The organism is Massilia sp. TWP1-3-3, assembly GCF_049897805.1.
Lineage (GTDB): Bacteria > Pseudomonadota > Gammaproteobacteria > Burkholderiales > Burkholderiaceae_D > Telluria_A.
In genome coordinates this window covers 1-111841 of record NZ_JAFCWX010000014.1, presented here as the reverse complement: position 1 = coordinate 111841, position 111841 = coordinate 1, and the positions used below count along the sequence as shown (strand labels likewise).

103 protein-coding genes and 1 riboswitch (1 of these 104 cut by a window edge) are annotated in these 111841 nt (G+C 63.0%); of the genes, 59 read left to right on the top strand and 44 right to left on the bottom strand.

What is annotated here, in order from left to right; genetic code table 11:
* The 3 genes in view from mrdA to ACP7D4_RS15820 are tightly spaced (at most 13 nt apart) and all read left to right on the top strand, a layout consistent with a single transcriptional unit that may run on beyond the window.
* On the top strand, nt 1-835 hold the 3' end of the coding sequence (gene mrdA, locus ACP7D4_RS15830; protein WP_426210019.1) for a penicillin-binding protein 2. Its footprint begins 1142 nt before the window's first position; 835 of the gene's 1977 nt are visible here — the last part of the coding sequence; the start codon falls outside the window, past its left edge; it ends in the stop codon at nt 833-835.
* Nucleotides 836-839: 4 nt separating this feature from the next.
* Complete coding sequence (rodA, locus tag ACP7D4_RS15825; protein WP_426105336.1) at nt 840-1952, top strand: rod shape-determining protein RodA; 1113 nt, start codon at nt 840-842, stop codon at nt 1950-1952.
* Nucleotides 1953-1965: 13 nt separating this feature from the next.
* A complete protein-coding gene (locus tag ACP7D4_RS15820) occupies nt 1966-3021 on the top strand; it encodes a septal ring lytic transglycosylase RlpA family protein (RefSeq protein WP_426210017.1) in 1056 nt (351 codons plus the stop codon).
* Between the two features lie 2 nt (nt 3022-3023).
* Here the strand turns inward: ACP7D4_RS15820 and ACP7D4_RS15815 are convergent, their stop codons facing one another.
* From ACP7D4_RS15815 to argS, 7 genes are read right to left on the bottom strand one after another with little or no spacing between them, the layout of a single operon-like run.
* The gene (locus ACP7D4_RS15815) at nt 3024-3713 is read right to left on the bottom strand and encodes an SPOR domain-containing protein (protein ID WP_426210015.1); all 690 of its coding nucleotides are present in this window, start codon (nt 3711-3713) and stop codon (nt 3024-3026) included.
* Between the two features lie 3 nt (nt 3714-3716).
* Nucleotides 3717-4457: a type III pantothenate kinase gene (locus tag ACP7D4_RS15810; RefSeq protein WP_426210013.1), complete on the bottom strand. Its 741-nt coding sequence runs from the start codon at nt 4455-4457 to the stop codon at nt 3717-3719.
* 4 nt (nt 4458-4461) lie between these two features.
* On the bottom strand, nt 4462-5238 hold the full coding sequence (locus ACP7D4_RS15805; RefSeq protein WP_426210011.1) for a biotin--[acetyl-CoA-carboxylase] ligase: 777 nt from the start codon (nt 5236-5238) through the stop codon (nt 4462-4464).
* Nucleotides 5235-6047 (bottom strand): SDR family oxidoreductase, encoded by an 813-nt coding sequence (locus ACP7D4_RS15800; RefSeq protein WP_426210009.1) that lies wholly within the window; start codon nt 6045-6047, stop codon nt 5235-5237. The genes ACP7D4_RS15805 and ACP7D4_RS15800 overlap by 4 nt, the downstream gene beginning before the upstream one ends.
* A 19-nt stretch (nt 6048-6066) precedes the next feature.
* Entirely contained in the window at nt 6067-6732 is a 666-nt protein-coding gene (locus ACP7D4_RS15795) for a thiol:disulfide interchange protein DsbA/DsbL (RefSeq protein ID WP_426105328.1), read from the bottom strand.
* A 15-nt stretch (nt 6733-6747) separates the two neighbouring features.
* Complete coding sequence (locus tag ACP7D4_RS15790; protein ID WP_426210007.1) at nt 6748-7455, bottom strand: SPOR domain-containing protein; 708 nt, start codon at nt 7453-7455, stop codon at nt 6748-6750.
* A gap of 54 nt (nt 7456-7509) precedes the next feature.
* On the bottom strand, nt 7510-9228 hold the full coding sequence (gene argS, locus ACP7D4_RS15785) for an arginine--tRNA ligase (protein WP_426210005.1): 1719 nt from the start codon (nt 9226-9228) through the stop codon (nt 7510-7512).
* 316 nt (nt 9229-9544) lie between these two features.
* Between argS and rsmB the strand changes: the two genes are divergently transcribed.
* The 9 genes from rsmB to ACP7D4_RS15740 all read left to right on the top strand — a co-directional run bounded on the left by rsmB (nt 9545) and on the right by ACP7D4_RS15740 (nt 19785).
* Nucleotides 9545-10957 (top strand): 16S rRNA (cytosine(967)-C(5))-methyltransferase RsmB, encoded by a 1413-nt coding sequence (rsmB, locus tag ACP7D4_RS15780; protein ID WP_426210003.1) that lies wholly within the window; start codon nt 9545-9547, stop codon nt 10955-10957.
* 46 nt (nt 10958-11003) lie between these two features.
* Nucleotides 11004-11567 (top strand): DUF4390 domain-containing protein, encoded by a 564-nt coding sequence (locus tag ACP7D4_RS15775; protein ID WP_426105323.1) that lies wholly within the window; start codon nt 11004-11006, stop codon nt 11565-11567.
* Between the two features lie 3 nt (nt 11568-11570).
* Nucleotides 11571-13850 carry a sensor histidine kinase gene (locus ACP7D4_RS15770; RefSeq protein ID WP_426210001.1) on the top strand — a complete coding sequence of 760 codons (2280 nt, stop codon included), beginning with the start codon at nt 11571-11573 and terminating at the stop codon, nt 13848-13850.
* 81 nt (nt 13851-13931) lie between these two features.
* Entirely contained in the window at nt 13932-14651 is a 720-nt protein-coding gene (locus ACP7D4_RS15765) for a response regulator (protein ID WP_426105319.1), read from the top strand.
* Between the two features lie 445 nt (nt 14652-15096).
* Nucleotides 15097-15354: a BTH_I0359 family protein gene (locus tag ACP7D4_RS15760; protein WP_219882611.1), complete on the top strand. Its 258-nt coding sequence runs from the start codon at nt 15097-15099 to the stop codon at nt 15352-15354.
* Between the two features lie 86 nt (nt 15355-15440).
* Nucleotides 15441-16205, top strand: a complete 765-nt coding sequence (locus ACP7D4_RS15755; protein WP_426105316.1) for a class II glutamine amidotransferase — start codon at nt 15441-15443, stop codon at nt 16203-16205.
* A 77-nt stretch (nt 16206-16282) separates the two neighbouring features.
* Complete coding sequence (locus tag ACP7D4_RS15750) at nt 16283-17545, top strand: EAL and HDOD domain-containing protein (RefSeq protein ID WP_426209999.1); 1263 nt, start codon at nt 16283-16285, stop codon at nt 17543-17545.
* A 22-nt stretch (nt 17546-17567) separates the two neighbouring features.
* Nucleotides 17568-18506, top strand: a complete 939-nt coding sequence (locus tag ACP7D4_RS15745) for an ATP-binding cassette domain-containing protein (RefSeq protein WP_426209998.1) — start codon at nt 17568-17570, stop codon at nt 18504-18506.
* A gap of 1 nt (nt 18507) precedes the next feature.
* Nucleotides 18508-19785 (top strand): ABC transporter permease, encoded by a 1278-nt coding sequence (locus ACP7D4_RS15740; protein ID WP_426209996.1) that lies wholly within the window; start codon nt 18508-18510, stop codon nt 19783-19785.
* A 145-nt stretch (nt 19786-19930) separates the two neighbouring features.
* On the opposite strand, the gene metH is transcribed toward ACP7D4_RS15740, so the two are convergent.
* The gene (metH, locus tag ACP7D4_RS15735) at nt 19931-23710 is read right to left on the bottom strand and encodes a methionine synthase (RefSeq protein WP_426209994.1); all 3780 of its coding nucleotides are present in this window, start codon (nt 23708-23710) and stop codon (nt 19931-19933) included.
* Nucleotides 23711-23933: 223 nt separating this feature from the next.
* On the opposite strand from metH, the gene ACP7D4_RS15730 reads away from it, so the two are divergent.
* Nucleotides 23934-24173, top strand: coding sequence for a BrnA antitoxin family protein (locus ACP7D4_RS15730; RefSeq protein WP_426209992.1), 240 nt, complete (start codon nt 23934-23936; stop codon nt 24171-24173).
* 213 nt (nt 24174-24386) lie between these two features.
* Here the strand turns inward: ACP7D4_RS15730 and fmt are convergent, their stop codons facing one another.
* On the bottom strand, nt 24387-25343 hold the full coding sequence (gene fmt / locus ACP7D4_RS15725; RefSeq protein ID WP_426105308.1) for a methionyl-tRNA formyltransferase: 957 nt from the start codon (nt 25341-25343) through the stop codon (nt 24387-24389).
* 3 nt (nt 25344-25346) lie between these two features.
* Nucleotides 25347-25889, bottom strand: a complete 543-nt coding sequence (def, locus tag ACP7D4_RS15720) for a peptide deformylase (protein ID WP_426105306.1) — start codon at nt 25887-25889, stop codon at nt 25347-25349.
* Nucleotides 25890-26172: 283 nt separating this feature from the next.
* Here def and ACP7D4_RS15715 point away from each other — a divergent pair, with 283 nt between their 5' ends.
* Entirely contained in the window at nt 26173-27273 is a 1101-nt protein-coding gene (locus ACP7D4_RS15715) for a LysM peptidoglycan-binding domain-containing protein (protein WP_426209990.1), read from the top strand.
* A 7-nt stretch (nt 27274-27280) separates the two neighbouring features.
* Nucleotides 27281-28405: a DNA-processing protein DprA gene (gene dprA, locus ACP7D4_RS15710; protein ID WP_426209988.1), complete on the top strand. Its 1125-nt coding sequence runs from the start codon at nt 27281-27283 to the stop codon at nt 28403-28405.
* A gap of 51 nt (nt 28406-28456) precedes the next feature.
* Here the strand turns inward: dprA and ACP7D4_RS15705 are convergent, their stop codons facing one another.
* Nucleotides 28457-29248 (bottom strand): MBL fold metallo-hydrolase, encoded by a 792-nt coding sequence (locus ACP7D4_RS15705; RefSeq protein ID WP_426105396.1) that lies wholly within the window; start codon nt 29246-29248, stop codon nt 28457-28459.
* Nucleotides 29249-29448: 200 nt separating this feature from the next.
* On the opposite strand from ACP7D4_RS15705, the gene ACP7D4_RS15700 reads away from it, so the two are divergent.
* Entirely contained in the window at nt 29449-29913 is a 465-nt protein-coding gene (locus tag ACP7D4_RS15700) for a DUF494 family protein (protein WP_426105302.1), read from the top strand.
* A 224-nt stretch (nt 29914-30137) separates the two neighbouring features.
* Nucleotides 30138-32801: a DNA topoisomerase III gene (locus tag ACP7D4_RS15695; RefSeq protein ID WP_426209986.1), complete on the top strand. Its 2664-nt coding sequence runs from the start codon at nt 30138-30140 to the stop codon at nt 32799-32801.
* Between the two features lie 298 nt (nt 32802-33099).
* Here ACP7D4_RS15695 and coaD read toward each other — a convergent pair whose 3' ends face one another.
* Together coaD and ACP7D4_RS15685 are read right to left on the bottom strand one after the other, a co-directional pair.
* Complete coding sequence (gene coaD / locus ACP7D4_RS15690) at nt 33100-35043, bottom strand: pantetheine-phosphate adenylyltransferase (RefSeq protein ID WP_426209984.1); 1944 nt, start codon at nt 35041-35043, stop codon at nt 33100-33102.
* Complete coding sequence (locus ACP7D4_RS15685; RefSeq protein ID WP_426209982.1) at nt 35040-36062, bottom strand: NADP-dependent oxidoreductase; 1023 nt, start codon at nt 36060-36062, stop codon at nt 35040-35042. The genes coaD and ACP7D4_RS15685 overlap by 4 nt, the downstream gene beginning before the upstream one ends.
* 91 nt (nt 36063-36153) lie before the next feature.
* Here ACP7D4_RS15685 and ACP7D4_RS15680 point away from each other — a divergent pair, with 91 nt between their 5' ends.
* Entirely contained in the window at nt 36154-37062 is a 909-nt protein-coding gene (locus tag ACP7D4_RS15680; protein ID WP_426209980.1) for a LysR family transcriptional regulator, read from the top strand.
* Between the two features lies 1 nt (nt 37063).
* Here the strand turns inward: ACP7D4_RS15680 and ACP7D4_RS15675 are convergent, their stop codons facing one another.
* The 6 genes from ACP7D4_RS15675 to ACP7D4_RS15650 form a co-directional block, all read right to left on the bottom strand.
* Nucleotides 37064-38251: a hybrid sensor histidine kinase/response regulator gene (locus tag ACP7D4_RS15675; RefSeq protein WP_426209978.1), complete on the bottom strand. Its 1188-nt coding sequence runs from the start codon at nt 38249-38251 to the stop codon at nt 37064-37066.
* Nucleotides 38248-38832 carry a chemotaxis protein CheB gene (locus tag ACP7D4_RS15670; protein WP_426105293.1) on the bottom strand — a complete coding sequence of 195 codons (585 nt, stop codon included), beginning with the start codon at nt 38830-38832 and terminating at the stop codon, nt 38248-38250. Before ACP7D4_RS15670 ends, ACP7D4_RS15675 begins: the two co-directional genes overlap by 4 nt.
* On the bottom strand, nt 38829-39656 hold the full coding sequence (locus ACP7D4_RS15665; protein ID WP_426209976.1) for a CheR family methyltransferase: 828 nt from the start codon (nt 39654-39656) through the stop codon (nt 38829-38831). The genes ACP7D4_RS15670 and ACP7D4_RS15665 overlap by 4 nt, the downstream gene beginning before the upstream one ends.
* Nucleotides 39656-43120: a response regulator gene (locus tag ACP7D4_RS15660; RefSeq protein ID WP_426209975.1), complete on the bottom strand. Its 3465-nt coding sequence runs from the start codon at nt 43118-43120 to the stop codon at nt 39656-39658. The genes ACP7D4_RS15665 and ACP7D4_RS15660 overlap by 1 nt, the downstream gene beginning before the upstream one ends.
* A gap of 87 nt (nt 43121-43207) precedes the next feature.
* Nucleotides 43208-46774: a M1 family aminopeptidase gene (locus ACP7D4_RS15655; RefSeq protein WP_426209973.1), complete on the bottom strand. Its 3567-nt coding sequence runs from the start codon at nt 46772-46774 to the stop codon at nt 43208-43210.
* 10 nt (nt 46775-46784) lie between these two features.
* Nucleotides 46785-47675, bottom strand: coding sequence for an ABC transporter ATP-binding protein (locus tag ACP7D4_RS15650; protein WP_426105287.1), 891 nt, complete (start codon nt 47673-47675; stop codon nt 46785-46787).
* Nucleotides 47676-48163: 488 nt separating this feature from the next.
* Here ACP7D4_RS15650 and ACP7D4_RS15645 point away from each other — a divergent pair, with 488 nt between their 5' ends.
* On the top strand, nt 48164-48613 hold the full coding sequence (locus ACP7D4_RS15645) for a hypothetical protein (protein WP_426105286.1): 450 nt from the start codon (nt 48164-48166) through the stop codon (nt 48611-48613).
* 28 nt (nt 48614-48641) lie between these two features.
* On the top strand, nt 48642-49286 hold the full coding sequence (gene coq7 / locus ACP7D4_RS15640; protein WP_426105284.1) for a 2-polyprenyl-3-methyl-6-methoxy-1,4-benzoquinone monooxygenase: 645 nt from the start codon (nt 48642-48644) through the stop codon (nt 49284-49286).
* 48 nt (nt 49287-49334) lie between these two features.
* On the opposite strand, the gene ACP7D4_RS15635 is transcribed toward coq7, so the two are convergent.
* From ACP7D4_RS15635 to ACP7D4_RS15620, 4 genes are all read right to left on the bottom strand, one after another.
* Nucleotides 49335-49757 (bottom strand): OsmC family protein, encoded by a 423-nt coding sequence (locus ACP7D4_RS15635; RefSeq protein ID WP_426209972.1) that lies wholly within the window; start codon nt 49755-49757, stop codon nt 49335-49337.
* A 65-nt stretch (nt 49758-49822) separates the two neighbouring features.
* Nucleotides 49823-51037, bottom strand: coding sequence for an ABC transporter permease (locus tag ACP7D4_RS15630; protein WP_426209970.1), 1215 nt, complete (start codon nt 51035-51037; stop codon nt 49823-49825).
* Complete coding sequence (locus ACP7D4_RS15625; protein ID WP_426105281.1) at nt 51034-51768, bottom strand: ATP-binding cassette domain-containing protein; 735 nt, start codon at nt 51766-51768, stop codon at nt 51034-51036. The genes ACP7D4_RS15630 and ACP7D4_RS15625 overlap by 4 nt, the downstream gene beginning before the upstream one ends.
* A 13-nt stretch (nt 51769-51781) precedes the next feature.
* Nucleotides 51782-53209, bottom strand: a complete 1428-nt coding sequence (locus tag ACP7D4_RS15620; RefSeq protein WP_426209968.1) for an alpha/beta fold hydrolase — start codon at nt 53207-53209, stop codon at nt 51782-51784.
* 363 nt (nt 53210-53572) lie between these two features.
* On the opposite strand from ACP7D4_RS15620, the gene rplM reads away from it, so the two are divergent.
* From rplM to erpA, 5 genes are all read left to right on the top strand, one after another.
* Entirely contained in the window at nt 53573-54007 is a 435-nt protein-coding gene (gene rplM / locus ACP7D4_RS15615) for a 50S ribosomal protein L13 (RefSeq protein ID WP_426105278.1), read from the top strand.
* A gap of 9 nt (nt 54008-54016) precedes the next feature.
* Nucleotides 54017-54409 carry a 30S ribosomal protein S9 gene (gene rpsI / locus ACP7D4_RS15610; protein WP_426105277.1) on the top strand — a complete coding sequence of 131 codons (393 nt, stop codon included), beginning with the start codon at nt 54017-54019 and terminating at the stop codon, nt 54407-54409.
* A 392-nt stretch (nt 54410-54801) separates the two neighbouring features.
* Nucleotides 54802-55839, top strand: coding sequence for an N-acetyl-gamma-glutamyl-phosphate reductase (gene argC / locus ACP7D4_RS15605; protein ID WP_426105276.1), 1038 nt, complete (start codon nt 54802-54804; stop codon nt 55837-55839).
* A gap of 207 nt (nt 55840-56046) precedes the next feature.
* On the top strand, nt 56047-56460 hold the full coding sequence (locus tag ACP7D4_RS15600) for a bactofilin family protein (protein ID WP_426105274.1): 414 nt from the start codon (nt 56047-56049) through the stop codon (nt 56458-56460).
* 51 nt (nt 56461-56511) lie between these two features.
* On the top strand, nt 56512-56874 hold the full coding sequence (gene erpA, locus ACP7D4_RS15595) for an iron-sulfur cluster insertion protein ErpA (RefSeq protein ID WP_426105273.1): 363 nt from the start codon (nt 56512-56514) through the stop codon (nt 56872-56874).
* A 16-nt stretch (nt 56875-56890) separates the two neighbouring features.
* Here the strand turns inward: erpA and ACP7D4_RS15590 are convergent, their stop codons facing one another.
* Complete coding sequence (locus ACP7D4_RS15590; protein ID WP_426209966.1) at nt 56891-57988, bottom strand: anhydro-N-acetylmuramic acid kinase; 1098 nt, start codon at nt 57986-57988, stop codon at nt 56891-56893.
* Nucleotides 57989-58077: 89 nt separating this feature from the next.
* On the bottom strand, nt 58078-59445 hold the full coding sequence (locus ACP7D4_RS15585) for a peptidoglycan DD-metalloendopeptidase family protein (RefSeq protein ID WP_426105270.1): 1368 nt from the start codon (nt 59443-59445) through the stop codon (nt 58078-58080).
* 169 nt (nt 59446-59614) lie between these two features.
* Here ACP7D4_RS15585 and tyrS point away from each other — a divergent pair, with 169 nt between their 5' ends.
* The 11 genes from tyrS (at nt 59615) to ACP7D4_RS15530 (ending at nt 68682) form a co-directional block, all read left to right on the top strand.
* Nucleotides 59615-60868: a tyrosine--tRNA ligase gene (gene tyrS / locus ACP7D4_RS15580; RefSeq protein WP_426209964.1), complete on the top strand. Its 1254-nt coding sequence runs from the start codon at nt 59615-59617 to the stop codon at nt 60866-60868.
* Entirely contained in the window at nt 60865-61311 is a 447-nt protein-coding gene (gene dtd, locus ACP7D4_RS15575) for a D-aminoacyl-tRNA deacylase (protein ID WP_426209962.1), read from the top strand. Before tyrS ends, dtd begins: the two co-directional genes overlap by 4 nt.
* A 49-nt stretch (nt 61312-61360) precedes the next feature.
* The gene (locus ACP7D4_RS15570) at nt 61361-62023 is read left to right on the top strand and encodes a YbhB/YbcL family Raf kinase inhibitor-like protein (protein WP_426105264.1); all 663 of its coding nucleotides are present in this window, start codon (nt 61361-61363) and stop codon (nt 62021-62023) included.
* A complete protein-coding gene (locus ACP7D4_RS15565; RefSeq protein ID WP_426209961.1) occupies nt 62024-62671 on the top strand; it encodes a histidine phosphatase family protein in 648 nt (215 codons plus the stop codon).
* A 164-nt stretch (nt 62672-62835) separates the two neighbouring features.
* Complete coding sequence (gene dusB / locus ACP7D4_RS15560; RefSeq protein ID WP_426209959.1) at nt 62836-63861, top strand: tRNA dihydrouridine synthase DusB; 1026 nt, start codon at nt 62836-62838, stop codon at nt 63859-63861.
* A gap of 98 nt (nt 63862-63959) precedes the next feature.
* The gene (locus tag ACP7D4_RS15555) at nt 63960-64193 is read left to right on the top strand and encodes a helix-turn-helix domain-containing protein (protein ID WP_426105259.1); all 234 of its coding nucleotides are present in this window, start codon (nt 63960-63962) and stop codon (nt 64191-64193) included.
* Between the two features lie 96 nt (nt 64194-64289).
* A complete protein-coding gene (purH, locus tag ACP7D4_RS15550) occupies nt 64290-65861 on the top strand; it encodes a bifunctional phosphoribosylaminoimidazolecarboxamide formyltransferase/IMP cyclohydrolase (RefSeq protein ID WP_426105257.1) in 1572 nt (523 codons plus the stop codon).
* A 117-nt stretch (nt 65862-65978) separates the two neighbouring features.
* The gene (gene ruvC, locus ACP7D4_RS15545; RefSeq protein ID WP_426209958.1) at nt 65979-66515 is read left to right on the top strand and encodes a crossover junction endodeoxyribonuclease RuvC; all 537 of its coding nucleotides are present in this window, start codon (nt 65979-65981) and stop codon (nt 66513-66515) included.
* A gap of 8 nt (nt 66516-66523) precedes the next feature.
* Entirely contained in the window at nt 66524-67102 is a 579-nt protein-coding gene (ruvA, locus tag ACP7D4_RS15540) for a Holliday junction branch migration protein RuvA (protein ID WP_426105255.1), read from the top strand.
* A gap of 9 nt (nt 67103-67111) precedes the next feature.
* Entirely contained in the window at nt 67112-68176 is a 1065-nt protein-coding gene (gene ruvB, locus ACP7D4_RS15535) for a Holliday junction branch migration DNA helicase RuvB (protein ID WP_426105254.1), read from the top strand.
* A 50-nt stretch (nt 68177-68226) separates the two neighbouring features.
* Nucleotides 68227-68682, top strand: coding sequence for a YaiI/YqxD family protein (locus ACP7D4_RS15530; RefSeq protein WP_426105395.1), 456 nt, complete (start codon nt 68227-68229; stop codon nt 68680-68682).
* Between the two features lie 49 nt (nt 68683-68731).
* Here ACP7D4_RS15530 and ACP7D4_RS15525 read toward each other — a convergent pair whose 3' ends face one another.
* From ACP7D4_RS15525 to ACP7D4_RS15515, 3 genes are all read right to left on the bottom strand, one after another.
* On the bottom strand, nt 68732-69487 hold the full coding sequence (locus ACP7D4_RS15525; protein WP_426105253.1) for a BPSS1780 family membrane protein: 756 nt from the start codon (nt 69485-69487) through the stop codon (nt 68732-68734).
* A gap of 119 nt (nt 69488-69606) precedes the next feature.
* Nucleotides 69607-70047, bottom strand: a complete 441-nt coding sequence (locus tag ACP7D4_RS15520) for a DUF2147 domain-containing protein (RefSeq protein ID WP_426105252.1) — start codon at nt 70045-70047, stop codon at nt 69607-69609.
* Nucleotides 70048-70080: 33 nt separating this feature from the next.
* On the bottom strand, nt 70081-72879 hold the full coding sequence (locus ACP7D4_RS15515) for a valine--tRNA ligase (RefSeq protein WP_426209956.1): 2799 nt from the start codon (nt 72877-72879) through the stop codon (nt 70081-70083).
* Between the two features lie 283 nt (nt 72880-73162).
* Nucleotides 73163-73271, top strand: a riboswitch (TPP riboswitch).
* 67 nt (nt 73272-73338) lie between these two features.
* Between ACP7D4_RS15515 and thiC the strand changes: the two genes are divergently transcribed.
* From thiC to ACP7D4_RS15470, 9 genes are all read left to right on the top strand, one after another.
* Nucleotides 73339-75252 (top strand): phosphomethylpyrimidine synthase ThiC, encoded by a 1914-nt coding sequence (gene thiC / locus ACP7D4_RS15510; RefSeq protein ID WP_426105249.1) that lies wholly within the window; start codon nt 73339-73341, stop codon nt 75250-75252.
* Nucleotides 75253-75254: 2 nt separating this feature from the next.
* A complete protein-coding gene (gene thiS / locus ACP7D4_RS15505) occupies nt 75255-75458 on the top strand; it encodes a sulfur carrier protein ThiS (protein ID WP_426105248.1) in 204 nt (67 codons plus the stop codon).
* A 17-nt stretch (nt 75459-75475) separates the two neighbouring features.
* The gene (locus ACP7D4_RS15500) at nt 75476-76261 is read left to right on the top strand and encodes a thiazole synthase (RefSeq protein WP_426209954.1); all 786 of its coding nucleotides are present in this window, start codon (nt 75476-75478) and stop codon (nt 76259-76261) included.
* A complete protein-coding gene (gene thiD, locus ACP7D4_RS15495) occupies nt 76258-77058 on the top strand; it encodes a bifunctional hydroxymethylpyrimidine kinase/phosphomethylpyrimidine kinase (RefSeq protein WP_426209952.1) in 801 nt (266 codons plus the stop codon). Before ACP7D4_RS15500 ends, thiD begins: the two co-directional genes overlap by 4 nt.
* 5 nt (nt 77059-77063) lie before the next feature.
* On the top strand, nt 77064-77696 hold the full coding sequence (gene thiE / locus ACP7D4_RS15490) for a thiamine phosphate synthase (protein WP_426210037.1): 633 nt from the start codon (nt 77064-77066) through the stop codon (nt 77694-77696).
* Between the two features lie 48 nt (nt 77697-77744).
* Nucleotides 77745-78383, top strand: coding sequence for an ANTAR domain-containing response regulator (locus ACP7D4_RS15485; protein WP_426209950.1), 639 nt, complete (start codon nt 77745-77747; stop codon nt 78381-78383).
* A gap of 313 nt (nt 78384-78696) precedes the next feature.
* Complete coding sequence (locus ACP7D4_RS15480) at nt 78697-79305, top strand: hypothetical protein (RefSeq protein WP_426105242.1); 609 nt, start codon at nt 78697-78699, stop codon at nt 79303-79305.
* 2 nt (nt 79306-79307) lie between these two features.
* Nucleotides 79308-79706, top strand: coding sequence for a response regulator (locus tag ACP7D4_RS15475; RefSeq protein ID WP_426209948.1), 399 nt, complete (start codon nt 79308-79310; stop codon nt 79704-79706).
* 70 nt (nt 79707-79776) lie between these two features.
* The gene (locus ACP7D4_RS15470; protein WP_426105239.1) at nt 79777-80883 is read left to right on the top strand and encodes an S-(hydroxymethyl)glutathione dehydrogenase/class III alcohol dehydrogenase; all 1107 of its coding nucleotides are present in this window, start codon (nt 79777-79779) and stop codon (nt 80881-80883) included.
* Nucleotides 80884-80939: 56 nt separating this feature from the next.
* On the opposite strand, the gene ACP7D4_RS15465 is transcribed toward ACP7D4_RS15470, so the two are convergent.
* Both ACP7D4_RS15465 and ACP7D4_RS15460 read right to left on the bottom strand, forming a co-directional pair.
* Nucleotides 80940-81716, bottom strand: coding sequence for a LytR/AlgR family response regulator transcription factor (locus tag ACP7D4_RS15465; RefSeq protein ID WP_426105237.1), 777 nt, complete (start codon nt 81714-81716; stop codon nt 80940-80942).
* Complete coding sequence (locus tag ACP7D4_RS15460; protein WP_426209946.1) at nt 81713-82771, bottom strand: sensor histidine kinase; 1059 nt, start codon at nt 82769-82771, stop codon at nt 81713-81715. The genes ACP7D4_RS15465 and ACP7D4_RS15460 overlap by 4 nt, the downstream gene beginning before the upstream one ends.
* A gap of 203 nt (nt 82772-82974) precedes the next feature.
* On the opposite strand from ACP7D4_RS15460, the gene ACP7D4_RS15455 reads away from it, so the two are divergent.
* The 4 genes from ACP7D4_RS15455 to ACP7D4_RS15440 all read left to right on the top strand — a co-directional run bounded on the left by ACP7D4_RS15455 (nt 82975) and on the right by ACP7D4_RS15440 (nt 87943).
* On the top strand, nt 82975-83916 hold the full coding sequence (locus ACP7D4_RS15455) for a nuclear transport factor 2 family protein (protein ID WP_426209945.1): 942 nt from the start codon (nt 82975-82977) through the stop codon (nt 83914-83916).
* An 83-nt stretch (nt 83917-83999) separates the two neighbouring features.
* Nucleotides 84000-84383, top strand: coding sequence for a BlaI/MecI/CopY family transcriptional regulator (locus ACP7D4_RS15450; protein WP_426107510.1), 384 nt, complete (start codon nt 84000-84002; stop codon nt 84381-84383).
* Nucleotides 84373-85584 (top strand): M56 family metallopeptidase, encoded by a 1212-nt coding sequence (locus ACP7D4_RS15445; RefSeq protein WP_426209943.1) that lies wholly within the window; start codon nt 84373-84375, stop codon nt 85582-85584. Before ACP7D4_RS15450 ends, ACP7D4_RS15445 begins: the two co-directional genes overlap by 11 nt.
* Before the next feature lie 46 nt (nt 85585-85630).
* On the top strand, nt 85631-87943 hold the full coding sequence (locus ACP7D4_RS15440) for a UvrD-helicase domain-containing protein (RefSeq protein ID WP_426107508.1): 2313 nt from the start codon (nt 85631-85633) through the stop codon (nt 87941-87943).
* A 21-nt stretch (nt 87944-87964) separates the two neighbouring features.
* On the opposite strand, the gene ACP7D4_RS15435 is transcribed toward ACP7D4_RS15440, so the two are convergent.
* The 6 genes from ACP7D4_RS15435 to ACP7D4_RS15410 all read right to left on the bottom strand — a co-directional run bounded on the left by ACP7D4_RS15435 (nt 87965) and on the right by ACP7D4_RS15410 (nt 93337).
* Nucleotides 87965-88783: a J domain-containing protein gene (locus ACP7D4_RS15435; RefSeq protein ID WP_426209941.1), complete on the bottom strand. Its 819-nt coding sequence runs from the start codon at nt 88781-88783 to the stop codon at nt 87965-87967.
* A 267-nt stretch (nt 88784-89050) separates the two neighbouring features.
* The gene (locus ACP7D4_RS15430) at nt 89051-89452 is read right to left on the bottom strand and encodes a hypothetical protein (protein WP_426107506.1); all 402 of its coding nucleotides are present in this window, start codon (nt 89450-89452) and stop codon (nt 89051-89053) included.
* Nucleotides 89453-89472: 20 nt separating this feature from the next.
* Entirely contained in the window at nt 89473-90855 is a 1383-nt protein-coding gene (locus ACP7D4_RS15425; protein WP_426209939.1) for a pre-peptidase C-terminal domain-containing protein, read from the bottom strand.
* A gap of 248 nt (nt 90856-91103) precedes the next feature.
* Complete coding sequence (locus tag ACP7D4_RS15420; protein ID WP_426107504.1) at nt 91104-91871, bottom strand: BPSS1780 family membrane protein; 768 nt, start codon at nt 91869-91871, stop codon at nt 91104-91106.
* Nucleotides 91868-92827 (bottom strand): homoserine kinase, encoded by a 960-nt coding sequence (locus ACP7D4_RS15415; protein WP_426209937.1) that lies wholly within the window; start codon nt 92825-92827, stop codon nt 91868-91870. Before ACP7D4_RS15415 ends, ACP7D4_RS15420 begins: the two co-directional genes overlap by 4 nt.
* 51 nt (nt 92828-92878) lie before the next feature.
* Nucleotides 92879-93337, bottom strand: coding sequence for a hypothetical protein (locus ACP7D4_RS15410; protein ID WP_426107502.1), 459 nt, complete (start codon nt 93335-93337; stop codon nt 92879-92881).
* Between the two features lie 209 nt (nt 93338-93546).
* Here ACP7D4_RS15410 and polA point away from each other — a divergent pair, with 209 nt between their 5' ends.
* The 3 genes from polA to ACP7D4_RS15395 all read left to right on the top strand — a co-directional run bounded on the left by polA (nt 93547) and on the right by ACP7D4_RS15395 (nt 98570).
* Nucleotides 93547-96297 (top strand): DNA polymerase I, encoded by a 2751-nt coding sequence (gene polA, locus ACP7D4_RS15405; RefSeq protein WP_426209935.1) that lies wholly within the window; start codon nt 93547-93549, stop codon nt 96295-96297.
* Between the two features lie 148 nt (nt 96298-96445).
* Nucleotides 96446-97660: a DUF4382 domain-containing protein gene (locus ACP7D4_RS15400; protein WP_426107500.1), complete on the top strand. Its 1215-nt coding sequence runs from the start codon at nt 96446-96448 to the stop codon at nt 97658-97660.
* A 160-nt stretch (nt 97661-97820) separates the two neighbouring features.
* A complete protein-coding gene (locus ACP7D4_RS15395) occupies nt 97821-98570 on the top strand; it encodes a ZIP family metal transporter (RefSeq protein ID WP_426107514.1) in 750 nt (249 codons plus the stop codon).
* Nucleotides 98571-98575: 5 nt separating this feature from the next.
* On the opposite strand, the gene ACP7D4_RS15390 is transcribed toward ACP7D4_RS15395, so the two are convergent.
* Nucleotides 98576-99490 (bottom strand): cation diffusion facilitator family transporter, encoded by a 915-nt coding sequence (locus ACP7D4_RS15390; protein WP_426107499.1) that lies wholly within the window; start codon nt 99488-99490, stop codon nt 98576-98578.
* 129 nt (nt 99491-99619) lie between these two features.
* Here ACP7D4_RS15390 and ACP7D4_RS15385 point away from each other — a divergent pair, with 129 nt between their 5' ends.
* The gene (locus ACP7D4_RS15385; protein WP_426107498.1) at nt 99620-99835 is read left to right on the top strand and encodes a hypothetical protein; all 216 of its coding nucleotides are present in this window, start codon (nt 99620-99622) and stop codon (nt 99833-99835) included.
* Nucleotides 99836-99844: 9 nt separating this feature from the next.
* Here the strand turns inward: ACP7D4_RS15385 and ACP7D4_RS15380 are convergent, their stop codons facing one another.
* The 3 genes from ACP7D4_RS15380 to ACP7D4_RS15370 form a co-directional block, all read right to left on the bottom strand.
* On the bottom strand, nt 99845-100696 hold the full coding sequence (locus ACP7D4_RS15380; RefSeq protein ID WP_426107497.1) for a sulfurtransferase: 852 nt from the start codon (nt 100694-100696) through the stop codon (nt 99845-99847).
* A 79-nt stretch (nt 100697-100775) separates the two neighbouring features.
* Nucleotides 100776-101699, bottom strand: a complete 924-nt coding sequence (locus ACP7D4_RS15375; protein WP_426209933.1) for a DMT family transporter — start codon at nt 101697-101699, stop codon at nt 100776-100778.
* A gap of 6 nt (nt 101700-101705) precedes the next feature.
* Nucleotides 101706-102806, bottom strand: coding sequence for an aromatic ring-hydroxylating oxygenase subunit alpha (locus ACP7D4_RS15370; RefSeq protein ID WP_426209931.1), 1101 nt, complete (start codon nt 102804-102806; stop codon nt 101706-101708).
* Nucleotides 102807-103117: 311 nt separating this feature from the next.
* Here ACP7D4_RS15370 and ACP7D4_RS15365 point away from each other — a divergent pair, with 311 nt between their 5' ends.
* Genes ACP7D4_RS15365 through dxs form a run of 3 tightly spaced genes read left to right on the top strand, consistent with a single transcriptional unit; the run spans nt 103118 to nt 106136 of the window.
* Nucleotides 103118-103372: an exodeoxyribonuclease VII small subunit gene (locus ACP7D4_RS15365; protein WP_426107494.1), complete on the top strand. Its 255-nt coding sequence runs from the start codon at nt 103118-103120 to the stop codon at nt 103370-103372.
* Nucleotides 103369-104265: a polyprenyl synthetase family protein gene (locus ACP7D4_RS15360; RefSeq protein WP_426107493.1), complete on the top strand. Its 897-nt coding sequence runs from the start codon at nt 103369-103371 to the stop codon at nt 104263-104265. Before ACP7D4_RS15365 ends, ACP7D4_RS15360 begins: the two co-directional genes overlap by 4 nt.
* 2 nt (nt 104266-104267) lie before the next feature.
* Nucleotides 104268-106136 (top strand): 1-deoxy-D-xylulose-5-phosphate synthase, encoded by a 1869-nt coding sequence (dxs, locus tag ACP7D4_RS15355; protein ID WP_426209929.1) that lies wholly within the window; start codon nt 104268-104270, stop codon nt 106134-106136.
* A gap of 151 nt (nt 106137-106287) precedes the next feature.
* Here dxs and ACP7D4_RS15350 read toward each other — a convergent pair whose 3' ends face one another.
* Both ACP7D4_RS15350 and ACP7D4_RS15345 read right to left on the bottom strand, forming a co-directional pair.
* Nucleotides 106288-106659, bottom strand: a complete 372-nt coding sequence (locus ACP7D4_RS15350; protein WP_426209927.1) for a DUF5329 domain-containing protein — start codon at nt 106657-106659, stop codon at nt 106288-106290.
* A gap of 3 nt (nt 106660-106662) precedes the next feature.
* Complete coding sequence (locus ACP7D4_RS15345) at nt 106663-107217, bottom strand: cob(I)yrinic acid a,c-diamide adenosyltransferase (protein ID WP_426107490.1); 555 nt, start codon at nt 107215-107217, stop codon at nt 106663-106665.
* 75 nt (nt 107218-107292) lie between these two features.
* Between ACP7D4_RS15345 and ACP7D4_RS15340 the strand changes: the two genes are divergently transcribed.
* From ACP7D4_RS15340 to glcF, 3 genes are read left to right on the top strand one after another with little or no spacing between them, the layout of a single operon-like run.
* Entirely contained in the window at nt 107293-108786 is a 1494-nt protein-coding gene (locus ACP7D4_RS15340) for an FAD-linked oxidase C-terminal domain-containing protein (RefSeq protein WP_426107489.1), read from the top strand.
* 1 nt (nt 108787) lies between these two features.
* Nucleotides 108788-109843: a glycolate oxidase subunit GlcE gene (gene glcE, locus ACP7D4_RS15335; protein WP_426209925.1), complete on the top strand. Its 1056-nt coding sequence runs from the start codon at nt 108788-108790 to the stop codon at nt 109841-109843.
* 3 nt (nt 109844-109846) lie between these two features.
* Nucleotides 109847-111067 carry a glycolate oxidase subunit GlcF gene (gene glcF, locus ACP7D4_RS15330; protein ID WP_426107487.1) on the top strand — a complete coding sequence of 407 codons (1221 nt, stop codon included), beginning with the start codon at nt 109847-109849 and terminating at the stop codon, nt 111065-111067.
* On the opposite strand, the gene ACP7D4_RS15325 is transcribed toward glcF, so the two are convergent.
* Nucleotides 111068-111259: a hypothetical protein gene (locus ACP7D4_RS15325; RefSeq protein WP_426107486.1), complete on the bottom strand. Its 192-nt coding sequence runs from the start codon at nt 111257-111259 to the stop codon at nt 111068-111070. It abuts the gene before it with no gap.
* A gap of 392 nt (nt 111260-111651) precedes the next feature.
* A partial coding sequence (locus tag ACP7D4_RS15320; RefSeq protein WP_426209923.1) for a hypothetical protein occupies nt 111652-111841 on the bottom strand: 190 nt, incomplete at its 5' end.

The window sequence follows — 111841 nt, the reverse complement described above, 5'->3', positions numbered from 1 at the left end:
TATCTCCTGCAATACCTATTACTACATGCTTGGCAACGACCTGGGCATCGACGCCATCCACGACTTCATGGAGCCGTTCGGCTTTGGCCGCCTGACCGGGATTGACCTCGACAGCGAACGCAAGGGCGTGCTGCCGTCCAAGGAATGGAAGCGCACGCACTTCGCCAAGAACAAGGCGATGCAGCAGTGGCAAAAGGGCGACACGGTCAACATCGGCATCGGCCAGGGCTTCAACAGCTATACCATCTTGCAGCTGGCGCATGCGGTGGCCACGCTGGCCAACGACGGCGTGGTCATGAAGCCGCACCTGGTCAAGATGATCGAAGACGGCACCACGCGCGTGCGCAAGCCGACGGTGGCTGCGCCGAGCTTCAAGATCGCGCTCAAGCAGGCCAACATCGACATCATCAAGCACGCGATGGTCGGCGTCACGCTCGAGGGCACCGGCAAGCTGGCCTTTGCCAACGCGGGCTACTCGGCCGGCGGCAAGACCGGCACTTCGCAAACCGTGGGCTTGAAACGCGGCGAAAAATACAATGCCAAGGCGATGAATGAACGCTTCCGCGACAATTCGCTGTACGTCGCCTTTGCCCCGGCCGACAAGCCGCGCATCGCGCTCGCCCTGATCGTGGAGAACGCCGGCTTTGGCGCCGCGATTGCCGCTCCGATCGCGCGCAAGGCGCTCGACTACCACTTGCTGGGCAAGCGCCCGGGCGGCAAGGGCGCCGCCGTGCCAACCGCGGTTGCGGTCGAAGAGCTCGACGCCGTCCCGCCCGACCCGGTGCCCGAGACGCTATTTCAACCGGGCGCCCCGGCGCCCGCGCCCAAGGAATAACCGCATGCGTATCAATGAACGGCGCTCGCTCTGGCGGCGCATGAAACCGTACATCCTGGTCTTCGACGCGCCGCTGGCGATGATCCTGTTCCTGCTGCTGGCCACCAGCCTACTGACGATGTACTCGGCCGGGATCGAGTTCCCGGGCCGCTTTGAAGCGCAGATGCGCAACACCCTGATCGCCTTTTTGATCATGTGGGCCGCCGCGCTGGTACCCCCGCAAACGCTGATGCGCCTGGCCGTGCCGATCTACACGGTCGGGGTGGCGCTGCTGGTGGCGGTGTTCCTGTTCGGCGTGGTCAAGAAGGGCGCGCGCCGCTGGCTTTATATCGGCACCGATATCCAGCCGTCCGAGATCATGAAGATCGCGATGCCGATGATGCTGGCCTGGTATTTCCACCAGCGCGCGGGCATGGCGCGCTGGCAGAATTTTGCCATCGCCTCGGTGCTGCTGGCCGTGCCGGTGGGGCTGATCCAGCTGCAGCCGGACCTGGGCACCTCGTTGCTGGTGCTCTCGTCGGGCTTTTACGTCATCTTTTTGGCGGGGCTGTCGTGGAAGGCGCTGGGCGGGCTGTTCTTCGCTGGCGCGGCCAGCCTGCCGGTGGCCTGGTCGCTGATGCACGACTACCAGCGCGACCGCATCATGACGCTGATCGATCCCACCAAGGACCCGCTGGGCAAGGGCTTTCACATCATCCAGTCGATCATCGCGATCGGCTCGGGCGGCTTTTCGGGCAAGGGCTTGCTCAAGGGGACCCAGTCGCACCTCGAATTCGTCCCCGAGCACACCACCGACTTCATTTTTTCGCTGTACTCGGAGGAGTTCGGCCTGGTCGGCATCCTGGGACTGGTGCTGATCTACCTGCTGCTGATCGGGCGCGGGCTGATCATCGCCGCCAATGCACCGAGCCTGTTCACGCGCCTGCTGGCCGGGGCGATTGCCATGATTTTCTTCACCTACGCCTTTGTCAACATGGGCATGGTGAGCGGGATTTTGCCGGTGGTCGGCGTGCCGCTGCCGTTCATGAGCTATGGCGGCACCGCGTTTGGTACACTCGGGCTCGGTGCAGGTATCCTGATGAGTATTCAGAGGCATCGAAAACTAATACAAACCTGATACGAAAGGCGCGATGAACGTGTCGAGACACCCCCCACTGATCATCGCCGCCAGCTTGCTGGCGCTGCTGTCGGGCTGCGCCGAAACGCCGCTGGTCGGCGGGCGCGGCCACATGCCGGCGCCGCCGCTGCGCGCCGCCAGCCATCCTCCCCTGCGCGCCGAGTTGCCCGCGCTGCCCCCGCCGGCGACCAGACCGGGCGGCTACTACATGGACGACGGTCCGGAAGACTCGCCCCCGCCCAACCTGGAACAGGTGCCCGATGCGCAGGTGCGCTTCGAGCCGTATTCGCGCTATGCGAACCGGCCGTATGTCGTCTTTGGCAAAAGCTACACGCCGCTGTTGAACGAGCAGCCTTTCATTCAGCGCGGCGTCGGCAGCTGGTACGGCAAAAAATTCCACGGCCAGAAAACCTCGTCGGGTGAGCTCTACGATATGTACAAGATGACGGCCGCCCATCCGACGCTGCCGATTCCTTCGTATGCGCGCATCACCAGCGTGGCCAGCGGCAAGCAGGTGGTGGTGCGCATCAACGACCGCGGTCCCTTTCATGCGTCGCGCATCGTCGATGTCTCGTACACGGCGGCCGTCAAACTGGGGCTGCTGCAAAACGGCAGCCACGAAGTGCGGCTCGAACGCTTGCTGCCGGACGCCGGCACGCGTCTGGCGACGGTGCGCCGCAACGCCACCGAGCCCGATGAAGCGCGCCAGGGTCCGCTGCAGGCGGCGGCCAAGCTTAATCAGCTGATTGTCGAGAACAAGGCCGAGATCAAGGCCCTGAAGGTGCATCCGGCGAACGGCTCCGATGAAGCGCCGATGGCGGTAGCGGTGGCCGCGCCGGCGGGCGGATTTTATGTGCAGATGGGCGCTTTCAGCCGGGCCGACAAGGCGGCCGAGATCCGCGCCAGGATCATGGGCAATGGCTGGGCCGGTGCGGGACTGGACGTTGTGTCTTTCGGTGCGCTGCACCGTGTGCTGAGCGGCCCGTTTGGCACCCGCGCCGAAGCGCAGGACGCGGCGCGCGACGTGGCCGGTTCGCTCGGGCTGCGCCCGATCGTGATAAAGCGATAGACTTACTTGCAGGTGCGCGTATCGGCCGTGAATTTTGCGGCGATAGCGTCAAGCTTGGCGCGCGTGTCGGCATCGATATTGCGGAAGCGGTAGACCAGCCTGGTTGCGGCGCTCGAGCGGCCGGCCACCTTGGCGCCGACCACGCCCTGCTTTTTGAGTGCCGCCATCAGCGTCTGCGCCGCCGCCTCCGACTTGAATACGCCCAGCGAAATGGCCCACTTGGTCGGCGAGCTGTCGTTCATGATGAAGAAGTTGCTCACCCCTTGCGCTTTCAGTTCCGCCGCCTTTTTGTCGGCCGCTTCCTTGCTGCCCAAAGGCGGGATCATCACCATGTGGCTAGTGATTTCCTGCCCAGCCACTTCTTCCTGCGACTGCTTGTCGGCCAGCTGCAAGGGCGCCACCTGGCGCTCGAAGCGGCGCGCCTCGGCGGCGGCGAAGTTGCCGATCTCGGTGCACGCGATCAGCGCGCCGGTGGCGCTCGTCTCTGTCACCGCTGGTGCCGCGGCCTCCGGCGAGGTTGGGAGAACCGGCGGCAGGCCCGCCGGCTGCAGGCGCAGCTTGTCGGTATTGATCTGGTTCTTGATGCGCCCCGGTTCGCGCTCGCCGGCCTTGAAGCTGCCGAGCGCCCCATGGTCATAGGCGAACAGCACGGCGTTCAGGCCCAGCAAAGTCCAGAAGATTAATTTCAGCACAGGCTATCCCGTTGTGGGGTGTGAAGCGGCGGCGGCCCGTTGCAGGCCGATCAGGACGATATTATCGACCATCCGGTGCGCCACTGTCAGCACCGGCGCAATAAACGGCGCGGCGCCGCCCGAGACGATGCACGCTTGCGCGCGGTGCAGCGCGCAGGCCCGTTCGATGGCGCCGGCCTGCGCCGACAGGCAGCCTGCCAGAATGGCGTCGTCGGTATTGTCGGCAAAGCCGGCCGTGAGCGTTTTTCCCAGTTCAACTGAAGGCAACTGCGCGGTGTTCCTGGCCAGCGAAGCGGCCATCAGGCCCAGGCCCGGCAAGATCATGCCACCCAAAAAACGTCCGTCGGCGCTGACGGCATCAATCGTGGTGGCGGTGCCGCAGGTGGCCACCACGAGTGCCTGACCAGGGGCCAGCGCGCGCGCGCCCAGCGCGGCGGCAAAGCGATCGCACCCGAGCTGGCCGGGATTGCGGTAGCCGTTGCGCATGCCGTCCAGCTGGGGCAGCGACGCGAACCAGTCGATGGTGGTGGTGGGCAGCATCAGCTGCAGCTGGTCGCGCAGCTTGGCTCCCGCCACGTTGGCCACCACCGCGCGCACGACCCTGCGGCCCTGCCAGCAGGCCGGCAGATAATTGAGTTCGGCGTGCGACACGGCGCCCGCGTCAACCCACTGGCCCAAAGGCGCGCCGGATTCTGCCAAGGCCCACTTGATGCGCGTATTGCCGGCGTCGATCAGCAGCAGCATCGGCTTATGCCTGCGCGCGCAGCGACACGTCGCCGGCCACGATGGCGATGCGGCCGGCGGCGCTGTCGAGCAGCAGCGCGCCGCTGTCGTCAACGCCGGCGGCAATGCCTTCGGCCACGGTCACGCCGCCGTCGACAATCTGCACCATGCTGCCCTGGTGGGCGTGCAGGCGGTTCCAGCGCGCGCTGAAGGCCGCAAAGCCAAGCTGGCCGAACTGGTCGAGACTAGCCGCGAGGTTCGACAGCAGGGCTGCCATCAGGGCGTCGCGGTCCATTGCCGCCAGCCATGGCGCGCTGGCTGCAGGGCGGCCGATGCGCTGTTCGAGTTCGTCGGGCAAATGCAGGTTCAGGCCGATCCCGATTACTGCCCACACGGCGCCGTCCGGGGCGCTCCGGGTTTCAATCAGCACGCCGGCCAGCTTGGCGCCATCCTTGAGCAAATCGTTGGGCCACTTGAGCTGCACGTTGACGCTCAGGCTGGCCAGCGTTTCAGCCAGCGCCACGCCCACGGCCAGCGGCAAGCCTGCCAGCGCGTGCAGCGGGCAGTGGAACTGCCACGCCACTGAAAACGTCAGCGAGCCGCCTTCGGCCGACAGCCAGCTGCGGCCCGCCCGGCCGCGCCCGGCGTTCTGGCGCTCGGCGATCAAGACCGTGTTGCGCGCCTGGTGCGCGCTGCGTGCCAGCAGGTCGGCATTGGTGGAGCCGGTTTCAGCGACCACTTCAATGTCGGCTACCGCGTTGAATGCGGGGCCGCAAATGCGGGCAATCGCCGCGCCGTTCATGCTTCGCCTGCCGGGTCTTTACGTGCGGGGTCGATGCGGGCCGGGTCTTTACGTGCTTTATGCGGCGCCTTGGAAAACGCGAAGTCGTACAACCAGTTGGGCAGCATGCGCAGCAGCTTGGCCACCACGCCCATTTGCCACGGGATGACGCGGTAGCTGACGCCGCTGGCGACCGCGCGCGCGGCCTTGGCGGCAAAGCGCTCGGCCGGCATCAGGAACGGCATCGGATAGGTGTTTTTTTGGGTCATCGGAGTGGCGATATAGCCGGGCGCGATGGTCACCACGTCAATGCCGTAGGGTTTTAACTCCAGCCGCAGCGACTCGCAGTAGCACACCACCGCCGCTTTCGAGGCGCTGTAGGCGCCGGCGCCGGGCAGGCCGCGCACGCCGGCCACGCTGGCGATGCCGACCAGGCGGCGCGGACCGGTCTGGGCTTTCATGCTCTCGATGAAGGGCGAGAAGGTGGCGAAGGTGGCGCTCACGTTGGTGCTGAGGATGGCGTCGAAAACTTGCTGGTCTTCGGGGTGTTCGGTCAGGGTGCCGTGCGAGACGCCGGCGCAGGCGATGACGATGTCGGCGCCCCCGGCGCGCGCGATGAAGTCGTGCGCCGCGCTGGTCAAGGCGGCATGGTCCGTCACGTCCAGCGCATAGACGGCGTGCCGTTCGGGATGCGGCAATTCGGCCACCAGGGCGGCAAGCACCTCGGCGCGCCGCGCCACCAGGCCCAGCATCGCGCCTTGCGCGGCGTATTCGCGCGCGAGCGCCGCGCCAATGCCGCTCGAGGCGCCGGTGATGAAAACGCGCATCATGCGCCGACCGCGTGCAGCGTCACTTCTTTTCTGCCAGCGCTTTGGCCACCAGATAGTCCATGACCTTGAGGGCGGCCTGCTGGCTGTCCGCTTCGCCCAGCGGCGGGGTGACGGCCGAGCTGACCTGCTGCGGCGAGGTGATGAAGCGGCCATCGATGGCAACCGTCGGCCACTGGCGAATCTGGTAAGCCTCGGCCAGGCCCTTGGCGCGGTTGACGCGCGAGGCGGTGCCGAAGGAACGGTAGGCGTCGCCCAGCTTTGCGCGGTCCAGGCCGGCGCCGCCCGCCCATCCAAGAATGGCTTCGTCGCTCGTCAGGCGCAGGTTGCTGACGTGGATGGCGTCAAATACCTTAGCGTGGTTTTGCTCGAGCACGCCCATGCCTTCCAGCGTCACATACAGGCGCTGCAGCGGCTGCTCGGCGGCGCTGAAGGCCACGTGCACGCGCCGGAAGACGACCTTGTTCTGGTTTTTTCGGACCCAGTCGGCCAGCGCCGGCTCGAACGCGTGGCAGTGCGGACAGGCGTACGAAAAGAATTCGGTGACTTCGACCTTTTTACCGGCGTCGGTGTTCTGGACGTTGGGCAGGACGCGGTATTGCTTGCCCTCGACGGGAGCGTCGGCGGCGGACGCGCTTGCGGCAACGCCCAGGGTCAGGGCAAACAACAGCTTCTGGATCAAACGCATGGTGGGTCTCCGTGGTTACTTCTGGTTTTTGACAATGGCGACATCGATGCCGCTGTCGATCAGTTTGGCGCGCGCCTTGTTCATCGCTTCCACCTGCGGGAAGGGGCCGACCCGGACCCGGTGCAGCACGCCGCTCTCGTTGGGCTTTTCGCTGATCGACGCTTCAAAGCCGAGCAGCGCGAGCTTGGCGCGCGTGTTTTCGGCGTCGTCGATTTCGCGGAAGGCGCCGGCCTGCAGGTAGTACGTCACCTTTTCGTCGCCCGTGTCGGGCGCCACCGGCTTGGGCTGGATGTTGGCCGCCTCGGACGGCTTGGACTCCGGCGCCATCTTGGCTTCGGTCGCAGGTTTAGCTTCAGGCGCAGGTTTGGCCTCGGCCAGCTTGGCGTCGGCCGTCTTGGCCGGCGCTGCCGCCGCCGGAGGATCCATTTTCTTGACCGCCTCGCCCAGCGGATCATCCTGCTTCTGCTTGTCCGCCACTTCCTTGTTGGCCTGGCGCGCCGCTTCCTTGTTGCCGTACATTGGCTTGTTCGGGTCCGCGATCTGGTCCGGACTCGGGTCGGCCATCTTGCCCGCCTTGCCGGATTTGTCGGTGAACGGCGTGCCGCCCTTGGTGATCAGGAGCGCGACGGCCACGGCGATGACCAGGCCCACGATCAGGCCGATGATGACGCCGGTGAGCGTATTGCCGCGCTGGCGGAAAAGGGTGGTGGAAGCGAATGTCATGGAAGTCTTTTAATAAGCGACGATTACATCTGGGTTGGCAGTGACGGGACGGCTTTACATCTGGACCGGCGCCGAGACGCCGATCAAGGCCAGGCCATTGCGCAGCACCTGGCGCGTGGCATGCATCAAGGCCAGGCGCGCCATCTTGAGCGTGGCGTCGTCGACCAGCACGCGCTCGGCAAAATAAAAGCTGTGCAGGTTGGCGGCCAAGTCGCGCAGGTAGAACGCGATCTGGTGCGGGCCAAGTTCGCTCTGCGCGCGCGCGAGCACTTCCGGGTAGCTCGCCAGCGTGGCCAGCAGCGTCAGTTCGGTGGGCGCGGTCAAGGGCGACAGGTCGGCCGTAGCCAGCGCGGCTTCGTCGCCGGTGAACTGCTCGAGCATGCGGCAAATGCGCGCATGGGCGTACTGCACGTAATACACGGGGTTTTCATCGGACGTCTTGAGGGCGACGTCGACGTCGAACACGAATTCGGTGTCGGCCTTGCGCGAAATAAGGAAAAAGCGCACCGCGTCGCGCCCCTTGGCGATGTTGCCGTCGCCGGACCATTCGATCAGGTCGCGCACCGTCACGTACGAGCCGGCGCGCTTGGAGATTTTCACTTCGGCGCCGTCCTTCATGACGGTGACCATTTTATGCAACACGTAGTCCGGGAAGCCCTGCGGGATGCCCTGGTCAAGCGCCTGCAGGCCGGCGCGCACGCGCGCGATCGTCCCGTGATGGTCGCTGCCCTGGATGTTGATGGCCTGGCCGAAGCCGCGCTGCCACTTGACGAGGTGATACGCCACGTCCGGCACAAAATAGGTGTAGCCGCCTTCGGACTTGCGCATCACGCGGTCCTTGTCGTCGCCAAAGTCGGTGGTGCGCAGCCACAGCGCGCCATCCTGCTCGTACGTCTTGCCGGACTTGATCAGCGCCTCGACCGCCTGCTCGACCTTGCCGTCTGCGTACAACGACGACTCGAGATAGTAGTTGTCGAACTTGACGCCGAATGCGAGCAAGTCGATGTCCTGCTCGTTGCGCAGGTAGGTGACGGCGAACGGGCGGATCGAATCGAGGTCGTCTGCATTGCCGCTGCCGGTGACGGGCGCGCTGTCGCTGGCCGACACGGTCTTGCCGGCCATGAAGTCGGCTGCGATATCGGCGATGTAGTCGCCGTTGTAGGCAGCTTCAGGCCACTGCGCGTCGCCCGGCTTGAAGCCCTTGGCGCGCGCCTGCACCGAAGCTGCCAGGGTGGCAATCTGCACGCCGGCGTCGTTATAGTAAAACTCGCGCGTGACGTCAAAGCCTTGCGAGTCGAACAGGCTGGACAAGGCGTCGCCGAGGGCGGCCTGGCGGCCATGGCCCACGTGCAGGGGGCCGGTCGGGTTGGCCGAGACGAATTCGAGGATGACTTTTTTGCCGGCGCCGGCTGTGCTGCGACCGAAAGCGGCTTTCTGGTCCAAAATGGCCTTGACCACCGCCTGCTTGCTCGACGCCGCCACGCGCAGGTTGATGAAGCCGGGGCCGGCGATGTCGGCGCTTTCGACCAGGGCCTTGCCGGCCGGGTTCTCGAGCAGGGCGGCGACGATTTTCTGGGCCAGCTCGCGCGGGTTCATCTTGAGCTGCTTGGCCAGCTGCATGGCGATATTGCAGGCGACGTCGCCGTGCGAGGCGTCGCGCGGGCGTTCCAGCACGACGTTGGCGGTAATGTGCGTTCCCCCGGCCCCTTCCAGAATGGGGGCGAGGGCGTCCTGGAACAGGGCGACGATTTCTTGTTTTTGCGAGGCGAGCATGTGCGGTGTTCTATAGAGTGAAAGAGCGGTGGCCGGGCCACAGGCATAGTTGGGTCCAATTATACTGGTTTGGGCAGGGGCTGAGCAGTGTTGGCGCGGGGTCGGACCCCGGTGTTTCTTTTAGGGGGTCTGAGCCCGGTTCGACGGCGGCGCCGGCAGCCTGCCCTAAGTCCCCGCCGCACCCGGGTCAGACATGCCTGTGTCCAGCCGACCGCGATGCGGTGTTGTTTTATCAGCCACCCGAGCGTGCTTAAGCCTCGCGCAAGTCTAACCCGGTACAATTGCGTCTTTATAAAGCATCAAGATCGCCACTGCCATGACCAACAAGCGCCCGACGCTCTCCATCAAGCCCGCCGCGGCCAAGCCGGCTGCGCCCCGCGTTCGCGCCAGCTACGAAGTCAAGCCGGTGCTGCAGCCGGGCTACCGGCCCAACCTGAAGCCCGATTCGCTGGCGCTGGCCCTGCTGGGCGCGGCCAACGCGGTGGCCCAGGTGCGCGGCGGCGCGGCCTTGCCGCAGGCGCTGCTGACCGCCTTTGGCGTCACCAATGCCACGCCGCAGACCCGCGGCGCGATCCAGGACATCGCGTACCGCACCATGCGCCAGCTCGGGCGCAGCGAAGCGCTGCTCGGCCTGATGACGTCCAAGGCGCCGGAGCCGGCCATGCTCGCCGCGCTGCTGTGCTGCGCCATCTCGCTGATCGACTCGCCCGAGGGCGCCGCCGCCCCGTATGAAGAATTTACCGTCGTCGACCAGGCCGTCACCGTCGCCACCTCGCATCCCGACATGGCGCACGCCAAGGGCATGGTCAACGCCGTGCTGCGCCGCTTCCTGCGCGAACGCGCCGAGCTGGTCACGCAGGTATTGACGCAGCCGGTGGCGCAGTATAACTACCCGCAGTGGTGGATCGACGCCGCCAAGGCCGCCTATCCGAGCGCCTGGCAAGCCATCCTCGCGGCCGGCAACGCGCAGCCGCCGCTCACCTTGCGCGTGAATGTCCGCAAGACGAGCGTGCCCGCGTACCTGCAACTGCTGCAGGACGCCGGCATTGGCGCCACCCAGATCGGCCCGTCCGCCGTGCGACTTGACAAGGCGATCGGCGTGGCCGCCATTCCCGGTTTCGACCAGGGTTTGAGCTCGGTGCAGGACGCCGGCGCCCAGCTGGCCGCAACGCTGCTCGACCTGCACAAGGGCATGCGCGTGCTCGACGCCTGCGCCGCGCCCGGCGGCAAGACGTGCCACATCCTGGAGCTGGCCGAGGTCGACGTCACCGCCATCGATTCGGACCCCAAGCGATTGGTGCGGGTCGAGGAAAACCTTGAACGCCTGGGTTTGAGCGCCACCCTGAAGGCCTTTGAAGCGCAAACCACAGTATGGTGGGACGGCCAGCAGTACGACCGCATCCTGGCCGACGTGCCGTGCACGGCCTCGGGCATCGTGCGGCGCCACCCCGACATCCGCTGGCTGCGGCGCAAGGGCGACACGCTCCAACTTGCAACACTTTCGGCCAAAATTCTCGACAATCTTTGGCAGATGCTGCGCCCGAATGGTAAATTGCTGTTCGTGACTTGCTCGATCTGGCCCCAGGAATCGGAGGCACAGGCGGCCGCTTTCGCGGTGCGCCACAATGCAACGCGCCTGGACGCGCCAGGCCAACTGCTTCCAGAGGGCAGTGCCAGTGCCGATCACGACGGTTTGTTCTACGCCCTGTTTCAGAAAAACGCGGCGTAACCGGTCTTCCGACAATGCGATCGACTTTTAAGGCTCTGGCTCACCTGTGATCTCACGCTTTCTCCGACTCCTTGCCTGCCAGCTGCTGCTGGTGTTTGCGTGCGCGCAGGCGCAGGCGGCGGACGGCATCGATATCACGCGCGCCAACATCGAGCTGTCCGAGGAAGGTTACCGGCTCTCGTCGGTGTATGCGTTCGAGCTCAATCACGGCCTGGAAGACGCGATCCAGCATGGCGTGTCGCTGTACTTCACCACCGAAGTGGAACTGACGCGCCCGCGCTGGTACTGGTATGACGAGCAGGCGGTCGACAAGCGTCAGACCACGCGCATCCACTACGACATCCTCACGCGTCAATACCAGGTCTCGGTACTGGGCAGCATGCAGCAAAGCTTCGCCACGCTCGAAGACGCGATGGTGCTGGTGCGCCGGCCGCCGCGCTGGATGGTGGCCCCGCGCGGGGCGCTTAAACCCGGCGAGACGTACGACGTCACGCTGCGCATGTTCATGGACCGCGAACGCCTGCCCAAGCCGATCCAGGTCAATGCCTCGAGCAATTCGCAGTGGCGCCTGGAGTCGCGCGATAAAAAGTTCCAGTACAAGGCCGAATAAGCCGTGAGCCAAGCCCTGCGCTACGCATTCATCGTCGGCGGCGCCATTGTCAGCATTTTGCTGTTCCTGCTGGCCACCGCGTCCTCCAATTCCGGATTTTTCGACCGCTATTATTCCTGGCTGCTGGGCCTCAACGCCGCCATTGCCGGCGCGCTGCTGCTGTTCGTGGTGGTGGCGCTGGCGCGTCTTTACGCTCGCTACAAGAGCGGCAAGTTCGGCTCGCGCCTGATGACGCGCCTGGTGCTGCTGTTCGCCGGCATCGGCATCTTGCCGGGGCTGGTGATCTTTCTGGTGTCGGTGCAGTTCGTCTCCCATTCGATCGATTCCTGGTTCAACGTCAAGATCGAGGCGGCGCTCGAATCGGGCGTGAACCTGGGCTTGGCCGCGCTCGACCAGTCGCTCGGCGAACTGGGCGCCAGCGCCGAAATCACCGCCACCACGCTGGCCGGCCAGGACCGCCCCAGCACCCAGGATATCCTGACCCGCCTGATCGGCGAGCGCGACGGCATGATCAGCGCCATGATCATCGGCGTGGACGGCAAGGTGGTGCAAAGCGCGGCGGCCAACCGGCGCCTGTCGCTGGCGCCCGACACGCCGACCGCGCCCATGCTGCTGCAGGCCGTGATGCCGGGCGGGTATGCGCGCACCGAAGGGGCCGACCGCGATTTCAAGGACGACAGCCCGGCGCTCGCCAATCAAGGCGCGGACGCTTCTCCCGGTCTGCGCCAGCGCGTGGTGCTGGCCATTCCCGAGCCGCCCGGCGCCCAGCCGCGCTTTTTGCAGGTGATCCAGTCGGTGCCGGCCAACCTGGCCACCAACGCCCAGGTGCTCTCGACCGCCTACACCGAATACCAGGAACGCTTTGTCGCGCGCGTGGGTTTACGCCGTATGTACATCGAAACGCTGACGCTCACGCTGCTGCTTGCCATTTTTGGCGCCGTGGCGAGTGCCTTTGTGATTGCCGGGAACCTGGCCCAGCCGCTGCTGGTGCTGGCCGAGGGCACGCGCGCGGTGGCCGAAGGCGACTTGTCGCCGCGCCCGATCGTGGCCACGTCCGACGAACTGGGCACCCTCACGCAATCGTTCAACACCATGACCGGCCAGCTGTTCGAGGCCCGCAGTTCGGTCGAGCGCAACCGCGCCGCGCTGCAAAGCGCCAAGGCCCACCTTGAATCGGTGCTTGAAAATATGTCGGCCGGCGTGATTGTGCTGGACGCCGAATTTAACGTCGTCACCTCGAACGAGGCGGTCGAACGCATCTTGCAGCACAACGTGGCCCGTCACATCGGCCAGAGTCTTTCCAGCATCGAGGGCATGGACGCCTTTGCCGCGGCCGTCACGCGCGCCTTTTCGGCCCAAAGCGCGTCGGCCGCGGGCGGTGCGCGCAAGGTGGGGCACTGGCAGCAGGAACTGGAAATTCCGCGCCGGCTGGGCAGCGGAGAAGACCACGACATCACGCTGCTGGCGCGCGGCTCGCGTCTGCCGGTGCGCGCCGGCAGCGGCTTTATCGTCGTGTTCGACGATATTTCGGACGTGATCTCGGCCCAGCGTTCGATTGCCTGGGGCGAGGTGGCGCGCCGCCTGGCCCACGAAATCAAGAATCCCCTCACGCCGATCCAGCTGTCGGCCGAACGGATGCAGATGAAGCTCGAATCGCGCCTGGAGGGAAAGGACCGCGACTTGCTCAACCGCGGCACCACGACCATCGTCAACCAGGTCGACGCCATGAAGCGCATGGTTGACGACTTCCGCGACTACGCCAAGGCGCCGCCGGCAGTGCTGCAAAAGCTCGACCTGAACGCACTGATCGAAGATATTTTGCACATGTACCTGGCCGGCGACGGCAGCGACATCATCCACCCGGCGCTCGCGTCCGGCCTGCCGGCGGTGATGGGCGACCCGACCCAGCTGCGCCAGGTGATCCACAACCTGCTGCAAAATGCGCAGGATGCGATGAACGACCGCGGCCCGGATGCGCCGCCGGCGCACATCGACGTCACTACCGAGGCGATCCACTTTCGCAGCGCCGACGGCACCGCCGGCACTGCGGTGCGGCTGGCGATCGTCGACAACGGCCCTGGTTTCGCGCCCAAGATCCTGTCGCGCGCGTTCGAGCCGTACGTCACCTCCAAGGCGCGCGGCACCGGGCTGGGCTTGCCGATGGTGAAGAAAATCATTGACGAACATGGCGGGCGGATCGAGATCGCCAATCGCGCGGACGGAACTGGCGCATCGGTCTTGATTTTGCTGTTAAAGTTATGCACGGATAGTGTATTGGCTTAAGGCTGAATTCACGCATAGAATACGGCTCACCGGCATGCGCTGCATGCCGGGCAACCCGGCCAACCAGGAAGGCATATATAGATGGCGAACATTCTCGTAGTTGATGATGAAATGGGCATCCGCGAGTTACTCTCGGAGATCCTGGGCGATGAAGGCCATGCGATCACGCTGGCCGAAAACGCCCAGCAGGCGCGCGATGCGCGCGCGGCCGGGGCTCCCGACCTGGTGCTGCTCGATATCTGGATGCCCGACACCGACGGCGTTACGCTGCTCAAGGAGTGGCAGCGCGACGGTTTGCTGACCATGCCGGTCATCATGATGTCCGGCCACGCCACCATCGACACCGCCGTTGAAGCGACTCGCATCGGCGCGCTCAACTTCCTGGAAAAACCGATTGCCTTGCAAAAGTTGCTCAAGGCGGTACAGCAAGGCTTGACGCGCGCCCAGGAAGCGGTGCGCGCCCCGGCCATCGCGCCGCGCCCCATGCTCGCGCCCCAGCCGGAAGAAAACATCAGTAGCGGCGCGACCATGTTTTCGACCCAGCCACCGCAGTCGAGCGTGCCGGTGCGCATCGGCGGCATGCCGGCCGGCGAAGGCCATGGCTTTTCGCTCAGTTTCGACTTGCCGCTGCGCGAAGCGCGCGACGCGTTCGAACGCATGTATTTTGAACATCACCTGGGCCGCGAAGGCGGCAGCATGACGCGCGTGGCTGAAAAAACGGGCCTGGAACGCACCCACCTGTACCGCAAGCTCAAGCAGCTCGGCGTGGAGCCGGGCAAGCTTGCCAAAAAAGGGGGATGAACCCTCAACTGCCGTTGGCCCGGGTGCGCGCCACGCTGGTACCCGGCGCCACGGCGGCGCTGCGCGAAGCGGCGATCGCCGCCAGCGTGCCTGCCGGGCAGCGCTGCGCCGTCATCCTCGAGGGCTTGCCTGACGGGCATGCCGTTCTTTCTCCTACCTCCCTCCTCGATGTGCACAGAATTGCGCCCGCTTGCCTTTGCTGCACCGGCAATCTCGTTTTGCGTGTAACATTAAACCGGATACTTCGTTTGCGCCCCGAAAGATTATTTGTCGGAGTAGCAAGTGTTGACCACCTTGATCAGTTGCGATCGTGGCTGCAAAACCCGCCATACGATCAGCTGTTGGAACTGACCCCGGACTTGCCAAGCACTTGAAAACGGTCCGGTTAGCCCCACCTTTGCTTACAAGAGCGAAGTGGAAAGTCTGATCGAGCGAAGGAGTGAGCATGAACATGATCTACAACAGCGAGCAGTACAGCGTGGTCGAATTCGGCGTCGATCATAACCTCGAGGCCCTGCGTTTCGGGGGCTATGAAATCGTCGACAAATCCGGCCGCTGCGAAGCTTTCATTTGCGGCAAGCTGGCCCAATCCTTCAGGCGCGACGTCAACAACCTGATCGCCAGCGAACCGACGATGGAAGAAATCGACGAGTTCCTTGGCTCGTATGATTCGCTGATGAGCCAGCCGGTCTTGCTGCATTAAAAGTAGTGCTGCGTAGTCAGTCTGCCTTGCAAGGCAGACTGACTACGCAGAGGCGCGGCGGCGCCGCGCCATGGTATTCTTGCGCCATGTGCCAATTACTCGGAATGAACTGCAATGTCCCTACAGACATTGTTTTTAGCTTTACCGGCTTCGCCATGCGGGGCGGGCGAACCGATACCCACCATGACGGCTGGGGCATCGCGTTTTTTGAAGGCGCCGGCGTGCGCCATTTTGTCGACCACCAGGCTGCCGTTGCATCGCCCGTCGCCGAACTGATCAAAAGCTTCCCCATCAAGTCAAAGAATGTCATTGCGCATATCCGCAAGGCAACGCAAGGCAAGGTTGCGCTGGAAAATTGCCATCCGTTCGTGCGCGAACTGTGGGGCCGCTATTGGGTGTTTGCCCACAACGGCGACTTAAAGGAGTTCGCGCCCACGCTTAACGGGCCCTTCCGCCCGGTAGGCAGTACGGACAGCGAGCAAGCTTTTTGCTTCCTGCTGCAAGAGTTGCGCTCCCGCTTCGGCGACCAGGCGCCTGCGCTGCCTGCGCTGCGGGCAGCGCTGGCCGAGTTGGTGCGCATCATTGCCGAGCACGGTACCTTCAACCTGATGCTATCGGACGGCTCGGCCTTGTTCGTGCACTGTTCCACCAGCCTGCACTATGTCGTGCGCCAATATCCTTTCGTCACCGCTAAATTGTCGGACGAAGATGTGACGGTTGATTTTTCACAAGTAACGACGCCTCAGGACCGGGTGGCGATCATCGTGACCGAACCGCTGACGACCAACGAGACGTGGACCAAGTTTGCTCCCGGCGAAATGAAAGTATTCGTCGACGGCTTGCCTGTGTGAAGCTGATAGCAAAATAGTCACAAATGCCACGGTTTCGGGTACATTAGCACTCTTGTTACTTGTCAACAGGGATGCCGATGAACGACCCGACCTTGAGCGCTCCCGCGCGTGACTTTTATCTGGCGCGCCAACCGATCCTGGACCGCAAGCAAGCCTTGTTTGGCTATGAACTGCTGTTTCGCAGCACGGCCGCCGGCCCCGCCAATGTCGACACTGCCATCGCCGCCACCGCCAGTGTGATCGCCCACGCCGCCCAGCTCGGGCTGGAACGGGTGATCGGCGACGCCCTGGGCTTCATCCATGTCGACGCCGAAGTGATCATGAGCGACATTTTCGTGTTCATGCCGCGCGAAAAAGTGGTGCTTGAAATCATGGACAGCCTGCCGGTGACACCGCCCGTGCTGGCGCGCATCACTGAGCTGATGCACCATGGTTTTCGCTTCGCGCTCGGCGACGTGGTGCGCGATTCGCCTGACCTGCAAAAGCTGCTGCTCTTCATCGATTTCATCAAGCTCGACCTGCGCGACATTGCCGCCGCCGATGTGGCGCGCCTGGCCGCGCTGTTCAAGCAGGGCAAGAAGAAGCTGCTGGCCGAAAAAGTGGAAACGCGGGACGATTACACCGCCTGCCTGGGCCTGGGCTTCGATTATTTCCAGGGTTTTTATTTCGCCACACCCGCCATCATTCGCGGGCGCAAGCTCTCGCCGTCGCAGCTGGCGGTGATCGAACTGATGGCGCTGGTGACGTCCGACGCCGACAACGTCGCCATCGAGCGCGCCGTCAAGCGCGACGTAACGCTGGGACTGAATTTGCTGCGACTGGTCAATTCGGCCGCGATCGGGGCGCGCTACCGCATCGATTCGCTCAGCCAGGCCATCAACGTCCTGGGGCGGCGCCAATTGCAGCGCTGGCTGCAGATCATGCTGTACGCCGAACCGGCGCGCGCCGGCGCCGGCATGACGCCGCTGCTGGCGCTGGCCAGCACGCGCGCTCGCATGCTCGAATTGCTGGCGCAGCGCCTGCGCCCGGGGCAGCGCAGCGTGGCCGATGTCGCTTTCACGGTCGGCATCATGTCGCTGATGGACACGCTGTTCGGGATCGACATGCAAGAGATCCTGGCGCAGATCCCCGTGATCGACGAAGTGGCCGACGCGCTGCTGCGGCGCAGCGGCTTTTTCGGCGAACTGCTGCACCTGGCCGAATGCATCGAGCGCATGGAAGAAAAAGACAGCCTGGTGGCGCCGGCCTTGCGCCAGCTCGCGCTGTCAACCGACGCGCTGGTCGAACTCGAAGTGGCCGCCTTTGAATGGACTGACAACGTTGTACGCTTTGCCATCTGACTTTTTTTGATCGGACCTTTGCATGACCCTTTTACTCAATGTGTGCGGTTTGTCCAAGTTGTACGGGGAGCGGCGCGCCGTCGACGGCGTCTCGTTCCAGGTGCAGTCGGGCCAGACGGTCGGCTTGATCGGCCCGAATGGCGCCGGCAAGTCGACTACGGTGGGCATCGTGTGCGGCTTGCTGCGCGCCGATGCCGGCAGTGTAGAACTCGATGGCGTGGCGATCGGCGCGGGCGCGTCGGACGTCAAGCGCAAGATCGGTTTTGTGCCGCAGGACCTGGCCCTGTACGAGGATTTGTCGGCGCGTGAAAACCTGCGCCTGTTCGCCGCCCTGTATGGCATCAAGGGCGCGCAGATGACGGCGCGCTGCGACGAGGTGCTCTCGCTGGTCAACTTAAGTGACCGCGCGGGCGACAAGCCATCCACCTTTTCGGGCGGGATGAAGCGGCGCCTGAACATCGCCGCCGCGCTGATGCACGACCCGCAATTGCTGATCCTTGACGAGCCGACCGTGGGCGTGGATCCGCAAAGCCGCAACGCGATTTTCGACACGCTGGAAAAGCTCAAGGCGATGGGCCGGTCGCTGATCTACACCAGCCACTACATGGAAGAAGTGGAGCGCCTGGCCGACCATATCGTCATCATCGATCATGGCAAGGTGCTGGCCGACGAGAGCCCGGAAGCGCTGTACCGGCGCCTGCCGTCGCAGGCGGCGCTGAGAATCGAGCTGGCCGATGGCGCGCCTAAGGCGCTGGTCGACGCCCTGGCGGCGCTGCCGGGCGTCACAAGCGTGCATGCCGGGCCGGGCGGACTCGACATCGCGCTGGCCACCGGCGCTGACGCGCTGAGCGTCATGGCGTGGCTGCACGGGCAGGGTTGCCGCCCGCTGCACTTTGCCACCGCGCGGACCAAGCTCGAAGACATTTTCCTCAACCTGACCGGGCGCTCGCTGCGCGACTGACATGACTGCTTTTATCGCCCTGGTGCGCAAGGACCTGCTGCTGTTTTTCTCGGACCGGCGCGCGCTGCTGGTCAACCTGGTGCTGCCGATCGTGATCGCCACCTTCTTTGGCTACCTGTTCGGCGGCTCCGGAAAATCGGAGACCAGCCGGATCGAGGTCGCGCTGGTGCAGCTTGACGCCGATCCGGTGTCGGCAAAGATCGCCGCCGGCTTGAAGGGCGACGCCAGCCTGGCCGTGAGCGAGATGACGCTCGAGCAGGCGCGCAAGGAAGTGGGCAAGGGCAGGCAAAAGGCGGCCATTGTGATCCCCCGCGGTTTTGGCCAGGCGGCCGGCGCGGCGCTGTTCGGCGCCGGGGAAAAGCCGGCGATCGCGCTGCTGTACGACCCGTCGCAGCAGGCAGTGCTGGCGATGGTCAAGGGCATGCTCACGCAGCAGGTGATGCAGGTGGTCAGCGCGGAGATGTTCAATGGCCAGGCGGGGCAGGATTTCACCGGCAAGAGCATGGCCGCGCTGGACCAGCGGGACGACCCGGACAGCGTGGCGCTGAGGGAAATGCTGGGCAGCGTGAACAAATACCGGCAGCGTCCGCAAGCGGCCAGCGGCGGCGCCAAGGGTGCGCTGTCAACGCCGTTTTCGACCAGCGAAGAGCAGGTCAGTTCCGGCAGCAAGCTGGAAGGCTACAACGGCTATGCGCATTCATTTGCCGGCATGGGCGTGCAGTTCATCCTGTTTCTGGGGATCGATATCGGCATCGGGGTCCTGCTGGCGCGGCGCAGCGGCATTTTCAACCGCTTGCTGGCCGCCCCCGTCAGCCTGCAGACGGTGCTGCTGGCGCGCGCGGCGTCGGCGGCGGTGATTGCCTTGTTCTTGCTGTGTACGATCTTCGCGTTTGCGGTCGCGGTGCTGGGGGTGCGCATTAGCAATCCGGTCGGGTTTGCCGGCGTGGCGATCGCGTTTTCCGTGCTGACGGCCAGCTTCGGGCTGTTCATCGCCGCGTTCGGCAAGACGCCGGAAGCGGCGCGCGGGATTGCCGTGTTTGCCACGCTGATCATGGTGATGCTGGGCGGGGCGTGGGTGCCGTCGTTCATGTTCCCGGCGTGGGTGCAGTCGGCGGCGACGGTGGTGCCGACCAAGTGGGCCATTGACGGTTTTGATGCGATGACGTGGCGCGGGCAGGGGATGGATGCGGCGCTCATGGCGATCGGCGTGCAGCTGGCCTTTGGCGCGGTGTTCGGGCTGCTCGCGCTGTGGAAGTTCAAGCGCGAGCAGCGCGGCTGACGGGGGGCGATGCCGGTTGGAACAGCATCTCCCTGCCACATCGTCCTCGCGCACGCGGGGACCTATGGAACAGTTGCTCAGTTAAACCGTTCTATGGGTCCCCGCGTGCGCGAGGACGATGTAGGGGCGGACTGCCTGGCTGGGATCAGGACAGGTTAGGCGCCAGCCAGCGCTCAAGCACCGCCTTGTCGACGCCGCGCCGCGCCGCCATATCGTTCAACTGGTCTTCGCCGATCTTGCCGACGACGAAATACTTGGCTTCCGGATGCGCGAAATAAAAGCCGGACACGGCCGCGCCAGGGAACATGGCGAACGACTCCGTCAGTTCCATGCCGATCTCCTGCGCCTGCAGCGTCTTGAACATGTCGGCCTTGACGGTGTGCTCGGGGCAGGCCGGGTAGCCCGGCGCCGGGCGGATGCCGGCATAGCGCTCGGCGATCATGTCTTCATTGTTTAAGTCTTCACCGTGGGCGTAGCCCCACAGGTCGGTGCGCACGCGCTCGTGCATGTATTCGGCGAACGCTTCGGCCAGGCGGTCGGCCAGGGACTTCAACATGATCGACGAGTAGTCGTCGTGCGCGTCTTCGAAGCGCTTCTCGTATTTTTCGATGCCCAGGCCGGCCGTCACCGCAAACAGGCCGATGTAGTCGTTCACGCCCGACGCTTTGGGCGCGATGAAGTCGGCCAGGCACTGGTTGGGGCGCTGCACGCCGTCCACCAGCGGTTTGACGCCCTGCTGGCGCAGGCCGTAATAGGTGAACGCCACGCTGGTGCGCGATTCGTCGGTGTAGACTTCAATGTCGTCGTCGTTGACGCTGTTTGCCGGCAGCAGCGCAATGACGCCGTTGGCGCTCAGCCAGCGCCCTTCAATGACTTTTTTCAGCAACGCCTGGCCTTCGGCAAAGACCTTGCTCGCTTCAACGCCCACCACCGGATCGGTCAGGATCGCCGGGAACGGGCCGGCCAGGTCCCAGGTCTGGAAGAACGGACCCCAGTCGATGTAGCGGGCCAGCGTGGCCAGGTCGACATTCTTGAATTCGCGCCGGCCGATGAATTTCGGACGTACCGGCGCAAAGCCGAGCTTCATCTTGTTGGCGCGCGCGGCGGCCAGCGACAGGATCGGCAGCGCTTTTTTATTCGCGTGCTGCTCGCGGATGCGCACGTAATCGAGCTCGATGTCTTCGATGTACTTGTCGCGGCTCTCGGGCGTGAGCAGCGACTGGGCCACCGACACCGAGCGCGATGCGTCCGGCACGTACACCACCGGGCCTTCATAGTTGTGCGCGATCTTGACGGCGGTGTGGGCGCGGCTGGTGGTGGCCCCGCCGATCAGCAGCGGGATCTTCAGCATCCGGAAGTGCGGGTCGCGCTGCATTTCCTTGGCCACGTGCGCCATCTCTTCCAGCGACGGCGTGATCAGGCCCGACAGGCCGATCATGTCCGCGTTTTCAACCTTGGCGCGCGCCAGGATCTCGGAGCAGGGCACCATCACGCCCATGTTTACGACCTCGAAGTTGTTACACTGCAGGACCACGGAGACGATGTTCTTGCCGATGTCGTGGACGTCGCCCTTGACCGTGGCAATCACGATTTTGCCCTTCGGCTTGGCGACGATGCCGGTGCGCTTTTCCTCGAGCTGCTTTTCTTCCTCGATGAATGGAATCAGGTGCGCCACGGCCTGCTTCATCACGCGCGCCGACTTGACCACCTGCGGCAGGAACATTTTGCCCTGGCCGAACAGGTCGCCGACCACGTTCATGCCATCCATCAAGGGGCCTTCGATCACGTGGATCGGGCGCCCGCCGTTGCCCAGCAATTCCTGGCGCGCTTCTTCGGTGTCCTCCACGATCCACTGCGTGATGCCGTGCACCAGCGCGTGCGACAGGCGCTGCTGCACCGTGCCTGCGCGCCATTCGAGGTTCTGCTCCTGCTGCTTGCCGCCGGCTTTCAAGGTGCCGGCAATGTCGATCATGCGCTCGGTCGAATCGGGGCGGCGGTTCAGCACCACGTCTTCGACCCGCTCGCGCAGCTCGGGCGCGAGGTCGTCATACACGCCCATCATGCCGGCGTTGACGATCCCCATCGTCATTCCCGCCTTGACCGCGTGGTACAGGAATACGGTGTGGATCGCCTCGCGCGCCGGGTCGTTGCCGCGAAAGCTGAACGACACGTTCGACACGCCGCCCGAGATCTTCGCGTGCGGCAGGTTGTCCTTGATCCAGCGCGTGGCGTTGATGAAGTCGACCGCGTAATTGTTGTGCTCTTCGATGCCGGTGGCAATGGCAAAGATGTTTGGATCAAAAATGATGTCTTCGGGCGGAAAGCCGACCTGCTCGGTCAGCACCTTGTAGGCGCGCGCGCAGATTTCCGTCTTGCGCTCGAAGGTGTCGGCCTGGCCCTTTTCATCGAACGCCATGACGATGACGGCGGCGCCATAGCGGCGGCACAATTTGGCCTGGCGGATGAATTCTTCCTCGCCTTCCTTCATCGAGATCGAGTTGACGATCGCTTTGCCCTGAACGCACTTGAGGCCCGCCTCGATCACCGACCATTTGGACGAGTCGATCATGATGGGTACGCGCGAAATGTCCGGCTCGGAGGCGATCAGGTTCAAGAAGCGAACCATCGCCGCCTGCGAGTCGAGCATCGCCTCGTCCATGTTGATGTCGATGACCTGGGCGCCGTTTTCCACCTGCTGGCGCGCTACCGACAGCGCTTCGTCGTACTGCTCATTGAGAATCATGCGCGCGAACGCCTTGGAGCCGGTGACGTTGGTGCGCTCGCCCACGTTGACGAACAGCGAATTTTCATCGATCGTAAACGGTTCCAGGCCCGACAGGCGCTGTGCGACCAAGATGTCCGGGACCACGCGCGGCGCGGTGGCGGCCAGCATGTCGGCGATCGCCTTGATGTGTTCCGGCGTGGTGCCGCAGCAGCCGCCGGCGATGTTGACAAAGCCGCTGTCGGCAAATTCGCGCAGCAGCGACGAGGTGTCGGCCGGCAGTTCGTCAAAGCCGGTGTCGCTCATCGGGTTGGGCAGGCCGGCGTTCGGGTAGATGCAGACGAAGGTGTCGGCGATTTTCGAGAGCTCTTCGGCATAGGGGCGCATCAGCGCCGCGCCCAGCGCGCAATTCAGACCAATGGTCAGCGGTCGGGCGTGGCGCACCGAGTTCCAGAAGGCGGGCACAGTCTGGCCGGACAGGATGCGCCCCGAAGCGTCGGTGACGGTCCCGGAAATCATCAGCGGCAGGCGCTGTTGCTTCGGGTTTTCGTCGAAGTACAGGTCGATGGCGAACAGTGCCGCCTTGCAGTTGAGCGTGTCGAAAATCGTTTCGACCAGCAGGATGTCGGAGCCGCCGGCAACCAGGCCGCGCACCTGCTCATGGTAGGACGCGACGAGCTGGTCGAAGGTGACGTTGCGCGCGGCCGGGTCGTTGACGTCGGGCGAGATCGATGCCGTCTTGGGCGTGGGCCCGAGGGCGCCGCAGACGAAGCGCGGCTTGTCGGGCGTGGAGTATTTGTCGCAGGCGGCGCGCGCTAGCCTGGCCGCTTGCACGTTCATTTCAAAGGCCAGGTGGGCCATGTGGTAGTCGTCCTGCGCGATCCCGGTCGCGCCGAAGGTATTGGTTTCGATCATGTCGGCGCCGGCTGCCAGGTAGCGCTCGTGAATTTCCTGGATGATGTGCGGCTGCGTCAGCGTCAGCAGTTCGTTGTTACCCTTGACGAACAGTTCGCGCGCGCCGCTGCCGGACGGGGCGGCAAAGGTGGCGAAGCGGCCGTCGGCGCCGCCGCGATAGGCTTGCTCGTCTAGTTTGTACTGCTGGATGATGGTGCCCATCGCGCCGTCGAGGATCATGATCCGGCGCGAAAGAATGTCACGCAGCAGGGTTTCAGTCGGGGAGACGGCGGAGGTGGGGGTGTTCATCTGTGTGCTTTCTGTTGGCGAAACGGCCGGGACGGGACCGGGTCCAAAATTATACGTCAACAATGCCGAATGGATTTTGGAGGGCGCCGTTTTGTATCTTTATGTATTGCCGAACCGGTTTGATACTTTACGATACAAATCAATACGTGTGCGCAATCTCCAAGATACATATCCGTACGACAATGCTAGTGATGCGGCAACAACTGTCGATAGGAGATAAAACATGAATGATGATTTTCAAGCAACTTGGCCGGAACACACACCCATGCACACTGACACCAACACCGACACCACGGCGCGCGCGCCGAGCAGCCTTCCACTCAAGCAGATTGTGACGATCCGCCTGGATGTGGACATGCTGAACTGGTTCAAGGCGGCAGGGCCGGGGTATCAGACCCGGATCAACCAGATCTTGCGCGACCATATGGATGCGCAAAAGGCTGACAAAGGTGCTGCTGCTTAATATCAACGGTTCCATGGGTCAGCGCGTCCGCGAGGGCGTAGCAATACTGCTGGACTGGTAGCGCCAACTGTAGGGCGGAAAAGGGCAAGGCCCGCATTGCGCCAAGCGTGTCGACGGCATTTGTCGGAAAAGGGGGGCGCCGAGGCGACTTCGGCCTTTTCCGAGCGCGCCGGTCAACCCTTCTGCGACAGTCGCCTGTTGGGACCTGCCGCTTCAATCGAACATCAGTTCAGCCAGCGGGAAACCTTTAAGAAACTCGGCAGCCGGCAAGCGCTTGCCGCCGGGTTTTTGCAGTTCCGTCAGGCGCAGCGTGCCGGTCTTGCATGCAATCACAATGCCGTGCTGTGCATCGGCGGCCAACACTTGCCCCGGCAGCGCATCGCTGCCCGCTTCCAACGCCTGCGCCCCCCAGATCTTGATCGTCACGCCGTTGACCTCGGCATGTGCGCCGGGAAACGGGTTGAACGCGCGTATCTTGCGGCACAGCTCCAGAGCCGGACGATCAAAATCGAGCTTGGCTTCATCCTTGCTAATCTTGGCCGCGTAGGTCACGCCGGCTTCCGGCTGCGGCACGGCAAGCAGCTTGCCCTGGCCGATCAGTTTCAATGCCTGCACAATCATGTCCGCGCCCAGCCTGGCCAGGCGGTCGTGCAGCGCCCCGGTGGTCTCGGACGCACCAATGGCCAACCGCTCCATCAGCAGCATTGGCCCGGTATCCAGGCCTTCTTCCATTTCCATGATCGTCACGCCCGTATCAACATCGCCCGCCTCAATGGCACGGTGGATGGGTGCGGCGCCGCGCCAGCGCGGCAGCAATGAACCGTGGATATTGATGCAAGGCTTGATGTCCAGCGTGCTGCGCGGCAGAATCAGGCCGTAGGCGGCCACTACCATCACATCGTAGTCGAGCGCCAGCAAGCGTTCGTGGGCGGCCTGCGCCTGCGCGGCGCGCACCGGATCCTTGCTGTCGGTGCGCAGCGACAGCGGCTGCAGCACCTCGATGCCATTGGCCAGCGCGAACTGCTTGACGGCCGACGCATGCAGCTGCAGGCCGCGCCCGGCGGGACGGTCGGGCTGGGTCAGCACGAGCGGGATCTCGAAGCCGGCCTGGTGCAGCGCCGCGAGCGCAACCGCGGCAAACTCGGGCGTGCCGGCGAAAACGACTTTCATCGGTTAATGGCGCCGGCCGGCGGCGCGCAATGCTGCTTCGCGTTCGATGCCGCGCTCTTCCTTGAGCATCTTGGCCTTGATCCGGTTGCGCTTGAGCGGTGACAGGTATTCGACGAAGACCTTGCCCATCAAGTGGTCCATCTCGTGCTGGATGCAGACCGCCAGCAAGCCATCGGCGGACAGCTCGAACGGCTGGCCGTTCACGTCCAAGGCGCTGACCTTGACCTGCGCCGGGCGCTCCACGCCATCATAGATGCCGGGCACCGACAGGCAGCCTTCATCGTAGACCTGCTTTTCAGCACTGGCCCAGATGATCTTGGGATTGATGAACACTTGCAGCGCATCCTTGGTGTCGGTGGTGTCAACGATGATCAGTTGCTCATGCACATCAACCTGGCTGGCGGCGAGCCCGACGCCGGGGGCGTCATACATGGTTTCGGCCATGTCGGCGACCAGCTTGTTGATCCGCTCGCCAAATTCGGTAACCGGTTTGGCAACCTTGTGCAAGCGTGCATCCGGGTAGCGGAGAATATTCAGAATTGCCATAGGTGTAATAAGTTCGATAACTGTTCGGTGATTGATTCGTCAGCAACTGCGCTTAAGATGCCGCAATACAACAAAAACGCAACACGTCCGGAGGGGGCCAGATCGCGGTTTTTCTTGCTACTTCAAGGATTTATGTGCAGAATTTGATCCAGTTCGGCAAGCTTTGTCCCCAGAAACGTCGATAGGGTAGCGATAAATCCTGCTCTTTCTTGCGCTATGGCTGGCAAAGGTTATGAGTCCAGCTAGCAATTCCGTGTTAATGCCGCACTTAACGGACATCTCAATGAAAAATTTTAGCACAGTCAGCGCCCGCATAGCAGTTGCAGCGCTTTTCGCAGGCGTCCTCGCCGCGCCCGCGCAGGCGGCACCAAAGTCTTGCAACTTTCGTCCCAACGCTCCCGACCAGCACCTGGTCGTCAAGGGCGATACCTTGTGGGATATTTCGGGAAAATTTCTCGAGCACGCCTGGTGCTGGCCCCAGGTATGGGGCCTGAACAAGGAGCAGATCAAGAATCCGCACTGGATCTATCCGGGCCAGATTGTCTACTTCGACCGCGCCACCGGGCGCCTGTCGCTCAACCGTCCGGGTTCGGACGGCTCCGGCGGCGCTACCGGCACCCTGCGCCTGTCGCCCCAGGTGCGCACCGAAGGGCTGGGCATCGACGCCATCGCATCGATCCCGTCGGACATCATCGACCCCTTCCTGTCGCAGCCGCTGATCGTCGGCGTCAATGAACTGGCCACGCAGCCGCGCATCGTTGCTGGCGTCGAAGGACACTTTTACCTGGGCAAGGACGATAAAGTCTATGTTCGCGGCAACCTGAAAGGCGGCAGCTCGTTCCAGGTGTTCCGTCCCGGAACGCCTTTGAAAGATCCGGAAACCGGCAAGTTGCTCGCCTACGAGGCGGTCTACCTGGGCACGGCCAAGCTGCAAAGCGAAGCGAAGCCGCCAGCCGACGTGCACACTTTCACGATCGCCAGTTCCAAGATGGAAATGGGGGTCGGGGACCAACTCGTGCTCGCGCCCCCTACGGCAATTCGCAACTATGTGCCGCATCAGCCTGACCGCGCCATCAATGCGCGCGTACTGGGCATTTATTCCGGTGTGACGTATGCGGGACAAAACCAGGTGGTCAGCGTTAATCGCGGTTCGGTTGACGGACTCGATGTGGGCGCCGTCCTGCAGCTCTACAATCTTGGCAGAACCGTGAAGGATCCGACCATCAAGGCCGGCATGATGGGCCAGTCGGCCATGGTCAAGCTGCCGGACGAAGAATCGGGCACTTTGTTTATTTTCCGCGTGTTCAAGAACATCTCGTATGGTCTGATCATGCAAGTGACGACGCCGGTTGAAGTCGGCGACGTGGCTAAATCACCGGAGTAATATCGCCGTGCAAGACACGGATCCCGCCCCTCCACTTGACCAGGCCGCAAGCCTGGCCGCCTGGATACGCCTGGAGCTAACCCCGGGCGTAGGGCGGGTCACGGTACATTGCCTGCTCGAGCGCTTGCGCACGCCGCAGGCGATTTTTTCGGCCGGCTACCACGTGCTGGCCGGGCTGGTTTCTTCCGCCCGGGCGCGCGTCTTGTCCGAACCACCCTCCCAACTAGTCGCACAGCGCATCGATGCCGCGCTGACCTGGCTTGACGCACCCGGGCGCCACTTGCTCACGCCCGACGATGCGGCCTATCCCGGCTTGTTGCGGCATATTCCCGATCCTCCCTTTTTGCTGTACGCCATTGGCCGCACCGAACTGCTGGCCGGTCCCGCCGTGGCCATGGTCGGCAGCCGCAATGCGAGCGTGCAAGGCTTGTCCAATGCGGGCAACTTCGGCCATGCGCTCAGCGAAGCGGGCCTGACCATCGTCTCGGGCATGGCGCTGGGCATCGACGCGGCCGCGCACGAGGGCGGCTTGCGCGGCGTCGGCTCGACGGTGGCGGTGATCGGGACCGGGGCCGACCGCATCTACCCGCGCCGCAACGAGCGCTTGGCGCGCCGCATTGCGGAAGAGGGTTGCATCATTAGTGAGTACTCACTTGGCACGCCGCCCGCGTCCGCCAACTTCCCGCGCCGCAACCGCATCATCAGCGGCTTGTCGTGCGCGGTGCTGGTGGTGGAGGCTGCCGCCGGGTCGGGTTCGCTCATCACGGCGCGCATGGCGCTCGAGCAGGGGCGCGACGTGTTCGCCATTCCCGGCTCGATCCACTCGGCGCTGGCCAAAGGCTGCCACAAGCTGATCAAGGAAGGCGCGAAACTGGTCGAATCGGTGGGGGACTTGCTCACGGAACTGTGCCTCTCACCAATGGCTGAACCGAGCGCGGAGACGGCGCCCGGCTATTGCGGGGCCGCGCACGCCTTGCTCGAAGCGATGGGGCACGGACCGGTGAACACCGACGCGCTCGCCGCGCTGACGCAGACGGCGCCCGCTTTTCTGGCCGGCCAGTTATTGACGCTGGAGCTTGCCGGTCACATTGAACGCTTGCCGGGTGGATTATTCCAGCGCATCAATCGCTGAAGCCATCAATGCTTGCCCGCCGGTTTCTCCCGCAGAGCTAAAACGCCAGTGTCAGAGCGCCACGGTGAGCATGGTCGGGGATTGGTACATTTCCTGCGTCATCAAGTCTACACCGCAGGGCAAGCTTTCGATCCAGTCGAGAAAGCGCGCGATCATGGCCCGTCCCTTGAAGGGTGCGCCGTGCTGTGGCACGATCCATTCGGGGTCGAGCTTGCGCACCATGTTGACCCAATAGCGGCATACCTTGTTGGACACCATATAGCGCGAATGGAAGCCGCGCATGTACGGCAAGTGCTGATCGAAGTCTTGCACCGGCTGGGTCGAGAGCGAGGCCGGCAGCATGGAGGCGCCCATGTCGCCGGAAAACAGAATTTTGCTGACGTCGTCGTAAAACTGGAAATTGCCTTCCGCGTGAAGGAAGTGCGCGGGGAGAATCTGAAAGGTTGCACCCCCGAATGGAAGCAGGGTGCCTTCATCGGGCATGGCGATGATGCGGCCTTCGGTTTTTCCCTGGGCGCAAAAATGGGGCACGAAACGCGACCAAATTTCGGAAATCAGCAACTTGGTCTCGGAACCATTCAACCAGCGAGGCAAGGAAGCGATGATATCGGGGTCGGCATGCGAGGCGAATACATACTTGAGCTGCTTTGGCGGAAAGAATTTGCTCATCGCCAAAAACAGCTCGTTATAAGTAAGGATGCCTCCCGGGTCGAGCAAGATGCCGTTACCTTCGCGGACAATCAGGAACTGGTTGGACTGGACCGATTCGCCCTCGGAAGCCTCCACAAGATCGGAAAACATCAGGCAGATATGTTCTCCATTGTTGAAAAGTTCGATTGCCATGAATGTCCCTACAATTAAAATGGGTTTATCGTAGCATATTGATTTTTGGCAACGGAGGTTTCTGCTGGCGCGCATGGTTTTCCGCACCCTCAGCTTTCGCCACGCGCGCGCGCGTCCGCCTGGATGGTTCGCACCGTCAATCCCCGGGCGGAACCGTGCGCCACTTGTGCAGGACCGAGCTTAGCTGATAGAGTAGCGCCATGTTCGATATCCTTGTGTATCTTTACGAGACCTACTACCGTCCGGACGCCTGTCCCGAGCCGGAAGCGCTTGCTCGTAAATTGTCGGCGGTGGGTTTTGACGACGTTGAAATCTCCGAAGCCATCGTCTGGCTCAACGACCTGACCGAAATGGCCGGCGCCGAACCGAGCGCCGCGTTTTCGTCCTCCGGCACCCGGTTTTACGTCGAGTCCGAGTACGACGCGCTCGGTACGCCAGCTATCGGCTTCATCCAGTTCCTCGAAAGCGCCAGCGTGCTCTCGCCCGTGCAGCGCGAAATTGTCATCGAGCGCGCGCTGGCGCTGGAAGAGTCGCCCGTGGGCCTGGGCAAGCTCAAGATCATTGTCTTGATGCTGCTCTGGAGCCAGGGAAAAGAGCCGGACGCACTGATGTTCGATGACTTGTTCGGCTCCGACGACGAGCAAACGCCGCGCCTGCTGCACTAAAATTTTCCGCTCGCACCTGTCTATACAACACCGCGCGTCACTTTGCGCCGGTTTCTGGCCGCCCGCGTGCACAGTCCTCTTGCAGATTGCCCGGCAACCCGCTTATCATTGGCCGCGGCCGGATTGTTACAATTCGTGTATCAACAACCAGAAAATGCCGGTGGCTGCGGACATGCATGTATGATGCGCGAGCCGAACCCCTATAAAGTACGCTGAGAAACCATATGACAAAAACCCTCATCATCGCCGAGAAGCCCTCCGTCGCGAACGATATCGCCAAGACGCTGGGCGGCTTCACCAAGCACGATGAGTACTTCGAGTCCGACCAATACGTGCTCTCGTCGGCGGTCGGCCACTTGCTCGAGATCGCGGTGCCCGAGGAACATGACGTCAAGCGCGGCAAATGGAGCTTTGCGCATCTGCCGATGATTCCGCCGTACTTCGCGCTCAACCCGATCGCCAAGACCGAAGCGCGCCTGAAGGTGCTCAACCGGCTGATCAAGCGCAAGGACGTCACGCAGCTGATCAACGCATGCGACGCCGGGCGCGAGGGTGAACTGATTTTCCGCCTGATCCAGCAAAACGCGAAAGCCAAGCAACCGGTTCAACGCCTGTGGCTGCAGTCGATGACGCCAACCTCGATCCGCGAAGGCTTCACCAAGCTGCGCTCGGACGCCGAGATGCTGCCGCTGGCCGATGCCGCGCGCTGCCGCTCCGAAGCCGACTGGCTGATCGGGATTAACGGCACGCGCGCCATGACGGCATTCAACTCGAAAGAGGGCGGCTTTTATCTGACCACCGTGGGCCGGGTGCAAACGCCCACGCTGTCGATCGTGGTCGAACGAGAAGACAAGATCAAGCGCTTCGTGTCGCGCGACTACTGGGAAGTGCGCGCCGAATTCGTGTGCGCGGCCGGCATCTACGAAGGGCGCTGGCTCGACCAGGCCTTCAAGAAGGACGAGAACGACCCTGAGCGCCGTCCCGAGCGCCTGTGGAGCCGCGCCGCAGCCGACACCATCGCCATGGCCTGCAAGGGCCGCCAGGGCGTGGTCACCGAGGAATCGAAGCCGACCACGTCGATGGCGCCGGCGCTGTTCGACTTGACCAGCCTGCAGCGCGAAGCGAACGGCCGGTTCGGCTTTTCGGCCAAGAACACGCTCGGCCTGGCGCAGGCGCTGTACGAAAAGCACAAGGTATTGACCTACCCGCGTACCGATTCGCGCCACCTGCCGGAAGACTACATCGACACCGTCAAGGAAACGATGGCCAGCCTGGCGGAAAATAATAACTACCACCAGTTCGCCAAGCAGATCACCGACAAGGGCTGGGTCAAGCCGAACAAGCGGATCTTCGACAACACCAAGATTTCGGATCACTTCGCGATCATCCCGACCACGCTCGCGCCCAAGAACCTGTCCGAGCCCGAGCAAAAGCTGTATGACCTGGTGACGCGCCGCTTCATGGCGGTGTTTTTCCCGCCGGCCGAGTTCCAGGTCACGACCCGCTTTACGGAGGTGTCGGGCCACCAGTTCAAGACCGAAGGCAAGGTCATGACCAATCCGGGCTGGCTGGCGATCTACGGCAAGGAAGCATCGACCGACAGCGACAAGGACGACAACACGGGCGGCAACCTGGTCCCCGTGGCCAAGGGCGAAAAAGTACAAACCGAAACCGTCACCGCCAATGGCCTGGTGACCAAGCCGCCTGCGCGCTACACCGAGGCGACGCTGCTGTCGGCCATGGAAGGCGCCGGCAAGCTGATTGACGACGACGAGCTGCGCGACGCGATGGCCGGCAAGGGCCTGGGCACGCCGGCCACGCGCGCGGCCATCATCGAGGGCTTGCTGGGCGAGCGCTACCTGCTGCGCGAAGGGCGCGAACTGATGCCGACCGCGAAAGCGTCGCAGCTGATGACGCTCTTGCGCGGCCTTGGCGTGAACGAACTGACGGCGCCGGAATTGACGGGCGAGTGGGAATACAAGCTCTCGCAAATGGAGAAGGGTAAAATCTCGCGCGAAGAATTCATGCGCGAGATCGCCCAGATGACCCAGATCATCGTCAAGCGCGCCAAGGAATACAACAACGACACGATCCCGGGCGATTATGCGACGCTTGCGACACCGTGTCCGAATTGCGGCGGCGTGGTCAAGGAAAACTACCGCCGTTTTGCCTGCACCAAGTGCGAATTCAACATGAGCAAGACGCCGGGTAGCCGCCAGTTCGAGATCGCCGAAGTGGAAGAACTGCTGGAAAAGCGCACCATCGGCCCGATGCAGGGGTTCCGCTCGAAGATGGGGCGTCCATTTGCCGCCATTTTGCGCATCGTGCGCGATGAAGAGATCAAGAACAGCAAGCTTGAATTCGACTTTGGCCAGAACGACGACAGCGAAGACGGCGAAGGCGTCGACTTCACCGGCCAGACGCCGCTCGGACCTTGTCCGAAGTGCGCCGCGGGCGTGTACGAGATGGGCCTGGCCTACGTGTGCGAGCACAGCGTGGCCAAGCCGAAGACGTGCGACTTCCGCAGCGGGCGCATCATCTTGCAGCAGGAGATTTTGCCGGAACAAATGGTCAAGCTGCTCAATGACGGCAAGACCGATCTGATGCCGGGGTTTGTATCGCAGCGCACGCGCCGGCCGTTCAAGGCCTTCCTGGTCAAGGGCAAGGACGGCAAGATCAGCTTCGAGTTTGAAGAGCGCAAGGCCAAGCCGGGCGCCAAGGTGAAGGCGGCGCCGGTGGCCGATCCGGAAGAAGATGGCGAGGCTGCTGCGCCGGCCAAGAAGGCGGCCGCGAAGAAGGCGCCGGCAAAGAAAGCTGCTGCAAAAAAGGCCCCGGCGAAAAAAGCTGCGGCCAAGAAGGCGCCGGCCAAGAAAGCGGCCGCAAAGTAAGCTTTGCCACCGACAAAAAAGCCGCGAACCCGTGAGGGTTGCGGCTTTTTTCATGCCCGTACATCGTCCTCGCGCACGCGGGTGTGGCTCAACGATTCACGACACTTTGACCGCACAAACATCGCGACATTTCGCAACTCGAAAACCCAAACCACATCGTCCTCGCGAACGCGGGGACCCATAGAACGGATGCCAATAGGTCGATTCGAATCAATGCGTTACAGCAAGCAGCTCGATTCAAGGGAAACACGACTCGTCAGTTCCATGGGTCCCCTCGTGCGCGAGAACGATGCAGGGGTTAAGCGAGGGTCGCGATTTCGCGCGCGATGTTGTCCTGCGCCTGCCCCGTGTACAGGTTCGAAAAGTACTGGTCCGCGTACAAGGCGTCGGCTTCCGCAATCCGATAAAAGTGATTCAGCGCGTTCTTCCTGCCCGCCTTGTAGCTCTCGTCATCCACATGGCTGTACTCCGCGCGCACCGACCTCGCGTAATTATCGTACACATCCTCCGGCTGCCCCAGAATCGCCAGATCGGCCCCCAGCATGGCGTTTTGCAGGCGGTGCGACGCCGTTTGCAGCCGTGCATGCTCGGTCACCCTGATCAGCGCCGCAATATCCTCGGCCTGCGCGCCGCTGTCCAGGCCTGCGTCCAGCCACAGCCTCGCGCTCTGCTCTTCATTCGACAAGCCATCGCGCGCGCCACCGTACACTGCGTCATGGAACCAGAATGCCTTTTTCAGCGTCGCCACGTCCTCCTGCGACGCACACGTGTTCGACGCCCAGGCGGTGATTTCGGTGAGTCCGTGAACCATGTGATCGAGGTTGTGATACGCCCGTTCCGGCGCGCCATAGGCCGTCTCGCCGGTGAGCCGCTCGAACCACTGCGCGGCCTCCGGCGCGCCGGCCGGCCACAGCTTGTCCCAGTCCTTGCGCAGCCAGTCCACGATCCAGGCGCAGTAAGCCGGCGCCGGCATGAACTGCTTGGTGGTCCAATGCCAGCCAACGGGTCCTTGCAGGCCGCGCACGAAACTGGAGCTGACCGAACCCAAGTCGCGCGGCGGCATCACGAACAGCGTCTTGGCGCCGTGCAGCACGTCGACGTTGGCTTGCTGGATCAGGTTTTCATAATCGAAGTCGGACGTGTTGCGAATGCCGCGGATCAGAAAATCAATCCCCTGGCGCTTGGCCGCACGCGCCGTGTAGTCGCCGTACACGACGACCACGCTCACGTTGGTCCAGCCCTGCGCCGCCACACTCTGCTCGACGATCTCCTTGCGCCGGGGCGCGGTGAACTGCGCTTTTTTGGCAGGGTTCTCGGACAGGAAGACGATGACTTCGTCGGCCAGTTCGCGCGCCTCCTGGATCACCCACATATGGCCATTGGTAATCGGGTCGAGTGTGCCCGAAAATGCGATTTTTCTCATAAATGGCTGCGCTGTCAGTTGAACAGGGCATCCCGGCGGGACGCCCAAGCTTCTCAGGGTAGCGAAGATCGGGCCCGCTGACAAGTTACGGCGCCTATTCCAGGTCTTGCGTCGAAAAGTAGACGGTTCCCGCCACATCGAGTCCCGGCAGTGCCTGCGCAATGGCCGCCGCCGACGGTTGCAGCAGGGCGGACTTGGCCAGCACCACCGCGCCGCCGCGCCGCCGCGCACACCCTTGCGCGCCCGGACGACCAGGACATGATCGAAGTCGGGTCGGCTGTCGATCTGCTTGACCAGGAAGCGCTGTGCGCCGTCGCCCAGCTGCAGATAGCGCGCCGCGGCCGAACGGGCGGGAGCGGCCGACAAGCGGCGAAAGTACAGCACTTTTTCCACGATAACGTCCGCGCCCGCGCCCGCGCCCGCGTACGCGACCTTGCCGCCCTGTTCAAAGTGGCCGAGCACCAGATCGGCCTTGAAACGCTGGTTCGCCCTGGCGTCCGGCGCAAACCGGTCGAGCTCGAATTTTTCCGGGTCCAGCGTCCACAATTGGATGCCTGCGTCCAGGCGCGCGCGCAGCGCCTTGTCTTGCGCCTTGTCTTGCGCCTTGTCTTGCGCCTTGTCTTGCGCCTGGTCGGCCAGGCGCAGCTGCAAGATGACCTGGTAGTCGTGCGGGGCATGGAACATCGGCAGGTGCGACGCGTACAGCGCGCCGGGGCCCCCGAACAGCAGCATGCCGTGCGAGCCGAATGACGGCCCGGCGGCGAGTGCCGCGCCGGCGGCGCACAGCAGCAGCGCGAAGGCGATCAGCTTTCTGATCATGCCTGCACCAGCAGCTTGCCGCGATGCTCGCCGGTAAACAGAGAGTTCAACGCCGCCGGGAGCTGGTCAAAACCGGCGATCACGGTTTCTTCGAATACGATCTCGCCTGCCCGGACCCACGGCGCGACGATGCGCGTCATCTCGTCCATCCGGTGCACGTAGTCGCGCGCCAGGATGCCTTGCATGGTGGCGCGTTGGTACAGCATGTGGTGCAGCAGGCGCGGGCCCATCTCGGGCGCATCGAGGCCGCCGCTGTACTGGCTGATCTGCCCGCAGATGACGATGCGCGCGCGCCGGTTGATTAGCGGGATCACGGCGTCGGTGACGATGCCGCCCACGTTATCGAAATACACGTCCACGCCGCCGGCCATGGCCTTAATGGCTGCGCCCATGGCGTCGGCGTCGCCAAAAGCCTTGTAGTCGAGCGTCCAGTCGGCGCCGAGTTTGTCGCGCAGCCAGCCGCACTTGGCCGCGCCGCCGGCAATGGCGAGCACGCGCGCGTCGTGGCGCTTGGCGAACTGCACCACCAGCGAACCGACCGCGCCGGCGGCGCCCGACACCACCACCACGTCGCCTGCGTGCGGGCGGCCGGCCTCGGTCAGCCCGAACCAGGCGGTGCGCCCCGGCATGCCGAGCACGCCGAGCGCCGTGGTGACAGGCGCCAGCGCGGGATCGAGCAGCGTCAGTTCGCCGGCGGCCACGCGCGCATGCGTTTGCCAGCCGGTATAGCTGCGCACCCAGTCGCCGGATGCAAAGCCGTCAGCGTTCGAGGCCAGTACCTGCGCCACCACGCCGCCCTGCTGCACCACGTTCAGCGGATGGGCATCGGCGTCGTAGGTCGGCTTGCCCGACTGGCCGATGCGCATGTAAGGGTCGACGCTAAAGTAGCGCGCCTCGATCAGGACCTGGCCGGCGCCCAGCGTGCTCTCGAGCGGCGCTTCGATCAGTGCATAGTGTTCGCTGCCCACGGTGGCGTCGGGACGGCGGCGATAGATCCATTGGCGGTGCATGGGTTGCATGTAGTCTCCTTTAACGAAGGTGCCATGCTACTTCCCGCGTGCGGTCGCGTAAAGCAACATATAATCATGGTTTGTGTCTCGTTTGGAAACCATGAATTTGACCGACCTGCGTATTTTTGTCAGCGCCGCGCTGCGTCCTTCGCTGGGCGCAGCTGCCGTCGACATGCATTTGACGCCGTCGGCAGTGTCCAAGGCGCTGCGCCGGCTGGAGGCTAGCCTGGACACGCCGCTGTTCGATCGCACGGCCAAGCAGTTGGTTCTCAACGACAGCGGCCAGCGCCTGCTGGCCCGGGCGCGCGCCTTGCTGGCGCTGGCCGACCAGGCCAAATCCGACGTGATGGGCGAGCGCGCGGCGCTGGCCTGCAGGCTGGGCGGGCCGGCGCTGCTGCTATGGCGCCACGGGCAGGGCGCCGCCGAAGCACTGCGCACCTGGCCTGACGCCACGCTGTCGCTGCAGGCGATGTTCGAGGATGAAGCGCTGGCGGCCCTGGCGCGCGGCGACATCAATGGCGCCATTGTGACCGGTGAAGCGATCGCCGCACGCGGGGCCGAGTGGCGTGCCGGTTGGGAGGCGACACCGTTGGGAGAGCTCAATTTGCAGCTGGTGGCCGGCAAGACGCATCCGCTGGCACGCCGCAAGAAAGGCGGGGTGGTGGAGGCGAGTAGCGCGCAGGTGCTGGAACACGACTTTGCGTGCCCGCCGCGGTCCCTGTTTTGCGGGGTGCAGCGGGGCGCCAGGTCGGACGGCTGGCGCGACGATCAACTGCCGCGCCGGATCCGCTATTGGACCGATGATCTGCAGTTGCTGCTGGGGTTTGTCCGGTCCGGCAGTGCGCTGGCGTACCTGCCGGATTTTGCGCTGGTTGAAGCTGACCTGGTGCGCATCCACGTGACCGATTGCGCGTTTCGCTGTACCGAGCAGGCGTTCCTGGTGTGGGACAGCGCCAGTGGCGCACAGTGGCAGCACGTTCTGGCGCGCACGCTCGCGTCGCCGGCTTGATTTACTCAGGGTCGTAGCGCACCTGCAGCGGCAGCGTCAGGCTGAACGCGGCCCCCTGGTCCGGCGCGCTGTCCACTTCCAGCGTCCCGCCATGCGACTCGGCCAGCTGGCGCGCGATATACAGCCCCAGTCCCAGCCCCTCGCGCACATCCTTGGTGCCGGCGCGCTCGAATGGATCAAAAATGCGCGCCTGGTCGTCCGGCGCAATGCCCACGCCCTGGTCGCGCACCACGATCTCGGCCCGTCCGTCGTTCTGCGCCAGCGTGATTCTCACCGGCTTGCTGCCGCCGTAGCGCAGCGCGTTGGTCAACAGGTTGATGATGATCTGCTCGACCCGGAATTCATCCCACACCCCTTCCACGGGCTGCGGCGCCTCCACCGCAATGGTGCCGCCGGCCGCCTCGGTGCGCTGCGCCAGGTCGCTGACGATGCGTTCGAGCAGCGCCGACAATTCAGTTTGCGCAGGCCGGATCGACAGCTTGCCGCTGCGGATACGCGAGACGTCGACCATGTCGTTGATCAGCCGGATCATGCTCTGGATCTGGCGTCCGTCGCGCGCCACCATGCGCTGCAAATTATCGGCGCTGAAGGCTTCCATGTTCCTTTTGTCCAGCTGCATGCCGCGCAACTGCGTTTCCAGGAACAGGGTGTTAAGCGGCGTGCGCAGCTCGTGCGCCACCATCGACATGAAGTCGTCGCGCATCTTGAGCGAGCGTTCCAGTTCGGCCTGCGTGGCGCGCAGTTCGCGCCGGCTCTGTTCGAGCGCCTCGACCTGGCGCTTGACCTCGTGCCGCTGCAGGCACAGCGCGACAAAGACATTGACCTTGCTCTTGACGGCGGCAATGTCGAGCGGCTTGTAGAGGAAGTCGACGGCGCCGCTCTCGTAACCCTTGAACGCATAATTGAGCTCCTTGCCGGCCGCGCTGACGAATACGATCGGCACATTGCGGGTGCGCTCGGTGCCGCGCATCAGTTCGGCCAGTTCGAAGCCGTCCATCCCCGGCATCATGACGTCCAGGATGGCAAGGGCGAAGTCGTGTTCGAGCAGCAGCGAAAGCGCTTCTTCGCCAGAACTTGCCTGGTAGATGATACGGTCATCCTGCTCGATGATCTTGGACAGCGCGAGCAGGTTTTCCGGAAGGTCGTCGACGATCAAGAGTTTGGTGGTGTGCTGGTGGGTTGCCGTCACATGGTCTCCAGGGTGGCCAGCAGCGCGCGCACGGCGCGCAGCGGCAGGATCAAGCTCGGCGCGCGCAGGCGAATCGCCGCCGCAGGCATGGTCGACATTTCAGCGTCCTCGGGGTCTTGCACAATGGTCAGTCCGCCGGCTTCGCCGATGGCGGCCATGCCGGCGGCGCCGTCGCCGCTGGCGCCAGTGAGCAGCATACCGCACAAGGCGGGGCCATAGGCGTCAGCTGCCGACATCATTAGTATATCGATCGCCGGACGCGAAAAATGCACGGGGTCTTCCTGGCTGAGCGAAAAACTGCGCTCGTTTTCAATCGACAGGTGGTAGCCGGGCGGAGCGAAGTACAGCGTGCCGGGCGCCAGCAGCGCCTTGTCTTGCGCTTGCAACACCGGCATCGGCAGATGCTGCTGGAAGACTTCCGCCAGGCGGCTCTCTCGCTCGTCCGGCAGGTGCAGCACCACCACCACGGGAAAGCGCATGGCGGCGGGCAGGCCAGGCAAAATGCGCAGCAGGGCGCCGATGCCGCCGGCCGAGGCGCCGATCACCAGCGCTTCGATCCTGCGCTTTTTTTGCGGCGTCATGCGGCCGCCTTGCGGTAGATGCGCTCGGCCTTGACCAGCGGCGTAAAGGCTCCCGCATACGCGGAAAAATCGATCGTCTCCTTGCTGCCCAGTCCCAAAAAGCCGCGGTGGCACAGCGACTCGTGAAACAGTCCGAGCGCGCGCTCTTGCAGCTTGCGGTTGAAGTAAATGAGCACGTTGCGGCAGCACACCAGGTGGGTTTCCGAAAATACGCTGTCGGTCGCCAGGCTATGGTCGGCAAAGCTGACGTTCTCGATCAGGCTGCGATCGAACAGGGCGCTGTCGTAGGCGGCCGTATAGTGGTCCGAAAAAGCGCCTTTGCCGCCGGCCATCTGGTAGCTGGCGGTATAGGCGCGCATGCGATCGAGCGGATAGACGCCTTTGCGGGAGCGCTCCAGCGATTGCGGATTGATGTCGGTGGCGTAGATGATGGAGCGCTCCAGCAAGCCTTCTTCCTTGAGCATGATGGCCATCGAATAGACTTCTTCGCCGGTACTGCAGCCGGCGATCCAGATCTTGAGCGACGGGTAGGTGTGCAGGTGCGGCACGACCTGTTCGCGCAGCGCCCGAAAGTAGCCGGGGTCGCGGAACATCTCGCTGGTGGGGATGGTCAGGTACTGCAGCAGCTGCATGAAGGCGTCCGGGTCGTGCAGCACGCGCGCCTGCAGCTCCGAGATGCTGGCGCAGTCCATCTGGTGCAGCGCATGGTGCACGCGGCGCTTTTGCGAGGCGCCCGAGTAGTCGCGAAAATCGTAGCTGTACTTGAGGTAGATGGCCTCGATCAGCAAGCGCAGTTCGATGGTGCTGCTGTCCTGGTTGCTCATCACAGGCGCTCCACGCTCGGCAGCCAGACCCGCAGCAGCGAATACAAGCGGTCAAGGTCGATCGGCTTGGCCAGGTAGTCCGACGCGCCGGCTTTCATGCACTGTTCCTGGTCGTCCTTCATGGCCTTGGCGGTGATGGCGATCACCGGCAGCTTGGCAAAGCGGGGATCCTGGCGCAGGCGGCGGGTCGCTTCCAGGCCGTCCATGCCGGGCATCATGACGTCCATCAGCACCAGGTCCATGTCCGGCATCTCGTCGAGCCGGGCGAGCGCCTCGAAGCCGTTGCGGCCGACCTCGACGGTGATGCCTTTTTGTTCCAGCGCGCTGGTGAGGGAAAAGATATTGCGCACGTCGTCGTCCACCAGCAGGATGCGGCGCCCGTCGAACACGCGGTCGCGGCTGCGCACCGTTTTGAGCATGCTCTGGCGCTCGGCCGACATCTGCGACTCGACCCGGTGCAAAAACAGCGTCACTTCGTCGAGCAGGCGTTCCGGCGAGCGCGCCCCCTTGATGATGATCGAGCGCGAGTACTTGAGCAGATTGGCTTCCTCGGCGCGCGTGAGCGTGCGCCCGGTGTAGACGATCACCGGCGGGAAGGAGCGGATTTCTTCGGCGGCCATGGTGCGCAGCAGTTCGTGGCCGTGCATGTCGGGCAGCTTGAGGTCGATGATCATGCAGTCGTAGACCTGGGCGCGCAGCAGGGCCAGCGCTTCGGCGCCGGTGGCCACGGCGGTGATCTCGACGTCGTCGTCGCCGATCAGGCGCACCACGCTTTCGCGCTGGCGCTCGTCGTCTTCGACCAGCAGCACGCGCTTGAGCTTTTGGGTGAATTTCCCTTCCAGCGTCTGGAACACTTGTTTCAGGCGTTCGCGCGTGGCCGGCTTGACCACGTAGCCGATCGCACCCATCTGCAGGGCTGCTTCGGCGCGGTCGCTGGCCGAGACGATGTGGACCGGGATGTGGCGCGCGCGCGGCGTGTCCTTGAGCTTTTGCAGCACGTCCAGGCCGGAGCCGTCGGGCAGGCCAAGGTCGAGCAGGATGGCGTCGGGCAGCTGTTCGTCGGCTGCCTGCAGGCCGTCGGCGGCGTTGTGCGCCACCAGGCAGCGGTACTGCAGTTCGCGCGCCAGGTCGAACAGGATGCGCGCAAACGTGACGTCGTCTTCGATCACCAGCACGGTGCGCTTGCCGCTGCCGGCCACGGCGCGGTCGTCGGGAAACTGCTCGCCGCGCGCTGCGGGCAGGGCTGATGGCGCAGGAGCAGAAGCCACCATTCGGGCCGGCACGCCAGGAACGGCGGGCGCCGCCGGCGGCGCAGCGCGCTCGGGCATCAGCGCCGGCATGAGCAGCGTGAAGGTGCTGCCCTTGCCCGGCGTGCTGCGGATGTCGATGGCTCCGCCCAACAGTGCTGCGAGGTCGCGCGATATCGACAGGCCCAGGCCGGTGCCGCCGTAGCGCCGGCTGGTGGTGCCGTCGGCCTGGCGAAACGCTTCAAACACCAGCGCCTGCTGGTCGGGGGCGATGCCGATGCCCGAGTCGCTCACCGCAAAGGCAATCATGTCGTCCGGCCGGCCTTCGATGGTCAGACAGACCTGGCCGTCGTCGGTGAACTTGATGGCGTTGGACAGCAGATTTTTCAAAATCTGCTGCAGGCGCTGGCCGTCGGTGACCAGGCTGGCCGGCGCGCCGGGGTCGACCGCGGCGGTAAACACCAGGCGCTTCTGGCCGGCCAGCGGCGCGAACATGGAGCGCATCGCGTCGGCCAGCGCGGGCAAGGCGATCGGCTCGGGCGAGAGTTCCAGCTTGCCCGCTTCGACCTTGGAAATGTCGAGGATATCGTTGATCAGGTTGAGCAGGTCGTTGCCGGCGGCGTAGATCGTGTTGGCGAACTGGATCTGTTCGGGGTCCAGGTTGCCTTTCGGGTTTTCCGACAGCAGCTTGGCCAAAATCAGCGAACTGTTGAGCGGGGTGCGCAGCTCGTGCGACATATTCGCCAGAAATTCCGACTTGTAGCTGGAGGCGCGCTGCAGCTCTTGCGCGCGCGCTTCAAGTTCGGCCTGCACCACGCCCAGCGCGCTGTTTTTCAGGTCCAGCGCGCTGGCCTGCTCGGCCAGCTGCTCGTTGGTCTGCTCCAGTTCCGCCTTCTGGTTTTCCAAAATGGCCTGCGACTCTTCGAGCACGCGCGACTGCTCTTCCAGTTCTTCATTGGCGGTGCGCAGTTCTTCCTGCTGCACCTGCAGCTCTTCGTTAAGCTGCTGGGTTTCAGCGAGCGCGTCTTGCAGGCGCCGGCGCGCCATTGCGCCTTCGATTGCGCGCCCGATGTTGGGCGCGACCAGTTCAATGAATTCAAGCGTGCGCGGGGGCGGCAGCTGCATGAAGCCCAGTTCGATGACGCCATTGGCTTCGCCGTCGTTGGCCGTTGGCGAGAGCAGCAGGTGGCGCGCGCTGGCGCTGCCAAGTCCGGTGCTGATTTTCAGGTAATGGTCGGGCAGATCGGCCAGCAGCAGCGCGCGCTGCGAGGCCAGCGCCTGGGCCACCAGGTCGCGGCCCTTGGCGGCGGCGTCGGCCTGGTGGCTGTCCTGGGGCGGCACGCCGAAGCCGCCGATGCGGCGCAGGCTGCCGTCTTCTTCGCGGCCATACAGCGCGCCCACCGCCGCGCCCGTGTATTCGGCCAAAAAGTCGAGCGTGGCGTTGCCAAGCCGGCTCAAGCCTTGCTGGCCGATAAAGCGTTCGGCCAGCGCAGTTTGTCCGCTGCGCTGCCAGGCCTGGCGTTCGAGCGTGTCGGCATGCGCGCGCTGCTGCTCGATGACGTCGCCAAAGGCGTGCGACAGGCCAAGCAGGTCGCGCCGCCCGAACCAGGCCAGCAGGCCGGCCAGCACCAGGCTGAGTATGAGGTAAATGGCCACGCCGTAGCGGGTGACGCGCTGCGCGTCCGCATTGCGGCTGAGCAGAAGGCTTTGTTCGGCGGCCAGGAATTGGGTGAACTGGACCCGGATCTGGTCGAATATGAGCTTGCCGCGCTGGCTGCGCACCAGCGCCACGATGTCGCGCTGGGCCCGGCGCAGGGCAATGCCCTCGCGCGCGTAATCGTTCCATTGGGTTTGCAGAGTGACCACCTGGCGCAGCCGTTCGCGCTGGGCGGGATTGTCGGCCACTTGCTCGGCCAGCGAATTCATGGCCGCACCCGACTTGGCGTTGCCGGCGATATAAGGTTCAAGGAACACTTCGTCGCCCGTGATCAAAAAGCCGCGCAAGCCCGTTTCCTGGTCGACCGCCAGCTTGGCGACCTCGTTGGCCTGGCGGATCACGCGTTCCGAATGCTCGACCATATTGATGACCGACAGCAGGTACGCAATGATGCCGACAAAGATCGCCGCGCTGGCCACGCCTATAACCAGTGGCAACGTCACATTGCGGGTGAGGATGCGTTTGAAACTGGTCTGGTCAACCATCAGGGCACTGGGCATGCTTGTCTTCCGCTACTAAAAGACCAATTCTATCCGAAGAGATCTTTTTGCCCCGTAGCATGCCGTCTCGTGGAGTCGGACCGGCTGCTAATGCTCGACCTCCACCATGTTGTCGGTGGGCTTGCGGTCGATCAGCTTGAAGTCCGGATCGATGCCAGCCTTCACCGGTCGCCCGGCCACCACCATGGTCAAGGTCAGTTCCTTGTCGCTGACCAGGCGCCGCTCGCGCAACAGCGCATTGCCGTCCTTGTCGTCCACGCCGAACTCGATGTAGTCCTTGAGCGGCGCTTCCCGTTCCTCGCCAAGGGGACCGGCGCGCACCTTGCCGGCGCTGGCCTTCAGGGTGACGACGTATTTACCGTCAGGCCGCTTGACGGCGCTGGCGCGCACCGCCCGGTTTTCGTACAGGACGATGGCGTTGAACAGGTCGTCGATCAGGTATTGCTGGTCCGGTTTGGCGACGGCGCGCAAGGCGTCCACCAGCACCGTTACGCCCGGATACGGGGCGCCCTGGAAGGCATAGCGCGTGACCAGCTCGTGCAGCACCTTGTTGACGGTCGCTTCGCCCAGCACTTCCTGCAGCTGGTACATGGCCAGGCTGCCCTTGCGGTAATGGATGTAGGGCTGGTTCTCGTTGTGCGTCAGCGGCAGCTCGCGCCGTTTTTCCATCGCGCGTCCGTGCAGGTAGCCGTTCAAGTCGTAGCGCAAAAAACGCCGCATTTTGGCCGGGCCCACCTGCTGCTTCATCACCATCAGCGCCGCGTATTCCGACAGCGTTTCAGACAGCACCGTGCCCCCGCGCGTGGCCGCGCCCACCACCTGGTGGCCCCACCACTGGTGCGCCACTTCATGGGCCGTGATGAAGAACGGGTAATCAATGTCCTTCGGGTTGTTGTCGTCGACCTTGGCGATAAAGCCCATGCTTTCCGAATAGGCAATCGTGTTGGGAAAGGATTGCGCATAGTCGCCGTAGCGGGGAAACTCGACAATGCGCAGCACCTTGTGCTGGTAAGGGCTGAAGTGGCTGGTGTTGTACTCCAGGCCCGCCTTGGCTCCGTTGATGATGCGCTCCAGGTTGTATTCGTGGCCCGGCTGGTAATACACGTCGATCGTGACGTCCTGCCAGCGCTCGTGGCGCACCTCGTAGCGGGCCGATTGGAAGGCATAGAAATTGAGGATCGGCTTGTCCATTTTGTACTGGAAATGGCGCCGTCCGCCCGCGATCCATTCCTTTTCAAGCGTGCCGGGGGCGATGGCGATCTGGTCCGGACTGGTGCTGACGACGGCGTTGAAGTTGATCCAGTCGGCGTCGCTGGCAACGCCGCTGTTGGCCGCGCCGCGCGCGTCATCCGCCGCTGGCATCGGCGCGCGCGGGGCCAGGCCGTGGCGCTTGCGGTCGCGGTCGTCCATCAGTTCGGCGCTGCGCTGGTAACCGATGCGCGGCATCAGTTCGTTGGTAAAGAAGGTGCCGTTGCCCACCACCGGGGTTTCGCCGCCGATGCCGGACATGCCCTTGGGCTCGTAGCTCAGGTCAAAGGCGAGCGCCATGCGCGCTCCGGGGGCGAGCGGGGTGGCCAGGCGGTAGATGTAAAAGCCGTGCTCCGGGTCGGCCAGTTGCAGCCGGGCGGCCTGCCCGGGCCGCAGCACCAGGGCTGCGCCGCGCTGCTGCGTGATGAACAGCTGCGCGAGCGGCTGCGCCGTCTTGTTTTCAAGCTGGTACTGGCCCATCACGGCCAGGCGGCGCTGCTCCGGCACAATGGCCACCTGCAGGTCGACGTCGGTGATGCGCGGCTGCGGCGCGTCGGCAAACTGGTGGTAGCGCTGTTCGTACTGCGCGCGCAGTTGTTCCTTGCGAAACGTGCTCTGGTAGCCGCCCACGACATTCAAGTTGTAGTAGAGCAGGGCGCCCACGCCGGCGAACATGGCCAGGCCGGCGGCCAGGCACACCAGCACCGGCAGCGACAGGTTGCGGCGCGCCAGCTGGATGCGGCTGCCCAGTTCGGCGTTGTAGCCGCGCGGCCAAAACACCAGCGACAGCATCACCAGCACCAGCGCGGCGCTGCCCCAGTACAGGTTGAACCAGCGTTCGCGCGCCAAAAAGTGGCCGTAGCCGTTCATCGCCGAATAGACGAATTCGGGCGAGGAGCCGTACAGCAGCATCGGATGGTCCAGCCCCAGCGTGTCGAAGGTGGCGCGCGCGACGTAGTACAAGACCATGACGAAGTAAGCCAGGTACTTCTGGTTGACCAGCACTTGCACTGCGATGGCCAGCACGGCAGCGAGCGCGAAATGCGGCAGTTCGATCAGGAACAGGGTCTGAAAGTACAGCGGCAGCTCGAATGTGAAGTAGCCATGGAAGGCCTGGATCAGAATCGCCCACAGCATGGCCAGGGCCAGCATCAGCGCCTGCATGGCGACCAGCGCGAACAGTTTGGACAGCAGCGGCAGCCAGGCCGGCACCGGCATGGCGTCGAGCATCTGGTCGATGCGCGCCTCGCGTTCGCGCCACATCAGTTCACCGGCATAAAAGGTTGTCACGATCAGCATGAACAAGCCTTGCGAAGCGCGGATGGCCTCGAGCATCTGATAAGTGACGGGGTAGGTCTGGGTGCCCTGCATGGCGCCCATGTTGAGCGAAAAGGCAAAAATGGCCAGCGCCGCGGCCAGTGCGATGACGATGAAATAGACGTTCTTGACCGATTCGCGCAGATTGAGCCAGGTCGATTTGAGCAGCAGGAAGAACATGCTGCGCTGGACAAAGTCGGGCGCTTCGGCGGTGTCGACGGCGCTGTGCGAGAGCATCAGCGGCGTTTCGCCTTCGGTGCGGCGGGTGGCGCGGCTGTCGATGGTGCCCACGAAATGAAAGCGCCAGTAGCCGAGCATGAGCACCACCAGCGCAAAGCCGGCCCAGATCGCGCGGTTGAGCGCATACACACCCTCGAACGGCACCATGCGCGTATTGCGCTCGGCGATGGTCCAGTATTCGGTCATGCGGAACACGGCGGTGGTGCCGAACGGGTCGATCAGCGCGGCCAGCGTTTTATAGTCGAGGTCGCGCGCCAGGCTGGGCGCGACGATGTAGCCGACCATCATGACTACGCTCGTCACGTACACCGGCAGCATGCGCCGGGTGAGCGCGGCCAGCACGAAAAAGATGGCGCCGAAGATGAACAGGTTGGGCAGCAGCAGCGCCAGGAACGGTTGCAGATAATGCCACGGCGCGGCCGGGCCGAGCCGGTCCGGCTCGACTCCGGCAATATAGGTGCCCAGCCAGGCGCCCAGCGGGACCGAGGAAAACACGATCACCAGCGCGGCGGTGGCGCCAATGAAGCGGCCGAACACGTAATCGTATTTGCGGATCGGCGCGCTGAAAAAGAAGTGGTGCATGTCGTACTCGAAGTCTTGCTGCACCGAGCGCCCGACCATGGCCGCCATCACAATCACGCCCACGCAGCCCAGAAAGGCGACGGTGATCGAAATCGACTGCGGCGAATTGATCAGCGCATTGCTACCGAACGAGACGTAGGCTTCCTTGAACACGCCGCCGGCGGCGGCCATCCACAGCATGGCGATCGCAAAGAACATGCCGAAATACACCCAGGTCGACAGCATTTTGAGCCGCTGGCGCGCTTCAAAGAGGGCAATGGCCAACATGGAGGCCACCTTAACAGTTGCTGGCCGCGACGTGGCGCCCGGCGATGGTGGCGAAATACACGTCTTCGAGATCGCCCGCTATCGGCTCGAAACCTTCGCCCGGGTCGCGCTCGGCATACACGTGGATCAGGGTGCGCCCGGTCAGCAGGCGGGTCGAGATCACGTCGTGCTCGCGCTGGAAGTGGGGCAGTTCGGCCTTGGTGACAAAGCGCGCCCAGATTTTTTCATCGATGTCGTCGATCAGCTTTTGCGGCTCGCCGCACAGCAGCACCTGGCCCTTGTTGATGATGGCCATGTTGGCGCACAGGTCCGACACGTCGGACACGATATGGGTCGACAGCAGCACCGTCTTGTCTTCGCCGATGTCCGAGAGCAGGTTGTGAAAGCGCACCCGCTCCTGCGGGTCGAGGCCGGCGGTGGGTTCGTCGACGATGATCAGTTGCGGGTCGCCCAGCAGCGCCTGGGCAATGCCGAAGCGCTGGCGCATGCCGCCCGAAAAGCCGCCCAGGCGCTGGTGGCGCACTTCGAACAGATTGGTTTGCTGGAGCAGGCCGTCGACGATTTCGCGCCGCCGGCCGCGCCCGGAGAGGCCTTTCAGGGTTGCGAAATGGTCGAGCAGCTCGTAGGCCGTCACTTTCGGGTACAGGCCGAAGTCTTGCGGCAGGTAGCCGAGCAGGCGGCGGATGTCGTCCTTGTCGTCAAGCACGTCGAGTTCGCCGAAGAAGACCGAACCGGCGTCGCATTCCTGTAAGGTGGCCAGGGTGCGCATCAGCGTCGACTTGCCGGCGCCGTTGGGGCCGAGCAAGCCGAACATCCCGGCGGGGATGGTAAGGCTGACCTTGTCCAATGCCACCACGCCATTGGCGTAGGTCTTGGACAAATTGCGGATGCGTAATTCCATTCCTGACTCCTAAGTGCGGCCCGGCAAGTGCGCCGGCTCTGCTTTTATAGTTGCATTGTATTAAATTCGAGCAGGGCCGGGGCATCGCCTTGCGACGCACGGTCATTTGGCTGCCCCAGAGTGCACAAACGGGGGAGCGGGGCGCGCGCTGTGGTTGACATTTACGTGCGGAACAAGGCTTGTTCCCGGTTGAACCACGATCGGCATGCCACCAGTGTCCCGAGTTGGAAGTTCGCTGTATAAATATACCGAGAATCCCCGCGATACCGGCCCACGGTCGACAACGCCAGGAACTTGGCCTTGCCGAACACGGCGCAGGTCAGCTCAGCGTTTTCGGACTTCTTGAACATGGACCACGATTGTGGCCGACATCACGTCCGGGCGCGTGGTCGGTTCATTCAGGGTGACGATGTGCGGCTCGTGCAAAAATTCGTACCAGCAACACTTGATGCATCACACATCTGTATGGAAACGTGGATAATGGCCGCATGGATAGCGATGTCAAACAAAGTATACTGGCCGTCACGCGCTGCGGACGCGGCGCCGAAGAAGCGACCGCGTGGTTCCGGGTCGCCCTTGGCCTGCACTACCTGACCGGCTTGATGACCGATGAGGCGCTTGACTTCAAGCTGATCGACAAGGATTTTAACCGCTTCATTTACCAGTCGATCGGCAAGGGGCACAGCATCACCAGCGTGCTGCAATTCATGAGTGGCGAAAAAGTCGTGGCCGTGGTCGATTCCCCCCGTTTTATTGCCGCCTTTACCGCGCATTGCCCCCAAGTGCCGGCCAAGTCGATTCCGTTTTTGCTGTCGCTGAACCTGGGCGTGGCCAAGAATATTTCCAAGGTTGATATCGGCGGCGCCTTGCTCGACTGGATCGAGCGCCAGCCCACGCCCGTGCAAGATGGCGCGCCATCGCCTTCGGACGTCCTATAATCACCTTTTCACAGCAAGCGAGCATCCCATGTCAGACACCCGTTCCAGCAATCCGTTCGACCACCTGATCGTCGGCATGGACAAGGCACTGCGCGTGATCGCCGGGGTGGCGTCCGCTTCGCGCCCCACGCCGGCCGCGCGCGCCGCCGACGGCCAGCTCGACAGCGCCGAACAGCGCCATGCCGCCGGCCTGATGCGCGTCAATCACGTGGGGGAGGTATGCGCGCAGGCGCTGTACAACGCGCAGGCGCGCTTTGCCAAGAGCGACGCCATGAAGGCGCAGTTTGCGCAGGCCGGGCGTGAGGAAGAAGACCATTTGGCGTGGACGGCGCAGCGCCTGGCCGAGCTGGGCTCGCAGCCGTCGCTGCTCAATCCCCTGTGGTATGCGGGGGCGTATGTGATGGGGACCGTCGCCGCGCAATTGGGCGACCAGCGCAGCCTGGGCTTTGTGGTCGAGACCGAGCGCCAGGTGGAGGAGCATCTGGCCGGGCACCTGGACAAGCTGCCGCTGCAAGACGCCAAGTCGCGCGCGATTGTCGAGCAGATGCGCGTCGATGAAGTGGCGCACGGGCAGGCGGCCAGGGACTTGGGGGCGCTCGAGGCGCCGGCGCCGGTGCGCGGCGTGATGTCGGTGATGGCCAAGGTGATGACCACGACCGCGTATTATATCTGACCGGCCGAGAGCAAAATGTAGGGCGGAAAAGCGCGTAGCCGATTGACTTTATCCCTCGACGATCTCGAAGGTGTGGGTGATTGCGGCCATTTGCGCCAGCATGATGGACGCCGAGCAGTATTTGTCATGCGACAGGCTCACCGCGCGTTCGACCGCGGCCGGTTTCAGGTTTTTCCCCGTCACGACAAAGTGAAAATGGATCTTGGTAAATACCTTGGGGTCAATCTCGGCGCGTTCGGCCTTGAGCGTCACTTCGCAGCCGCGCACGTCTTCGCGCCCGCGCTTGAGGATCAGGACCACGTCGTAGGCGGTGCAGCCGCCCGTGCCAAGCAATACCATTTCCATCGGCCGCGGCGCCAGGTTGTGGCCGCCGCCTTCGGGCGCGCCATCCATCGCCACCATGTGGCCGGAACCCGTCTGGGCCCGGAAACTCATTCCTGCCGGACCGTTCCAGCTGACTTTGACTTCCATTGCATTCTCCAATAAGCGATGCCGGTATTGTAATGGAGGCCAGGCTGCGGCGTGCAGCGTCCGCTTCAGACCGCCAGAACGTAGCGCTCGCTCTTCATGCGCCAGCCGGCAAACGCGATGATGGCCAGCGCCGGCAACAGGGAACTGAGGAACGTGAGCGTGAACGGCAGCATGCCCATGTCCTGGCCCTTGGCCAGCTCGCGCAGCAGCGTCTGGTTAGCCAGCATCGGCACCGTGTACATCCAGGTGTCGGTTTCCAGTTCCATGATCGACACCACCAGGCCGGGCACCATCGGCAGCAGCGTGAAAAAGCTCAGTACGCTTTGCGCTTCCTTGTACGACTTCGAATTCATCGCCATCGTGATTTCGGCCGCCGCCGCGAACAGGCACAGGGGAATGGCGGCAAAGCACACACGCACCAGGTCGGCCGAGGTGACGCGCCACGACATGCCCACTTCTTCGAGCGGCAGCCAGGACAGGATCGCATGCATCAAGCCCAGGCCCAGCCACAGGCCGCACACGCCTAGCGCGGCAGCGGCCATCCATTTGCCCGCCACCAGCACGTAAGGGCTGACCGGCTGCGCCATCAGCACTTCGAGCGAACGCCGTTCGCGCTCGCCGGCGGTGCTGTCGACCGCCGCCGACAGGCAGCAGGTAAAGGCGGGCAAAAACAGCACGCCGAGCAGCACGCCGATGAACTGGGCCGAGCGCGAGGCGTTGCTGCCGGTGTCGTAGCGCTGCAGCCGCAGCGGCGAAAGTGTGGCCGGCGAGACGCCGTGCGCCAGCATGCGGGCACTGGCGATGTTCGAGCTGTAGGCATTGAGCACGTCTTCGATATCGCGCCGGCGCGGGGCGTCGTCGCTGGCAGAGTCGTACCACAGCTCGATCTTGGCCGGGCGCATATCGTTGTAGTCGGCCGCGTACTGGGGGTCGAGCTTGAGCACGGCGACGGCGCGGCGCTCCTTGAGCAGGGCGCCGATCTGCTCTTCGCTCATGGGCGCGAGCTGCTTGACGGTGATGTTCTTTTGCTTGAGCTGGGCCATCAGCGTGGGCGCCTGGGCGCCGCCGATCACGGCCAGCTCCATGCCTTCGCGCTCCGGCTTGGTGCTGCGCTCGATCATGGTGTTGAGCATGTAGCCTATCATCAGCGGGAACATCAACACGAACACCGCCAGCATCACCAGCGAGCGCTTGTCGCGCATGTGCTCCTTGAGTTCTTTCAAAAAGACGATGGTGAATTTCGATTTCAACTGCTGCCTTGCCTGCGCCTTCGGCTTCATGCGGCGATCCCTTCGTCGGTGCCGACCAGGCTCACAAAAGCGTCTTCCAGATTGGCGATGCCGGTGCGCGCGCACAGGTCGGCGGGCGAACCCTGGGCCACGGTGTGGCCTTTGGCGATGACGATCACGTCGTCGCACAAGTGGGTGACTTCCTGCATCACGTGGGTGGCCATGATGACGCAGCAGCCGTCCGCGCGCAGCACTTCGAGGGCGCTGCGCAAGGCGCGCGTGCTCATGACGTCGAGTCCGCGCGACGGCTCGTCGAGCAGCAGGTTGCGCGGACGGTGCAGCAGCGTGCGCGCCAGCGCGACCTTGATGCGCTGCCCCTGCGAAAAGCCCTTCGAGCGGCGCTCGAGGATATCGTCCATCACCAGCAGCTGCGACACTTCGTCGATGCGACGGTTGGCCGCCGCCGGCGCCATGCCGTTCAACTCGCCGAAGTAGAGCAGGTATTCGCGCGTGGACATGCGCTCGTACAGCCCGAACTGGTCGGTCAGAAAGCCGATGTTGGTGCGCACCGCCATCGGGTCCACTTCCGGGTCTACGCCATCGATGCGGATGGTGCCGGTGTCGCGCCGCAGCAGGCCCACGAGCAGGCGCAGCAGGGTGGTCTTGCCGGCGCCATTGGGGCCGAGCAGCGCGGTGATCTGGCCGTCGCGCGCGGAAAAGCTCACGCCGCCGAGCGCCTGCACGGCGCCGAATTTTTTGCGCACATCGTTCACGTCAATCATGGCGGCCTCGCTGTCAGGGTTGCGGCCCGGCGCTGCCGAGCTGGAAGGTGGGCGCGGGAATCTCCTTGAGGCAGGCGGCGTCGACCTGCTGCTCCGGCTTGTCGAGAAACTCGCGCAACAGGCGCGGCGAGCAGCCCAGTTGCGAAATGCCGTGGCCGACGTGGGCCACCGTCAAGTGCTGCGCCCGGGCCATCAGTTCGCCGGCGGCGCGCGCGCGGCGCGGCGGCGTGACCGGATCGTTTTCGCCCGACAGCATCAGCACCGGCGCCTTGATCGCGGTGCTCGCCTGCGGCGCGGCCGGCACCACGTTCAGCAGCGCGCACAGCGACGTGATGCGCGTGGTGAGCGCTGCCGTCAACGGCGAGTCGTCGTCCTTTCTGAGCGCCGGCGTCAGACGCGGCACGTCTTCGGCGCACACCACGGCCAGGTGCAGCAATTGGGCGACCGGGCCTTCGGAGGAAAAGTCGCCGGCGGCGTTGCGGCGCGCCACGAACGGCTGCCAGCGGCCGGCATAGGCGCTGTGGATCAGGAACGGCAAGCGGCGCGTGTCGGCGGCGCTGTACAGGATGCCGTGCACGGTGCCCAGGAAGCGCTCGCTGTTCATCTGCACCTTGACCGCGCGCGCGGTGCGTGGATCGGGCAGCTCGAGTTCGACCGCGCCGCTGGCCACGCGCGCGGCCACGGCCGCATATTCCTGGCGCAGGGCGGGATAGGCGAGCTGGCACGCGGGATTGGCGGCGCAGTCGGAGAACACCAGTTCGAGCGCGGCGGCGGCGTCGCGCCCGCCGGCCGGGATGACCTGGTCGGGCGCGACCACGCCGTCGAGGATCAGGGCGCGCACCTTGGCCGGGTAGGCGCGCGCGTAATGCTGGGCCAGGCGCGTGCCGTACGAGGCGCCCCACAGGTTGATGGTGTCGTAGCCGAGCGCCAGGCGCACCTGTTCGATGTCGCGCGCGGCGCTGGCCGTGCCGTAGGCGGAAAACGGGCGCTTGACGGCGGCGATGCAATTGCGCGCGGCCTGCTCCTGTTCGGCCGCGGGCATGGTCTCTTCGTTGGCGATGGCCGGGCAATCGAGCTTGTCGGACAGGCCGGTGCCGCGCTGGTCGATGACGACGATGTCGCGCGTGGCGCGCACGCGCCGAAACGAGTGGTTCAGCAGGACCAGCACATCGGTGCCGGCCTGGCCCGGGCCGCCGGCCAGAATGAACAGCGGATCGGGGCGGGCGGCCTCGCGAAAGGCCGGGGCGACGGTCACGTGCAGCTTGAGGGTGGGGCCGGCGGGCTTGGCGTAGTCGAGCGGCAGGGGCACGGTCACGCAGCGCAGCGCTTCTTCGGAGCCGGGCAGGTGGCAGCTGCGGCCTTGCTGCGAGACGGGCTTGGCGCCGGCGGGGAAAGCGAGCAGCGCGCACAGCGAGAAGGTCAGGATCAGGCTTGGTTTCACTAGGTCTCCGTCGTTGGTTGCTCAGACATACTAAAGGGCGGCTCTTTGCGCAGTCAATGAAAAGTTGGTATGCACACAAAACGGCCGTGCCGCAGAGCGCTTGGCGCTTAAAATATTTCCCATGGAGAATATGTGAGAGTCTATGGCGAGGTCCGGCCGGGGCGGTTGCGCTACATCTAGTTGTGGCGTCTCGTTGCGGCGCCAGGCAGGAACGCGGGGCGGGGTTGACGGCGCTAGGCAAAGCAGGCTATAGTAGTCGGCTTTCCGTTTGCTCAGGAAAGACTAATAAGGCAGAGTCCGCAGGCAACAAGGGCGGAACCACCATTTGAGCGATTTAATAAGTTTTATATTTAGGAAGTCAACATGAAAACTTTTTCCGCTAAGGGCCATGAAGTCCAGCGCGATTGGTTAGTGGTTGACGCGACGGATCTGATCCTCGGACGTGTTGCCAGCGAAGTGGCACTCCGATTGCGCGGCAAACACAAACCGGAATTTACTCCTCACGTCGATACGGGCGATTTCATCGTCGTCATCAATGCAGGCAAACTGCGCGTGACCGGTACCAAGGCAACCGAGAAGACGTACTACCGTCACTCCGGCTACCCAGGTGGTATCTACGAAACCAACTTCAAGAAAATGCAAGAGCGTTTTCCGGGTCGTGCGCTTGAAAAAGCGGTCAAGGGCATGCTGCCTAAGGGCCCGCTTGGCTACGCCATGATCAAGAAGCTGAAAGTGTACGCAGAAGGTTCCCACCCGCACGCGGCCCAGCAACCTAAAGCACTCGTGCTCTTCAAGTAAGGAACTGACATGATCGGTAACTACAATTACGGCACCGGCCGTCGCAAGAGTGCAGTCGCTCGCGTGTTCATCAAAGTTGGCACTGGCCAAATTATCGTTAATGGCAAGCCGGCGCAGGATTATTTCTCGCGCGAGACGGGCCTGATGGTCATTCGTCAACCACTGGAACTGACCGGCAATGTCGAGCGTTTTGACATCAAGGTCAACGTTCACGGCGGCGGCGAGTCCGGCCAGGCTGGCGCAGTTCGCCACGGCATCACCCGCGCACTGATCGACTATGACGCAGCATTGAAGGGCGACCTGGCACGTGCCGGTTTCGTTACCCGCGATGCACGTGAAGTCGAGCGTAAAAAAGTCGGTCTGCGCAAAGCACGTCGCGCAAAGCAATTCTCGAAGCGTTAATTCGTTTCCTGCGCAGCGCCTTCGGGCGCTGCATCAAAAAAGCCGCCAGCTGCAAAGCCGTGCGGCTTTTTTATTGCCTCCCAACCGGGGTCAGACCACCTTTGTGAAAGTGTTTTTTAATTGGGGTCAGACCTCGCGGTTCGAGCAACAGAATTCAGATTCTCACGAACTACTGCTACTTGCACGGGAACTTTTGGATTGGTGGAAGAAAAAACGCGCGTTTTGTTGCTTAAATGAACTTAATTTCCACATTCTTGAGGTCTGACCCCAATTAAACAATAGTTTTATAGAGGGGGTCTGACCCCGGCTTTGGTTCGGAGCGCGGGGTTTTTCCGGCACTGTTAAAATTGCATTTCTTCGGGCTTGGCCCACTATTTTCTTCAAGGAATATCATGATCAAAGTTGGCATCGTCGGCGGTACGGGATATACGGGCGTTGAACTGCTCAGGCTGCTGTCGGTCCACCCGGATGTGGAAATTACCGCCATCACGTCGCGCAAGGAAGATGGCTTGCCCGTCGCCGACATGTTTCCCTCGCTGCGCGGACGGGTGAACCTGGCGTTTTCGGCACCCGACAAGGTCGATCTGAAGCAGTGCGATGTCGTTTTTTTTGCCACCCCGCACGGCGTTGCCATGGCCCAGGCGCCCGAGTTGCTCGCTGCCGGCGTGAAGGTCATCGACCTGGCGGCTGACTTCCGCCTGAAGGATCAGGCAAGCTTCGAGCAGTGGTACAAAATCCCCCATACCTGCCCGGAATTGCTGGAAGAGGCAGTGTACGGCTTGCCGGAACTGAACCGTGAAGCCATCAAGGGCGCGCGCCTGGTCGCCAATCCCGGTTGCTACCCGACCACGATGCAGATCGGTTTTTATCCCTTGCTCAAGGCGAACCTGGTCGATACCAGCGCGCTGATCGCCGATGCCAAATCCGGCGTGTCCGGCGCCGGACGCAAGGCCGAGATCGGCACGCTGTTTTCAGAGTCCAGCGACAACTTCAAGGCCTACGGCGTGTCGGGACACCGCCACACGCCCGAAACGGTTGCTCAGTTGCAGCGCTACACGGGCATGCCGGTTGCGCTGATCTTCACGCCGCACCTGGTGCCGATGATCCGCGGCATGCATTCGACGCTGTACGCGCGCCTGACCACCAGCATCGACAATGAGGCGCTGCAGGCATTGTTTGAAGATGCCTACAAGGACGCGCCATTTGTCGACGTCATGCCGTTCGGATCGCACCCGGAAACCCGTTCCACGCGCGGCTCGAACATGCTGCGCCTGGCGCTGCATCGCCCCGGCAACGGCAATACGGTCGTCATCCTGGTGGTGCAGGACAACCTGGTCAAGGGGGCTTCCGGCCAGGCAGTTCAGTGCATGAACCTGATGTTTGGCCTGGACGAGGGCAAGGGCTTGCAGATCGTCGCGCTGCTGCCGTAAGGCCCGGTCAGCCGTGAGCTGTGTGGAACTTTGTGGTGCTATCGGCAAGTTGCCAGACGCGCACGCGATCCAGATCAACGCCTTCCAGTAGTGATGGCGGTAAATTAACTCTGGCTCTGGTCGATTTGGCAAGGCCCACATTGTCCGCACGCGGCCCTCGACGGGCAGGTGCGATTCAGCAACCTGTCGCTTTGAGGAGTGCCAATCATGTTCGGTCGTAACGCAAAGACGGAAATTGACAGCCTGGTCGGAATTTCCGCCCGGATCGAGGGAAACCTGTGTTTCACCGGGGGGCTGCGCATTGACGGCGAAGTCAATGGCGATGTGATCGGCGGCGACAGCGCCGAAAACGTGCTGATCGTGTCGGAACATGCGCGCATCGCCGGCAACGTGCACTGTGCCACGCTGATCGTCGAAGGCTATATCGCAGGCGACGTGTATGCGACCGAACTACTTGAATTACAGCCGAAAGGCCGCATCATAGGCAATGTCCACTACAAGCGGCTCGAAATGCACAGCGGCGCCACCGTCGCCGGGACGCTCACCCACCAGGAGTCGGGCGAGCCGGAATTCCATCTTGCGATGTCGCCCCCCAGTATCTTCAAGGTATCCGAAGCGTGAGGGACGCCAACAGTCTATAATGACTCAAATTGTTTCCAGTAGGAGTATCACATGAACGCAGTTGCCGAAGCCCCAGACGTAATGCCAGCCCCGATCATCTTCACCGACAGCGCAGCCCAAAAAGTTGCTCAGCTGATCGAGGAAGAGGGCAATCCCGACCTGAAATTGCGCGTTTTCGTGCAAGGTGGCGGCTGTTCCGGCTTCCAGTACGGCTTTACCTTCGATGAAATCGTCAACGAAGACGACACCACCATGGTCAAGAATGGCGTGCAACTGCTGATCGATTCGATGAGCTACCAGTATCTGGTGGGCGCGGAAATCGATTACAAGGATGACCTCGAAGGTGCGCAGTTCGTCATCAAGAACCCGACCGCCACCTCGACCTGCGGTTGCGGTTCGTCGTTCTCGGCGTAACGGCCGCAGTCAAGCTTTACGCGGGGTACAGGGCGCCCAGGATTCTGGGTCCCTTTGCTCCCGTCACGGCCGGCAGATTGCCCGCTTCGCGTTGGGTGAAGCGGTAACCTAGCCACGCAAACGCCAGCGCTTCCACCCGGTTGGGCTCCACGCCCAGCACCGCAGTCGATTCCACCCGTGTTTTCCCACCCAGCGCCGCCGTCAAGGCGCGCAGCAGGGCGCTGTTGTACGCGCCGCCTCCGCAGACGTACACCGCTTCCACTTCGTGCGCACTTTCCAGGATGGCGTCGGCAATGCTGTGCGCGGTGAGCGCCACCAGCGTGGCCTGCACGTCTTGCGCGGCCAGCGGGCCAGCCTGGTCCAGCATGGCGTCCAGCCACGCCGCATGAAACAGGTCGCGGCCCGTGCTCTTGGGCGCCGGACGGGCAAAATAGGGTTCACCCAGGAATCGCGCCAGCAGGTCGTGGTTGACACTGCCGGCGGCGCCCCAGGCTCCGTCAGCGTCGTAATCGCAGCCTTGGTGGCGTCCAATCCATGCATCCATCAGAGCGTTGCCGGGGCCGGTATCGCAACCGCTGACGCGCCCGTCCGCGTGCAGCACGCTGATGTTGGCAATGCCGCCAATGTTGACCACGACGCGGGTTGAGCCCGCCTTGGCAAAGCATGCCTGATGAAACGCGGGCACCAGTGGCGCGCCCTGGCCGCCCGCGGCTACGTCGCGGCTGCGCAGATCGGCAATGACGTCAAGGCCGGTCAGTTCGGCCAGCAAGGCGGCATTGTTGGCCTGCACGGTAAAGCCGAGTTCCGGACGGTGGCGGATGGTCTGGCCATGCGCGGCGATTGCCGCGATGGGCCGGTCAGCGGCGGGCTTGAGCACTTCCACGCAGGCCGCGTAGCAAACGGCAAGGTTGTTGGCGGAGATGGCTTGGCGCAAGATTTCATCCGGGCCGGCCGCTTGCAGGGCCATCAGGCTGGCGCGCAGTTCGGTGCTGAAAGGAATGAAGGCGGCGGCGATGGTCGAGATGCTGCCGTCGGCAAAGTCGGCCAGCACGCCGTCGACGCCGTCCATGCTGGTGCCGGACATTAAACCGATGAAAAGGGAGGAAGTCGTCATGCACCCAATCATACAGGGTGCGCGGAAAAACAAAAGGGCCCGGAAAACCGGGCCCAAATTTTTGTACTACCGTTGCACGACTGTTTCCGTCAGCGCACTGCCATCGCCGTGCCGGTTGGCCGCAGCAGGGCAAACCGGTGCGTCATGTCGTTGGCGGCCATCTGGAAGCGAGCCATTTCCGAACTCGACAGTGGTGCCTGTGCCAGTACCTTGACCGACAGCGGGTCGCGTGCTTCGTTTCCAACTCGGAATTCATAGTGCAGGTGGGCGCCCGTGGACCAGCCGGTCGAGCCGACATAGCCGATAACATCACCTTGCTTGACCTGCTGGCCGCGCCGCATGCCCGTGGCAAAGCGGCTCATGTGGCCGTAGGCGGTGGTGTAGTTGGCCCAGTGCTTGAGGACGATGAAATTGCCGTAGCCGCCCTGAACACCGGCGAAATCGACCACGCCGTCGCCCGAGGCGCGAATCGGCGTACCGAGCGAGGCGGCAAAGTCGATGCCCTTGTGGGCTTTCCATTCGCCGGTAATCGGGTGCACGCGGTTCGAGAAACCCGACGAAATACGCGAGAACTCAAGCGGCGACTTGAGGAAGCCCTTCTTGAGCGCCTTGCCGTCGAAGGTATAGTAGCCGCCGCCCTGCTTGGTGACCGGATCTTCATACCAGACGGACTGATACGTCACGCCGCGGTTGGTAAATTCGCCAGCCAGGATGCGGCCTGCGCGTACCATTTCGCCGTCTTGCCAAAACGTTTCGTAGACGACGTTGAAGCGGTCGCCCCGTTTCAGGTCGGTACGAAAGTCTATGCTCGTCGAGAACATTTCAACGATCTGGGCCACGATGGTATCGGGCAGCTTGCCGCCGTCGGTGGTGGAGTCCGTCGCGCTGTACAGGGACGTGGTGATTTCGCGGGCGCGCATTTCGACGCGACGCTCGAGCTGCACCGGGGACGCCTTGGCCACGAACTTGTCGCCCTGGCGGGTGATCATCACCTGGGTGACCGGGTTGTCGCTGGCATCGACGAGGGTGCCGCGCAGCCATTGCAGGTCGCCGTTTTCATCCGTTTGCGCCTGGACCCGCTTGCCGGTCTTGAGCTGCATGATGGTCTTGGCGGTTTTGTCGGATTTGATGAACTGGGCTGCGGCAGGATCGTCAACGCCGAGGCGCTGGAGCAGAACGGCAAGCGTGTCGCCTGCGCGGATTTTCTCTTCGTGGATGAAGCTCTGCTCGTCTTTTTGAAGCGCAGCGATCTGATCGGCCAGGTTCGGCAGTTCGAGGTCTTGCGCGATCGACTTGACCGGCAGGTCCGACGCGTCGGGAGCCAGAGGCGCTACGCCCGCGGCGCCGAAGGCGCACACCGTGAGGAAGACCGCACCAGCGCGCGTGATGCGGGCCTTGCGTGTGCTTCCTAGTAGTCCGGTCCAGCTTTTGGCTGTGATTTTATGTATAGGGTTCATGCAATCAGTTAAAATTTGCCGCTTGAACATTCACGAAGAGCGCTACTTTTTCTTGTTGTTATTATGTTTAGTTTTCGTCGGGCAAGATTAATCGGATCGAGCATTATATCAAATAATTGAAGTAGCCCAACTTTTTCGTTATTCCGCCTCATTTTGTTATAAGTTAAACATGACCATTCCTGTATCCTCCAAGACTGTCGCCACCCCTTCCTTGCCCCTGACGGACAGTGTTTTGGAAGCACTTGCAATCACCAAACGCGGTGTGGACGAACTGCTCATCGAAAGCGAATTTGCTCAAAAACTGGCCCGGTCGGAACAGTCCGGCAAGCCGCTGCGCATCAAACTGGGCCTGGACCCCACCGCGCCCGACCTGCATCTGGGGCACACGGTGGTACTGAACAAGATGCGGCAATTGCAAAATCTGGGTCACCAGGTGATCTTCCTGATCGGCGACTTCACGTCGATGATCGGCGATCCCTCGGGACGCAACATTACGCGCCCGCCCCTGACCAAGGAGCAAATCGAGCTCAATGCGATGACCTATTTCAAGCAGGCGTCGCTGGTGCTCGACCCGGCGCGCACGGAAATTCGCTACAACTCCGAATGGTCCGACCCGCTGGGCGCGCGCGGCATGATCGAACTGGCGTCGCGCTACACGGTAGCCCGGATGATGGAACGGGACGATTTTACCAAGCGCTACAAGAGTGGGACACCGATCTCGGTCCATGAGTTCCTTTATCCTTTGATGCAAGGCTACGATTCGGTTGCTTTAAAGGCTGACCTTGAGCTGGGTGGAACAGATCAAAAATTCAACTTGCTGGTTGGCCGCGAGCTGCAGAAGGACTATGGCCAGGAGCAGCAGTGCATCCTGACCATGCCCTTGCTGGAAGGCCTCGATGGCGTCGACAAGATGTCCAAGTCGAAGAACAACTATATAGGTATCACCGAGCCTGCCAATATGATGTTCGGCAAGCTGATGAGCATTTCCGACGTCATGATGTGGCGTTATTACGAATTGCTGTCATTTAGTTCCCTGGCCGACATTGCTGCGCTAAAGGCGCAAACCGACGGTGGCCGCAATCCGCGCGACGCAAAAGTGGCGCTCGCCAAGGAAATTGTCACCCGATTCCATTGCGCACAAGCGGCCGACGATGCGCTGGCCGATTTCGTCAACCGCTCCAAGGGCGGCGTTCCCGACGATGTGCCCGAAGTGGCAGTGTCGGGCGCACCCATGGGCGTGGCGCACTTGCTGAAACACACCGGTCTGTGCGCCTCCACCGGCGAAGCGATGCGCATGGTGGACCAGGGCGGGGTGCGGATCGATGGCGCCGTCGTCACCGACAAGGCATTGCAAGTGCAGGCCGGCACGATTGTGCTGCAAGTGGGAAAACGCAAGTTCGCCCGTGTTACCCTAAGCGCATGATCGCTTTGCTGCAACGGGTCAGCCAGGCCAGCGTTTTGGTCGACGGCCAGTTGATCGGCGCGATCGACGCCGGCCTGATGGTGCTGGTGTGCGCCGAGCGGGGCGACAGCGAAAAGGAAGCTGACCTGCTGTTGGCCAAGTTGCTCGGCTACCGCGTGTTTGGCGATGCCGCGGGCAAGATGAACCTGAGCGTGGCCGACGTGGCCGGCGCCTTGTTGCTGGTTCCGCAATTTACGCTGGCGGCCGACACCAAGTCGGGCACCCGGCCATCTTTTACGCCGGCGGCAGCGCCCGCCGACGGCTTGCGCCTGTTCGACTATTTTGTTGGCCAGGCAAGAGCACGCCACGCAACAGTGCAGACCGGCCAGTTCGGCGCGGACATGAAAGTGTCGCTGACCAATGACGGCCCGGTGACTTTCTGGTTGCAGGTGGCGCCCAAGTGAAACCTGTGGACCGATTTGTGGTCAATATCATCAGGGCAGGGAGGTTGCGATGAGATTGTGGAGTGATTCTTTTACCGAGGGCGGGGCCATACCGGCGGAATGCGCATTCGCCGTCATCGATCCGACCACGCGCGTGCGCCTGGCAAGCAACCGCAATCCGCACCTGGCCTGGGATGACGTGCCGGCCGGCACGCAGTCGCTGGTCTTGCTGTGCCGCGACATCGATGCCCCTTCCATCGCCACCGATGTCAACCAGGAAAGGCGGGTGGTTCCCCTGGAGTTGCCGCGCGTCGATTTTTATCACTGGACGCTGGTCGATATTCCCGTGGCCATGCGCTTCATTGCGCTGGGCATGTTTTCCGAACTGGTCACGCCGCACGGCAAGAGCGGGCCGCTGGTGCCGTTCACGGTTAAAAACGGCACGGAGCATCAGCTGCGCCAGGGCATCAACGACTACACCAGCTGGTTCCTCGCCGATCCGGCCATGGCCGGTGAATATTACGGCTATGACGGCCCGTGCCCGCCGTGGAACGATGAGCGTGTGCACACCTACTTGTTTTGCCTGTACGCCCTCGATGTGCCGCAGCTGGGCCTGAAAGGGCGCTTTACCGGGGCCGAGGCGCGGCGCGCCATCCGCGGCCACATTCTTGATGAAGCACAAATTTTTGGCGTGTATTCGCTCAATCCCGACCTTGCCGACACGCTCGATTAAATGCCCACCACACAAATTGTATTGATCCGCCATGGCGAAACCGCCTGGAACGCCGAACGCCGCCTGCAGGGCCATATCGACATCGCCTTGAACGGGGAAGGCTTGCGCCAGGCCGCTGCCCTGGCCGGCGCGCTGGCGGCGGAGCACTTCGACGCCATCTATGCCAGCGACCTGCAGCGCGCTCACCAGACGGCAGAGGCGCTGGCCAGGCGGCAAGGCATGCTGGTGCATGCCGACAGCGGCCTGCGCGAACGCTGTTACGGCGGCTTTGAAGGGCTGTTGTATGCCGAGATCGAACTGCGCTTCCCGCGTGAATTTGCCGCCTGGCAGGCGCGCGACATCGACAGCGTGATGCCGGCCGGCGTGCGCGAGGCGGAAAGCTTTCGGCAGTTTTACCGGCGCTGCGTGGACGCCATTGCAGGCATTGCCGAGCGTTATCCCGGGCGCAAGCTGGCGCTGGTTGCCCATGGCGGCGTGCTCGAGTGCGCTTACCGTTCGGCGCTGGGACTGTCCTTGGAAACGCCGCGCGACTTTCCCGTGATGAACGCGAGCATCAACCGTTTCAGCGTGCACGGCGGGGTGTTGTCGCTGCACAGCTGGGGCGAAGTAGCCCACCTCAAAACCGGCGTGCTGGACGAACTTGGCTAACAGCGCGGCTAACGGCGCGGCAGGCCCCGGGGACCTGCCTTTTGAAGACTTTGCAAGCATTCAATCGATCTAGAAAGCATTTGCTTCATAATAAATAGTGCTTATTATTTGAGCAGTAAATCGGGTAAAATAACCGGTTCCCTCCAACCTTCCGGTCTTTGCCTGTGCATATTGGTCCTTACTTGTTGCGCAATAATGTTTTCGTTGCCCCCATGGCGGGCGTGACGGATCGGCCGTTCCGGCAACTGTGCAAGCAGCTCGGCGCCGGCTATGCCGTCTCCGAAATGGCGGCGTCCAACCCGCGCCTGTGGGCCACCGAAAAAAGCACGCGTCGCCTTGACCATGAAGGTGAAATGGAACCGAAGGCGGTCCAGATCGCCGGTGCCGTGGCGCAAGACCTGGCCGACTGCGCCAAATTCAACGTCGACCGCGGCGCCCAGATCATCGATATCAATATGGGCTGCCCGGTCAAGAAGGTGTGCAACAGCTGGTGTGGCTCGGCGCTGCTGCAACATGAAGACCTGGTCGAAAAAATCCTGGACGCCGTGGTACGCGCCGTCGATGTGCCGGTCACCCTCAAGTTTCGCACCGGCTGGAACCGCGAAAACAAAAATGCGCTGCGCATTGCCCGCATTGCCGAACAGGCTGGCATCCAGATGCTGACGCTGCACGGACGCACGCGCGCCGACGGCTACCAGGGCGAAGCCGAGTACGACACGATTGCCGCCGTCAAGGCGTCGGTGCGCATTCCCGTGGTGGCCAACGGCGACATCACGACCCCCGAAAAAGCGCGATTGGTGCTGGCCCAGACTGGCGCCGACGCCGTCATGATCGGGCGCGCGGCGCAAGGGCGGCCGTGGATCTGCCGCGAGATCGACCATTTCCTGCGCACAGGCGAATACTTGCCGGCGCCCTTGGTCGATGAAGTGCGCACCTTGATGGACGAACACTTGCAGGCGCACTACGCGTTTTACGGCGAATTTTTAGGCGTGCGCACGGCGCGCAAGCACATCGGCTGGTACGTGCGCGATCTTATCGGCGGTGAAGAGTTCCGGCAGCAAATGAACTTGTTGAAGTCCACAGAACAACAGTTGCGCGCAGTAGATGTTTTTTTCGAATCTCAACATAGTTTCGGCGAGCGGTTACAATACCGGCCCGCCAGCATTTCGCAAGTTGCATTGGCAGCATAAATTGGCAGAATAAAAACGCCAGGAAACAAGCATGTGGGGCAACGCTGCCAGCAAGAGCAGCGCTTAGAAACTAATCCAGCCAAGTGAAGCACGAAAACATGAGCAAAGAAAGTATCCAGGAAGTCGTCCAGAAAAGTCTTGAAGAGTATTTCAATGACCTGGGCGAACAGCAAGCGACGAACATCTACGATATGGTCGTGCTGACCGTCGAACGGCCGATTCTCGAAGTCGTCATGACGCGCGCGGAGGGCAACCAGTCCCACGCGGCCCAGATGCTGGGCATCAATCGCAATACCTTGCGAAAGAAGCTGCAGGAACACGGATTGCTCTAACAGCATTAGCACACTGAGTGGCCCGTGCTACCGTCGCGCGAGCCAATCGCGCGTGGCGCGCCAGTGCATCGAATTCTCATCAACTAGGCCACTCTTATGATCAAACAAGCTCTCCTTTCCGTTTCCGATAAAACCGGCGTACTCGAGTTCGCGCGCGCCTTGTCCGCCAAGGGCGTCAAGCTCCTGTCCACCGGCGGCACCGCCAAGCTGCTGGCCGACAATGGCGTGCCGGTTACCGAAGTGGCGGACTACACGGGCTTTCCGGAAATGCTCGATGGCCGCGTCAAGACGCTGCACCCAAAAGTGCACGGCGGCATCCTGGCCCGCCGCGATTTCCCCGAGCATGTCGCCAAGCTGACGGAACACGATATTCCCACCATCGACATGGTGGTGGTCAACCTGTATCCCTTCCAATCCACCGTGGCCAAGGAAGCGTGCTCGCTGGAAGACGCGATCGAGAACATCGACATCGGCGGCCCGACCATGCTGCGTTCGGCGGCCAAGAACCACAAGGATGTGGTCGTGGTCTGCGACCCGGCCGACTACCAGCGCGTGCTGGAAGAAATGGACGCGGGCGAGATTGCTTATGACACCAAGTTCATGCTGGCAAAAAAGGTTTTCGCGCACACGGCGCAATACGACGGCGCCATCACCAATTATCTGACCAGCCTGGGTGAAGACAAGGCGCACGCGACCCGCGCCGCCTATCCGCAGACGCTGAACATGACGTTTGAAAAAGTGCAGGACATGCGCTACGGCGAAAACCCGCACCAGTCGGCTGCCTTTTACCGCGACCTGGCGCCGGCGGCCGGCTCCTTGTCCGCCTACACCCAGTTGCAAGGCAAGGAACTGTCGTACAACAATATTGCCGACGCCGATGCCGCGTGGGAATGTGTCAAGTCGCTGGGCGGCCTGGGCCAGAGCGCCGGTTGCGTCATCGTCAAGCATGCCAATCCTTGCGGCGTGGCCATCGGCGTCGATGCGCTCGACGCTTACAGCCGCGCGCTGCAGACTGATCCGACGTCCGCTTTCGGCGGCATCATTGCACTCAACGTGGAGCTGGACGGCAAGACCGCCGAAGCGATTGCCAAGCTGTTCGTGGAAGTCTTGATCGCCCCGTCGTTCTCGAGCGAAGCGCGCGCCATCATGGCGGCCAAGCAAAACGTTCGCTTGCTGGAAATTGCCTTGGGCGCCGGACAAAATCCGTACGACGTCAAGCGCGTTGGCGGCGGCTTGCTGGTGCAGTTGCCGGACGCTAAAAATGTGGGCCTGGGCGAATTGCGCGTGGTCACCAAGGCTCAGCCTACCCAGCAACAATTGCAGGACATGATGTTCGCCTGGCGCGTGGCCAAGTTCGTCAAGTCGAATGCGATCGTATTCTGTGCCAACGGCATGACGCTCGGCGTGGGCGCCGGCCAGATGAGCCGTATCGATTCGGCCCGCATCGCCTCGATCAAGGCGCAAAATGCGGGCTTGACGCTGGCAGGTTCGGCCGTTGCGTCGGATGCGTTTTTCCCGTTCCGCGATGGCCTCGACGTGGTGGTCGATGCGGGCGCGACCTGCGTGATCCAGCCGGGCGGCTCGATGCGCGACCAGGAAGTGATCGACGCCGCCGATGAGCGGGGCGTGGTCATGCTGTACACGGGCGCGCGCCATTTCCGCCATTAATCAGCCCTGACATTGGCCCACTGCGTCGCCCTCGCGTGAGGGCGACGTTGATGCATGGTTCGAAATTTCCTTACCAAATTTCCCACCAAACCTTGCTCGCCGGTATAACATTCGGAGATGATTATTCTTGGCATTGATCCAGGCCTGCGCACCACGGGTTTCGGTCTGATTGAAAAGCAGGGCAACAAGTTGCGCTACATCGCCTCCGGCACCATCAAGACGGTGTCCGAAAGCGAGCTTCCCGGTCGCCTCAAGATCATTCTCAACGGTATCGCCGAGATCATCCGCACCTACCAGCCCGATTGCGCGGCGGTAGAGAAAGTGTTTGTCAACGTCAATCCCCAGTCCACCTTGCTGCTCGGGCAAGCGCGCGGCGCGGCGATCACGGCGTTGGTCGCGTCCGACCTTGATGTAGCCGAATACACCGCGCTGCAAGTGAAGCAAGCTGTCACAGGCCACGGCAAGGCCGCCAAGGAACAGGTGCAGGCCATGGTCGCGCGCCTGCTGGTGCTGCCTGGCTTGCCCGGCACCGATGCCGCCGACGCACTCGGCGTTGCCATTTGTCACGCCAACAGTGTCGATGCGCTGGCGCTGCTCGGCGCCTTGGCGCCATCGCTTTCCGGCCTGCGCATGAAGCGCGGCCGTCTCGTATAAGGGTTCCCATGATCGGACGTATTTCCGGAATTTTGCTTGAAAAAAATCCGCCGCAATTGCTGGTCGATTGCAATGGCGTAGGCTACGAAGTCGACGTGCCGATGAGCACCTATTACAACCTGCCGCAACTGGGCGAAAAGGTCACGCTGTTTACCCACCAGGCGATCCGCGAAGATGCGCATTTGCTGTTTGGCTTTGGCAATGCAGCCGAGCGCGCCGTCTTTCGCCAACTGATCAAGATTACCGGCGTTGGTGCGCGTACGGCGCTGTCGATTCTGTCGGGCATGACGATCGCCGACCTGGCGCAAGCGGTCACGCTGCAAGAAGCCGGGCGCCTGGTCAAAGTTCCCGGCATCGGCAAAAAAACAGCCGAGCGTTTGCTGCTGGAATTGAAAGGCAAGCTGGGCGCGGAACTGGGCACGCCGGGCGGCGTGGTGCAGCACGACGCCCAATCGGATATCCTCAATGCGCTGCTCGCTTTGGGGTATTCTGACAAGGAAGCAGTGGCCGCGCTGAAGAACATGCCGGCTGGCAGTACCGTTTCCGACGGTATCAAGTTTGCGCTCAAGGCGCTATCCAAAGGTTAACAGTACGTCATGAGCATTCAGACCGACGATTTCAGCGAGCAGCGTATTATTGCCGCCACACCCGCTTCGCCCAATGAAGAGGCGATCGAGCGCGCATTGCGGCCCAAGCATCTCGATGAATACGTGGGGCAGGAAAAGATCCGCGGCCAGCTTGAAATTTTCATCGCGGCGGCGCGCAAGCGCAAGGAAGCGCTGGACCATACCTTGCTGTTCGGACCGCCCGGCCTGGGCAAGACCACGCTGGCGCACATCATCGCCCGTGAAATGGGCGTGAACCTGCGTCAGACCTCGGGCCCGGTGCTGGAACGCCCGGGTGACCTGGCCGCCATCCTGACCAACCTGGAAGCGAACGACGTCCTGTTCATCGATGAAATCCACCGCCTCTCACCCGTGGTCGAAGAAATCTTGTACCCGGCGCTGGAAGACTACCAGATCGATATTATGATCGGCGAAGGGCCGGCGGCGCGCTCCGTCAAGCTCGACCTGCAGCCGTTCACGCTGGTTGGCGCCACCACCCGCGCCGGCATGCTGACCAATCCGCTGCGCGACCGTTTCGGTATCGTCGCGCGGCTCGAATTTTACAATCCGGCCGAGCTGACCCGCATCGTCACGCGCAGCGCAGCGCTGCTCAACGCGCCGATCGTCGAAGAAGGCGCGCGCGAAATTGCCATGCGTGCACGCGGTACGCCCCGCATCGCCAACCGCTTGCTGCGCCGGGTGCGCGACTATGCGGAAGTCAAAGGCAATGGCGAAATTACCAAGCCCATGGCGGATGCCGCGCTCGTTATGCTCGACATCGATTCAGTGGGCTTTGACGTGATGGACCGCAAGCTGCTCGAAGCGGTGCTGTTCAAGTTTGGCGGCGGCCCGGTCGGCATCGGCAATCTGGCGGCGGCGATTGGCGAAGAGAGCGACACCATTGAAGACGTGCTCGAGCCTTTCCTGATCCAGCAAGGTTATTTGCAGCGCACGCCGCGCGGACGCATCGCCACGCCGCTCGCTTACCAGCACTTTGGCGTGGCCGCCCCGCGCACCAGCCCGAGCGGCGACTTGTGGGATAACCTCAACGGCTAGCAGTGCTGGGCAGCGCTATTGCTGTGGATATGAAAGGCAAGTCGCACATGATGCAAATTTGGGTCGATGCCGACGCCTGTCCGGTCGTCATCAAGGAGATCTTGTACCGCGTGGCGGAACGGCTGCAGCTGAACGTTACCTTGGTGGCTAATCAATTGATGCGCGTACCTGCATCGCGCTTCGTGCGCGCCGTGCAAGTGCCTGCGGGATTTGATGTGGCCGACGCCGAGATCGTACGCCTGCTGGCGCCGGGCGACCTGGTTGTGACCGGCGACATTCCACTGGCCGCCGATGTGCTGGCCAAGGGTGGCTTCGCGCTCAATCCCCGCGGCGAATTCTATACGGTGGACAATATCGCGCAACAACTGACGATGCGCAAATTCATGGATGAATTGCGCGGCAGTGGTGTCGATACGGGCGGCCCCGCGCCCTTCGGCCAGGCCGACCGCCAGCACTTTGCCAATCAGCTCGACCGCCACCTGCACCGCCACGCCAAACGCCAATGAGCAAACAGGCAGCTCACATAGCGCTGCCGTGAATGGCGACCGTGTAATGTTAAGGCGCGTCCCGCATGAAGCCGACCGCTTCGCCATTGCCTGCCGTGGCGAAAATTTCCTTGTACGCCATGTAGGTAGCGCACAGCACGACCGGATACACAAAAATCAATCCGATGCCCAGCGGCAGGCTGCCGACGAAGGTGGCAACCCAGGACAGCACATAGAAAATAATGAACGCGGGGAAGTTCTTGACTGCGGCGGCAAAGCTGAGGCGAATCGCATCGACTGGCGCGGTGCCCTTCAGTACCACCAGGGCGGGGGCGAGCCAGAGCGCCATGACCACGGGAATCGAGAGCAGCATCATTAGCAGCAAACTGATGGCGCCCAGGGCCATGGCAAGCAATGGACTGGCAAAGACGGAGACCAGCACGGCCGCGCCCAGCACCGAGCCCAAAAACGCAATGGCCACGCCCATGCCGGCGGCGATCAGCGCCAGCATCCACAGCGGTGTGATGTTGGCCGCTTTTTGCGCGGCGGCCAGCACGTCCTGCCCATCCTCGCATGCGCGGCAAAAGAGCATGAGGGCGCCGGTGGCGAGAACGCCCAGCATGGTGGCCAGCCCGCTGCCCACAAGGGGAATCTTCTGGAGGATAAAGGTCACGATGAACAGCACCAGGCCAGCAATGATCAGCTCGCCAGGTTTTTTCATAAACAAGTTAAAGCCTGCCGCGATCCATTCGATGCCGCGGTTGATGTCGACGTGGCGAATGGTGGTAACCTTGTCTGGCGTGACGATGCCGTCTTCAGTGTGCATGTGAATCCCTTGAGTTTGTCCGGTGCGAAATGCAGGCCGATTATGCGGTGCAAATGCAGTTCTGGCAATTTTTTCGGATTGACAAACTCTGGCCGGTGCGCATTGGGCGCGGTGAGGCCTCAGTCCTGGCGGACCCAGGTCTGCGAACGGCCCAGCATGGGCACGCCGACATAGCCGCGCACGCTCATTTTTTTGCCGCCGTCGAGCAGCGTCAGCTTGCTGCGGTAGACCTTGCCGGAATCGGGATCGAGGATTTCGCCGCCGCTGTATTCATCGCCGTTTTTGTGCAAGCCGGACATGAACACCATGCCCAGCACCGGCTGATCCTTGTGGGCGCCCTGGCACTTGTCGCAGCGCGGATTGGGGTTCTGGCCGGCGGCCAGGAACAGTTTTTCAATCTGGCCCCGCACTTCACCCTTGTTTTCGGTGATCCGGATCAAGGCTTTGGGCTTGCCGGTGACGTCATCGATATTTTTCCAGAGTCCGACCGGGGATGCGTCTTGCGCAAAGGCAGGCGCCGCCAGCAAGATGATCAGGCTGGCGCAAAACAGGGTCTTCATGGTCGGTCTCCGGGAAAGGTCGTCAATACAGCCCTACAGTTTAGCAAGTTGCTCGCGCAATTTGGCAAGTGTTGCTGAAAAATTGACGAGCCGCTCGTTTTCCTGCGCCACCACGGCCGCCGGCGCGCGCGCGACAAAGCTCTCATTGCCCAGTTTGGCGTTGACCTTGGCAATTTCGCCGTCGATGCGGACGATTTCCTTGCCGATCCGCTCGCGCTCGGCGGCCACGTCGATCTCGACCTTGAGCATCAGCTTGGTGGTGCCGACCACCGACACGGGCGCCGGCGAATCCGGCAGCGCATCGACGATGTTCACTTCGGACAGCTTGCCCAGCGAGGCAATATAGGGCGCGAACGATTCCAGGCGCGCGCGCTCAAGCGGATCGTGGGCCTCGATAAACAGCGGCACGCGCACCGAGGGCGCCAATTGCATTTCGCTGCGCAAGTTGCGCGGAACGTCCGTCAGCGCTTTGAGTTCGCCCATCCAGGCTTCGGCCGCTTCATCGATCAGCGCGCTGTCGGCAATAGGATACGGCTGCAGCATGATTGAGCCAGAATCTGTATCAAGTTGCTTGCCCGCCAACGGGGCGATGGTTTGCCACAACGCTTCGGTGACGAACGGCATCAGCGGATGCGTCAGTCGCAGCGCCACTTCCAGCACGCGCAGCAGCGTGTTGCGGGTGGCTTGCTGCTGCGCCGGCGTTCCCTGCGAGACCTGGACCTTGGACACTTCCAGGTACCAGTCGCAATACTCGGTCCAGACAAACTTGTAGATGGCCGCGGCGATATTGTCGAAGCGGTAATCCGCGAAGCCTTTCGCCACCTCCAGTTCAACCCGCTGCAGCATCGACAGGATCCAGCGGTCGGCCAGCGACAAGGCCGCGTCGTTCGGCGTGCAATCGTGGCCTTCGGTATTCATCAGCACGAACTTGGTCGCATTCCACATCTTATTGCAAAAGTTGCGGTTGCCTTCGCAGCGGCCCAGGTCGAAGTTGATGTTGCGGCCAAGCGAAGCGTAGCTGGCCATCGTGAAGCGCACGGCGTCGGTGCCATACGGCGCGATGCCCGCCGGGAATTCCTTGCGCGTAGCCTTGGCGATTTTTTCCGCGTCGCGCGGGTTCATCAGGCCGGTGGTGCGCTTGGCCACCAGCGACTCAAGATCGATGCCGTCGATCAAATCGATCGGGTCCAGCGTGTTGCCTTTCGACTTGGACATTTTCTGGCCGCTCGCGTCGCGCACCAAGCCGTGCACATACACGGTTTCAAACGGCACCTTGCCGGTGAAGTGGGCGGTCATCATGACCATGCGCGCGACCCAGAAAAAGATGATGTCAAAGCCCGTCACCAGCACGGAAGAGGGCAGGAACATCTTCATGTCCGGCGTTTCCTCTGGCCAGCCCATGGTCGAGAACGGCACCAGCGCGGACGAGAACCAGGTGTCGAGCACGTCGTCGTCGCGCCGCAGCGGCGCCGTCACGCCGGCGGCGAGCGCCTTGGCGGTGGCTTCGGCCTCGGTCTTGGCCACGAAAATATTGCCGGCGTCGTCGTACCAAGCCGGGATCTGGTGGCCCCACCACAGTTGGCGCGAGATGCACCAGTCCTGGATGTTGTTGAGCCACTGGTTGTAGGTCGTGCTCCAGTTTTCCGGAATAAACTTGACTTCACCATTCGCCACTTTTTCCAGCGCCACTTCGGCAATCGACTTGCCCGGAAAGAAAGTGCCTTCCGGCGCAGGTTTGCTCATTGCCACGAACCACTGGTCGGTCAGCATCGGTTCGATGACCACGCCAGTGCGGTCGCCCCGCGGCACCATCAGCTTGTGCGGCTTGACCTCGACCAGGAAACCCTGGGCGTCGAGGTCGGCCACGATTTGCTTGCGCGCGGCGAAGCGGTCCATGCCGCGATAGGCGGCGGGAGCGGCATCGCTGATCCTGGCGTCGAGCGTGAGCACTTCGATCATCGGCAGCTTGTTGCGCTGGCCGACCTGGTAATCGTTGAAATCATGGGCCGGGGTAATCTTGACGCAGCCGGTGCCGAATGCCTTGTCGGCGTATTCGTCGGCGATCAGGGGGATTTCGCGGTCCGATAACGGCAACTTGAGCATCTTGCCGACCATCGCGCTGTAGCGCTCGTCGGTCGGGTCGACCGCCACGGCAACGTCGCCGAGCATGGTTTCAGGGCGCGTGGTGGCCACCGTGATGGCGCCGCTGCCGTCGGCCAGCGGGTAGCGGATGTACCACATGAAGCCGTCTTCTTCTTCCGACACCACTTCCAGGTCCGACACGGCGGTGCCCAGTTTCGGGTCCCAATTGACCAGGCGCTTGCCGCGGTAAATCAAGCCTTGTTCGAACAGGCGCACGAAGACATCGGTGACAACCTTCGAGCGTGGCTCATCCATCGTAAAATATTCGCGCGCCCAGTCGGGGGAGGTGCCCATGCGGCGCATCTGGCCGGTAATGATGTTGCCCGATTTCTCCTTCCACTCCCACACTTTCTCGACGAATTTCTCGCGGCCGAGGTCATGGCGGGAGATTTTCTGCGCATCGAGCTGGCGTTCGACGACGATCTGGGTGGCGATGCCCGCATGGTCGGTGCCCGGAATCCACGCGGTATTAAAGCCGCGCATACGGTAGTAGCGGGTCAGGCCATCCATGATGGTCTGGTTGAAGGCGTGGCCCATGTGCAAGGTGCCGGTGACGTTCGGCGGCGGCAACTGGATCGAGAAGGATGGCTTGGCAGCATCTTGGGTGGCGGCAAAGTAACCGCGCTGTTCCCACTCGGTGCGCCAGAACTGTTCAATGTCGGCTGGCTCGAAAGACTTGGCTAATTCCATGGTTTTATCGTGTAATTTTTGCGAAAGGAACCATTATAGTAGGACTGCCATCGGGCAACGCTGCAGCGCAAAAAAAAGTCCCCCAAAGCGGCCCGTACGCTTGCCTCCACCCTGTTTCCTCTGTTGCCAGTACACCAGGGTCAGACCACTTTTGCCGTTTTGCAAAAGTGGTCTGACCCTGGTGTACAGGCAACGAGCTTCCCTGGGGAAAGGCAGGGATGTGGGAATTTCTATATTGCCATGGATGCATGCGGTTATAATGCATTCCGCTGCCGCAAGGTGGCACACACGCTAGGGGTCCTGCAAGTCGCAATGTTGCGATGCGCGGGTGAGAAACACCCTCTGAACCTGATCTGGATAATGCCAGCGAAGGGAAGCTTGTGAGCGGCACGCTTGCCTTCCAGGGACGCGTGCCGCTCCTGTCTTCTTTTGCTGGCTCCTGCAAGCAAAAGGAGCCACATGAATGCCCCACTGAAGTTCGATTCCGCCACCGCCGTGGTGGACCAGGCCGCCATCACGCCGCTGCCCAATTCCCGCAAGATCTATGTCGAAGGCAGCCGGCCCGATATCCGCGTGCCGATGCGCGCCGTCAGCCAGGCCGATACGGCCGCCTCGTTCGGCGCCGAGCCCAATCCGCCCGTCTACCTGTACGACACCTCCGGCCCCTACTCGGACCCGCGCGCGGCGATCGATATCCGCTCGGGCCTGGCCGCGCCGCGCCTGCCTTGGATCGTCGAGCGCGGCGACACCGTTCAGCTCGACGGCCCCAGCTCGGCCTACGGGCGCGCCCGCCTGCAAGACGCCGAGCTGGCCAAGCTGCGCTTTCACCTGCACCGCACGCCGCGCCGCGCCAAGGCCGGCGCCAACGTCACCCAGATGCACTATGCGCGGCGCGGCATCGTCACGCCCGAAATGGAGTTCGTCGCGATCCGCGAAAACCTGCGGCGCCAGGAGTACCTGATCGAACTCGAAGCGTCCGGCCCGATGGGCAAGCGCACCGCCGCGCTGATGGGCCGCCAGCACCCGGGCCAGTCGTTCGGCGCCAGCATTCCAGATCTGATCACGCCCGAATTCGTGCGCGAGGAAATCGCGCGCGGCCGCGCCATCATCCCGGCCAACATCAACCACCCGGAAAGCGAGCCGATGATCATCGGGCGCAATTTCCTGGTCAAGATCAATGCCAATATCGGCAATTCGGCGGTGACGTCGTCGATCGGCGAGGAAGTGGAAAAAATGACCTGGGCCATCCGCTGGGGCGCCGACAATGTGATGGACCTGTCCACCGGCAAGCACATCCACGAAACGCGCGAATGGATCATCCGCAACAGCCCGGTCCCGATCGGCACGGTGCCCATTTACCAGGCGCTGGAAAAGGTCAACGGCAAGGCCGAAGACCTGACCTGGGAGATTTTCCGCGACACCCTGATCGAACAGGCCGAGCAGGGCGTCGATTACTTCACCATCCACGCCGGCGTGCTGCTGCGCTTCGTGCCGATGACGGCCAAGCGCCTGACCGGCATCGTCTCGCGCGGCGGCTCGATCATGGCCAAGTGGTGCCTGGCGCACCATAAGGAATCCTTTTTGTACACCCACTTCGAGGATATCTGCGAAATCATGAAGGCCTACGACGTCGCCTTCAGCTTGGGCGACGGGCTGCGCCCCGGTTCCATCTACGACGCCAACGATGAAGCCCAGCTGGCCGAACTGAAAACCCTGGGCGAACTGACCCAGGTCGCCTGGAAGCACGAAGTGCAGGTCATGATCGAAGGCCCCGGCCACGTGCCGATGCAGCTCATTAAAGAAAACATGGACCTGCAGCTCGAGCAGTGCGGCGAGGCGCCGTTCTACACGCTCGGCCCCCTGACAACCGATATCGCGCCCGGGTACGACCACATCACCTCGGGCATCGGCGCGGCGCAAATCGGCTGGTACGGTACCGCCATGCTGTGCTACGTGACGCCCAAGGAGCATCTGGGCCTGCCCAACAAGCAGGACGTCAAGGACGGCATCATCACCTACAAGATCGCGGCCCATGCGGCCGACCTGGCCAAGGGCCATCCGGGCGCGCAAATCCGCGACAACGCGCTGTCCAAGGCGCGCTTTGAATTTCGCTGGGACGACCAGTTCAACCTGGGCCTGGACCCGGACAAGGCGCGCGAATTTCACGACGAGACGCTGCCCAAGGATTCGGCCAAGGTGGCGCACTTTTGCTCGATGTGCGGCCCGCATTTCTGCTCGATGAAGATCACCCAGGAAGTGCGCGAATACGCCGCCGCCTTTGGCGTGAGCGAGGTCGACGCGCTCAAGCAGGGCATGGCAGTCAAAGCCATCGAGTTCGTGAAAAACGGCGCGCAACTGTACCGCAAGGCGTAACCATGATCGATATCGAAGTAAACGGCGAACCCAAAACCGTGGCCACCTGGATGACGCTGCAGGAACTGATCGAGCACCTCGCCGTGCCCAACCAGGCCGTGGCGCTGGCGGTCAACCGCAACGTGGTGCCGCGCCAGCTGTGGAAAATGCGGGTGCTGCTCGCGCAAGACAAAATTGACATCGTGCGCGCCATTGGCGGCGGCTGAAACCCATGGAGACAATCATGAAACAAGACGACATGCTGACCATCGCCGGCAATGCTTACCGATCGCGCCTGCTGGTGGGCAGCGGCAAATACCGCGACCTGGCGCAAACGCGCGCGGCCACCGACGCGGCCGGCGCCGAGATCGTGACGGTGGCGATCCGGCGCATGAACATCGGCCAGGACGTGAACGCGCCCAGCCTGCTCGACGTGCTGCCGCCCGACCAGTACACCATCCTGCCCAACACCGCCGGCTGCTACAACGCCAAGGATGCGGTCTATACGCTGCAAATGGCGCGCGAACTGCTCGGCGGGCGCAAACTGGTCAAGCTGGAAGTGCTGGGCGACGAAAAAACGCTGTTTCCGCACATGCCAGAAACGCTGCTGGCGGCCGAAACGCTGGTGCGCGACGGCTTTGACGTCATGGTCTACTGCAGCGACGACCCGATCCAGGCGCGCATCCTGGAAGGCATCGGCTGCGTGGCGATCATGCCGCTCGCGTCCCTGATCGGTTCGGGCATGGGCATCCTCAATCCGTGGAATTTGTCGCTGATTATCGAGCAGGCCAAGGTCCCGGTGCTGGTCGACGCCGGCGTGGGCACCGCGTCCGACGCGGCCATCGCCATGGAACTGGGGTGCGACGGGGTGCTGATGAATAGCGCCATCGCGCTCGCGCACGACCCGGTGCGCATGGCCGGCGCCATGCGCCTGGCGGTGCAGGGCGGGCGTGAAGCGTTTCTAGCCGGGCGCATGCCGCGCCGCTTTGCCGCTTCGCCCTCGTCGCCCGTGGCCGGGCGCATGACGTGACGAGCGGGGGCACCTGCGTTTCGGTGCTGGTCTTTTCCGGCCTCGATCCTTCGGGCGGGGCCGGCATGGCGGCCGACCTGGCCGCCATCGCCGCGCACGGCGTGCACGCGCTGCCCATCATCACGGCGCTCACGGTGCAGGACCAGAACCGTGTGTATGGCGTCGAGCCGGTCGACAGCGCCATGCTGGTGCGCCAGGCCGACGCGTTGACCGGCGCGCTGCGCATCGACGCCGTCAAGATCGGCATCCCGGGCAGCGGCGCCAACGCTGAAGTCATCGCCCGCATCATCGCCCGCCTGCGTGAAAAGAACCCGCGCCTGCCCGTGGTGCTCGACCCGGTGCTGGCCAGCGGCCATGGCGACGCGCTCGCCGTGGGCGACGCGCGCGCCGCGCTGGCGCCGCTGCTGGCGCTGGCCACGCTGGTCGTGCCCAATCTGGCCGAGGCCGCGGCGCTTGACTGTTCGCCGTGCCCGCACGTGCTGGTCACCGGCGGCCACGGCGACGGCCCGTTCGTGATCAACCGCTATCTGGGCGCGGGCCACGGTCACCACGATCGACTCTGGCGCTGGCCGCGCCTGCCCGGCCAGTTTCACGGCAGCGGCTGCACGCTGGCCGCCGCCATCGCGGCCCGGCTGGCGCTGGGCGACGACATCGGCGCCGCGCTCGGCGCCGCCCAGGCCTTTGTGCACGCCACGCTGGCCGGGGCCTACAGCATCGGCCCCGGCCAGCGCATCCCGCGCCGCATCCAATCCTGGACCCCAAGCTTGGACCCTGAACCCGGAATCGATCGATGGTAAATACTATGCAAGGCCTGTACCTGGTCACCCCCAACTGGGACGACACCGCAAAACTGCTGGCCTGTACCGAACGCGCGCTGGCCGCCGGCGCCGCCCTGGTCCAGTACCGCCACAAGCACGCCGGCGCCGAACTGCTGCGCCAGCAGGGCGCCGCCTTGCTGGCGCTGTGCCGCCGCTACCGCCGCCCGCTGGTCATCAACGACCATGTGGCGCTGTGCCTGACGCTCGACGCCGATGGCGTGCACGTGGGCGGCACCGATGTGTCGGTGGCCGAGGCCCGCGCCGCGCTGGGGCCGGAAAAAATCGTCGGCGCTTCCTGCTACGGCGACCTGGCGCTGGCGCGCGAAGCCGAACGGGCCGGCGCCAGCTACGCCGCCTTCGGCGGCTTTTACCCGTCCACCGTCAAGCAGTACAGCGTCAGCACCGAGCCCGACATCGTGCTGCACGCGCGCGCCACACTGGCCGTGCCGGTGGTGGTCATCGGCGGCATGACGAGCGCCAACGCCGCCCCGCTGGTCGAGCGCGGCGCGGCCCTGGTCGCGGCCATTACCAGTGTCTACATGGCCGACGATCCGGGGGCGGCCGTGCGCGCTTTCGACGCACTGTTCGCGCGCGCTGGACACAGGGCAACAATATAGGGCAAACTTCTGGCTCACCAACACGATGTAATCGAGGAAATCTTGCCCATGAGCGCCGCTCCCGCCGTCAAACGCCGCATCCTCGTCGTCGATGACGATCCGCTCCTGCTCACTTTCCTGACCGAAGTCATCGGCTACGCCGGCTACGACACCGTCACCGCCTCGTGCGCCGAGGAAGCACTGGCCGTCATCGCCACGGGCGAGCCCGACCTGGCCTTGCTCGACATCACCATGCCCGGCATGAGCGGCCTGGAGCTGGCGGCAAGGCTGAAGGCAGACACCAGCGTGCCGTTCATGTTTCTCTCGGCCGTGGACGACAGCGAGTCGGCGCGCCAGGCGGCGGCGCACGGCGCGGTCGGCTACCTGGTCAAGCCGGTTGACGCGGCGCGCCTGATGCCCGCTTTCGAAGCAGGCCTGGCGCGCGCCGACGATATCCGCCAGCTGCGCCGCACCGAAGTGAACCTGAATGCGGCGCTGGTCGCCGGGCGCGAAACCAGCGTGGCGGTGGGCCTGTTGATGGGCAAGTTTCAGACCGACCGCAACACCGCCTTCGAGGTGCTGCGCGACCATGCCCGTTCGAGCCGGCGCAAGATTAATGAAGTGGCCGACCAGTTGCTGGCGGCCGAGGAGACGCTCAACAGCCTGCACAGCGCCTTTGCCGAGCGGCTGAAAGCAAAGTCATCCTGAGCGCTGGAATATTGATGGAATTTCTACTATGCGCAGAATAGACAAATTCTATCGATAAGTTGCATCAGTGCAAGGCAGGCTTGCGCTATGATCTGTTCATTGGCGTCTAATTTGTTTGCCGCTCGTTGTCCCCACGGTGTTCGCCCCAAAAACGCGCACGCCGCGCGACCCAACCCAGCCGCCTTGTACACGCGGCGCCAAGTATCTTCCTGTCGGCCCAGCTCCGCCGCTTCAGTTCCCGAACCTGATGCGCGCACAGCTTGGCGCGCCCGGATTCGGCCGTTTGTTTGTCCGAATACGAAAGGAAGTTGCCATGAAGCCGACGCACCCTGCCACCCATTGCCTGTCAGCCGCCCGCCACTTGGTGCGTAGCGGCAAGGCCGGCACGCTGGCCTGCGCCCACACACCGGCGCGTCACCGGACGGCGCCAGGGCAGGCGGATGCCGCCCTCGTCGCCGCTGTTGCCGCTGTTGATGTTGCTCTAACTGTTGCTGTTGCTTGCGCTACCCGGGGCGCCGCCAAACAATATCGGCAACTGGCGCCGGCCGACACTGGGTTTCCGCGCGTGCTGCATATCGACACCCAAACCGGCACCGCCGCCGTGCTCGCCAGCCTGCTTGGCAGCGGCGTGCACGTCACCCACGTTGGCACGCTGGCGCAGGCGCGCCGGCTGCTGCAGGAGCAGATTTTTTCGCTGGTGATCCTCGATCCTGCCTTGCCGGACGCCGCCGCGAGCGCGCTGCCGGAGCTGCAAACGCTGCTGGACGGCACGCCCTTGCTGGTCTATACCGACCAGCCTGTTGCCTGGCGCGACGCTTTGCCGAGCGTGCGTTTGTCGAAATCGTCGACCACGGCGCGCCAGCTGTGGACGGCAATGTCCGCCATGCTGTGGAACACAAGCGCACTGAGCGCGGGAGACTAAGCATGAGCAAAGTGCTCAAATCGATCCTGTACGTGGAAGACGACCTGCACGTACGCACCACTGCCAAGCTGGTGATGGAAGTGATCGGCAAGTTCGACGTACGCGATTGCAGCTCTGGGCGCGAAGCGCTGCTGGCCGCGCGCGACTTCGCGCCCGACCTGATTTTGCTCGACGTGCTCATGCCCGAGCTGGACGGCGTCACTACCCTGGCCATGCTGCGCCGCATGCCGCACCTGGCGCACGTGCCGGCGCTGTTCGTCACGGGCCTGACCTCGGAAGCCGACATCGCGCGCTATATGGACGCCGGCGCCATCGGCGTGATCCCGAAGCCGGTGCTGCCGATGCGCCTGACGGGCCAGTTGCATTCCATGTGGAACAAGCACGAGGCCGCGCTCACTTGAGGATGCGCTGGCATGGCGCGCCCCGGCTTGCTATGATGGTGAACACCCATTCTTCAGGCCCGGAAAAAACATGAAAACCAAAGCAGCGATCGCATGGAAGGCGGGACAACCGCTGACAATTGAAGAGGTAGAACTGGAAGGCCCGAAAGAAGGCGAAGTGCTGGTCGAAATCAAGGCCACCGGCATTTGCCATACCGATTACTACACGCTCTCGGGCGCCGACCCGGAAGGCATTTTCCCGTCCATCCTGGGGCATGAAGGCGCCGGCATCGTGGTTGATGTCGGCCCGGGCGTAAAGAGCATCCGCAAGGACGACCACGTCATTCCGCTGTATACCCCGGAATGCCGCCAGTGCAAATTTTGCCTCTCGCAAAAGACCAACCTGTGCCAGTCGATCCGCTCGACCCAGGGCCGCGGCCTGATGCCCGACGCCACCAGCCGCTTTTCCATCGACGGCAAACCGATCTTCCATTACATGGGCACGTCCACGTTCTCGAACTACATCGTAGTGCCCGAAATCGCGCTGGCCAAGGTGCGCTCGGATGCGCCGTTCGACAAGATCTGCTACATCGGCTGCGGCGTGACCACCGGCGTGGGCGCGGTGCTGTTTACGGCCAAGGTGGAGGCGGGCGCCAACGTAGTCGTGTTCGGGCTGGGCGGAATCGGCCTGAACGTGATCCAGGCCGCGCGCATGGTCGGCGCCGACAAGATCATCGGGGTCGACATCAACCCGGGCCGCCAGGAGATGGCGCGCAAGTTCGGCATGACGCACTTTGTCAACCCGACCGAGGTCGAGAACGTGGTCGATGCCATCGTCGGTCTTACCGACGGCGGCGCCGACTACAGCTTCGAGTGCATCGGCAATGTGACGACCATGCGCCAGTCGCTCGAGTGCTGCCACAAGGGCTGGGGCCAGTCGATCATCATCGGCGTGGCGGCGGCTGGGCAAGAGATCTCGACGCGGCCGTTCCAGCTGGTGACGGGGCGCGTGTGGAGGGGTTCCGCGTTCGGCGGCGCGCGCGGGCGCACCGACGTGCCCAAGATCGTCGACTGGTACATGGAAGGCAAGCTCAATATCGACGACCTGATCACGCACCGGCTGCCGCTGGAGCGGATCAATGAAGGGTTTGATCTGATGAAGAGCGGCGAGTCGATCCGGTCGGTGGTGCTGTACTGATTCCTGGCAGGGGCTTGTGCAAAGAGTAGGTCGGAATGCGCTTTCGCTTTTCCGACCTACAACGCCGCTCCCGCGGTGCCAAACTCCCGCAGCGCCTCCCGGTAATTGCGGCTCAGCGTCAGCCTGCTCCCGTCGCTCATCATCACCAACAGATCCCCGCCAAACCACGGCAGCAGCTTTTTCACGTGGTCCAGGTTCACGATATGCGACCTGTGAATGCGCCTGAACACGGTTCCGTCCAGCCGCTCCAAGATCCCCGCCATCCGTTCGCGCATCAGGTGCTCGCCGCCGACCGTATGCAGCCGTATGTAATTGCCCTCGGCGCTGATATGCATGATGTCCGCCGCGCGCACCAGGTGTTGCGCCTCTCCGCTGCGCACCAGAATGCGGTCCTGTCCGGACCTGGCTGCGGCCACTTCCTTGAGCACCGCCCCCAATTGATCCCGGAACTGTTCCTGCCCGGCGCCCAGCCAGCGCCTGGCCTTGTCCATCGCCACCGTAAAGCGCTGCTGGTCGAACGGCTTGACCAGGTAATCCATCGCGTTGGCGTTGAAGGCGCCCAGCGCATAATGGTCGTACGCGGTTGCGAAGATGGTCGCCGGCATGTTCGCCGCGCCGATGCGCGCGGCCACTTCCAGCCCGTTCAGCTCCGGCATTTCCACGTCCAGAAACACCAGGTCGGGCGTCAATCGCGCGATGTCGTCGCACGCTTGACGCCCGTTGCGCGATTCGCCCACCACCTCGCAATCAATATGGCCGGCTAGGAACTGCGACAGGCGCTTGCGCGCCGACGTTTCGTCATCGGCCAGCAGCACGCGGATAGGGGCGCTCATGCCGCCGCGCGCAGCGGCGCGCGCAGGGGAATGCTGATGCGCGCGATGGTGCCGCACGCCGAGCGCAACAGCGCCAGTTCCTGGGCGGCGCCATACAGCGCTTCCAGCCGCGAACGCGTATTGCTAAGGCCGATGCCGAAGCCTTTCTGCTGCGCCGCCTGGGGCGGGGCGTCGTCTTCCACTTCCAGCAGCAGCGAGGCGCCCCGCGCGTAGGCGCGGATCACGATGCGCCCGCCGTCGGCGCGCGGCGCCACGCCGTACTTGATCGCGTTTTCCACCAGCGGCTGCAAGATAAAGGGCGGAATCGACTCGTCCTGCAAATGGTCGGGAATCGCCCATTCGACCGCGAGGCGCTGCTCAAAGCGGATTTTTTCGATATCCAGGTAGGCCTCGATGAAGCTTATCTCCTGCTTGAGCGTGACGAGCGGCTTGTCCGATTCGCGCAGCGAGGTGCGCAGCATATCGCTGAGGCGATTGAGCATGCGGTCGGCGGTGGCAACGTCATAGTGCATCAGCGAGCCGATCGCATGCAAGGTATTGAACAGGAAGTGCGGCTGCAGCTGCAGCTTCAGGCTTTGCAGCTGCGCGCGCACACAGGCGGTCTTGTGTTCGGCGATCTGCAAGTCGCGCCGGCGCGCCAGCTTGAGAGCGTCGTTCAACTGGACGATGCCGACAAAGCCGAAGTAGGTCAGCAGACCAATGTGGAAGCAGTTTTGAAAGGCGATGAAGATCAGCTGGTAGGCGGTTTTGTCCATGAACGCCGTGGTCAGGCCGGCAAACAGCCAGTGCCCCAGCGTGATGTCGATCTGGGTGGTGACGCCGCCCAGCAGAAGATGAAACAGCCACGAACGCCAGTGCATGCGCAGCGGATAGCGCCGGATCAGCGGCAGGACCAGCAAGCCAAGCAGCGCCCAGGCGCCGAAGTGCGCGGCATTGAAGACGAAGTTCATATACAGCGGCACGTCGAAGATCGCGCGCAAGAAATTGTAGCCGCCCGCAAGCGCCCAGGCGCCCCAGTAAATGCGCGGGGGCAGGGTACGCAGGCTCGTTAGCATGGCTGTCAGTGGCGGTGGCATGGGAAGTGGGCGCAGTTTGCTAGAACGGGAGTGTGCCATGCCGTGGCGCGCCCTGGCGATGGATTTCGTCACGCATCCGTCACGGCTCATCCCAAGCCGGTCGCTGCCGCCGGGTTGTTGGGGCAAGCTGCATTCGTGCCCGAATCCGACGGCACCGACAACACCGACAAGGAATGCACCGCATGAAATCGACCCGCCCCACCAAGTACAAAGTACTGTTCTCCGGCGCCCTGATGGCGCTGGCCGCATTGCCGGCGCACGCAGGCCACAAGGAAGATGTGGAGCGCTACAACAAGGCGCTGGTGACGCACTTCCTCACTGCCATTGGCAGCACCGCCGACGCCGACGCCGTCGTGCGCCGCCAGGTGGCGCCTCACGTGATCCAGCACGATCCGCTGGTGACGTCCGGGCGCGACGGCACGGCCGCCTGGATTCGCGAACTGCGGGCCCGCTCGCCGGCGCAGGCCATCAGCGTCAAGCACCTGCTGTCCGACGGCGACCTGGTGTTCGTTCACTCGCACATCTCGGCCACGCCGGCCAATGACATGAGCGGCACCAACCGCTATGACTTCTACCGCCTCGACAAAGGCTGGATCGTCGAGCACTGGGCGGTGCAGGCCAAGGTGCACGCCACGTCGGCCAACGGCAATTCGCAGTTCAGCAACCTGTACGCCTACCCAGCCTCGCCCGGGCCGGCCGTCATGACGGCGCAGCGCACCGAGATGAACCGCCTGATGCTGACCACGCTGTCGGACGAAGTGTTCGGCAAGAAGAACTTCGGCCTGCTCGACCGGATGTGGGGACCGAATTACATCCAGCACAATCCCTTCGTCGGCAACGGCCGCGCTGCGCTGGCGGCGGTGATCCAGTACATTGCCGCGCCCGGGTCCATGTATCGCGTGGTGCGCGCGATGGCCGAGGGCGACCTGGGCGTGGTCTGCTCCCAGAACCAGGATGAGGGGAGCGACCCGAAGAATGAATTTTCGGGCGTCACCGTGTGCGACATGTACCGCGTGGCCAACTTTGAACTGGTTGAGCACTGGGACGTCGCGCAAGCGGTGCCGACCTCTTCGCTCAACGGCAACTCGATGTTCAGCTCGCTGTACCGCAAGGCCGAACGCTAGCCAACAAACGCTTGACTCTTCCGATTACAACTGTAATCATGATGCTGTGATTACGCGTGTAATCGCAGCATCCGGGAGAGGCAATGAGCAAACAGACAGCAATCAGCGACGCCGAGTCGCTCGTCATGGACGTGGTGTGGCGCGGACCGCCCGGCATGCCGGCCGAGGACATCATCGCCGCCCTGGTCAGCGAGCAGCGCTGGCAGGAAGCGACCGTCAAGACGCTGCTCAACCGGCTCCTCAAAAAAGGCGCGCTCAGTGCCGGCAAGGACGGGCGCCGCTACCTGTACACGGCAGTGCTCAAGCGTGAACAATGGGTCAGCAGCGAAAGCACCAGCATGCTCGACCGGCTGTTCGGCGGACGCGTGGCGCCGCTGGTGGCGCACTTCGGCAAGCACCGCAAACTGAGCGCGGCCGATATCGCCGAACTGAAGAAACTGGTCGAGGAGCTCGGCGATGGCACATAGTGTGCTCGATCTGCTCGATCTGCTCGATCTTCTGGCCCGGCTGGCGCTGGCAAGCACCTGCGCCATCGTCATGGTCTTGCTGGTGCGTCGCCCGCTGCGTGCCTTTGGGGGCGCCGCCGGCGCGTACCTGTGCTGGCTGGCCGTCCCGGCTGCGCTGCTCGCTGCGGCGCTCCCCGTACCGACAGCCGCTCCCGTCACCGTGCTGGCGCTGGCGCCGTCGCTCAAGGCCTCGCTGCTGGTTGCCAGCGTGGCCCCGGCCGCCATCGAATGGCTAACATGGCTGGACTGGCTGGCGCGGCTCTGGGCTGGCGGCGCGCTCGCTACCGGCGTGCTGTTCGTGCTTGGCCAGCGCGCCTTTGTGCGCAGCCTCGGTGGCCTGACAGAACGCGATGGGATTTTTCATGCGGCCAGCGCGCGCCATGGTCCCGTTTTACTGGGCCTGTTTCGCCCGCGCGTTGTCGTCCCCGCCGATTTTACGGCGCGCTACAGCCTTGATGAACAGGCGCTGATCATTGCCCACGAACGCCAGCATGCCGCCCGGCGCGACCCCGCCGCCAACGCCTTGCTGGTGGTGCTGCAGAGTGCGTTCTGGTTCAATCCCCTCATGCACGTCGCAGCGTCGCGTTTTCGCTTTGACCAGGAACTGGCCTGCGACAGCGCCGTCATGGCGCGCCACGGCGCCGCTCGCCAGGCTTACGCCGCGGCGATGCTCAAGACCCAGGCGGCAGGCGCTTTGGCGCTGGCCACCTGCCACTGGCAATCAAGCCACCCACTCAAGGAGCGCATCATGCAACTGAAAAAATCCACCAGCACCCCACGGCGCCACGCCACGGGCCTGATCGTCGCGCTACTGGCCTGCGCCAGCATGCTTGGCACCGTCTCGGCCCGCGCCGGCGGCGAGACTTACGATATCGCCGTCAAGTTTGCTGACGGACCTGGCACTACCTCGGCCAAGGTGCGCGTCAAGGCGGGAGAAGAGTTCGCGCTGCGCTCGGATCAGCCGGGCCCTGTCTGGAGCGGGGTGTTCACGGTCACGCCGGCGGCGGGCGACGCGGTGATGGTCAAGATGAAAGTGACGCCGGAAAGCGGGATCGTCGCCTCCCCCATGCTGCTGCTGAAACTGGGGCGGCCTGGCGCGGTGCGCGAAGGCGACGCGGCCAAGCCAACCTTCCAGATCGGGTTGACGGTCACGCGCGCCTGATGCGCAAGGGGCGCTCGCAGGAGTGCGCGACCGGTATAATCATGGGATGCAAAATCTCCTTCACAACCTCAATCCCGAACAGCTTGCCGCCGTCACGCTGCCCCAGCAAAGCGCCCTGATCCTGGCGGGCGCCGGCTCGGGCAAAACGCGCGTGCTGACCACCCGCATCGCCTGGCTGATCCAGACGGGGCAGGTGTCGCCGGCCGGGATCATGGCGGTTACTTTTACCAACAAGGCGGCCAAGGAAATGCTCACGCGCCTGTCCGCGCTGCTGCCCGTCAGCACGCGCGGCATGTGGATCGGCACTTTCCACGGGCTGTGCAACCGCCTGCTGCGCACCCACTTTCGCGACGCCGCGTTGCCGCAGACGTTCCAGATCATGGATTCGCAAGACCAAATCTCGATGATCAAGCGCCTGCTCAAGGCCAACAATATCGATGATGAAAAATACCCGGCCAAGGCGCTGATGTATTTCATCAACAGCGCCAAGGACCAGGGCCAGCGCTCGCACAATGTTGAAGCGCACGATCCGATCGAGCGCAAGTTCGTCGAGCTGTATGAACTCTATGACCAGCAATGCCAGCGCGAAGGCGTGGTGGACTTTGCCGAGCTGCTGTTGCGCGCCTATGAATTGCTGGTTCGCAACCAGCCGCTGCGCGAGCATTACCAGGCGCGCTTCAAGCACATCCTGGTCGACGAGTTCCAGGATACCAACGACCTGCAATACAATCTGCTCAAAATGCTGGCCGGGCACGAGGCGCAGTTTGGCGGCGCGCTGTTTGCCGTCGGCGACGATGACCAGAGCATTTACGCCTTTCGCGGCGCCAATGTGGGCAATATGGCCGCCTTCGAGCGCGAATTTCGGGTCGAGAACTTGATCAAGCTGGAGCAAAATTACCGCTCGCACGGCCACATTCTCGACAGCGCCAACCAGCTCATCTCCAACAACAGCAACCGGCTCGGCAAGAACCTGCGCACCGACGCCGGCCACGGCGAGCCGGTGCGCATCTACGAAGCCTCGTCCGATCTCGAAGAAGCGCAGTGGATCATCGAAGAAGCCAAGAGCCTGATGGCGGACGGCGCGCTGCGCAGTGAAATCGCCATCTTGTACCGCTCCAACGCCCAGTCGCGCGTGATCGAGCATGCGCTGTTTGCGGCCGGCTTGCCCTACACCGTGTATGGCGGCCAGCGCTACTTCCAGCGCGCCGAGGTCAAGCACGGCATCGCCTACCTGCAGTTGATGGACAATCCGCACAACGACCAGGCCTTTTTGCGCGTGGTCAATTTTCCCACGCGCGGCATCGGCATGCGCTCGATCGAGGCGTTGCAGGACGCCGCCGGCCATCACGGCATTTCGCTGTACGCTGCGGTGCCTTACGTGGCCGGCAAGGCGGGTTCTTCGCTGAGCGCTTTCATCAAGCTGATTGAAGGCGCGCGTTTCGAAACCCAGCAGCTGGCGCTGCCCGAAATGGTGCGCGTGGTGCTCGAGGCGAGCGGCCTGTTGACCCACTACGAAAAGGAAAAGGAAGGCGCCGACCGCATCGAAAACCTGGAGCAGATGGTCAACGCGGCCACCCAGTTCGTGCAGGAAGAAGGCTTTGGCCAGGCGGCGCCCGCGCACCTGGGCCCGAAAACCACGGCGCAGTCGGGCATGCCGCTTGTCGACGGCGACGGCTTCGAATTGCTCGACGCCGACGCGCCACTGCCCACAGTAATGTCACCGCTGTCGGCCTTTTTGTCGCACGCGTCACTGGAGGCGGGCGACGCCCAGGCGCAGGCCGGCCAGGACGCGCTGCAACTGATGACGGTGCACTCGGCCAAGGGCCTCGAGTTCGACGCCGTCTTCATCACCGGCCTTGAAGAAGGCCTGTTCCCGCACGAAAGCAGCACGCGCGAAATGGATGGCGTGGATGAAGAGCGGCGCCTGATGTACGTGGCCATCACGCGCGCCAAAAAGCGCCTGTACATGAGCTTTACGCAAACGCGCATGCTGCACGGGCAGACGCGCTACAACATGAAGTCGCGTTTTTTCGACGAGCTGCCCGAAGAAGCGCTCAAGTGGATTTCGCCGCGCGTGCAGTCGCACTGGATGGGTAACAAGAAGTCCGCCTGGGATGACACCGCGTTCACCGGCGGCGGCTCGGACAACAAAATCGCCCAGCAGATCACGCAGAAGGCGGCTGCATCAGGCCCGGGCTGGCGCATTGGCGAATCGGTTGTGCATGGCAAGTTCGGCGAAGGCGTGATCGTCAATATCGAAGGCGGCGGCGCCAATGCCCGCGCGCAGATCAATTTCGGGCGCGCCGGGATGAAAGTGCTGGACCTGTCGATTGCCAAGCTGGAGCGCCTGGGGCGGTGATGTTGCGGTGCCGGTGGCCGGTTAAAACTGGTCGACCGGAAGCGGGTCCGCGGTTTGCTTGCTGCCGGTCGCCGCGAACAGCTTGAGTTTCAACTTGACGAACTTGTCGCGCTGGGGCTGGAACAGTTCACGTTCCTGAAACGCCCGCATGCGCCCGTCGACCATCATTTTGTATTTCACGACATAGCTACCCGGCGCCACGTCTTCAACGACGAAGCGCTTGCCGTGGTGCACGAACATGCTGCGCGCGGCGCGCCCGTTGCGAAACAGCCGCACTTCCGCGTCGTATTTGCCGCCAGTGTTATCGATGTCAACCATCGCTATCCCGGGCGAGAAATCCTGTGCCGACGCTTGCAGGTAGCCATGTGGCACGCGGTCCGACTGCGCGACTTGCTCGGGCACCGGCGCTGGCGCTGATTGGCTCGCGTCGACGCCCTGCGCTTCATCATCGTCGCGGCCAGCTTCGGCAACCTGAAAGACGACCAACAACGCCAGGAAGAAAAATGCCAGCACGCCGGCAACCCGCACCGCATCCTGATCGTGCCAGCTGCGCTTTTGCTGCCGGGGTGCGGCTGGCTGCGGGGCGGGCGGCGCCGCGTGTTGTGCAGCGCGACGTTCCAGGGCCGCTATCGCGCGGTCATGCCGTGCGCGCCGTTCAGGGTCGCTCAGCACATCCCACGCCAGGTTAATCAGCTTCATGATTTCCAGCGCGGCAGGATCCGGATTGCGGTCCGGATGGTATTGCTGCGACAGCTTGCGGTACGCCGTCTTGATGACGCCGACGGGAGCGTCGCGCTGGACCTTGAGATTGTCGTAGTGGGTTGCTATCGGTTGGGCCACGTGCCACTCGTTCATAAAAAAGCCGGCAATTGCCGGCGCCGCCGGGAGGGGCGGCGTAGTAAATGCGTTCCAGACATGGATTGTAGTCGATTGTGGCGTGGCGAAATAGCATCACATCGTGAGGGCAGAGGGGCGGCGTCCTCGCCCACGCCCCTATGACTCTGCTTGCTTTTCAGAATTACTTCAGTATGTTGTGGGAGATCCTGCCCTCCCGGCGCGCGTATCGCCTGAGCGTGATCGCGCGTGCTTCCTGGAGGGCAGGCAAGATCAGCGGTAAGCGTTCAAGTCGGCAATGCTGTGCAGCGTGGCGTTCTTGAACGCGATGCGCTGCACGCCTTGCTGGCAATGCGGCCCGTCGTGGCTGCGGAACTGCACGCTCAGGCTGGCATCCATGTTCTTCAGGCGGAAGGTAATCATTTCCGTGGACGGCTTGCCTTCCTCGCGTACCTTGGTTTCAATCAGCACGTCGGTGGTGGCAAGGCCACTCATCAGCACGTCGACCTTGGGCCGTTTCTCGCCATCCGTGTGGTCGTAGCAGCCGTGGAAGTATTGCACTTCGTGCACGCCCGCCACGGGTGTGTAGGTGTAGTCGTGCTTGCCGGCGCCTTGCGCGCTGACGCTGGCCGCAGCCAGCGCGGCCAAAAGGGCCGTCTTGAAAAATGGTGTCATCTTGTTTTCCTTGAATTGGATCAGTTGATCGTCAGGCTGCCATTGTTGATATACCAGTAGTGCGTGACGCCCCCGGTGTCGGTCCACGTACCCAGGTTAAAGGTGTTGGTGCCCGACAGAGTAGCCGGGATTTCCGTTACCTGAAGTGCCTTCTGGGCCACGAGCCAAGTCAGTGCCGCCCCCGGCGACAAGGTTTCCGCAGCGCCCGTTGCGCGTACAAAATTGACCTTGCCGGTGCCAAAGGCTTTACTCAGCCCGTTGGTGTCGACCGCCAGCGCGGTGGCTTCATCGGCAGAAATGCCGCGCATGCTTTGCCATGGCACGCTGAAGTTGTAGATGCTGCTGGCCATGAAGGCGGACAAGCGGGGCTGGCGCAAGCGTTCGATGAAATGCGGCTCGGTCACCACGTTTGCCAAGGGGGAATAGGCCAGGAAATTGTTGCCGATCGCAACCGTGGTTGGATTAAGCAGGGCAGTTGTTACTTCGGCCCCGCCCGGGTGGTAGTACTGGCCCATTATGGCCATACCGGCGCTGGTGCCGCCCACGGGCGCGAACTTGGTGTTGATCAGATAGTTGAGCGCCGTGCCCACACCCTGGCCCTTGAAGTAATTCACATAGTCGGCCTGGTTGCCGCCCGCCATGAAAACGGCACCCGCATTCTTGATCGTTTGCACCACACAGGCGTCGTTGGCTTGCGCCGTGCTGGTGATTAGCAGTGTCTGTACCGAATTGACGCCGCCCAAGCCGTAGATGTAATCGTTGTAGGCATTGGTGCCTGTGGAGCGCAGGACCACAAAGTCGCCCCCGCCCGATTTGCCAATCATCCACTTGATGGCATTGTCGACGTCCATGCCGCCGCCCATCAGCACGGCGCCCCCGGCCGTGGTGCTCGGCTTGGGCGTGCTGTTGCCGGTCTTGCCGAGGTTCACAGCGGCCGGCAAGGTGCATGCCGTTGGCGTGCCGCCGCCACCGGGCGTGCCGCTGGAAGGGAAGGTGACGTTGAGCGTGTAGCGGCCCGCGCCGGAATAGCTTTTTACCCGCACGTAATAGACGCCGGCGGTCGTTGCGCTGTAGCTGCCGGTTTCCGGATTGGCGGAGGTGGAACGGTAAGCCACGTAGGAGCCGCTGCTCTTGTACAGGTACCAGTCGAGGTCGATGCCGCTGTCGTGCGCCAGGCTGATGTTGATGGCGCCGGGCGCTGCCACGTCGAGCTTGTACCAGTCGTAGTCGCTGCTTGAGGCGATGCTGCCGCTCACTGCCACGCCGCTACACATGCCGGCGTTGGCGGAAGTGTCGGCATTATTCGGTTCGGCCTCCCCGGACAGGCACGCGCCCCAGGCAAGGGGAGCGGCGAGGATGGACGCGAGCATCCACGCCGCGCTTTTGAAAAGTCGGTTTTTCATTGTTCTGCATCTCCAGATTTCGGGTTATTTTTCTATGAAACAACTCTGTCAAATTGGCGGGCAAGAAAAAACTTTTACATTAAAAGTTTTCATGATCGATAATTTTCATCGAATATACGCTCAACACGAAAATAGTTCCAATTGTTTTTTTGGGGCACGTGTGAAAAACAAACAGGGAGGGCATGCGGGCCGGAATCGGCTTGCAGAGAGGTGAAAAAAAAGCCAACCGCAGATGGTTGGCTTGTGGATTATCGCGCTGCCTTGGGGGCGTCTTCGGGCGCGCCCAGTATTTGCTTGTAGGCGGCATACGTCGCGCACTGAAAGATCAATATCGAGACGAAGGTGATCCAGGTCCCGATGACCTGGGCAATGGCCGCGGTCCCGAAAATCATCGCAAAGACCTGGTGCAGCAGCGCCGACAGCGCAATCCACACCACCAGCATGACGGCGATCGGGGCTTTCGAGCCCAGCACGGCAAACACGCTGTAGAAAATCGCCTTGAAGGTAGGCATGCGCTTCCAGTAGGTCAGGCCCGGCGCGAACGACAACAGCAGCGTTGACACGGCCAGCACCAGAAAAAACATGGTGAAGGCCAGCGCGGTCCTGCCATCCACCACCGGCTGCTTTTTCGCTTCCATCATTTTCATCGCCGCCTTGACGGCTTCAATATCGATGAAGGGGATGACGGCAAGGGCCAGTACGATCACGATGCCCAGGTAGACCAGGCCGAGCTTGAACAGCGGCCCGATCGCTTCCTTTTGAAAACCGGTCAGCAGCACGCGGGGATGAACGCGCTCTCCATTGTCGATCATGCGGCACGATTGCTGGATCGCCATGGTGAATGAGGGCATCGCGAGGTACGCGACGATCACGCCCAGTACCGGCAACATCACCAGCAAAATGGTGACCATGAAATTGGCAAATATCAGCATCATCAAGATGCCTGGCTGCTGCTTGAACAGGCCAAAGCCCTGCTTGAGCCAATCGATGCCCGTACGTGCCGGCAAACCTTTCATGAGAACAGCTCCGGCGCGGTAGTGGCAATGCGCTCGCGCAAGATGCGTTCGAAGTGGAACGGATCGTGCGGCGTGAGCATTTCAGCTTCGCGCGGCAGGTGGAAGTCGTACAGGCGCGAGAGCCAGAAGCGCAGCGCGGCGGCGCGCAGCATGGCTTGCCAGGATTCATGCTCGTCATGCGTGAACGGACGCACCGCGTGGTAGGCGTCGAGCATGGCGCGCACCCGAGCGGTGTCGAGCTCGCCGGTGGCCAGGTCGATGCACCAGTCGTTGACCGTCACGGCCATGTCGAACAGCCAGGTGTCGCAGCCGGCGAAATAGAAGTCGAAAAACCCGGTCAGCTGCTCGCCAACAAACATCACGTTATTGCGGAACAGGTCGGCGTGCACGGGCCCGCGGGGAATGCGGTGGTAGTGCGCGCTCGCGGCAAAGGCTTGCTGGAAATGCATTTCGGCCCGCAACAGTGCCGCGCTGCCTTCGTCGAGCATGGGCAAGACTTTGGGCGTCGTTTCGTTCCACCAATCAATGCCACGCAAATTAGGCTGTTGCAGCGGAAAGTCGACGGCCGCCAGGTGCATGCGCGCCAGCATGGCGCCGACCGCGGCGCAATGCACCGGCTCGGGCGCCATTTGCGAGCTGCCGTCGAGTTTGCTGACGATGGCTGCCGGCTTGCCGTGCAGCGCCACCACCAGCTCGCCCTGTGCGTTGGCAACGGGGGCGGGCACCAGCACGCCGCGCTCAGCCAGGTGGCGCATCAAGTTCAGGTAGAACGGGAGTTGATCGAAACGCAGCACCTCGAAAATGGTCAGCACATACTCGCCGGCATCCGTCGTGATGAAAAAATTGCTGTTTTCGATGCCTGAGGCAATGCCCTTGATGGCGCTTGCTTTTCCTAAAGGGAACTGCTGGAGCCAGGGGGCGACGTCATCCAGGCTGACCGCGGTAAAAACTGCCATGTGAAAGCGTTATAAAAGTAAAGTCGGTATGGATAAGCGGCGAGGCCGGGCTTACTTGGCGGGGACGGTCTTGGGCGGCGGCGCGTCGGCGGTCTCGGCGGCAGCTTCGGCAACCGGCTTCTTTTTGCCTTTGCCAAACTCCAGCACCGTCCATTGCGGTCCGCGAACAGAATTGCCGCTTTGCACGTCACCGTGCTGGGCGTTGCCGGCAGGCACGTTCGGCTTCATCGTGTACGTACTCGGGCCGGCCTGGACTTTGACTTCGGTCACCCGACCGCCATCCTTCTTTTCGGTGATTTTGGTGCCGCCCTTGGCCGATTTGGGCGTGACGTTAACCGACGGGCGCGGCGTCTGGACCGGTTCGATGGTCTCCAGCTTTGGCGGCGCATCGCCCGGTTTCGGCGGCGCCTCGCTCGGCTTGGCTTGGGCAAACACGGCGCCAGCATGCGCACTCAGGCACAGGGACAGGCACAGGGACAAAATTTTCCGCAGGGGGGATGCGCGCAGCATGATAGGTTGCCTTCTTAGTCGTTTAGACCATTGTAACAAAGCCACGCCAACCCTGTGGAAAGTCTGGCAAGCGCCCCCGGTCCGCCAGGCGCGGCCAGCGAAGCGGGCGCGATGCGGGGCCAGGGCGGATTCTGCGATAATGTCTCACGCTTTGCCGCGCTGTTTTTCACGCGGCTTCAACCTCACGCTTTGACCTCACATTCGGCACCATGCAAAATACCCTGTTGTTAGTCGACGGTTCCAGTTACCTGTACCGCGCGTTCCACGCCCTGCCAGACTTGCGCAGCCCGGATGGCCATCCCACCGGCGCCATGCACGGCATGGTCAACATGTTGCGCCGCCTGCGCCAGGACTACCCGGCGGCCTACATCGCCTGCGTGTTCGACGCCAAGGGCAAGACGTTCCGCGACGATATGTACGCCGACTACAAAGCCACCCGCGCGCCCATGCCCGACGATCTGCGCCTGCAGATCGAACCGATCCACGAAGTGGTGCGCCACATGGGCTGGCCGATCCTGATGGTCGAAGGCGTCGAGGCCGATGACGTGATCGGCACGCTGTCGGTGCAGGCCACGAGCATGGGCTTGAACACCGTGGTCTCGACCGGCGACAAGGACCTGGCGCAGCTGGTCAACGACAAGGTCACCCTGATCAACACCATGACCAACGAAAAGCTCGACGAAGCGGGCGTACTGGCCAAGTTTGGCGTGCCGCCCAACCGCATCATCGACTACCTGGCGCTGATCGGCGACACGGTCGACAATATTCCGGGCGTGGCCAAGTGCGGCCCCAAGACCGCCCTCAAGTGGCTGGCCGCGCATGACAGCCTCGAAAACGTCATGCAAAGCGCACATACCATCACCGGGGCGGTTGGCGAGAACCTGCGCCAGGCGCTGGCATGGCTGCCCAAGGGGCGCGAGCTGATCACCGTCAAGCTTGACTGCGACCTGGCCGGCCACATGGTGTCGATTGCCGACACGCTGGTGGCCCAGCCTGAAAATCAGGAAGGCTTGCGCGACTTTTTTGCGCGCTATGGCTTCAAGACGCTGCTGAAAGAGTTGAACGTTAATATTGACACCGCCAGCGGCCCGGCAGCGCTGTTCAATTCGCCTGAAGGCGACTTGTTCAGCAGCGCCGACGACTTGCCGGTCATCCGCGGCGAGTACGTCACCATTACCACCGAAGAGCAGCTTGACGCGTGGCTGGCGCTGATCGACAGCGCCGAACTGACCTCGGTCGACACCGAAACCACGTCGCTCGAACCGATGACGGCGCAAATGGTCGGCATCTCGCTCAGCGTAGAGCCGGGCAAGGGCGCTTACATCCCGGTCGCGCACCGCTACGCGGGCGTGCCCGAGCAGCTCGCGCGCGACCTGGTGCTGACCAAAATGAAGGCGTGGCTGGAAGACCCGGCCAAGCCGAAGGTGGGCCAGAACCTGAAGTACGACAGTCATATTTTCGCTAATCACGGCATTACGCTGCGCGGCATCGTGCACGACACGCTGCTGCAGTCCTACGTGTTCGAGTCGCACAAGCCGCACGACATGGACAATATGGCCAAGCGCCACCTGGGCTACACCACCATTTCGTTCACCGAAGTGTGCGGCAAGGGCGCCGGCCAGATCTGCTTTGACCAGGTGGAGCTTGAGCGCGCCACCGAATACGCGGGTGAGGATTCGGACATCACGCTGCGCCTGCACCACGCCATGAAAGGCCATGTGCTGGGCGACGCCAAGCTCGAATTCATTTACCGCCAGATCGAGTTGCCCACTTCCGTGGTACTGCAAAAGATCGAGCGCAATGGCGTGCTGATCGACGGCGCGTTGCTCGACCTGCAGTCGGGCGAACTTGGCGCGCGCATCATGGAGCTCGAACAAAAAGCGTACGAACTGGCCGGCGGCCCGTTCAACCTGGGTTCCCCCAAGCAGATCGGGGAAATTTTTTTCGGCAAGCTGCAACTGCCGGTGATTAAAAAAACGCCGACCGGGGCGCCATCGACCGACGAGGAAGTGCTGCAAAAGCTGGCCGAAGACTATCCGCTGCCTAAAATTTTGCTCGAATACCGCAGCATGTCCAAGCTCAAGTCGACCTATACCGACAAGCTGCCGCGCATGGTCAACCGCGACACGGGCCGCGTGCACACCAATTATGCGCAAGCGGTGGCCGTGACGGGGCGCCTGTCGTCCAACGAGCCCAATTTGCAAAATATCCCGATCCGCACCGCCGAAGGGCGGCGCATCCGCGAAGCCTTTATCGCGGGCCCTGGCAACGTGATTGTTTCGGCCGACTATTCGCAAATCGAATTACGCATCATGGCCCACATCTCGGGCGACGAAGCGATGCTGCGCGCGTTCTCGGAAGGCGAGGACATTCACCGCGCCACCGCGTCCGAGGTCTTCGGCGTGGCGCCAGCCGACGTGCAGTCCGAGCAGCGCCGCTACGCTAAGGTCATCAACTTTGGCCTGATCTACGGCATGAGCGCCTTTGGCCTGGCCAGCAACCTGGGCGTGGACCGCGCGGCCGCGCAAAGTTATATCGACAAATACTTCGCGCGCTTTTCGGGCGTGCGCCAGTACATGGAAGACACGCGCATGCAGGCCAAGGCGCGCGGCTATGTCGAAACCGTGTTCGGCCGGCGCCTGTGGCTACCCGAGATCAATTCGCCGAACGGCCCGCGCCGCCAGGGCGCCGAACGGGCCGCGATCAATGCGCCGATGCAGGGCACGGCGGCCGACTTGATCAAGCTGGCGATGATTGCGGTACAGGGCTGGCTGGAAGAAACCGGCATGGCCACGCGCATGATCATGCAGGTGCACGACGAACTGGTGCTCGAAGTGCCGCAGGCGGAACTGGACGTGGTCAAGATCAAGCTGCCGGAACTGATGGCGGGCGTGGCGGCGCTGAAAGTGCCTCTGCTGGCCGAAGTGGGGATCGGCAGCAACTGGGACCAGGCCCACTGATAATGCAAGCAACGCAAGCTGTAAGAGTTGTAAGCAAATGTACTTTCGTGCGGCAGCGCACCTTATTGTTTCCTACTGGAATGTATAGTAGGGCATGCCTGGAGTTAGGGCTGCGGACGGTGTCCACCGTCCATATATGAGGTAAAAAATGAATACTACTTTGACGCGTTTAAGCTTGGCTACCTCCACCATTTGCGCAGCGGCGGTCCTGGTCGCCTGCGGCGGCGGCGGCTCCTCCACACCGACGCCGGCATCTTCGGCCATGGGCTCGGTCCGCGCTTCGCTCACCGACGCGCCCGCCTGCGGCTACGATGAAGTCAACATTACCGTCAACAAAGTGCGCGTGAACCAGAGCGAGACAGCGTCGGAAACCGACGGCGGCTGGACCGACATTACGCTCGCCGCGCCCGTCAAAGTCAACCTGCTCAAGCTGACCAATGGCTTGATCGAACCGCTGGGCACCGCACCCCTGACGGCCGGCCACTACAGCCAGATTCGCCTGGTGCTCGACGCCAATACTGCCGACAATATGGCCAACAGCGTCAAGCCTACCGGCGGCACGCTGCAAAACCTGATCACGCCGAGCGCCGTTCAAAGCGGCCTGAAGTTAAATGGCAGCTTTGATGTGGCCGCAGGCCAGGTGGCCGATGTCGTCATCGACTTTGATGCCTGCAAGTCGATCGTAACCCGTGGCAACGGCAAATATGCGTTGAAGCCCGTGATCAAAATGCTGCCTGCGGTATTGAACGGTATCTCGGGCGTCATTGCACCAGCTCAACTGACCAGCAACGTCATGATCAGCGCCCAGCAAGCGGGCGTGGTCGTCGCGTCGACCGTCCCGGATCCGATCAGCGGTGCTTTCCTGCTGTCGCGCCTTCCGGCGGGCAGCTACGACGTCGTCATCACGGGCGCGGGCAGTGCAGCGACCGTGATTGGCGCCGTGCCCGTCAGCGCGACGGCCAGTGTTCCAGTGAGCACCAGTACGACGCCGATCACGCTTGCCAGCAGCGCCACCGGCAGCATCGGCGGCACCACCAAGCTGACGCCGGCAGCTGAATTGGCCACCTACGTATCGGCCAAGCAATTGTTTGCCGCCGGTCCTACCGTGACGATCAAGTACGCCGGTTCCGACCTGGTGACGGGCGCCTACGCCATCAACGGCTTGCCTTTGAACGCACCGCAATACGCCGTCTATTCGACCACCTTGCCACTGGTGTTCGCGCCTGCGACAACAGTGCTGCCGGGCATAGCCAAATACACGGTGTCGGCCTCGGCGCTCGGCTACGCAACGCTGCCGTTCGCCACCGCGGTCGATATTGCCGTGGCGAATGCGTCCAACGTCAATTTCGCCCTGGTGCCGTAAGCCTTTGCGGTAACGCTTAAACCGGAGTCATCAATAGGGTCAGGCCGCAGAAATGTGGTCTGACCCCGTTTTTATGCGGCGGGGCGGTACAATGCGGGTCTTGCGCTTATCGCAAGCACTGCCCAGAGGCTTCAAAATCGACCCGATTCTCATCTCCATCCTGCTCGCAACGACGATTGCGGGGGTCTTCAGCATCACCGCCGCAGCGGTGTTTTCGTTCGCGCTTCTGTCCCGGATGGTCGAGCGCATGGTCAGCTTGTCGGTGGGCATCATGCTGTCGACCTCGCTGCTGCATGCGCTGCCCGAAGCGTTTGAATCGACGGCCGACAAGCGTCATCTGTTCGCCACGCTGCTGGGCGGCCTGCTGGCGTTTTTTCTGCTGGAAAAACTCGCCATTTTGCGCCATTCGCACCACCACGAGGGCGACGGCCACCACCACGCGCACGGGCATGACAAGATGGAGGCGGGCAAGGCTGGCTGGATGATCCTGATCGGCGACGGCTTGCACAATTTTACCGACGGCATCCTGATTGCCGCCGCCTTTATTGCCAATCCCGAACTGGGCATCGTCACTGGCCTGGCGATCATCGCGCATGAAATCCCGCAGGAAATCGGCGACTTCATCGTGCTGCTCAACGCCGGGTTTTCACGCGCGCGGGCGTATTTCTTCAACTTGCTGTGCAGCCTGATGGCCGTTGTCGGCGGCCTGCTGGGCTACTTTACGCTCGACAAGGCCAGCCACCTGATTCCCTACGTGCTGGTGTTCGCCTCGTCCGGCTTCATCTACATTGCCGTGAGCGACCTGATGCCGCAGATGCAGCGCCGCGCCACGCTGCGCGAATCGGTGCCCCAGGTGTTGCTGATCGGTGCCGGCGTGCTGCTGGTGTTATTTCTGACCTCCGGCCGCTAGCCCCGTCAAGACCTTGTCAGCTCCGTTTTCGATTCGATGAAGACGCGCTTGACCTTGGGATAATGCTGCTTGATATCCCGGTCGATCTGCGCAAACACGTCGTGCACCCGGGCCCGGTCAACCGCGGCGCTGACGTGCAGACTGATATTAACGAGAATATATTCCGGTCCCATGTGCATGGTGAGCACCTCGCTCACCCGGTCGACATTGGCGTTGTTGCCAATCAGCGCGCGGATGCCGTCGACCACGTCGCTGCCGGCGCTCTCGCCGATCAGCAAGCCCTTGCTTTCGACGGCCAGGAAAAATGCGACCAGGCCCAGCAATAGACCGATCAGCACCGAAGCGGCGCCGTCGAAGGCCGGGTTGCCGGTCACTTGCCCCAGGGCGATGCCGCCCAGCGCAAACACCAGTCCAAGCAGCGCCGCGCTGTCTTCCACCAGCACCGTGAAGACCGTTGGGTCCTTGCTCTTGCGAATCGCCTCAAGGTAGCCCAGCGACCCTTTGATGCGCCGAAATTCCTTGAGCGCGACCCACCACGAAATGCTTTCAAACACCAGCGCCGCCGCCAGCACGCCGTAATTGACCAGCACGTTTTCAATGGGATTGGGGTGCCTGAGATGGCGCACGCCTTCATAGATGGAGATGCCGGCGCCGAAAGCGAAAATCAGGATTGCCACGACCAGGCTCCAGAAATACACTTCCTTGCCGCGCCCGAAGGGGTAGCGCGCGTCGGCCGGCAAGCTCGACCGGTGCACGCCGTACAGCAGTAAAATTTCATTGCCGCTATCGACGACGGAATGAAAGCCCTCCGACAACATGGCCGAACTGCCCGTGAAGGCGGCGGCCACGAATTTGATCGCTGCGATCAAGAGATTGCCGATCAGGGCGACATACACTGTTTTTTTGGTTCCGTCCGACATGGCACTCCTGGTCTGTTGGGTGCAGGGTAGCACTTGCGCTCTAGCGCAGCTGCACGCGCCGTAGCGAACGCACGCCCGGCCAGCGCGGTAGTACCATCCAGATTGCACACACACATAAGGGATGTCGAGATGCCTTCAAGCCAGCACCGCCGCAACGCCGGACAACAGCTGCTCTACAGCATCGCCTATGATCAGGGCGAATACTTCATCACGCGCGATGGCGTGCTCAAGAAGTCGGTTCCTGACGCCATGGTTGCCGGCATTGTCCTGGCCGAAGCCACGCCCGAACTAATGCTGCGCACGGCCATTGCCGATATCGAAGCGCTGATCGGCATGGACGAATAGCAGGACGTTTTAGGCTCCGGTGGCGATCGGGCGCGCTGGATCGGCGCACCACTCGCTCCACGAGCCGGGATACAGCGCCGCACCGGGCATGCCGGCCACTTCCAGCGCCAGCAGATTGTGGCAGGCCGTCACGCCCGAGCCGCATTGCATGACGGCGCGGGCCGGCTCGTCGATCAGGTTTGCAAAGTCGGCCTTGAGCTGCGCCGCTTTTTTGAAGCGGCCGTCGGCTTGAAGGTTATCCTTGAAGAAGCGGTTTTTGGCGCCCGGTATGTGGCCACCCACCGGATCCATGGTTTCGTTTTCGCCGCGAAAGCGGTCGGGCGCGCGCGCGTCGACGATGGTGTTGGCGCCGCTTGCCAGGTTGTGCAGGACATCTGCGGCCGATACCGTGGCGCCAAGCGGCGCCTGCGCGGCGATGCTGCCGGGCGCGCGCACGGGCACCTGGTCGGACATCGGCAAGCCCTGCGCCTGCCAGGCGGCCAGGCCGCCGTCGAGCACGGCCACGCCCGCGTGGCCGACCCAGCGCAGCAGGAACCACAGGCGGGCCGCGAACATGCCGCCGTGGGCGTCGTAGGCGACGACCTGGCTGTCCGGGTTGATGCCCCAGGTGCGCAGCGTGTCGATCAGCGCGGCGCGCTCGGGCAGCGGATGGCGGCCGCGAAACACGCCGTCGGCGCCTTGCTTGGGGCCGGATAGTTGCGTGTCCAGCGCGGCGAACAGCGCGTTGCTGATATGGCCGATGGCGTAGCCGTCCGGGCCGGCGGCCGGGTTCATCAGGTCATGGCGGCAGTCGAGGATGACCCAGTTCGGGTCGTCAAGGTGGGCGGCCAGGTCGGCAGGCGAAATCAGGGTGGTGTGCATGGGATCCTCGGGTGGCGCTGTTGGCGTGTATTGTAATGTTACCTTATTGGCCACTGGTTTCCCGTTACCTTCCTTGCCGTCACACTTCGCTGGCGATCGGATCGGTGTCCGTCACGACGGCCCCGCGCGGGGTTTTTTTGGTGTTGTAGAACGTCGCTGCAATCCCGGACGCGAGAATGACCCCCATCCCCAGCCACACATACCAGCTGAAGCGGTCGCCCCACAACAGCATGCCCCACAGGCTGGAAAAGATAATCCCGGTGTACTGCAAATTGGCCACGACCAGTACCTTGCCCACGCGGTAGGCGCGCGTCATGGCCATCTGCGCCATGGCGGCGCTCACGCCAATGGCCAGCAGCAGCGCCACCCCGTACGGCGTGTGCGGCGTGAGCATGGGCATGCCGGCCGGGCGCCCTTCCAGGATGGTGCCGAAGGCGCCGGCGCACACGGTCATCAGCGAAAAATAAAACACCACCCGGTATTCCGGCTCGCCCATCTGCCCCAGTTTGCGCACCTGCATGTAGGCCAGCGCCGAGAGCACGCTCGACATGATGCCCACCACGCCACCGAGCCACTGGTCGGCCGCCACGGCCGGCTGCAGCACCAGCGTGACGCCGACAAAGCTCATGCCGATAGCGGCAATCAAGGGCCATTCGACGTGGTTTTTGGATTGCCACCAGCCTGCGCACAGCAGGAACAGCGACATCCAGATGGGGGCCATGTAATTGAGCGTGACGGCGGTGGCCAGCGGCAGTTTGCCGATCGCGTAAAACCACAGCCACAGCGACACCACACCGACCAGGGCGCGCCACAGGTGGGCGCCGGCGAACGCGGTGCGCAGACTGCCGCGCTGCGCGCGCACCAGGACCAGCAGCATCAAGGTGCCAACCAGGCCCCGGTACATCACGATTTCGGAGGTTGAATACAGCGTGGACGCAAGCTTGACGGCCGCCCCCATGATGGAGAAGGCAAAGCTTGCGAACAGCATCCACAGAGACGGCATGAAATCCTAAAGCGTGAGGTTGCTGCGATACCACTCGTGAAAGTGCTGCATGCCGTCTTCCATTGGCGACTGGTAGGGACCCACTTCGCTCACCCCGCGCGCCATCAGGATGCGGCGGCCCGCATCCATGCGCTGGGCGATCTCGTCATCCTCTTTGCATGTCTCGAAATACGCTGCGCGTTCCGCTTCGATGAACTCGCGCTCGAACAGCACGATTTCCTCGGGATAGTAGAACTCCACCACGTTCTTGGTGCGCTGCGGTCCGTCCGGATGCAGCGTCGAGACGATCAGCACATGCGGATACCACTCGACCATGATGTTCGGGTAGAGCGTGAACCAGATTGCGCCTTTTTCGGGCGGCACGCCGTTGCCGAACTTGAGCACTTGTTCCTGCCAGCGCTGGTAGACGGGCGAGCCGGCCTTGGTCAGCGCGCGGTTCACGCCCACCGTCTGCACGCTGTAGTCGGGGCCGAATTCCCATTTCAGGTCGGCGCAGCTGACAAAGCCGCCCAGGCCCGCGTGGAACGGCTCGACGTGGTAGTCCTCGAGGTAGACCTCGATGAAGGTCTTCCAGTTGTAGTCGCAGGTCTGCACTTCGACATGGTCGAACATGTAGCCCGAAAAATCGAAATCGGTGGCCACCGACAGCTGCGCGAGCTTGTCCATGACGTTGTAGTCGTTTTGCTCGAACAGCAGTCCGTGCCAGTTTTGCAGGGGCGTCTTGGACAGGTTCAGGCAAGGCGTCTCCGGAAAATGCGGAGCGCCTATCAGTTCGCCTTTGAGGTCGTACGTCCAGCGGTGAAGCGGGCAGACGATGTTGTTGGCATTGCCGCGCCCATTGAACATCAGCGCCTGGCGGTGGCGGCAGACGTTGGACAACACTTCGATGCCGTTGGCGTTACGCACCAGCATGCGCCCTTCGTGCTCGGCGGCGAGCGTGGCAAAGTCGCCTGTTTCGGGCACCATCAGCTCATGGCCGATATAGCGCGGGCCGTCCCGGAACAATTGTTCCATTTCGCGCCGTAACAGCGCCTCGTCAAAATAGACATCTACCGGAAGCTGCGCACACGAGCGCGCGAGCTTGGCGTGGGTAGCCAAATCGGACATCCCAACCCCCCTTTAAAAGAGCTTCGAGCCAAAGAAGAGAAAGAATCCAAAGACCAGTATTTTGGAGAACGCAATACGGTATTTCGGACAGAACCGGCGATTATACCGTGAACGGACTCGGCAGTCGCGGTCCCGCACGCGAATGCGTGGATTGAATATGCAGTTCTTGCACGAAAGGCATCGGTTTCATCTTCGCTGCCTGCTTGCTATAAAATGGTGTCATTACCTATGGGATGGATTGTTCTAATTTATCCGGTTAGACTGCGCCTCACGCCAAAAAGTTGCGTACGCGTTCACATATCAAAGTGTCTATGTCAAAGAAATCAACAGTCGAGCAAGTAGTGCCCCCGGAATCGTTCGAACAGGCGATGGCCGAGCTGGCCCAGCTTGTCACCCAGATGGAGTCGGGCCAGTTGCCGCTCGAAGCGTCCGTCGCGGCGTACGCGCGCGGCTCCGAACTGGTTAAATATTGCGCCCAGCAGCTCGAAAAAGTGGAATCGCAAGTCAAGGTCCTCGAGGGCGACATGCTCAAGCCGTTCGCGGTCGAGGGCGAGGGCATGCAATGACGCCAGCGAGCAGCTTTGCCGACTGGATGGCGGCGGTGCAGGCGCGCGTCGAAGCGTCGCTCGGCGCGTTTTTGCCGCATGCCGAGACGGTTCCGTTCAAACTGCACGAAGCGATGCGCTACACCGTGCTCGGTGGCGGCAAACGGGTGCGCCCGCTGCTGGTGTTCGCCGCCGGCGCGCTGTTCGGCGCCGACGCGCGCGCGCTCGAACGCGCGGCGGCAGCCGTCGAAATGATCCACGCCTATTCGCTGGTTCACGACGACATGCCCTGCATGGACGACGACGCGCTACGGCGCGGCAAGCCCACCGTGCACGTGGCGTATGATGAAGCGACCGCGCTGCTGGTGGGCGACGCGCTGCAGGCGCAGGCATTTCTGGTGCTGTCCGAAGGCGGCGCAGTGCCGCCGGCGCGCCAGGTCGCCATGCTGCGCTTGCTGGCGCACGCAGCCGGATCGGGCGGCATGTGCGGTGGCCAGGCGATTGACCTGGACAGCGTCGGCCTTGCGCTCACGCGCGAACAGCTCGAACAGATGCACCAGTTGAAAACCGGCGCCTTGCTGCGCGCCTCGGTGGTACTCGGCGCGCTGGCCGGCGCCGACCTGCAAGACGGCGAACTGGCCGCGCTCGACGCCTATTCGAACGCGATCGGCCTGGCCTTCCAGGTGGTTGACGACGTGCTCGACGCGACGGCCGATTCAGCCACGCTGGGCAAGACCGCGGGCAAGGATGCGGCGGCCAACAAGCCGACCTACGTATCGATTCTGGGCCTGGATGCTTCGCGCGTCCTGGCCGAAAAACTGCGATGCGACGCGCATGAGGCGCTCGCACCGTTTGGCGACAAAGCAGGCCGGCTCCGCGAACTGGCGGACCTGATCGTGCAGCGGAAGGCGTAACCATGAATTTACTAGAACACATCAACCAACCGGCGGAGCTGCGCAAGCTCGCGCGTTCCCAACTGACGCCGCTCGCGCACGAGCTGCGCAATTTTCTGCTCGACTCGGTCTCCAAGACGGGCGGCCATTTGTCGTCCAACCTGGGCACGGTCGAACTGACCATCGCGCTGCACTACGTGTTCAACACGCCGTACGACCGCATCGTCTGGGACGTGGGCCACCAGACCTACTCGCACAAGATCCTTACCGGGCGCCGCGAGCAGTTTCACACGCTGCGCCAGTTCGACGGCATTTCGGGCTTTCCGCGCCGCGTAGAAAGCGAATACGACACCTTCGGCACGGCCCACTCGTCGACCTCCATCTCGGCCGCGCTGGGCATGGCGCAGGCGGCCAAGATCAAGGGCGAGCACCGGCACGCGATTGCCGTCATCGGCGACGGCTCCATGACGGCCGGCATGGCTTTTGAAGCGCTCAACAACGCGGGCGTGCAGGAAGACATCAACCTGCTGGTAGTCCTGAACGACAACGACATGTCGATTTCGCCGCCGGTAGGCGCGCTCAACCGCTATCTGGCGCGCCTGATGTCGGGGCAGTTTTACGCCGCCTCCAAAACGGTGGCCAAGTCGGTGTTGCCAGGCCCGGTGCGCGAACTGGCCAAGCGGCTCGAAGAGCATGCCAAGGGCATGGTGGTCCCGGCCACGATGTTCGAGGAATTCGGTTTCAATTACATCGGCCCGATCGACGGCCATGATCTTGAATCGCTGATCCCCACGCTGGAGAACATCAAAAAACTCAAGGGGCCGCAGTTCCTGCACGTGGTGACCAAGAAGGGCCAGGGCTACAAGCTGGCCGAAGCCGAGCCGATTCTGTACCACGGCACCGGCAAGTTCAATCCGAACGAAGGCATCAAGCCCGGCGCGGCCGGCAAGACCACTTACACCGAAGTGTTCGGCAGCTGGCTGTGCGACATGGCCGCCGCCGACAAGCGCCTGGTCGGCATCACGCCGGCGATGCGCGAGGGTTCGGGCATGGTCAAGTTCGAGGAAAAATTCCCGGACCGGTATTTTGACGTCGGCATCGCCGAGCAGCACTCCGTGACCTTCGCGGGCGGCTTGGCGACCGAAGGCCTGAAACCGGTGGTGGCGATCTATTCGACCTTCCTGCAGCGCGCCTACGACCAGCTGATTCACGACGTGGCGCTGCAAAACCTGGACGTCACGTTTGCGCTGGACCGCGCGGGCCTGGTGGGCGCGGACGGCGCCACGCATGCGGGCAACTACGATATCGCATTTTTGCGCTGCATCCCGAACATGGTCGTGATGGCCGCGTCCGACGAAAACGAATGCCGCCAGATGCTCACCACCGCGTACCACTACGAAGGCCCGGCGGCGGTGCGTTATCCGCGCGGCGCCGGTATCGGTGCGGTAATCGAAAAGGCGCTCACGTCAATCGCGATCGGCAAGGGCGAGATCAAGCAGCGCGGCAAGGGCGTGGCGATCCTGGCGTTTGGCTCGATGGTGTCGCACAGCGTGGCGGCGGGCGCCGAGTTGAATGCCACGGTTGCCAACATGCGCTTCGTCAAGCCGCTGGACGTGGAACTGGTCAGGCAGCTGGCCGCGGAACACGAGTACCTGGTGACGGTGGAAGAGGGCTGCATCATGGGCGGCGCGGGCGCTGCGGTGGCCGAGGCGCTGGCCGAGGCGGGGATCGTCAAGCCGCTGCTGATGCTCGGCTTGCCCGACAAGTTCATCGACCATGGCGATCCGCATGCGCTGCTCGCTGGTGTGGGTCTGGATGCCAAGGGGATTGCAGCGTCGATTCGCCAGCGCTTTGGGGCGATGGAGCCGCGGCTGGTGGTCAACAACACCTGAGAATTGCGCGCGGTTTGGGTAGTGCGCGCTTTGCGTAGGTCGGAAAAGCGAAGTGCATTCCGACATTGCTAGCGTCATCGTAACGCATGCACTGTCGGAATGCGCTCCCGCTTTTCCGACCTACGATTTGATGTATTACGATTTCAAGGTGTTACTTAAGAGCGGCTGTCTTGCGATAGCGGTTCAATTCTTCAATCAGCCACACCGCGCTCGTCACCGGCTGTTGCCCCTCGCACGCCATCATGTAAGCCTTCCCGCTGCTGCTGCTGGTTGATGCCCCCAGCTTGATGAACGACTCGGCAGTCGGCAGCATATCCTTCTTGTCCAAATACTCGTATTTGCTCGCCAAATGCTTTTTCGCGCTCTTGGCGTCATACCAGCTGCCGTTGCGGTTGAACCTGCACTGCGACTGCTCCACCGCGCCCAGCAAATGCGCCACTTCCGCCTTGGTAATCTCAGGCGTTGCGGCAACGGCCATGTTCGCCGCCAAAATAGTTCCTACCAGAATCAATAACTTCTTCATTTCTCAACCTCGTTGACGTTCGTGCTGCCATAGTACATCGCTGCCGCCCGCGAACCGGTTGAGCACACGCGAAAGCACGAACATCAAGTCCGACAAACGGTTCACATACTGGCGCGGATGCTCGTTGATGGTTTCGGTTTTACCCAGCGTCACGATGCTGCGTTCGGCGCGCCGGCATACCGTGCGGCACACATGGGCGATCGACGCCGCGCGCGAGCCGGCCGGCAAGATGAATTCCGACAGCGCCGGCAAGGTCGCGTTATATTTTTCCAGCAAGTCGTCCAGGCGTCCCACATGGTCGTCCGTGATCATCTGGTAGCCGGGGATGCACAGCTCCCCGCCCAGGTCGAACAAGTCGTGCTGGATCGTGATCAGCTCTTCGCGCAGCTCGGCCGGCATGTCTTCGCACAGCAGCAGGCCAACAAAGGAATTGAGCTCGTCAACCTCGCCCAGCGTGTGGATGCGTACGCTGTCCTTGTCGGTGCGGCTGCCGTCGCCCAGGCCGGTGGTGCCCTTGTCGCCGGTGCGCGTGGCGATCTTTGAAAGTCGGTTACCCATGATGTCATCGTCCCATTGCAAAAAAGAATAGGGCGAGCATACGACAAAACGACCGATAGTGCTTACAATCGCAGCATGCCAGCCTCCCTCCCCATCGCCGTCCCTATCGATAACGCGCGCCAGCAGCAAGTAGCCGCAGCGCTGCGCGCGCTGCTGCCCGAAGGCTGCGTGCTGTCCGACGCCGAAGATACCCGTCCCTACGAATGCGACGGCCTGGCTGCGTATCGCCAGTTGCCGATGATCGTCACGCTGCCGCAAGACGAGGCGCAGGTGCTGGCGATCCTCAACACCTGCCGCGCCATGAACGTGCCCATCGTGCCGCGCGGCGCCGGCACCGGCTTGTCGGGCGGGGCCATGCCGCTCGCCGACGGCGTCGTCATTTCCACCGCGCGCCTGAACCGCATCGTGCGCATGGAGCCGTACGCGCGCCTGGCGGTGGTGCAGCCGGGCGTGCGCAACCTGGCCATCTCGGACGCCGCCGCGCCCTACGGTCTTTACTACGCGCCCGATCCGTCGTCGCAGATCGCCTGCACCATCGGCGGCAACGTGGCGGAAAACTCGGGCGGCGTGCACTGCCTCAAATACGGGCTGACGATCCACAACGTCATGCGCGTGCGCGTGGCGACCATTGACGGCGAGATCATCGAACTTGGCGGCGAAGCGCTGGATGCGCCGGGGCTGGACCTGCTGGCCGTGTTCATCGGCTCGGAGGGCATGCTCGGCATCGTCACCGAAGTGACCGTCAAGCTGATCCCCAAGCCGCGCGCGGCGCGCGTGATCATGGCCTCGTTCGACAGCGTGGTCACCGGCGGCAATGCGGTGGCCAGCGTCATCGCGGCGGGCATTATTCCGGCCGGGCTGGAAATGATGGACCGCACCTCGTCGCGCATGGTCGAGCCTTTCGTCAAGGCCGGCTACGACACGGACGCCGCCGCCATCCTGCTGTGCGAAGCGGACGGCACCGAGCTGGAAGTCGATGAAGAAATCGAACGCATGTCGGCCGTGCTGGCGCTGGCCGGCGCCAGTGCCATTGCCATCTCCACCACCGAGGCCGAACGCCTGCGCTTCTGGTCCGGCCGCAAGAATGCCTTCCCGGCGGCGGGGCGCATCTCGCCCGACTACTACTGCATGGACGGCACCATCCCGCGTAAGAAACTGGCGCAGGTGTTGACCGGCATCGAGCGCATGGAGGCGGCGCACGGCCTGCGCTGCGCCAACGTGTTCCACGCCGGCGACGGCAACCTGCACCCGCTGATTTTGTTTGACGCGAATGTGCCGGGCGAATTTGAACGGGCCGAAGCCTTTGGCGCCGAGATTTTGGCGCTGTGCGTCGAAGTGGGCGGCACCATCACCGGCGAGCACGGGGTGGGCATCGAAAAGATCAATTCCATGTGCGTGCAGTTTTCGCGCGCCGAGCTGGACATGTTTTTTGCCGTCAAGCGCGCCTTCGATGCGGCCTTCCTGCTCAACCCTGACAAGGCGATTCCCACGCTGAACCGCTGCGCCGAATTTGGCAAGATGCGCGTGTCCGGCGGCGTGCTCCCCTTTGCCCACCTGCCGCGATTCTGACATGACTGCACTCGACAACTTCCGTGAACAGGTACTGGGCGCCGCCGGCGCGCGGCGCACCCTGCGCATCCGTGGCGGCGGCACCAAGGACTGGTACGGGCAGGCGTTCGAAGGCGACATCCTCGACACGCGCGGACACGCCGGCATCGTCGACTACGAACCTACTGAACTGGTGATCACGGCGCGCTGCGGCACGCCGCTGGCCGAAGTCGAGGCCGCGCTGGCCGAACGCGGCCAGATGCTCGCCTTCGAGCCGCCGTACTTTGGCGACGGCGCCACGTTCGGCGGCGCCGTTGCCAGCGGCCTGTCGGGCCCGCGCCGGGCCAGCAGCGGCGCCGTGCGCGACTTTTTGCTCGGCGCAGTGCTGATGGACGGCCAGGGACAGGTGCTGACCTTCGGCGGGCAGGTCATGAAGAACGTGGCTGGGTACGATGTCTCGCGCCTGCTGGCGGGCTCGCTCGGTACGCTGGGGCTGATGCTGCAGATGTCGGTCAAGGTACTGCCGCGCCCCTTGCGCGAGTCGACGCTGCGTTTTGAGATGAGCGAGATCGATGCGCTCAAGCGCGTGAACGAATGGGGCGGGCAGCCGCTGCCGATATCGGCCAGTTGCTGGAGCGACGGCGCGCTGACGCTGCGCCTGTCCGGCGCGCAGGCGGCGGTGGAGGCGGCCGAGCGGTCGCTGGGCGGGGCAAGCGTGCATGACGGCGCGGCGCTCTGGCGCGCACTGCGCGAGCAGCAGCATGGATTTTTCAGCGGGGCGGACAGCCTGTGGCGTTTGTCGGTCCCGTCAGCGGCGAGCGCCATCCTCTTGCGCGGCGAACAGCTGATCGAGTGGGGCGGGGCGCAGCGCTGGCTGAAAAGCGCGTCCGACGCCGCGACGGCGCACAACATCCGGCGCGCCGTCAGTGCGGCCGGCGGGCATGCCACGCTGTTTCGTGGCGGCGACAAGAGCGTGGGCGTGTTCCAGCCGCTGGCGCCTGCCATCGCCAAGATCCACGAACGGCTCAAAGCGTCGTTCGATCCCGCGCACGTTTTTAATCCCGGACGGATGTACTGACCCATGCAAACCAATCTCGCCGATTTCATCAAGGGCACCCGCGAAGGCGACGAAGCCGAAGCGATCCTGCGCGCCTGCGTGCACTGCGGTTTTTGTACGGCCACCTGTCCCACCTACCAGATACTGGGCGATGAGCTGGACGGTCCGCGCGGGCGCATTTACCTGATCAAGCAGGTGCTCGAAGGCGCGCCCGTCACCAAGAAAACGCAGCTGCACCTGGACCGTTGCCTGACCTGCCGCAGCTGCGAGAGCACGTGCCCGTCAGGCGTCAAGTATGGGCGCCTGGCCGACATTGGCCGCAAGGTGATCGAAGAGCGCGTGCCGCGCACGCTGGGCGAACGCGTCACGCGCACGCTGCTCAAGGAAGCACTGCCGCGCCCATGGATCTTCAAGCCGCTGTACAAGGCGGGGCAGCTGGTGCGACCGCTTTTGTCGCCAGCGCTGCAGGACAAGCTGCGCAAAAGCGCACCGGCGGGCCGCTGGCCGCTGCGCGCGCATGCGCGCAAGATGCTGGTGTTGGATGGCTGCGTGCAGCCTGCGATGGCGCCCAATATCAACGCGGCGACCGCGCGCGTGCTGGACGCCTTTGGCGTGCAGCTGATCACCGCGCCCAAGGCCGGCTGCTGCGGCGCGCTGCGCTATCACCTGAACGACCAGGAAGCTGCGCTTGACGACATGCGCCGCAATATCGACGCGTGGTGGCCGCTGGTTGATCAGGTGGAGGCGATCGTGATGACCGCGTCAGGCTGTGGCGTTACGGTCAAGGAGTATGGACACTTGCTGGCGCACGACGCGCAGTATGCGGCCAAGGCGCGCCGCATTGCAGAGATGACGCGCGACCTGTCCGAGATCATGCCGCAATTCGAGACTGAACTTGGGGCCAGAATAAAAGGGCGTGGAGGGAAGAAGGTGGCGTGGCATCCGCCGTGCACCTTGCAGCATGGGCAGCAGATTCGGGGCAAGGTAGAAGGGGTGTTGCGCGCTGCCGGCGTCGAGGTGACGCTATGCGCCGACAGTCATTTGTGTTGCGGTTCGGCGGGCACGTATTCGGTGCTGCAGCCGGCACTGGCCACTGAACTGAGGGACAGGAAGCTGGCGAATTTACTTGCTACCGGCGCGGAGGTGATCGTGTCGGCGAACGTGGGCTGCCTCAGTCACCTGCAATCGGGTACGGATATACCCGTGACGCACTGGATCGAACTGGTCGACCAGGCACTGGCCTGATTATGAACCGAGGCGTGCTTTTTCTTCTGCGGTGAGGCGCTTGGTGCTGACGACAACCGTGACCATTTTTGCTTCGATGGCAGCTTTGGCGACAGGAGCGGTAACAACGACGTTGGCAGTGGCGAAAGTGGTGAAGCCAGCCAGGATGAGGGCTGCGACGAAGACTGCTTCCATGTTTTTGTTGATGTTCATTTGAATCGTTCCTTGATGTGTTTTGGTATGTACACATTATGAACATCGGGCACATATAACGCCAATTTCAAGTTCTGATACGACCCATTCATGTGATAAATATCTTAAGTGTTAAGGCGCATGAGCGTTATTTGATTTGCGAATGATGATTGCCCTGAGTTGTAAATAATAATATTTCTTTCGCGGCGGAAATATACACGCGCGGGCCTTGTCCCGACATTTGGCGTGGCTTGATGAGCGCGGTAGCCGGGGAAAAGAAGATCAAGAATTGGTGATCAGTGCGCACTGCAGCTGCGGCCGCTATCCCTTAAACCGCGTGACCCCTTTTCTTCAAAACCCCAGCTTCGGAATGATCAGCGAGGCGCGTCTTTGCCCAAGTGCGCCCGGCCACTTCACCTTTTGTGAGCACGCGCAGCAGTGTTGAGGGTGCTATTGGAAGGCAGTCTGGACAGGCCGTTCACCACCAATCCACCCAAGTTAAGACATTTCAACAGTTTTTCTGAGTCATCTTCTTGTGTGGTTTTACGCCGGGCTTCCTGGGCTTCGAACGATTCTCTCGATGGCGATAGGTCTTCCCGGCAA

What these genes read in the sequence shown, in the direction of transcription:
- rodA (WP_426105336.1), top strand. Translation starts at nt 840, where the DNA reads ATGCGTATCAATGAACGGCGCTCGCTCTGGCGGCGCATGAAACCGTAC.
- ACP7D4_RS15820 (WP_426210017.1), top strand. Translation starts at nt 1,966, where the DNA reads ATGAACGTGTCGAGACACCCCCCACTGATCATCGCCGCCAGCTTGCTG.
- ACP7D4_RS15810 (WP_426210013.1), bottom strand. Translation starts at nt 4,457, where the DNA reads ATGCTGCTGCTGATCGACGCCGGCAATACGCGCATCAAGTGGGCCTTG.
- ACP7D4_RS15805 (WP_426210011.1), bottom strand. Translation starts at nt 5,238, where the DNA reads ATGAACGGCGCGGCGATTGCCCGCATTTGCGGCCCCGCATTCAACGCG.
- ACP7D4_RS15800 (WP_426210009.1), bottom strand. Translation starts at nt 6,047, where the DNA reads ATGATGCGCGTTTTCATCACCGGCGCCTCGAGCGGCATTGGCGCGGCG.
- ACP7D4_RS15795 (WP_426105328.1), bottom strand. Translation starts at nt 6,732, where the DNA reads ATGCGTTTGATCCAGAAGCTGTTGTTTGCCCTGACCCTGGGCGTTGCC.
- ACP7D4_RS15790 (WP_426210007.1), bottom strand. Translation starts at nt 7,455, where the DNA reads ATGACATTCGCTTCCACCACCCTTTTCCGCCAGCGCGGCAATACGCTC.
- argS (WP_426210005.1), bottom strand. Translation starts at nt 9,228, where the DNA reads ATGCTCGCCTCGCAAAAACAAGAAATCGTCGCCCTGTTCCAGGACGCC.
- rsmB (WP_426210003.1), top strand. Translation starts at nt 9,545, where the DNA reads ATGACCAACAAGCGCCCGACGCTCTCCATCAAGCCCGCCGCGGCCAAG.
- ACP7D4_RS15765 (WP_426105319.1), top strand. Translation starts at nt 13,932, where the DNA reads ATGGCGAACATTCTCGTAGTTGATGATGAAATGGGCATCCGCGAGTTA.
- ACP7D4_RS15760 (WP_219882611.1), top strand. Translation starts at nt 15,097, where the DNA reads ATGAACATGATCTACAACAGCGAGCAGTACAGCGTGGTCGAATTCGGC.
- ACP7D4_RS15755 (WP_426105316.1), top strand. Translation starts at nt 15,441, where the DNA reads ATGTGCCAATTACTCGGAATGAACTGCAATGTCCCTACAGACATTGTT.
- ACP7D4_RS15750 (WP_426209999.1), top strand. Translation starts at nt 16,283, where the DNA reads ATGAACGACCCGACCTTGAGCGCTCCCGCGCGTGACTTTTATCTGGCG.
- ACP7D4_RS15745 (WP_426209998.1), top strand. Translation starts at nt 17,568, where the DNA reads ATGACCCTTTTACTCAATGTGTGCGGTTTGTCCAAGTTGTACGGGGAG.
- ACP7D4_RS15740 (WP_426209996.1), top strand. Translation starts at nt 18,508, where the DNA reads ATGACTGCTTTTATCGCCCTGGTGCGCAAGGACCTGCTGCTGTTTTTC.
- metH (WP_426209994.1), bottom strand. Translation starts at nt 23,710, where the DNA reads ATGAACACCCCCACCTCCGCCGTCTCCCCGACTGAAACCCTGCTGCGT.
- ACP7D4_RS15730 (WP_426209992.1), top strand. Translation starts at nt 23,934, where the DNA reads ATGAATGATGATTTTCAAGCAACTTGGCCGGAACACACACCCATGCAC.
- fmt (WP_426105308.1), bottom strand. Translation starts at nt 25,343, where the DNA reads ATGAAAGTCGTTTTCGCCGGCACGCCCGAGTTTGCCGCGGTTGCGCTC.
- def (WP_426105306.1), bottom strand. Translation starts at nt 25,889, where the DNA reads ATGGCAATTCTGAATATTCTCCGCTACCCGGATGCACGCTTGCACAAG.
- ACP7D4_RS15715 (WP_426209990.1), top strand. Translation starts at nt 26,173, where the DNA reads ATGAAAAATTTTAGCACAGTCAGCGCCCGCATAGCAGTTGCAGCGCTT.
- ACP7D4_RS15705 (WP_426105396.1), bottom strand. Translation starts at nt 29,248, where the DNA reads ATGGCAATCGAACTTTTCAACAATGGAGAACATATCTGCCTGATGTTT.
- ACP7D4_RS15700 (WP_426105302.1), top strand. Translation starts at nt 29,449, where the DNA reads ATGTTCGATATCCTTGTGTATCTTTACGAGACCTACTACCGTCCGGAC.
- ACP7D4_RS15695 (WP_426209986.1), top strand. Translation starts at nt 30,138, where the DNA reads ATGACAAAAACCCTCATCATCGCCGAGAAGCCCTCCGTCGCGAACGAT.
- coaD (WP_426209984.1), bottom strand. Translation starts at nt 35,043, where the DNA reads ATGATCAGAAAGCTGATCGCCTTCGCGCTGCTGCTGTGCGCCGCCGGC.
- ACP7D4_RS15685 (WP_426209982.1), bottom strand. Translation starts at nt 36,062, where the DNA reads ATGCAACCCATGCACCGCCAATGGATCTATCGCCGCCGTCCCGACGCC.
- ACP7D4_RS15680 (WP_426209980.1), top strand. Translation starts at nt 36,154, where the DNA reads ATGAATTTGACCGACCTGCGTATTTTTGTCAGCGCCGCGCTGCGTCCT.
- ACP7D4_RS15670 (WP_426105293.1), bottom strand. Translation starts at nt 38,832, where the DNA reads ATGACGCCGCAAAAAAAGCGCAGGATCGAAGCGCTGGTGATCGGCGCC.
- ACP7D4_RS15665 (WP_426209976.1), bottom strand. Translation starts at nt 39,656, where the DNA reads ATGAGCAACCAGGACAGCAGCACCATCGAACTGCGCTTGCTGATCGAG.
- ACP7D4_RS15660 (WP_426209975.1), bottom strand. Translation starts at nt 43,120, where the DNA reads ATGCCCAGTGCCCTGATGGTTGACCAGACCAGTTTCAAACGCATCCTC.
- ACP7D4_RS15655 (WP_426209973.1), bottom strand. Translation starts at nt 46,774, where the DNA reads ATGTTGGCCATTGCCCTCTTTGAAGCGCGCCAGCGGCTCAAAATGCTG.
- ACP7D4_RS15650 (WP_426105287.1), bottom strand. Translation starts at nt 47,675, where the DNA reads ATGGAATTACGCATCCGCAATTTGTCCAAGACCTACGCCAATGGCGTG.
- ACP7D4_RS15645 (WP_426105286.1), top strand. Translation starts at nt 48,164, where the DNA reads ATGGATAGCGATGTCAAACAAAGTATACTGGCCGTCACGCGCTGCGGA.
- coq7 (WP_426105284.1), top strand. Translation starts at nt 48,642, where the DNA reads ATGTCAGACACCCGTTCCAGCAATCCGTTCGACCACCTGATCGTCGGC.
- ACP7D4_RS15635 (WP_426209972.1), bottom strand. Translation starts at nt 49,757, where the DNA reads ATGGAAGTCAAAGTCAGCTGGAACGGTCCGGCAGGAATGAGTTTCCGG.
- ACP7D4_RS15630 (WP_426209970.1), bottom strand. Translation starts at nt 51,037, where the DNA reads ATGAAGCCGAAGGCGCAGGCAAGGCAGCAGTTGAAATCGAAATTCACC.
- ACP7D4_RS15625 (WP_426105281.1), bottom strand. Translation starts at nt 51,768, where the DNA reads ATGATTGACGTGAACGATGTGCGCAAAAAATTCGGCGCCGTGCAGGCG.
- rplM (WP_426105278.1), top strand. Translation starts at nt 53,573, where the DNA reads ATGAAAACTTTTTCCGCTAAGGGCCATGAAGTCCAGCGCGATTGGTTA.
- rpsI (WP_426105277.1), top strand. Translation starts at nt 54,017, where the DNA reads ATGATCGGTAACTACAATTACGGCACCGGCCGTCGCAAGAGTGCAGTC.
- argC (WP_426105276.1), top strand. Translation starts at nt 54,802, where the DNA reads ATGATCAAAGTTGGCATCGTCGGCGGTACGGGATATACGGGCGTTGAA.
- ACP7D4_RS15600 (WP_426105274.1), top strand. Translation starts at nt 56,047, where the DNA reads ATGTTCGGTCGTAACGCAAAGACGGAAATTGACAGCCTGGTCGGAATT.
- erpA (WP_426105273.1), top strand. Translation starts at nt 56,512, where the DNA reads ATGAACGCAGTTGCCGAAGCCCCAGACGTAATGCCAGCCCCGATCATC.
- ACP7D4_RS15590 (WP_426209966.1), bottom strand. Translation starts at nt 57,988, where the DNA reads ATGACGACTTCCTCCCTTTTCATCGGTTTAATGTCCGGCACCAGCATG.
- ACP7D4_RS15585 (WP_426105270.1), bottom strand. Translation starts at nt 59,445, where the DNA reads ATGAACCCTATACATAAAATCACAGCCAAAAGCTGGACCGGACTACTA.
- tyrS (WP_426209964.1), top strand. Translation starts at nt 59,615, where the DNA reads ATGACCATTCCTGTATCCTCCAAGACTGTCGCCACCCCTTCCTTGCCC.
- dtd (WP_426209962.1), top strand. Translation starts at nt 60,865, where the DNA reads ATGATCGCTTTGCTGCAACGGGTCAGCCAGGCCAGCGTTTTGGTCGAC.
- ACP7D4_RS15570 (WP_426105264.1), top strand. Translation starts at nt 61,361, where the DNA reads ATGAGATTGTGGAGTGATTCTTTTACCGAGGGCGGGGCCATACCGGCG.
- ACP7D4_RS15565 (WP_426209961.1), top strand. Translation starts at nt 62,024, where the DNA reads ATGCCCACCACACAAATTGTATTGATCCGCCATGGCGAAACCGCCTGG.
- ACP7D4_RS15555 (WP_426105259.1), top strand. Translation starts at nt 63,960, where the DNA reads ATGAGCAAAGAAAGTATCCAGGAAGTCGTCCAGAAAAGTCTTGAAGAG.
- purH (WP_426105257.1), top strand. Translation starts at nt 64,290, where the DNA reads ATGATCAAACAAGCTCTCCTTTCCGTTTCCGATAAAACCGGCGTACTC.
- ruvC (WP_426209958.1), top strand. Translation starts at nt 65,979, where the DNA reads ATGATTATTCTTGGCATTGATCCAGGCCTGCGCACCACGGGTTTCGGT.
- ruvA (WP_426105255.1), top strand. Translation starts at nt 66,524, where the DNA reads ATGATCGGACGTATTTCCGGAATTTTGCTTGAAAAAAATCCGCCGCAA.
- ruvB (WP_426105254.1), top strand. Translation starts at nt 67,112, where the DNA reads ATGAGCATTCAGACCGACGATTTCAGCGAGCAGCGTATTATTGCCGCC.
- ACP7D4_RS15530 (WP_426105395.1), top strand. Translation starts at nt 68,227, where the DNA reads ATGCAAATTTGGGTCGATGCCGACGCCTGTCCGGTCGTCATCAAGGAG.
- ACP7D4_RS15525 (WP_426105253.1), bottom strand. Translation starts at nt 69,487, where the DNA reads ATGCACACTGAAGACGGCATCGTCACGCCAGACAAGGTTACCACCATT.
- ACP7D4_RS15520 (WP_426105252.1), bottom strand. Translation starts at nt 70,047, where the DNA reads ATGAAGACCCTGTTTTGCGCCAGCCTGATCATCTTGCTGGCGGCGCCT.
- ACP7D4_RS15515 (WP_426209956.1), bottom strand. Translation starts at nt 72,879, where the DNA reads ATGGAATTAGCCAAGTCTTTCGAGCCAGCCGACATTGAACAGTTCTGG.
- thiC (WP_426105249.1), top strand. Translation starts at nt 73,339, where the DNA reads ATGAATGCCCCACTGAAGTTCGATTCCGCCACCGCCGTGGTGGACCAG.
- thiS (WP_426105248.1), top strand. Translation starts at nt 75,255, where the DNA reads ATGATCGATATCGAAGTAAACGGCGAACCCAAAACCGTGGCCACCTGG.
- ACP7D4_RS15500 (WP_426209954.1), top strand. Translation starts at nt 75,476, where the DNA reads ATGAAACAAGACGACATGCTGACCATCGCCGGCAATGCTTACCGATCG.
- thiE (WP_426210037.1), top strand. Translation starts at nt 77,064, where the DNA reads ATGCAAGGCCTGTACCTGGTCACCCCCAACTGGGACGACACCGCAAAA.
- ACP7D4_RS15485 (WP_426209950.1), top strand. Translation starts at nt 77,745, where the DNA reads ATGAGCGCCGCTCCCGCCGTCAAACGCCGCATCCTCGTCGTCGATGAC.
- ACP7D4_RS15480 (WP_426105242.1), top strand. Translation starts at nt 78,697, where the DNA reads ATGAAGCCGACGCACCCTGCCACCCATTGCCTGTCAGCCGCCCGCCAC.
- ACP7D4_RS15475 (WP_426209948.1), top strand. Translation starts at nt 79,308, where the DNA reads ATGAGCAAAGTGCTCAAATCGATCCTGTACGTGGAAGACGACCTGCAC.
- ACP7D4_RS15470 (WP_426105239.1), top strand. Translation starts at nt 79,777, where the DNA reads ATGAAAACCAAAGCAGCGATCGCATGGAAGGCGGGACAACCGCTGACA.
- ACP7D4_RS15465 (WP_426105237.1), bottom strand. Translation starts at nt 81,716, where the DNA reads ATGAGCGCCCCTATCCGCGTGCTGCTGGCCGATGACGAAACGTCGGCG.
- ACP7D4_RS15460 (WP_426209946.1), bottom strand. Translation starts at nt 82,771, where the DNA reads ATGCTAACGAGCCTGCGTACCCTGCCCCCGCGCATTTACTGGGGCGCC.
- ACP7D4_RS15455 (WP_426209945.1), top strand. Translation starts at nt 82,975, where the DNA reads ATGAAATCGACCCGCCCCACCAAGTACAAAGTACTGTTCTCCGGCGCC.
- ACP7D4_RS15450 (WP_426107510.1), top strand. Translation starts at nt 84,000, where the DNA reads ATGAGCAAACAGACAGCAATCAGCGACGCCGAGTCGCTCGTCATGGAC.
- ACP7D4_RS15445 (WP_426209943.1), top strand. Translation starts at nt 84,373, where the DNA reads ATGGCACATAGTGTGCTCGATCTGCTCGATCTGCTCGATCTTCTGGCC.
- ACP7D4_RS15440 (WP_426107508.1), top strand. Translation starts at nt 85,631, where the DNA reads ATGCAAAATCTCCTTCACAACCTCAATCCCGAACAGCTTGCCGCCGTC.
- ACP7D4_RS15430 (WP_426107506.1), bottom strand. Translation starts at nt 89,452, where the DNA reads ATGACACCATTTTTCAAGACGGCCCTTTTGGCCGCGCTGGCTGCGGCC.
- ACP7D4_RS15425 (WP_426209939.1), bottom strand. Translation starts at nt 90,855, where the DNA reads ATGAAAAACCGACTTTTCAAAAGCGCGGCGTGGATGCTCGCGTCCATC.
- ACP7D4_RS15420 (WP_426107504.1), bottom strand. Translation starts at nt 91,871, where the DNA reads ATGAAAGGTTTGCCGGCACGTACGGGCATCGATTGGCTCAAGCAGGGC.
- ACP7D4_RS15415 (WP_426209937.1), bottom strand. Translation starts at nt 92,827, where the DNA reads ATGGCAGTTTTTACCGCGGTCAGCCTGGATGACGTCGCCCCCTGGCTC.
- ACP7D4_RS15410 (WP_426107502.1), bottom strand. Translation starts at nt 93,337, where the DNA reads ATGCTGCGCGCATCCCCCCTGCGGAAAATTTTGTCCCTGTGCCTGTCC.
- polA (WP_426209935.1), top strand. Translation starts at nt 93,547, where the DNA reads ATGCAAAATACCCTGTTGTTAGTCGACGGTTCCAGTTACCTGTACCGC.
- ACP7D4_RS15400 (WP_426107500.1), top strand. Translation starts at nt 96,446, where the DNA reads ATGAATACTACTTTGACGCGTTTAAGCTTGGCTACCTCCACCATTTGC.
- ACP7D4_RS15390 (WP_426107499.1), bottom strand. Translation starts at nt 99,490, where the DNA reads ATGTCGGACGGAACCAAAAAAACAGTGTATGTCGCCCTGATCGGCAAT.
- ACP7D4_RS15385 (WP_426107498.1), top strand. Translation starts at nt 99,620, where the DNA reads ATGCCTTCAAGCCAGCACCGCCGCAACGCCGGACAACAGCTGCTCTAC.
- ACP7D4_RS15380 (WP_426107497.1), bottom strand. Translation starts at nt 100,696, where the DNA reads ATGCACACCACCCTGATTTCGCCTGCCGACCTGGCCGCCCACCTTGAC.
- ACP7D4_RS15375 (WP_426209933.1), bottom strand. Translation starts at nt 101,699, where the DNA reads ATGCCGTCTCTGTGGATGCTGTTCGCAAGCTTTGCCTTCTCCATCATG.
- ACP7D4_RS15370 (WP_426209931.1), bottom strand. Translation starts at nt 102,806, where the DNA reads ATGTCCGATTTGGCTACCCACGCCAAGCTCGCGCGCTCGTGTGCGCAG.
- ACP7D4_RS15365 (WP_426107494.1), top strand. Translation starts at nt 103,118, where the DNA reads ATGTCAAAGAAATCAACAGTCGAGCAAGTAGTGCCCCCGGAATCGTTC.
- ACP7D4_RS15360 (WP_426107493.1), top strand. Translation starts at nt 103,369, where the DNA reads ATGACGCCAGCGAGCAGCTTTGCCGACTGGATGGCGGCGGTGCAGGCG.
- dxs (WP_426209929.1), top strand. Translation starts at nt 104,268, where the DNA reads ATGAATTTACTAGAACACATCAACCAACCGGCGGAGCTGCGCAAGCTC.
- ACP7D4_RS15350 (WP_426209927.1), bottom strand. Translation starts at nt 106,659, where the DNA reads ATGAAGAAGTTATTGATTCTGGTAGGAACTATTTTGGCGGCGAACATG.
- ACP7D4_RS15345 (WP_426107490.1), bottom strand. Translation starts at nt 107,217, where the DNA reads ATGGGTAACCGACTTTCAAAGATCGCCACGCGCACCGGCGACAAGGGC.
- ACP7D4_RS15340 (WP_426107489.1), top strand. Translation starts at nt 107,293, where the DNA reads ATGCCAGCCTCCCTCCCCATCGCCGTCCCTATCGATAACGCGCGCCAG.
- glcE (WP_426209925.1), top strand. Translation starts at nt 108,788, where the DNA reads ATGACTGCACTCGACAACTTCCGTGAACAGGTACTGGGCGCCGCCGGC.
- glcF (WP_426107487.1), top strand. Translation starts at nt 109,847, where the DNA reads ATGCAAACCAATCTCGCCGATTTCATCAAGGGCACCCGCGAAGGCGAC.
- ACP7D4_RS15325 (WP_426107486.1), bottom strand. Translation starts at nt 111,259, where the DNA reads ATGAACATCAACAAAAACATGGAAGCAGTCTTCGTCGCAGCCCTCATC.